This is a genomic window from Lysobacter enzymogenes (assembly GCF_900106525.1).
In the GTDB taxonomy this organism is placed as follows: Bacteria; Pseudomonadota; Gammaproteobacteria; order Xanthomonadales; family Xanthomonadaceae; genus Lysobacter; species Lysobacter enzymogenes.
Window position 1 is genome coordinate 115344 of sequence record NZ_FNOG01000008.1, and the last position, 113253, is coordinate 228596.

Genomic DNA, 113253 nt, shown 5'->3' on the forward strand with positions numbered 1-113253 from the left:
CGCGCCCGCGCACGATCGGGCCGACGACCACGTGCGAGTTGTTCGACGGCAACGAACGCCGGCGCACGCAGCCGCACGACATCCCGCAGCGGCAGGCCGCGGTGCAGCGGATCCGCGCGGTGCTGTGTCCGGCTGCAACCAAGCCGCAGGCGGCCAAGCGCCGCCGCCGCGGCAAAAGCGAACCGATGAGCCGCCGCCGCGCGCTGGCGCCCGGCACGGCCGCAAGGTAAAACCGAGCCTTCCCCGGATTCGAGCCATCGCCTTGGACGGCATCCCCGATCAGACCCAGCGCCGCCGCCGCGCATTCCGCCGCTGGCTGTTCGCCTATCCCGTGGCCACGCTGGCGTTCTCGCTCTACTTCGTCGCCACCTCGGCCCGCACCGACATGGGCGAGTTCCTGCTGCTGATCGTCGTCGCCTTCGGCGCGGCGGTGGCGATCCTGGTGTTGTCGGCGATCGACGGCTCCCGTTCGCGCGCCGCCGGTTCGGCCGTGGGCGGCTGCCTGCTCGGCCTGGCGCCGGCGGTGCTGGTGTTCGCCGGCGTGTTCGAGGTCGATCGCGCGCACCGCCAACACAACCTGGACAGCGAGCGCCGACGCGCGGCCGCGCTGGCCGACGCCGCCGCGAGCGGCGACGCCGAGGCGGTGCGCGCGGCGATGGCGCAACTGTCCGCCGACTACGGCCCGGGCCGCGCGCTGTGCTTCGTCGGCGGCCACGGCCGGCCGCAATCCGCCGGCCGCAGCGACAGCGACGACTGGCTGTTGTCCGACCCCGACGGCGGCGAACGGCTCGTATCCACCGCACGCCTGTTCGACGCGGCCGAGGCCTTGATGCAAGATCGCCCGCCCGCGCAGCGGCAAGCCGTGCTCGCCGCGCTGCTGGTGCGGTTGAGCGAGCGCAACGAATCGCTGGAGTATCTGCCCGGCTGGCTGCGGCTGTGGCGCGGCACCGATCCGGACGCGCGCACCGTGACCTTCGCGCAACCGCGCGAGGACGACGGCGCGGGCGCTTGCTATCTGCCCAACGGCAACGCCGATCTGGCCCGCATCGTCGCCGACACCTGGCACGACGACGGCCTGCGCGCCTGGATCGCCGCCGGTTACGGTTTCGCCCCGGAGCAGGGCCCGGCCGCGCTCGAAGGCCTGCGCAGCAAGGCCGGGCTGGACGCGCTCGTCGCCGCCGGCTTCGACCTGGCCGCCGCGTTGCGCCGCGGCGGCGACGACGGCGAGCTGATGACGCATCTGGTCTCGACCTTGCCGCGGCTGCTCGACGAAAGCGCCGACCCGGCCGCGCTGGCCGACCTGACCGAGGCCTACCTGCGCTCGGGCGCGGAACTGGGCCGCACCACTTACGGCGAGACCTTGTGCGAAGCCTTCACCGGCGGCGATAGTTCGCAGGCCGCCAGCCGCAGCAGCGTGCCGGGCGCCGCGCGCGCGGCCGCGGCGCAGCGGATCCGCCTGGCGCTGTGCCCGCAAGGCCAGCCGCCGACGCCGACGTCTTCGTCCACCACGGCCTACGAAAACAGCCTCGCGGCGGCGGCCGAAGCCGCCGCGGAAGCGGGGCGGCGCGAGGCGATCGACGCGGCCGAGCCGGTCGAACCGGCGCAGCCCACGGCCCCCGCGCCGGCCCGCTGAGGCCGCATCGCCGCACCGGCAAACGCGGCTACACTTCGCCCATGAAAATCGTCAGCTGGAACGTCAACTCCCTCAACGTGCGCCTGCCGCACCTGCAACAGTGGCTGGCCGCGTTCGCGCCGGACATCGTCGCGCTGCAGGAAACCAAGCTCGAAGACAACCGCTTCCCCGACACCGCGCTGGCCGAAGCCGGCTACCGCAGCGTGTTCGCCGGGCAGAAGACCTACAACGGCGTAGCCATCCTCTCGCGCGATGCCGCCCAGGACGTGCAGGTCGGCATTCCCGGTTTCGAGGACGAACAAAAGCGCGTCATCGCCGCCACCGTCGGCGGGCTGCGCATCATCGACCTGTACGTGGTCAACGGCCAGGACGTGGGCACCGACAAATACGCCTACAAGCTGCGCTGGCTCGAAGCCGCGCACGCCTGGATCCAGGACGAACTGGCGCGCCATCCCGACCTGATCGTGCTCGGCGATTTCAACATCGCCCCGGAAGCGCGCGACACCCACGACCCGGCGGTGTGGAACGACAGCCACATCCTCACCTCCACCGCCGAGCGCGACGCGCTGCAAGGGCTGCTCGCGCTGGGCCTGCACGACGCGTTCCGGCTGTTCCCGCAGGAAGAGAACGCATTCTCGTGGTGGGACTACCGCCAGGCCGGCTTCCGCCGCAACCTCGGCCTGCGCATCGACCTGACCCTGATCTCCGACTCGTTGCGCGCGCGCTGCGTAGCGGCCGGCATCGACCGCGAACCGCGCACCTGGGACCGGCCCAGCGACCACGCGCCGGCCTGGGTCGAGCTGGCCTGAGCGATCGGCACTGCCTTCACGAAAAAGCCCGGCCGATGCCGGGCTTTTTCGTTGCCGCAACCGGCGCGCCTCAGCGCACGCGGCCGCGCCGGAACAGATTGACGATGCCCAACAGCACGATCGCGCCGACCAGCGACAAGGCCAACCCGGCGATGTTGAACGCGCCGCTGTTGATGGTGCCCGCGCCGATGCCGAGCACGCCGCCGAGCCAACCGCCGAGGAAGGCGCCGACGATGCCGACGATGATGTTGAGGAAAATGCCTTGCTGGCCATCGGTGCGCATGATCATGCTGGCGATCCAACCGATGATGCCGCCTACCACCAACCAAACGATGATGCCGAACATTGCGTCTTCTCCTGAGGTTGCACAGGTGATGCGAGCGGCGCGGCGAACGGCCTGATGCGTTTCGCCGGCGCCGTTGCCTGAACGGGCTTGCGGCCAGTCTGGTACCCGCGGCGTGACGGCAACGTCGAATTGCGCATCGTCGCTACGTGAAGAAGCGTGCGACGCGCGAGGCTGTGAACGCGGATGCGTGGTTTCGCGCGAAATTCCGCATCCGCGCAAGCCGCATGCACTACCTGTAGGAGCGGCGCAAGCCGCGACCGCGCCAACACAACCACGACGAAACTCCGCCCACCGTCGCCACGGCAATAACGAACGGCAGCGAATGGAAGCCGCTCGATCGCGCTCAGCGAGCGTTCGCGGAAGTTTGGTTGGCGCGGTCGCGGCTCGCGCCGCTCCTACAGGGGGCTCACCGGCTTACGCGTCAGTCTTGCGCACGCAACAAGGCTTCCAACGCATCGCGCGGCAGCTTGCCGGTGTCGTTGCGCGGCAGCGCCGCCACGCGCTTGAGCGGGCGCGGCAGGAACACCGAATCCACGCTGCGGCGCAGTTCGGCCAATATCTGCGCCGCGCTCAGCGTCGGCGCCACCGCCAGCGCGGCGACGCGGCGCACGCCGAAAGCGTCGGCTTCGTCGAGCTGGAACACTGCGCCGTCCTCGACGCCTTCGATCGCCAGCAGCTTGCGGGTCAGATCGCCGAGCGAGGCGCGCTTGCCGGCGATCTCCAGAAGGTCGGCGGCGCGGCCGCGCACGTGGAAGCGGCCGTCGGGCTCGACTTCCATCAGGTCGGCGAGCACCACCGCCTCGGGCAGGTGCGGGGCGTGGATCGCGGTGCCGTCGGGCTGCGGACACACGCGCACGCCCGGCAGCGGCGTCCACGCCTGCTCGCGCGCGGTGCGGCGGCGCGCGAACACGCAGGTTTCGGTCGAGCCGAACACTTCGCGCACTTCGCAGCCGTAGCGATCTTCCGCCGCGCGCGCCAGCTCCACGCTCAGCGGCGCGGTGGCCGAGACGATGCCGGCCAGCGCCGGCAGTTCGACCTGCGATTCGATCAGCGCGCGCAGGTGCACCGGCGTGGTCACCAGCAGCGGCGGGGTCGCCGCGTCGGCGGTCGCGCGCGCCACGTCGGCGGGAAAGAACGGCCGCTGCGCGTGCACCGCGATCGGGCCGAGCAGCGGCAGCAGCACCGACATCTCCATGCCGTACATATGCTGCGGCGGCACCGTGGCCACCACTTCGGTCGCGCCGTCCTCGCGCAGCAGCCCGTCGAGCGCGGCCAGGTTCTGCGCGGTGCTGATGCGGAACCCGCCCCAGGTCTTGAGGTTGGGCTTGGGCTGGCCGGTGCTGCCGGACGTGAAGCCGATCGCCAGCAGGGCCGCGTCGTCGACCCGCAGCGGCTCGCCGTCGAGCGGCGCCAGGGCCTCGTCCAGGCGCAGGTAGCGCGGCGGCGGCGGATCGAGTTCGAGATCGCCGATGCAGTAGCTGTCGGGATAGCGGCCGAGCACGTCGTCGACGATGGCCGGCGCGCGCGAGGGCGGCAACAGGTTGATCTGGCCGCGCACCGCGACCGCGCACAGCGCGACCAGGAAGCGGTAGCGGTCCTCGCACAGGTTCACCGCGTGGCGCGCCTGCGGCAGGGTCGCGGCGAGCGCGCGCACGTCGGCTTCGAAACCGGCGCGGTCGACGCGGCCGTCCGGGCCGAAGGCGAGGATGCGCCGCGGCGCGCCGGCCAGCAGCTCGCGCTGCTCGGATTCGCAAATAGGCTGGGGCGCCGGGGCGCTCTGGCTCGGATCGATGACCGCTGACATTCGCTGTGGTTTTCCGCGTTATTGCCTGGAACTTGCCGGGTGCCGCCTGATCGCAGGCTGACGAGCCTGCGCACGCGGCCGCCTATTGCGACCCCACGCGCCGCCGCCGCGCCCCCGCGCGGCCGCCCTGGCCGGAACCCGATCCCCTGGGTTTAGCTTACGCTGACCGGCCCGACGCACCGCAAGCCCAAGCCTGTTCATGTCCCTGTCCGCCCGCTCAACCCCGCCTGTCGTCGTGCCGCGCTGGACCTGGCTGCCGCACCCGCACGGCCAGCCGGCGCAGCCGCCGGCGCGCGCGTGGCTTGCGGCCGAGTTGGGCGATCCGGACCTGCAGGTGCGCCGCGACGGCCGCCAGCGCCCGCACCTGCAGCCGCCGCACCAGGCCTGGGACTGCAACTGGAGCCACAGCGGCGAACGCCTGCTGGTGGCGCTGGCGCACGGCGCCCGGGTCGGGGTCGACCTGGAGCGGCTGCAGCGGCGGCCGCGCGCGCTGGAAGTGGCCAAGCGCTATTTCACCGAGCGCGAAGCGCAGTGGCTGGCGGCGCAGGACGACCGCGACCTGGCCTTCCTGCGCCTGTGGTGCGCCAAGGAAGCGGTGCTCAAGGCGCACGGGCACGGGCTGTCGTTCGGGCTGCACCGGCTGCGCTTCGAAGCCGACGCGCAGGGGCTGCACCTGGTCGAGTGCGACGCCGAGCTGGGGACGCCGGAGCAGTGGCGGCTGGACGAGATCGCGCCCGGGCCGGGCTATCTCGGCGCGATCGCGTGGCGGCCGAAGCCGCTGTAGCAGCGGCGCGAGCCGCGACTGCGGGAACACAACGACGACGAAACCTTGCGCCGCGAGCGGGAAAGCCAGCGGTCGCGGCTTGCGCCGCTCCTACAGGGGCTGCGGCCAGTTCCGCTGGTGTTGGGCGATAATCGCCGCGATGAACGCCCCCATTTCCCTACCGCCCGGCCTGCGCGGCGAGCTCGAGGCCGGCCTATCCGCGCTCGCGCTCGACCCGGCGCTGGCCGCGCCGCTGCTGGACTACCTGGCCCTGCTGGCGCGCTGGAACCGTACCTACAACCTCACCGCCGTGCGCGACCCGCACGAGATGGTCGGCAAGCACCTGCTCGATTCGCTGGCCATGCACCGCTATGTCGATGCCGTGGCGGCGCGCGGCGGCGCCCTGGCGGATCTGGGCACCGGCCCGGGCCTGCCCGGGATTCCGCTGTCGATCGTCAAGCCCGGCCTGCGCGTGACCCTGGTCGAGAGCAACGGCAAGAAGGCCCGCTTCATGCGCGAGGCGCTGCGCCAGCTCGGGCTCAAGGACGCGCGCGTGGCCGAGTCGCGGATCGAGGCCTTCGCCGAGCCCGGCGCCTACGACGCCATCACCGCGCGCGCCCTGGCGACCTTGCCGCTGATCCTCGAACTCGGCGGCCACCTGCTCAAGCCCGGCGGGGTGCTGCTGGCGATGAAGGGGGTGCGGCCGGACGAGGAGATCGCCGCGCTACCCGAAGGCTGGGAAGTGCGCGCGGTCGAGCCGATGGCGGTGCCGGGGCTGGCCGCGGAGCGGCATATGGTGGTGATCGGGCGGCGCGGCGAGGGCTGAGCGGGCGCTCGCGGCGGCGCGGGGCGGCCTTGGGCGGGTACGCGCCTGGGCCGCATTGACGCCGCGATGGGCTACGGCGCGGTCGCGGCTTGCGCCGCTCCTACAGGGGCTTCGGGCGATTACCGTACGGCGGCTGGCCCAGGCGTCTGTTGGGCCCGGCACGCCGGGCCGGTCCAGGCCACTTCAAGCGCGCGGCGGCCCGGGCGGGCATAATCCCCTGTCCGGTCGGCGCCTGGCGCTGCCCGCATCGCTCAACTTTCTTTCTTTTCTCACTCCGCAACCGCAGGGGACGAGCCGCATGGCCCGCATCATCGCCGTCGCCAATCAGAAGGGCGGGGTCGGCAAGACCACCACCGCGGTCAACCTGGCCGCCGCGCTCGCCGGCACGCCCAAGCGCGTGCTGCTGGTCGATCTGGACCCGCAGGGCAACGCCACGATGGGCAGCGGCATCGACAAGCGCCAGCTCGAGGACTCGATCTGCGACGTGCTGCTGGGCGAGGCCGACGCCGCCGCCACGATCGTGCAGGCGCCGGAGAGCTTCGACCTGTTGCCGGGCAATATCGACCTCACCGCGGCCGAAATCCGCCTGATGAGCGAAGATGCGCGCGAACAGCGGCTCAAGCGCGCGCTCGAACCGCTGCGCGGCAACTACGATTTCATCATCATCGACTGCCCGCCGGCGCTGTCGCTGCTGACCTTGAACGCGCTGACCGCGGCCGATTCGGTGATCGTGCCGATGCAGTGCGAGTACTACGCCCTGGAAGGCCTCAGCGCGCTGATGGAGACCATCGACGCGCTCAAGGCCCAGCTGAATCCTTCACTCGAAATCGAAGGCGTGTTGCGCACCATGTTCGACGTGCGCAACAACCTCGCCAACGCCGTCTCCGCCGACCTTACGACCCACTTCGGCGACCGGGTCTTCCGCACCATCGTGCCGCGCAACGTGCGCCTGGCCGAGGCGCCGAGCTTCGGCCAGAGCATCGTCGGCTACGACAAGGCCAGCCGCGGCGGCATCGCCTACCTGGGCCTGGCCGGCGAAGTGCTGCGCCGCCAGCGCGAGCGCGACCAGGCGGCGGCCAAGACCGCGCGCGCGGCCACCGCGGAGACCCCGGCATGAGCAATCCCGCCAAGAAGCGCGGCCTCGGCCGCGGCCTGGAAGCCTTGCTCGGCCCCAAGGCCGCCGCCGAAGCCCCGACCCTGGTCGAGGCCCAGCCCGGCGACCTGCTGCGGCACCTGCCGGTGGATTCGCTGAGCGCCGGCAAGTACCAGCCGCGCAAGCACTGGGACGAGGAAAAGCTCGCCGAGCTGGCCGAGTCGATCAAGGCCCAGGGCGTGATCCAGCCGATCGTGGTGCGCGAGATCGGCGAGCGCGGCGGCAAGACCTACGAAATCATCGCCGGCGAGCGCCGCTGGCGCGCCTCGCGCCTGGCCGGGTTGGCCGAGATCCCGGTGGTCATCCGCGAAGTCGACGACCGCACCGTGGTCGCGATGGCGCTGATCGAGAACATCCAGCGCGAAGACCTCAACCCGCTGGAAGAAGCGCAGGCACTGACCCGCCTGATCGACGAATTCGACCTCACCCACGCCCAGGCCGCCGAGGCCGTGGGCCGCTCGCGCGCGGCGGTGTCCAACCTGCTGCGCCTGCTCGAGCTGCCGGGCGAGATCCGGGTGCTGGTGGAGACCCGTTCGCTGGAAATGGGCCACGCCCGCGCCCTGCTGACGCTGGCGCCGCAGGCCGCGATCGCGCTGGCCCGGCAGGCCGCCGAGCTGGGCTGGTCGGTGCGCGACGTCGAACACCGCGTGCAGCAGCTCGCCGCCGGCAAGGTGCCGGTGGCCGGCAAGCCCAAGCCGGTCAAGGCCAAGCCGCAGGCCGACATCGTCACGCTCGAGCGCGAGCTGTCGGAATCACTCCAGACCAAGGTCAACGTGCTGCACGGCCGCGGCGGCAAGGGCCGGCTGGTGATCCACTACACCGACCTGGATTCGCTGGAAGGCGTGCTGGAAAAGCTGCGCGGCAAGGTCGAGGCTTGAGCCTCGCTCAGGGGCTTGCTTGTGCGAGGGCCTTCAGGCCCGATGCTTTTTTGTTCCACAACGCCGCGAACTGACTGGAAAGCCTCGGGCCTGAAGGCCCTCCCACAAGAGCCGACCGGGTCGAAGCTGTACAAGCTGAACCGAGTACCGGCTCGGTCGGTTCCCCTTAGCCTGCTCGCGCCGCCCTCAGCGGCCGCATCCGCGTTTTTTGTTGTGACCACAACGCCGGATCGCGAGGGGTAATCCACTAAACTTATGCCTCCGTCCCCCGCCGCCTGCCTTGCCGGATTCCGTCCGGCCGGGCGCCGGGCGTCGCCGGTACGGCATGAATACGCAGCAAAATCCACCGAGCAAGGAGACGCAACGATGAAATGGATGGCCGCCGCCGCGCTGATGCTGGCCCCGGTTCTGGCCTGGGCGCAGACCGGCACCTGCCCCGGGCTGAAGAATCCGGACCTGAAGTGGAACCAGCGCCAGGGCGACAACTACACCCTGTGCTACATCGAACTGCCCGGCAGCGTCAGCACCGGTTTCGGCGTCTACGTCGGCCACCGCACGTTCAAGCCGGACAAGAAGGCCAAGGCCGAGAAGGGCACGGTCGGCACCCAGCAGGTGCAGTGGTACACCAAGGCCACCCCCGGCAACGCGCGTCCCTACTCGCGCGAGGCGATGATCGTGATCCCCGGCGACAAGCCCAAGAGCAAGCTCAAGGTCTACGCCTGGATCGACGCGGCCACCGCCGAGCAGCTCAACCAGGCCTATGCCATCGCCAAGCAGGTGGCGCTGAACTGAGCCGCGGCCGGTCCGCCCGGCGACCGCGGCGCGCGCGCAATGCGCGCGTCGCGGGCAGGCGGCGATAATGGGCGTCCGTTCCGACCGTCGGCCCTTCGCATGACCATCCTCGTCACCGGCGCCGCCGGCTTCATCGGCGCCAACGTCTGCCGCGCGCTGCGCGCCCAGGGCCGCGCCGTCGTCGGCCTGGACAACTACAACGACTACTACGACCCGCAGATCAAGCGCGACCGCGTCGCCGCGCTGTGCCCGGACGTGGACCTGCGAGCGCTCGACCTGAGCGACCGCGACGGCCTGGCCGCGCTGTTCGACGAGTTCGCCTTCGACCGCGTCGTCCACCTGGCCGCGCAGGCCGGCGTGCGCTATTCGCTGAGCAATCCGCACGCCTACGTCGACAGCAACCTGGTCGGCTTCGTCAATCTGCTGGAACTGTGCCGCCACCGCGGCGTGCAGCACCTGGCCTATGCCTCGTCCTCGTCGGTGTACGGCGATTCGGCGACGCCGCCGTTTTCCGAAGACCAGCGCATCGACAAGCCGCGCTCGCTGTACGCGGCGACCAAGGCCGCCAACGAGCTGATGGCCTACACCTACGCCCAACTGTACGGCCTGCGCGCCACCGGCCTGCGCTTTTTCACCGTCTACGGCCCCTGGGGCCGGCCGGACATGGCGCCGCTGCTGTTCTCGCGCGCGGTCCTGGCCGGGCGGCCGATCGAGGTGTTCAACCACGGCAAGATGCGCCGCGACTTCACCTACATCGACGACATCGTCGCCGGGGTGATCGGCGCGCTCGACCACCCGCCGCAGGACACCCCGCCGCACCGGGTGTTCAACCTCGGCAACCACACCCCGGTCGAGCTGGAGCGCTTCATCCAGGTCCTCGAGGACGCCGCCGGCCGCCCGGCGCAGAAGGTCTATAAGCCGATGCAGCCCGGCGACATGGTCGAGACCATGGCCGATACCAGCCGCGCCCATGCCGCGTTCGGCTTCGAGCCGGCGACCTCGATCGAGACCGGCCTGCCCGGCGTGGTCGCGTGGTGCCGCGACTATTTCGGCGACAATGCCTGACATTCGCCCGCGTTCGGCGCTTTTGTTGAATAGTTGACCGAAGTAACGCAGCCCGCGACGGTTCCGACCGAATCTGAACATTCGCGCGGGTAAGCTCCGCGGTTTGCGCCGGCGGCCGGGCCGCGGACAATGAATCGTTAAAACCGGCGCGGCATCTTTGCTGCATCCCAGGCAGGTGGAAGGCGCATCCCGACCACACGCCGGACTTGCTCCCGCCGGACATCCCCCGACTCCTCGAGCTCCATCCATGACCCAAACCCCACAGCTGTCGGTCGTCGTCCCGGTGTTCAACGAACAGGACAACGTCGCGCCCCTGGTCCAGGAGATCACCGCCGCGCTGCGCGGGGTGACCGACTTCGAAATCGTCTATGTCGACGATCATTCGCGCGACGGCACCCTGGCCGCGCTGGAAGCGCTCAAGGCCGGCGTGCCCGAGCTGCGCGTGCTGCAGCACGTGACCCAGAGCGGGCAGAGCACCGCGGTGCGCAACGGGGTCAAGGCCGCGCGCGGCGCCTGGATCGCCACCCTCGACGGCGACGGCCAGAACGACCCGGCCGACATCCCCAAGCTGCTGGCCAAGCGCGCCGAATCCGGCGCCCAGTTCAAGCTGTTCGCCGGCTGGCGGGTCAACCGCCAGGACTCGGGCAGCAAGCGCTGGGCCTCGAAGTGGGCCAACGCGATCCGCAGCCGCATGCTGCGCGACGACACCCCCGACACCGGCTGCGGGATCAAGCTGTTCGAGCGCGCCGCGTTCCTGGAGCTGCCGTACTTCGACCACATGCACCGCTACCTGCCGGCGCTGATGCAGCGCGCCGGCTACCAGACCGTGAGCGTGCCGGTGAACCACCGCGCGCGCGGCGCCGGCGTGTCCAAGTACAACAATCTCAACCGCGCCCTGGTCGGCATCAGCGACCTGCGCGGCGTCGCCTGGCTGATCCGCCGCGGCAAGCTGACCCAGATCGTCGAACGCTGAAGGACCGCGCTGCATGGACTTCATGAATTCCCCGATCGAATGGCTGACCTGGACCGGCCTGCACATGTCGCCGTGGAAGCTGATCGGCCTGATCGGCGCGCTGATGTTCGGCGGCCGCTGGCTGGTCCAGTTCGTCGCCAGCAAACGCCAGGGCAAGCCGGTGATCCCGCGGCTGTTCTGGTACATGAGCCTGGTCGGCAGCGCCATGACCCTGAGCTACTTCGTGTTCTCGCAGAAGCAGGACTCGGTGGGCGTGATCCAGAACCTGTTCCCGGCGTTCACCGCGGCCTACAGCCTGTATCTGGACATCAAGCACCGGGGTTGGCATCGGGATAAGGCCAGTCACTGAGGGCTAGATGCGTCGCGGTGGAGCCCTGGATATTCGGCTCCGCCGAAGTGAAGCGGAGCCCGCGTTCGCGGGAATGACGGTAGGTAGGTTCCGCGACGCCAGTCTCGGGCCGTCATCCCCGCGGAGGCGGGGATCCAGAGACTTCAGCGTCATGCCTGGATAAAGCCCTGGATTCCCGCGTTCGCGGGAATGACGTCAGGTGGGTTTCGCGGCGCCCCTCCCACGCCGCCATCCCCGCGAAGGCGGGGATCAATAGACTTCAGCGTCATGCCTGGATAAGGCCCTGGATTCCCGCCTTCGCGGGAATGACGGTAGGTGGGTTTCGCGGCGCCCCTCTCACGCCGTCATCCCCGCGAAGGCGGGGATCCAGAGCCTTCAGCGCCCTGCCTCGGCGACCCTTGAACCCGGTGGTCTCACCAGCCTCGGCGAATCTTCGGACCACCTTCCCGGTCACCCACCCGCGCTTGCCAGGGCTGTGGATAACCCGCATAATGCGCGGCTCGCTGTGTCCGGCCCGTTCTCAGGAACGGTCCGGGCGGTCCCGGAAGCGCGATTCCGGCCGCCAAGGTGCAGCGGGGGTTTCCACCTGTATCGCGCGGTGCCTCACGGCATCGGGGCCGCCGCCTCCCTGGCCAAGGGAAGCATCCAACCTTTTGAGGTGCGCAATGTCCCGCGTATGCCAAGTAACGGGCAAGCGAACGACGACCGGCAACAACGTCTCGCATGCCATGAACAAGACCCGCCGCCGTTTCCTCCCCAACCTGCACGAGCGCCGCTTCTGGGTCGCCAGTGAGAACCGTTGGGTGAAGCTGCGCGTTTCCGCCCACGCCCTGCGCACCATCGACAAGAACGGTATCGATTCCGTCCTCGCCGAACTGCGCGCCCGCGGCGAAAAGATCTAAGGAGGATCGACCATGGCTTCCAAGCGCGACAAGATCCGCCTGATCTCGACGGCGAACACCGGTCACTTCTACACGACCGACAAGAACAAGAAGAACACCCCGGGCAAGATGGAGATCAAGAAGTTCGATCCCGTCGTCCGCAAGCACGTGATTTATAAGGAAGGCAAGATCAAGTGACGCAATGGCGCGTTCGCGCCTAGCGCGAACGCCTTGGCCATTGCGTCATCCCCGCGAAAGCGGGGATCCAGAGCCTTCAGAAGAGAACCCGCCTACACGGCGGGTTTTCTTTTGCCCGCGATTCGCGCGGACGGTCCACACCAGCGACCAGCGCCGCGACCTGCCGCCCCGCAGTCGCGGCTCGCGCCGCTCCTACAGGGAGCACCCGATTTCCGCGCGAGTCCGATCGCTACCTGTAGGAGCGGCGCAAGCCGCGACCGCGCCACCGCACCGACGACGCAAGCAAACCCGCAAGAGGGACTCCAACCCCCGCCCGCCCCATCGCCACGCCCCCACGGCGCCGCGATCCGAGCCGACAGCATCAGGACTGAAGCCCCTCCCACCTACCGCTCAGCCTGCGCTCGCACGCATCACGGAATCACGCCGCCGAAGTAGGTCGACACCTGCGGCCAGATCAGCGAAATCTTCGCGCCCGAATTGAAGCAGCCGCCGAAGTGGTGCAGCGCCAGCACCTTGCCGCTGGAGCGCGCGATCACCGGCGAACCCGAGCTGCCGCCTTCGGTGTCGCAGTAATAGCCCACGTCGCTGTTGGCGGCGTTGCCGGTGACGCTGGGCGCGTCGACGCGGCACTTGCCGGTGCTGTTCTGGGTGTCGGCGACGCTGAGCTCCTTCATCCGCCCGCCCGGATGGCCGGCGATGAAGATGCCTTCGTTGGCGGTCGCCGCACGCGGATCCAGGCCGAGGAAGCCGAAGCTGGAGATATTGGCGAAGTTCTTCACCGTGAACAGCGTGTAGTCGAGCGTGACGTCGGTCTTGAGCAACTGGTCGCCGGTCACCTTGGTCACCGTCGCCTGCGCGCCGGTGCAGGTGCTGCGCTGGTAGTTGAACCACAGCTCGGTGCTGGCCACCGCGGCGGCGGTGCTGAAGCAGTGGTTGTTGGTGAACATGCGGTTGCTCGAGCTCACCCGCCACGCGGTGCACAGGCTGCCGCTGCTCATCAGCGCGCGCGCCACCGGCTTGGAACCGTTGAAGGCCTGGGTGTCGCTGCTGGAATAGCAGGCCGCGGCCTGCTTGTTGTCGGTGCCGCAGATCGACTTGCCGCCGACGTCGGTGTTCAGCAGGCCGGCCTTGCCCAGTTCCGGCAGCATGTCTTCCGGATAGCCTTCCAGATAACGCGAGACCTTGACGCCGTGATCCTTGCGCCACGGCTCGCGCGCCTGGCCGACCAGGCGCAGCACCGCGACCGGCCCGGAGATCGACATCGCCGAGAAGCGGCTCTTGCCGTCTTCGCCGAGGTCGGCGGCGACGGTGAAGCCGTCGCGATGCTCGGCGCTGTAGCGATAGACCTCGCGGCCGTCGGCGCTGGCCACTTCCAGGGTCACGCCGGCCGGCAGCGAGAACTGTTCGAAGTGGACCTTGATGAAGGAGGCGTCGGGCGTGCGGATTTCCACCGCCTTGGCGCCGGCATCGACGCCGGCGCGGCCGACGCGGCCGGGCTGCGCGCCCAGTTGCAGATCGGCGGCGCGCACGTCGGCGACCTTGATCGGCGCCGGTGCGCCGGGCGCGGTTTGCGCCGCGACGGGCAGCGACAGGCACAGCGCGCTGGCAAGCAGCGCGGGCACGAGCAGTTTCGGCATTGCGTGGTTCATACGCTGGTCCCTCCTGGGATAAAGCGGCGCGAACGCGACACGAAGCGATGCGGCGTACAGGCGCGCGCCGACGCGCCGCGCGAGCGGCGGACGGGCGTGGCGAGTGCTGCGCCGGAGACGGTTGAGGTGGCGCACGGCGAGGCCCGGCCGTGCGCGGGCGACCTTGGCAAATGCCATCGGGGCAAACCGTGATCGCGGTGGAGTCCGCGGCGCGCGCGGACCGGTGCGTGGCGGAACCTTGATAGGCCGCTCAGCGCGACTGTGGCGCGGGTGGAGCGCGTTCAGTGCGTTGCGGATGAAGGGGTGCGCGTTGCGGCAGGACAGCAATGCGCGGGGCGGTGGGATTGGGGTTTGGGATTCGCGTGCGACGTGTGGAGGGCCATCGATAACGGTCAGGCAACCACCGCGCCCGCTCTGTGCCGTCATCCCCGCGAAGGCGGGGATCCAGGGCTTTACCGAGGCAGGGCTCTGAAGTCTCTGGATCCCCGCCTTCGCGGGGATGACGTACTGGCAAGAACGGCGGCTCCTGTGGGAGGGCCTTCAGGCTCGACGCTTTTCGCTCGGCCGCCGAAATTCCACCCCATACCCGTAGCCCCCGATCGTCGCGTCCCGCCACACCGCAGCTGAGCACCCCGCCCAAAGTCGCACCCCACCCGCAACCCGCCCCCGCCACCGACCCCGTACACTCGACCGACCCCAACCACCCCGTACCCGCGCCCTTGATCCCCGGCTGGATCCTGCTGCTGGTCTCGGCCGGCTACGTCGGCCTGCTGTTCGCGGTCGCCTACTACGGCGACCAGCGCGAGCGTTCGCCGCGCGCGCGCTGGCTGCGCACGGCCGTGTATTCGCTGGCGCTGGCGGTGTACTGCTCGTCGTGGACCTTCTACGGCGCGGTCGGCACCGCCGCGCGCACCGGGCTGGGCTTCCTGCCGATCTATCTAGGCCCGCTGCTGATGCTGGCCTTCGGCTGGCGCATTCTCGAGCGCCTGGTGCTGATCTCCGGCGAGCACCGCATCGTCTCCATCGCCGACTTCCTGTCCTCGCGCTACGGCCGCGCGCCGGGGCTGGCCGCGCTGGTCGCGGCGGTCGCGCTGACCGCCGCGGTGCCCTACGTCGCGCTGCAGTTCAAGGCGGTGGCGATGAGCGTGGAAGTGCTGGCCGGCGTGCCCGCCGACGCCGGTCTGCTCGCCGACCCGGCGTTCTACGTGGCGATGATGCTGGCGGTGTTCGCTATCCTGTTCGGCACCCGCCGCGTCGACGCCACCGAGCACCACCACGGCATGGTCCTGGCGGTGGCGCTGGAATCGCTGGTCAAGCTGATCGCCTTCGTCGCCATCGGCGTGTTCGCGCTGATCCACCTGCCGGGCCTGGGCAGTTACGGCGAACGCATGGAACAGGCCGCGCGCGTGGTGCTGCGGCCCGGCCTGCCCGACGGCTTCATCACCCAGACCCTGCTGGCGTTCACCGCCATCGTCTGCCTGCCGCGCCAGTTCCACGTCGCCGTGGTCGAATGCCAGGACCCCAACGACCTGCGTTCGGCGCGCTGGCTGTTCGGCGGCTATCTGGCGCTGATCAGCCTGCTGGTGGTGCCGATCACCCTCACCGGCCAGGCCGTGCTCGGCGGCACCGGCGTGTCGCCGGACACCTACGTGCTGGCGCTGCCGCTGCAACTGGATCGGCAGGCGCTGGCGCTGATGGTCTACATCGGCGGTTTCTCCGCCGCCACCGGCATGGTCATCGTGTCGTCGGTGGCGCTGTCGACCATGGTCAGCAACGACCTGGTGATGCCGCTGCTGCTGCGCAGCGGCGTGCTGCACGAAGGCGCGCCGCACCAGAGCCCCGGCATCGACCGGCAGGTGCTGTGGGTGCGCCGGGTCACCATCGTGATGCTGGCGCTGATGGCCTACGGTTACCACCGCGCCTCGCTCGGCGCCAACGGGCTGGCCCAGCACGGCCTGCTCGCGTTCGCGGCGGTCGCGCAGTTCGCACCGGCGCTGATCGGCGGCCTGTACTGGCGCGGCGCCAGCCGCGCCGGCGCGCTCGCGGGCCTGTTCGCCGGCACCGTGGTGTGGAGCTACACCCTGCTGCTGCCGGCGCTGAGCCGGATCGGCTGGATCGACCAGCGCTGGCTCGCCACCGGCCCGCTCGACATCGCCTGGCTGCGCCCGGAGCAGTTGTTCGGCCTGGTCGGCTGGGACCCGCTGACCCACGGCACGTTCTGGTCGCTGCTGTTCAACGTCGGCGCGTTCTTGTTCGTGTCCGCGCGCCAGCGCCCGCGCCTGCAGGAGCAGTTGCTGGCCGCGCCGTTCCTCGACCCCTACGTGCGCCGCCCGGCGCTCGGCCCCGGCGGCTGGGCCGGCAGCGTGCGCGGCGGCGAGCTGCTGGCGCTGGCCGAACGCATCGTCGGCGAACGCCACGCGCGCCGCGCGTTCGAGGAGTACGCACGCCAGCAAGGCCGCGACTGGCAGCCCGAACTGCCCGCCGACCGCGCCCTGGCCCAGTTCACCGAACGCCTGCTGGCCGCGGCGATCGGCGCGGCCTCGGCGCGCCTGACTCTGACCAGCGCGCTGCGCGGCTCGGGCATGGAACTGGGCGAAGTGGTCGCGCTGCTCGACGAGGCCAACCAGGAGCTGCGCTTCAACCGGCAGGTGCTGTCGACCACGATGGAAAACATCAGCCAGGGCGTCAGCGTGGTCGATCCGCAGATGCGGCTGGTGGCGTGGAACCGTCGCTATCAGGAACTGTTCGACTACCCCGACGGCATGCTCTACGTCGGCCGCCCGGTCGCCGACCTGCTGCGCTGGAACGCCGAGCGCGGCGAGATGGGCCCGGGCCGGCTCGACGAGGCCAGCATCGACGAACTGGTGCGCCGGCGCCTGGCGCATCTGCGCGCCGGCGCGCCGCACGTGTTCGAACGCGTGCGCCCGAACGGACAGGTGATCGAAATGGTCGGCCGGCCGCTGATCGGCGGCGGCTACGTCACCAGCTACAGCGACGTCACCGACTACAAGCGGGTCGAACAGGCGCTGCGCGAGGCCAACGAAAACCTCGAACAGCGCGTCGAGCAGCGCACCCAGGAAGCCGAATCGGCGCAGCAGTCCAAGACCCGCTTCCTGGCCGCGGTGAGCCACGACGTGCTGCAGCCGCTCAACGCCGCGCGCCTGTTCACCGCGGCCTTGCGCGAGAGCGACAGCCCCGACGAACAACGGCGCCTGGCCGAGCGCGTCGACGCCTCGCTGCGCGCGGCCGAGGATCTGCTCGACGGCCTGCTCGACATCTCGCGCCTGGACGCCGGCGCGCTGCGGCCGGAGCCCAGCGATTTCGACGCCGGCGAACTGCTGCGCGAACTGGCCGCGCAGTACGCGCCCAGCGCCGCCGGCCGTGGCCTGTCGCTGCGCGTGCGCGCGCCGCTGGGCGCGATGCCGGTGCGCAGCGACCGCCGCCTGCTGCGCCGCGCGTTGCAGAACTTCCTCGCCAACGCGCTGCGCTACACCCGCGAAGGCGGCGTGCTGATGGCCGCGCGCCTGCGTCCCGGGCTCGGCCCGACGCAGCCGGACCGGGTCGAGCTGCAGGTGTGGGACACCGGCCCCGGCATTCCCGAGCATCATCTCGAACAGATCTTCGACGAGTTCCGCCGCTTCGACCAACCCGGCAGCGGCGGCGAACGCGGCCTCGGCCTGGGCCTGTCGATCTGCCAGCGCATCGCCCGCACCCTCGACCACCCGCTGCGGGTGCGCTCGCACATCGGCCGCGGCAGCGTGTTCTCGATCAGCGTGCCGTGCGGGCGGGTGCCGCGCGAAGCGGCGGCGGCCGAGACCGTGCAACCCGGGCTGGCCGACTCGCTGGCCGGCTTGCGCGTGCTGTGCATCGACAACGACCGCGAAATCCTCGACGGCATGCGCGCCCTGCTCGACCGCTGGGGCGCCAATGCGCTGCTGGCGGCCACCGTCGACGACGCGCTGGCGCTGCTCGGCGAAGCGCCCGACGTGGCCCTGGTCGACTACCACCTGCACGACCGCCTCGACGGCCTGGCCACCATCGACGCGGTGCGCGAACGCCTCGGCCGCGAACTGCCGGCGGCGCTGCTGACCGGCGACGGCAGCGACGCGCTCAAGCACGCCGCGCGCGACCGCGGCTGCCGGGTGCTGACCAAGCCGATCAAGCCCGCGTCGCTGCGCGCGTTCCTGGCGGCGCAGCGGCCGGCGGCCTGAGCCGTCCCGCGCCGTTGTCCGGCCTGAGCCGCGCGCACTATCCTGATCCGACGCGGCAAGCGACGCCGATCCGGCGCCGAGGCCGCGCCGCACAGGGGAAACCGATGCACGCGCACCGACGCTTCGTCCTTCCGATCGCTCTCGCGCTGGCGTCCGCGCTGGCAGGCGCCGCCGGGCTCGCCGCCGCCGCACCCGCGAGCGCGCCGGCCAAACTGCGTTTCGACGGCATCTACCAGGCCGACTCGGGGCGCGGCCACTTCTTCTATCTGCGCTTCTACGCCGACGGCGTCGTGGTCTCGGTGTCTTCGCCCGAGCCGGCGCAGTCGGTCAACGATTGGTTCAACCGCAACTGCGCGGTGCTGCCGCGCGGCGCGTACAGCGGACGCGACGGCCGCGTCGCGTTCACCACCCAGGCGCGGGTGGGCTCGGTCGAATACGCCGCGACGGTCGGGCCCGACCGGCTCGACGCGCATATCCGTTCGCTGATCAACGGCCACGAATCGGACCAGGCCTTCCGCTTCGTGCCGATCGCACGGCTTAGCGAGCAACCGTCGGCGGATGCGCCGGCCGCCTGTCGCGGCTAGGCGCTTGCGGGCAGCGGCGGCGCAAGCCGTCGGCGCGCGAAGCCCGGTGTTGCGGTGCGCCACTTGGTCGTCGCGATCCTGCAAGGCGACGGGCCGCTGCGGCGAATCGAAGCTCGCAAAAACATGAACGAGGCCGCCGCCTGCGCAGCCTCGCCGCCGCGCGCGCGCCGCTCAAACGCCGGTTCCCGCTCGCGAGCCTGAATCGTTAACTTTTTCCGCTGAACGAGGCGCGATCCGATGCGTTTTGCGGCTTGAGATCGGCCGCCATCGCCGACACCATAACGCTCGGATGCCTGGCCACTTCGCGTTGCGACGGATCGCGACGAATCGACCGCAGGGACCTCAAGCGCCGGCGTCCACTCCCCCCGCTGCGACAGTCGCGCAGCCCATCGCACGGCCAGCGCTCGCCGGTGCGATCTACGCCGATCAGGCGTGGATCGGCCGGCGGCCTCGCGGCGTCTTCCGATCCGTTGCCGCCGCGCTCAGTCGGCCTCTTCCGGCGGCGGCACGATCGCCCCCGGATCCAGCGCCAACCGCCCGGCGATCAGCACCGCCTGGGTGCGGTTGTTGGCGCCGAGCTTGCGCAGGATCGCGGTCACGTGCGCTTTGACCGTCGCTTCCGACACGCCCAGCTCATAACCGATCTGTTTGTTGAGCAGGCCCGCGCCGAGCATCTGCAACACCCGGAACTGTTGCGGGGTGAGATCGCGCAGGCGCTGCGCGGCCTCGTGCTCGTCGGCGTTGGCCGCGGGCGCGGCGATCGCGGCCGGCGGCGCCCAGCGGTCGCCATCGAGCACGGTGGTGATGGCCTCGCCCAGGGTCGCGGCGTCGGCGGATTTGGGAATGAAGCCGACCGCGCCGTGGTCGAGCGCGCGGCGCATGGTCGATGGCTCTTCGCGCGCGGACACCACCACGATCGGCAGCTGCGGATGCAGCGCGCGCAGGTGCACCAGCGCGCTGAAACCCTGCGCGCCGGGCATGTTGAGATCCAGCAGCAGCAAGTCGGCGTCGGATTCGGCCTCGACCAGGGCGTACAGCGCGTCGACGCTGTCGGCCTCGCGCAGGGCCGCCTCGGGCAGCACCCGCGCGACCGCGCCGCGCAGGGCTTCGCGGAACAGCGGATGGTCGTCGGCGATCAGCAAGGTGGGCATGGGGGCGGCCTGTAGGCAGTGCAGAGCGGGGCGCCGCGGACGACGGGACGAGGACGAGCTGGGAACGATCTTACGTCCGCACCCCGCATCGCCGGCTATTGGACGATGGGTGAAGGTGAGTGAAGCGCGGGTGGGCGGCGGCATGAACCGCGTCGCAGAAATCGCCGCCGGCGCCGCTGCGGACAAGAAAAGGCCCGTCCCGCGGGGCGGGACAGGCCGGAAACAGCCCTGAGGCTGGAGAGCGGCTTACTGGAGGGTGGGCCGGATAGGGACGACGCGGTCCCGGCCGGGCCGGGACCGCGCGGCGGAGATCGCCTTACTGGAAGTCGTACTTGACCCCCACGGTGAAGTAGCGGCCGATCGCGCCGCTGGAATGCATCGGGTTGTAGTTGATCGCGCCGTAGGTCAGCGGATCGAGCGGAGCGATCTTGTCGGTGACGTTCTGGATCGAGCCGAACACCTCGATGCCGTCGACCGCGCGCCAGCGACCGGACAGGTCGAAGGTGGTGAACGACGGAATCCGGCAACCGCCGCCCGGCGCCGGCGAACCGTCGGCGTAGCGGCTGGCGCAGGGATTGCCTTCGGCGGTGACGTTCTTGAAGCGCGAGATGTAGTTCACCACGCCGCTGAGCGAGAGGTTGCCGTATTCCCAGGTCGCGCCGAGGTTGATCTTGTCCTTGGGCGTGCCGATGCAGTTGGTGACGTCGCAATTGCCGTGGGTGCCGGCGTATTCGAAGACGGTGCCATCCTCTTCCTCGCGCTCGAACTTGCTGAGGTGGCTCCACTGCAGGTCGAGGTTGAGCCTGCCGGCGCTGCCCAGGTCGAAGCGCTGGCGCGCGTCCAGGTCGATGCCGCGCACCGTGGTCGAGGCCGAATTGACGTAAGCGGCCTGCGCGGCCAGCAGAGTGCCGGAGTTGGCCACGCCCGGCAGGTTGTTGTCGCTGCGGATGGTGCGCCCGGCGGCGACCGCGGCGGAGGTGGACTCCACGTTGATCTCGTTGGTGCGCTTGATCTCCCAGCCGTCGAGGGTGACCGTGGTGTTGGCGGTCGGCTCGAACACCAGGCCCAGGGTGTAGCTCTTGGATTCCTCGGGCTTGAGGTCGGGGTTGGGGCTGGTGATCACCGCGATCTGGATGTCGCAGTCGCGCACGCTCGCACCCGGCGCCGGATTGCCGCCGGGGCAGCGCACCGGATCGGCAGCGGCGGTGAACGCGGCCAGCCCGCCCTTGCCCGACTCGGCCGGGTTCGGCGCGCGGAAGCCTTCGGCGTAGGTCGCGCGCAACGCCAGCTGCTCGATCGGCTTCCACTTGATGCCGACCTTCGGCGTGGTCGCGTCGTCGCCGCCCTTGTACTTGTCGTAGCGCACCGCGCCGGACAGCTCCAGGCTTTCCAGCACCGGCGCCACCAGTTCGGCGTAGGCCGCGGCCACTTCCTGGGTGCCGCTGTAGGCCGAATAGCCCAGACCGATGATGTCGCCGACGTCGGTGTAGGTCTGCGGATCCAGCTCAGCCTTCTGCCGGCGCCACTCCGCGCCGAAGGCGATGCCGAGCGAACCGCCCTTGAGATCGGCCAGCGAGCGCGAGGCCTTGGCGTCGAACAGATCCAGCGTGGTCTTGCCGTCGGCGTGGATGGTCGGCGAGATGTAGTCGTACAGCGCCTTGGAATTGAGGTTGGCGTTCTGGCCGATGCGCCAGTAACCGCCGGGGCCGGTGCCGTTGGTCAGCGCGTCGCGCACCGCGCTGTAGCGCAGGAAGTTGTCGCGGGTGTTGGTCAGGTCGTTCTGCGAATGCAGATAGGCCGCGTCCACGTCCCAGCCGCCGAGGTTGCCTTTGACGCCGGCGAGGATGCGGCTGAATTCGCTGTCGGTGCGGATGGTGCGCGGGCCGACGTCGAACGCGGCGTAGCGCAGGTTCACCGACTGGCCCGGGAACGGATTGTCGGGATGGTTCGGGCCCAGCACCACCGCGCTGTCGCCGGAATCGCCGTTGATCGGCCCGCCCGGATAGCCCCAGGCGCCGGACACGCCCGAGGGCGTGTTGTGGAAGGTGCTCTTCTTGCGCGAATAGCCGGCCTCGACATAGGCCTCGAAGTTGTCCGACAGCGCGAAGGTGCCGCGGCCGAACAGGTTCACGTACTTCTCTTCCGGCGCCAGGCTGTTGAACTGGCCGGACTGCCACAGGCAGCCGCCGTTCGGGTCCTGCGGCGTCAGCGGCGACAGCTGCGCGCAACCGGGCAGCGACATGTACTGGCCGGTGGTCGGGTTCTTGACGTTGCCGGCCGGCGAACTGGTCGCGTCGGTGCCGAGGATGTAGCCGGACATGAAGCGCTTGGTCTGGCTGTAGCCCCACGGGCGCGCGTCGCCGGTGCCGATCCACTTGCGGTCGCGGCGATCGGCGACGCGGATCTCGTCGGTCTGTCCGCCTTCGAGGTTGAAGTAGACGTTGTAGCGATCCTGCTGGATGTCGCCGAAGCCGAAGGTCACCGAGGCCTTGCCCTGCTGGCCGTCGCCATAGCCGGACACGCCGTAGCTGCTGCGCACCGACACGCCCTTGAACTCCTTGCGCAGGATGATGTTGACCACGCCGGCGATGGCGTCGGAGCCGTAGATCGCCGAGGCGCCGTCTTTCAGCACCTCCACTCGTTCGACCGCGTCCATCGGGATGACGCTGAGGTCGGCGAACACTTTCTGGCCGTCGTCGGCCAAGCCATAAGGCGCCATGCGCCGGCCGTTGAGCAGCACCAACGTGGAGCCGGCGCCGAGGCCGCGCAGCGACACGCCGGTGCCGCCGGAGGCGAAGCCGGTGCCGTAGGTGCGCGGCACCGAGCCGGCGCCGTCGACGGTCAAGGTCTGCAGGTATTCGGCCAGCGTGGCCTTGCCGCTGCGGTCGATCTCCTGGCGCGTCACTACCTGCACCGGGGACGCGGTTTCCATGTCGCCGCGGCTGATGTTCGAGCCGGTGACTTCGATCCGGTCGAGCGTGGTGGTCGGCGCGGCGGTGCTGTCCTGCGCCTGCGCCTGTGCGGCGACCGGCGCGAGGCCGACGACGGCGGCGGCGAGCAGCGCGCGGCGGATCGCATGGCTGAGAGGGGCGTGCGGCATGATCGGCTGGCTCCTGATGACGGTGGATTCCCTGGAATCGCGACGGGGCGACGGCAGTGTCGGCAACCTCAGCGTTCGCGGTTGTGCGCATCGCGCGCGCACGCTGCGCGCGGACATCGCGATCGATGTCCGGCGCTTGCGCGATCGAGCGATCGCGCAGCGTGGCGCAGCGCGGCGGCGCTGACTGCGGCGGTGAGCCCCCTGATGCTTGGCTGCATTGCCGTCGTCGCGTGGTGCGGCGGCGACAGCGCGCGTTCGCGATACGGCGAACGCGCATGAATCGACGTTAACGCGGCGTGTGCGCGCGGTACTTCGACGCAGTTCCGTTTAACGCGCGCGGAACTTTGCGGAGTGTGTCGAATGCGTTGAACCTTCGCGCGCGGGGCCGTGCGAGGTGGCGACGGTCGTAAACAACGGTCGTTGGTTGGCGCGACGTCGATGGCCGCGGGTGCGTGCGTTGCGATTGTGCGGGTGCGTCATCGGGCGTTACCGAATCGGCAAAGCGGTGGTGTGCGCGGGTGCGCGAGTCGGTCGTGCGGACGAAGAGTTCGTGCAGACAGGCGATGCGTCGCGCTGAAGTCTCTGGATCCCCGCTTTCGCGGGGATGACGGTTTGGGGAGGCGCGGTGGAATTCTCGATCCGTCGTTCCCGCGAAGGCGGGAACCCAGGGCTTCATCGAGGTATGGCTGCGAAGTCTGCGTATCGCTCTTCATCGATCACGAATCAGACGCGACGCCACAGCGACGCAACGATCGCCACGTTCGCGATCCCATGCGTTCTCCCACATGACGCTGAAGTCTCTGGATCCCCGCTTTCGCGGGGATGACGATCTGGGGGAAGCGTGGCGAAACCATCAAACCGTCGTTCCCGCGAAAGCGGGAACCCAGGGCTTTATCGAAGTGCGGCTGCGAAGTCCGCGCATCGCTCTTTATCGGCATGCACCGAATGCGCGGCCACGGCGACCCGCGCGGCTAAACCACCACGCCCTCATCCTCGCCGCGCAGCGGCGGCGGCATCGGCGGCGCGACCGATTCGCCGGTGCGCGCCGGCGGCGACAAGGCGACGGTGGTGCGGATCGCGCCGGCCAGTGGGCTGGGCAGGCAACAGCACGGCGGGCGCGGCGCAGCCGAAGCCGCTACGGCAGCAGATGCCGGCGCCGAGCTGGAGGCCGACGCAGCCGGCCTGCGGCGACGCGTGGAGCGGCCGGCGTCAGCCATGCGCGCGCTCCGCGCGCGTCGCGGCTGGGGGCCGGATCGCAGCGATGTCAGTCGGGGGTGTCGTCATGCGCGGCCTCGGGGGCGGCCTGCAGTTGGGTCAGGTAATCGTCCAGGCGCTGCAGGCGTTCGTCCCACAGCTGGCGGTATTCGTCGAGCCAGCCGGACACCTCGCGCAGGCGCGCGGTCTCCAGCCGGCACGGCCGCCATTGCGCGGCGCGGCCGCGCGCGACCAGGCCGGCGCGCTCGAGCACCTTGATGTGCTTGGAGATCGCCGGAAGGCTCATCTGGAACGGCTCGGCCAGTTCGGTCACGCCGGCTTCGCCGCTGGCCAGGCGGGCGAGGATCGCGCGCCGGGTGGGATCGGCGAGGGCGGCGAAGGTGGTGCTGAGCGAATCGGCGGGCATAGCAACTGAACCAGAAGGTTAAATAACGCGGATAGTGGGCGCCCGGCGCGCGCAGGGTGTCAAGCCGGCCGTGACGGCCCCGTCGCCGGCGGCCGCTTGCGGCGCCCGATTTCGTTCAGGTCGTTCATGAATAGCTGCGCCTGGCGCTCGCTCACGGAACCTCACTTGGTCACATAATATTTGTGACGCTGTTCGCACTAATGGAGAGGCGCTGACTCGGCAGCAGGTTCTCGTTAGTCATCCGGCCAGGACCCCGCGCCACCGATGAAGCCTCTCCACTCCAACGCGATCTTCGCAGCCGCGCGGCCCCCGCGCGCGGCCGCCCGTGCGCCGGCGGACGCCGCATGCGCATAGGCCTGGACTACCGCGCCGCGACCGCGGCGCCCGGCAGCGGCCCGGCGCGGCAGGTGCTGGCGCTGGAGCGCGCCCTGAGCCGCCGGCCCGACACCGAAACGGTGTTGTTCACCGAAGCCCCGCTCGACCACCCGCACCGCGCCATCGCGGTCGCCTCCGACCTGCCCGCCGGCGGCGCACCTGTTTCCCCGCAGGCCAGTCGCGATTTGCGCCGGCGCTGGCGCTTCGAGGCCGGGTTCCTGCCCTCGGCGCTGCGCGCGCAGAACATCGACGTCTACATCGCCACCGCCGAAGGCGGCCTGCCGGTGTGGCGCAAGCCGGCGGCGGTGCGTCAGGTGTTGCTGCTGCACGACCTGTTCCGGCTGACCCTGCGCCGTCCGCGTTCCTCGCCGTGGCGCGCGCTGGCCTCGCGCTTGGTCGACGAGGCCGCGATCGGCCATTCCATCGCCAGCGCCGATGCGATCTGGACGCCGTCGCGCTACACCACCGCCGAGTGCGGCCGGCTCTACCCGGCGCACGCGCACAAGCTCTACGTGTTGCCCGATGCGGTCGCGCCGGCGCCGGCGCCGGCCGAACGCAGCCGCCTGAGCCGGCCGCTGCCGCCGCGCTACTGGCTGCTGGTGGGCACGCGCGAGCCGCGCAAGAACGCCGACCTGTTCCTGCGCGCCTGGCTCGACGCACGCCGCCAGCACTACGACACCCCCGACCTGGTCGTGGTCGGCGCGCCGGCCGACGTGCCGGCCGAGCTGCAGCGGCTCAACGGCGTGCATTGGTTCGAGCATCCCGCCGAAGACGAACTGGCGCGGCTGTACCTGGACGCCGAGCGCCTGTGGCAGCCGTCCTACGCCGAAGGCTTCGGCCTGCCGGTGCTGGAAGCGCTGGCCGCCGGCACGCCGGTGGCGGTGGCCGAGGGCGGCGCGCTGGAGGAAGTGGCGCCGGGCGACATGCCGCGCTTCGACCCGCACGACCGCCCGCAACTGGCCGAGCTGATGATCCGGCTCAGCCGCGAATCGGTGGTCGGCAACGCCGAGCAGCGCCGCGCCTTCGCCCAGCGTTTCGCGCCCAACGCCTATGCCGCGCGCGTCGGCGCCCTGCTCGACGAACTGCTCAAGCCGAAGAAGAAGTGACCCATCCGCCGCGCTGGCGGCGCGCGCACGGCTATTCGTAAGGCGCGTGCTGCAGGCCCTGGGCTGCGATGATGCGGTTGATGTGCGCGACCACATGGCAGCGCTCGGTGCGCGGCGTGACGGTGAGCAGGCGCTCGATCAGGCTGTCCACGCGCGGCCAGAACACTTCGTCGTCGCGCCAATGGCGGCGCCACAGCGGCAAGGCCGCGCTGAGCTGGCACAGATCGCCGTCGAGTTCGGCGCGGGTTCGGTGCATCGGTTGACTCCCCTGACAACGGCGGGACCGGCCCGCCCTCGTTGAACGCCTGCGCGGCCGTAGCCGCCGTGCTGGATTCACCGTCGCCACCGGGGGATGCGGGACGGCCTCTTAGATACGAACGCAGGGTGGGACCCCAGCCCCACCTTAGATCACCAAAAATATATTCAAAAAGTGACTTAGGTCACGTTGCATGTGCAGCAACGGGGCGCTTCCGGGGTGGGCGGCGGCAGCGCGGCGGCGTTGGACAGGCGCGCCTGCGCGGTTCCGGCCGGTGCTTGGCTGCGGCGGTTGCTCGGCCCCGGCTACGGCATGGCGGCTGCAACTGCACGCCGCAGGCCGGCACCGCCGCGTCTAGCCCATCCCATACGCAGCGTTCCACCCGCTCCGCATTGACCTCAAGCATGCCTGAGGTCGCAAGGTGGCGACCATCGCCCGACCCGGTGCACTGCTGTGAAGCCCATGTCCCTGTCCTCCCCCACCGCCCTGCCCCAGGCCGAACGCACCGACTGGCAGGCCGTGGCCGCCGTGTTCGGCGCGGGCCTGATCGCCGCCCTGCAGGTCGGCAAGACCGCCATCGCCCTGCCCGCGCTGCGCGCCGACCTGGGCCTGGACCTGCGCGCCGGCGGCTGGCTGATGGCGGTGTTCGGCCTGCTCGGCCTGTTCGCCAGCGTGCCGGCCGGCGCGCTGGTGGCGCGCCTGGGCGACCGCCGCCTGCAAGTGGCCGGGCTGGCGGCGATGGCGCTGGGCAGCGCGCTCGGCAGCCAGACCCACAGCCTGGCCGCGCTGATGGCCACGCGAGTGCTCGAAGGCGCCGGCTTCCTGTTGTTCGCGGTGGCCGGCGCCAGCGTGCTGCAGCGCCTGTCGCTGGCGCGCGACCGCGCCGTGGTATTCGCGATCTGGAGTTGCTACATGCCCGCCGGCATGGCCCTGGCGCTGGCCACCGGCGCCGCGCTCGACGGCACCGCCCTGGCCGGCTGGCGCGGCTACTGGGAACTCAATGCGCTGCTGTGCGCGGTCGCGGCGCTGGCGCTGTGGCTGGCCGTGCGCGCACCGTCGGCGCAGGCCGCGCGCGCCGCCGCGCAGCGGCCGTGGCGACACATCGCCGCCGAGGCCTGGGCGGTGGCCAGCGCGCGCGGCCCGTTGCTGCTGGCGCTGGCGTTCGCGCTGTATGCGCTGCAGTTCTATGCGCTGCTGAGTTTCCTGCCGACCTTGCTGATGCAGCGCCTGCAGGTCGATGCGGCCAGCGCCGGCGCGCTCAGCGGCCTGGCGATCGGCGCCAACGTGATCGGCAACCTCGCCGCCGGCGCGCTGCTGCGCCGCGGCGCGCCGCGCTGGCGGCTGATCGCCATTGCCAGCGCAGTGATGGGCGCGGCCGCCGCGGGCGCGTTCGCGTTGCCGCTGCCGGCGCTGGCGACGTATGCCTTGTGCGTGCTGTTCGCCCTGGCCGGCGGCCTGCTGCCGGCCTCGGCCATCGGCGGCGCCGCCGAGCTGGAGCGCGACCCGGGGCGGATCGCGATCGCGGTCGGCCTGCTGATGCAGGGCAGCTACCTGGGCCAAGTGCTCGGCCCGCCGTTGTTCGGCAGCGTGGTCCAGGCCGCCGGCTGGCCGGCCGCGGCGTGGCCGGTGGCGCTGGCCGGGCTAGGCTCGGTGATCGCGGCAGTGGCGCTGCGGCGCAGCTTCGCCGGCGAGCAAGCGCGCGGCTGAGGCTCAGGCGGCCGCAGCGTCGGCGCCCGCGGGCGCCGGCGCGCGCCGCTGGATCAGACGCTCGCGCCAGCGCAGGAACGGCCGCTCGACCGCGTAATGCAGGATCGCCCCGGCCGCCAGCGCGGCGCCGGCATAGGCGAAGAACGCCAGCAGCGGCCGCGTTTCCAAAGACTCGCCCCACGCGCCCGCCATCAGCGCGAACGCGCCCTTGTGCGACAGGTACAGACTGAAGGACGCCGCCGCCAACCAGCCGGCGCCGGGCACGCGCAGGCGCCCGGTCCAGCGTCGCTCGGACGCGCCGGCGGCGACCAACAACGCCATGCCCAGCGACACCACCGGAAAACCGAACACCGAGGCGACGAAGCCCAGCCGCTGCTGCGACAGCGCGATCGCCGCGGCCACCGCCAGCACGCCGGCCAACGCCAGCCAGCCCGAGCGCCGCATCATCGCCTCCCACCACTGCGGCCGGTACGCGCGCACCGCCGCCAGCGTCACCCCGAACAGCAAGCCGTCCAGGCGCATCCAGGTCGGGTAGTAGATGCGTTCGACCCAATGGTTGGCGTTGTCGTCCAATCCGTTCCAGACCCAGGCGCGCAGAGCGATACCGGCCAACACCAGCGCCGCCACCGCGGCCGCGCCTTTCCACAGTGCCGGCCGCCGCGTCAGCGCGATCGCCAGCAACGGGAACAGCAGATAGAAATGTTCTTCCACGCACAGCGACCAGGCGTGCGAGAACGCCTTGTTGTGTTCGTAGTCGATCAGCAGGTTCAAGGTGAAGGTGAAGAACTGCCAGCCCGACTCCAGCCCCGGCCGTTCGCGGAACGCCGGCCACAGCAGATACAGCGCCAGCACCGTCCAGAACGCCGGCAACACGCGCAGCGCGCGGCGCAGGTAGAAATCGCGGAAATCCAGGCGCCGGCCCTGGCTCAGCGGGCGCAACACCTGCCAGCCGATCAGGTAACCGCTCAAGGCGAAGAACAAGTCCACGCCCATCCAGCCGAACTGCGACAACGGCGACCACGGCGCGCCCAGGCCGGCGCCTTGGGCATGGAAGAACATCACCCAAACGATCGCGATCGCGCGCAGCAGATCGAGGCCGGGCAGTCGGCTCATCTTGATTCCAGGAGTTGGGGGCGTTGCGGAAGTCGGTGCCGCGTTCGTCGCCCGACATTGCATCGTGCGTGGCGAACGCAGGCACAGTGTGCGCTCGCGTTGCATGCGCAACAAGACGATGTGCGCGCGCGACGCGCTCGCCTTGCCACGTTTGCGCAGCGAAGTGCGCGCATGCGTTGCGCGCTGCAAACGCGGCTTTCGTCGCCTGCAAAAAAATCTTTTGCGAGCGCGTGCGAGGACGGCCGTTCGTGCGCGAACGCGATGCCGCGCTGCGTGCGCGCGACGCCGTCGTGCGTATTCATCGCCCACCTAGGGCCAGCCCGAGGATGCCGCGCCGCGCCGCGCGCATTACCGTCGAACCCAGCGCCGGCGAACGGCAGGCGATGGGTTGGGCGGTGCGGCCATGTCGGGCATCAACTTCAGCAATCCCCTGAGCGGTCTGCTGCCGGGCCTGGGCGGCTCCAAGCCCGGCCTGCCCGGCGGCCCGCTGCCGCCCGGCCTGAACCTGCCCGGCGGCGTCGACGCGCCGCCCGGCCACGGCGGCCTGCCGCCGGGCCACGACGGCCTGCCCAACCCGGGCGGCAACAACGGCCTGCCCGGCGACGACCCCTACGCGCCACCCGGCGCCAGCGGCCCCGGCCTGCCCGCCACGCCCGACGCCGTCGCCCAGCCCAACGCGCCCCTGCTCAATCCCGACAACCCGGCCAGCCGCCTGCTGCAGGGCCAGTCGCCGGGCGCGAACGCCGGCAACAACGCCTACAACAACCCCTTCAACGCCAACGCTCCGACCCAGTACCCGCCGCCGACCCTGTCCGAACGCGCGCTCGCCAACGCGCCGCAGTTCGCGCTCGCCGACCGGTCGGCGGTGAATTACGGGGTGATGCCGGCGTCCGGCAACGCCCAGGGCGCCGTGGTGCAAGGCCAGGGCCTGCCGCAGACCGCTTCGGGTGCGTTGCCGGCGAGCGTCGGCAACAGCGCCGCCGCCGCGGCTCCGAACGCCGCCAACGCGGCCGCGCCGACGCTGAGCCTGGTCGGCGCCGCCACGCCCAATGCGGTGCCGGCCGCGCCGATGGCCGCGGCGATGTCGCAGGACGCGCTGGTCGCGCAACAGAACCTGCTCGCGCGCATGGCCGGCCAGCACGCGCCGGCCGGCAACACCGCCGCCAACGCCGCGCCGCCGCCGTCGGAAACTTCGGCCACCTTGCCGGCGGTGGGCAGCAACGCCGCCAACGCCGATCCGCGCTCGCTGCCGCTGGCCGGCCACGAGCGCGCCGCGCAGCAACGCGGCGACGCGCCGGGCAATCTGGTCTACACCGGCGACGGCGCGCCGCGCCGCGCCTTGCGCCGCGGCGGCAAGGTCGACAACGCCACCCTGACCCACTGGCTGTGGCGCTTCGGCCGCGGCGGCATCCACCGCCCCAGCCGCGAGGCCGAGCCGGAACTCGAAGCGCTGCGCGCGCTGCAGTGGCTGTTCTGGGTGCTGACCGTGGTCGCCTACGCCTGCCTGGCGATGGCGATCGTGCTGATGCTGCCCAGCGGCAGCCTGATCAGCGAACGCGCCAGCCCGGGCGGCAGCGGCGTGGCGCTGTTCCTGGCCGTGGTGGTCGCGGCGGGGGCGTGGTGGCTGGGGCGCAGGATCGGGCGTTCGCGCTGAAGGGTCTGTCGCGTCGGAGCCGAAGGCATCGGGCCTGAAGGCCCTCCCGAGTTGTTGTGGGAGGGCCTTCAGGCCCGACGCTTTTGTTTCAGCTCGCCGCGCGCTTCAACGCGTCAAACCGCCCGCGCTGAAGCGGAAATCCCGCAAATCCAGCCCCAAGGTCCGCCGGATGTCCTCGCGCGCCGCACGCGCGAACGCGGCCTGGGTCTGCGGATCCGGCGCGCGCGCGAACTGCGCCAGCTTCTCGTCCAGGTTCAACGAGCGGAACAGGAAATCGTCGGCCACCCATTGCCGCTGCGCCGGCGCCAGTTGCGCCAGCACGCCGTTGTCGGCGAAGGAGCCGCGCATCTGCTCGCGCAGCGCGCGCAACGCCGGCGCCGACGGCAGCGGCGCCTGATGCACCAGCGCCCAGTTGACCGCGACGTGATAAGCGGCGACGTCGGCGAGGTTGTCGTTGGACAAGCCGCGCGCCGGCAGCGTGGCGGCGAAGCGGCGGCGGTAATCGGCGCCGCCGGAGCGGCGGGCGAAATCGTCGGCGACGCCGCGGCTCTGCTTGGCCATCGCCGCGATCAAGGCCGCGCGCACGCGCTCGGTGGTGGCTGCGTCGCGCCGGAACGACAGGTCCGCCGCAGCCGGTTTCGTTGCCGGCTTGGAGGCCGGCCTGGACGTCGTCGCCGCGTCGCGGCCGCGCTGGCTCAGCGAGCGGTTGATCGCCGCGTTGACCGCGGCGGTGCCGGCGGTGTTCTGCATCGAGGTCATGCTCGAATTGAACGAATCCATGTACGGCTGGTAGTCCTGCGCCCAGGCCGGCGCGCACGCGCCGAGCAGCGCCACGGCCGCGATGCGGCGCGCGTGCGCCGTTGCGGCAGCCGAAAGGATCGTCACCGGACGCGTCGCCACGCAAAGCGTCGTGGAAGTCGTAGCAGAAATCGCCGTGCGAATCGCCAACCGCAGAAACGCGAAAGGAGCGAAGCCTCGCGGCTTCGCTCCCTCTCGCTCGCGCCGCGGGCGCGAAGCCGCCATCAACCCTTGCGGGCGGTGTTGGCGTTGGTGTCGCCGATGGTCTTCACCACGTTGGTGAAGGTGTTCATCATCAGCTGGAATTCCGACACCAGGGCCTGGGTCTTGAGCATGTCGCTGGGCTTGGCGTCGGCCGGCAGGTCGTTGATCGCCTTGGTCATCTGGTCGGCCTTCTGGTCGGCGAGCTTGCCGCACAGGGTGGCGATCGCGTGCAACCAGCCCTTGCCGGCCACCTTGGCTTCTTCGGTCTTGTTCTGCACTTCCTGATTGGCCAGGGAGTTGACGAACAGGGCATTCACGTCGTTGCTCATGATCTTCTCCAATGCGATGCGTTGTGCGAGATAGAGCGGTTCAGCCTGGTCGTCGAGACCCGCCCCTGTTTGGTTGATGCCATCTTCCGCAGCGCCGCGGGAGCCAACAAGCTATGGCGTACCCTAGGGGGAGTCGGGAAGAACCCCGGCGCAGCGGCGAAGAGTGAGAACCGCGCCGCGCTTTCGCGCGCTGTCCCCGCTCGCCTGCGCCCGATTCAGCCGCCCCACGGATTGCGCGGCGTGGCCTTGCGCGCAGCCGGCTGCGCCGGTGCGGTCGCGGCGGCGGCGGCCTGCGCGGTCTTGCGCGCGGCGTTGCGCTCGTTCAGCCATTGCGCCGCGGCTTCTTCGCCCTGCTCGCGGCGGCGGCGCGAATACTCGTAGGCGTCCTGGATGGTGTCGCGGCGCAACGGCTCCAGGGTGTCGTCGAAACGGCGCAGGTGTGATTCGCGCTCGCTGGCGCTGGCGTCGGGCACCAGCGCGTCGACCGCGGCGGCCCAGTCGCGGCGCAGCCCTTCGGGGTCGAAGTCGGCCGGCGCCGAGAGATCCTGCTGCTGCAACGCTTCGTCGAAATGCTGCAGTAGCAGGCCGCGGTCGTCGGCGCTGAGCTCGGCCTGTTCCTGCAACAGGTTCTCGAACGAGGCCCGCAGCTGGCGGCGCTGGTCGTCGGCGGCGTTCTGGGTGGTCATCGGTGGCGTTCCATCGGTTGGGTGTGAGGAGCCCGCGCCGCGTCCGGCGCGGCGGGCCGGCGGCGGTCAGTCGTGGAAATGCGGATCGATGCTAAGCGGGCCGAGGTTGCGCGCGGCGAAGCGGCGCATCAGCTCGGGGCCGGCTTCGCGGATCGCGTCGTAGCTGGAGCGCGAGCGCGAATCGGCGCGCAGCTGCCAGCCTTCGGCGGTCTTGCTCAGCAGCAGGTCGGTGCCGGGCAGGGTCTGGTCGGACAGGCGCAGCAGCACCTGGCCCTGCTCGCCGTCGGCGCCGCCGCTGCTGACCGCGAGCTGGCGCACGTGGCGCTCGATCAGGTCGGCGAAGGCGGCCGCGTTGGAGGTCGGCGGCGGCGGCTGCATCGGCGCGGCCTGCTCCGAGCGCATCGCTTGCTGCGCCAGCCACAGGCCCGATTGCTCGGACGAAGGCTCGCCGCCGCCGCGCTCGAAGCCGACCGTGTAGCGCTGCTCGTCGCGCGACTTGCTCTCGATCGACTGCTGCCGCGCCTGGCCTTGGGCGGCGTGATTCTGCGCGCTCTGGTCCTGGGCGTACTGGTTGCGGCCGCGTTCGAGCGCGTTTTGCTGGCGGCTGCGCAGCGCCTGCGCGGCGGTGTCGGCGGCGGCGTACTGGCCGTCCTCGGGCTGCTGCGCGCCGGGCGGTTGCTCGCCCTTGTGGCCGAGCGCCTGGCGTTGCTGCATCAGGTTGCGGAACTGGTCGACCGATTCGGCCGGCGCCGGTTCGTGCGCGGCCAAGCGGCGTTCGGACACCTGCGCTTCCTGCGCGGCCTGCTGGGCGCGCTTGGCGTCTTCGTTGGCGGAGTTGCGGATCGTACTCATGGCGACCTCAGAAGGGACTGTTGTCGTGAGCGGAGCGCTGGCGCGCGGCCAGCAACAGATCGGCGGAATGCGCTTCCTCGCGGCGTTGGGCGATCGCGTTTTGTTCCTTGCGCCACACGTCGCGGCGTTTCTCCAGCGCCTCCAGCCGCGCCTTGGCGCGAAAGAAGGCCTTGCGCGCTTCGTCCAACGCGGCCTCGGCCTCGCGCAGCTTGCCCTGCGCGTCGGCCAGGCGCTGGCGCGCGGCGGTGGCCAGTTCGGCCAGATGCTCGATATGCGCTTCGCGCTGCGACATCGCCATCGGCCAGGGCACGCCCGCCGGCGGCGGGTCGAGCAGGCGCAGGCGCTGGCCGGCGCGCTCGTTCTGCAGCGACTGGATCTCGCCCTCGATCGCCACGCAGGCCTCGCGCCGCGCCTGCACCTGGCGCTGGCGCTCCATCACCGCCGCGCGCGCGGTCTCCACGCGGTGCTCGCGCAGCTGCAGCAAGGTGGCCAGGGGAAAGCGCTGCTTCATCCGAACAACCTGCGCAGCGCGTCGAGCGATTGTTTGTAGTCGGCCAGATCGTTGGCCGACTGCTTGAGCAGCTTGCGGATCGGTTCGATCTTCTCGATCGCGACATCGGCGTCGGCGTCGCTGCCGCGCTTGTATTCGCCCAGCTGCAGCAGCAGCTCGATGTCCTGGTGCTTGGCCAGGTATTTGCGCAGCTGCCCGGCGGCGCGCTGGTGCGCCTCGTCGGTCACCCGCGGCATGGTCCGGCTCAGGCTCACCAGCACGTCGATGGCCGGATAGTGATAGGCGGCGGCGAGCTTGCGCGACAGCACGATGTGGCCGTCGAGGATCGAGCGCACTTCCTCGGCGACCGGGTCGTCGCCGTCCTCGCCTTCCATCAGCACGGTGTAGAACGCGGTGATCGAACCCTTGTCGTTGTTGCCGGCGCGCTCGAACAAGCGCGGCATCTGGCTGAACACCGACGGCGGAAAACCGCGCCGCGCCGGCGGCTCGCCGATGGCCAGGCCGACGTCGCGCAGGGCGCGGGCGAAACGGGTGACCGAATCGACCAGCAGCATCACCCGCTGGCCGCGGTCGCGGAAATACTCGGCGATCGCGGTGGCGACCCAGGCCGCGCGGCTGCGCTCCAGCGCCGGCCGGTCGGAAGTGGCGACCACGATGATCGACTTCTTCAACCCGGCTTCGCCGAGGTTGTCGTGGATGAATTCGTTGACCTCGCGGCCGCGCTCGCCGACCAGGGCGATCACGTTGACGTCGGCGTCGCCGCCGCGCGCGAGCATGCCGAGCAAGGTGCTCTTGCCGCCGCCGGCGACGGCGAAGATGCCCAGGCGCTGGCCGACGCCGGCGGTGATGACGGTATCGATGGCGCGCACGCCGGTGGCGAAGGGCGTGTCGATCAACTGCCGCGCCAGCGGATTGGGCGAGGCGGCGTAGATCGGCACCTGCACGGTCGGGCCGAAGCCGCCGCGGCCGTCGATGGCCTCGCCGTTGGCGTCGAGGATGCGGCCGAGCAGGCCGTCGCCGCAGCGCACCGAGGCCTGGCGGCCGGTGGCGATCACTTCGGTGTCGTGGGCGACGCCGTCGAGCGGGCCCAGCGGCGTCAGCAAGGTGTACTGGCGCGAGACGCCGACCACTTCGGCGGCGAGGCGGAACTTGCGGTCGCGCGGGCTGCGCAGTTCGCACAGCTCGCCGATCATCGCCTTCAGGCCGGTGGCGCGGATCATGGTGCCGTAGGCCTCGGCGACCTTGCCCACGCGCACCACGTTGGGCACGCGCGCGAGCGCGGCGATCAGCGGATCGATCTGCACCGGCGCGGGCGCCGGCTGCAGCACGGTGCGCGGCAGGCTGCTCATCGCGCGACTCCGCGCGCAGCGGTCGGCGACGCGAACACGCTCATCCGTCCTGCTCCGCGCTGTGTTCGGCGCCGTATTCCGCGCCCGACAGCGCGATCCGGATCGCCTCGATCTGCTGGGCCACGCCGGCGCGCACTTCGCCGACCTCCGACACCACCACGCAGCTGAGCCGGTCCAGGCTTTCGTCGTCGACCAGTTCGATCACGCCCACCACCGGATGCGCCTGGCGCACCAGGCCCAGGCCCTTGGCGACTTCCTCGCGCACGCTGGGGTGCACGCGGATCAGCAGGAACTGCTCGGCCTGCGCGGCTTCCACCGCGTGCATGACCAGCGGCGGCACCACTGCGCGCGCGTCGAAATCCGGCGAGATCCGCGCCACGATCGCGCAGGCCAGCTCGGTCACGCGGCTGCCGGCGTCGGCCAGCACGCGCGCGCGGCGCTCGTTGAGGTCGGCCAGCTGCTGCGCCATCTGCTGCTGCGCGCGCGCCAGGCCTTCGGCGAAACCGGCGGCGTAGCCGGCTTCGCGCGCTTGCTTGATTTCCTCGCCGGCCAGCTCGTACAGGGTGTTGACCCGGGCCAGCAGCTGGTCGATCTCGGCGACCTGGTTCCACTGCTGCGCCGGCACGATCGTGCCGGCCAGCGCGCGTTCGAACTGCTTGCGCTCGAATACCGCCACCGCACCGCCGCCGCGGCCGGGGTCGCGCCGCGCCGAGAGGTCGGCGACGTTGCTCGCACCGGCGGCGGACGGGACATCGTGGCGGAGCGGGTCGGCGGGCATGGCGGTTCCGTGGCTGCAGCGAAGAAAGGGCGCGCGCTCAGGCGCTCAGCGGGCGCGCGCCGTGATGGGTGTGCAGGCGCTCGACCACGTCCGGCGGCAAATGCGCGACCAGCGCCGGCGCTTCGTCGTGCAGCTCGCGCGGCAGCAGCAGGCGCACCCAGTCGGCCAGGCCGGGGTCGCGGCGCTCGGCCCACAGCCGCAGTTCGGCGCGGCCGCGCAGGTCGAGCAGGAAATACAGCGGCGCGTCCTCGTCCATGCGCAGCGCGCGGTCGAGGTTGTCGGCCAGTTGCAGGGCGAGTTGGTTCTGCACCTTGCCGTCCCATACCTGGCTGTCGAGCGCGAGCAGATACGCGTTGTCGAGCGCCTGCTTGAGCCGGCGCACCGGTTCGCGCCGCACTTCGGCGCGGATCGCCGGGGCGTAGGCGAGCGCGCCGAGATCGCGCACCAGCCGTTCCACCCGCGCGCGCGGCCAGCGCAGCGCGGCGGCGGCGAAACCCGCGCCCGGCTGCGGCGCCAGCAGCGCCGGCGCGGCTTCGGCGGCGAGCCAGCCGCCGAGCAGGCGGCGGCCGATCGCGCTGTCGCGCGCGGCCACCAGCAATTCCGGGGCGATGCGCTCGTCGCCGCGGCCGTGCCAGCTGGCATCGGTCTCGGTCAGCACTGCGCGCAGCGCCGCGGCGCTCATCCGTTCCACACTCCGCCGCGGGCGTTGCTCGGCGGCGGCGGCGCGGCCGGCGGGAACAGGCGCGAGCGCAGGCGGCCGAAGAAGAACGCCACGATCGCCAGCAGCACCAGCACGCCGGCGCCGATGATGACCGCGCTCAGGTCGATCGAGCCCAGCACCGCGTTGAGCGGGCCGCCGGTCTGGCTGACCTTGGGCGGCGACTGCACGGTGAAGAACTTCACCGTGACCTTGTTGACGTCGTCCAGGCCTTCGACGCTGTCCTTGACGAACACTTTGATGTCGGTCTCGCGGTCGCGCAGGCTCTGGCCCGGGCGTTCGAAGATCAGCACCGAGGCCGAGGAATCCTGGACGTTGCCGCCGAGCGGGTCGCGGTCGGGCAGGGCGATGTGCACGCGCGCCTCGACCACGCCGTCGATGCGGGTCAGCGTGCGCGAGAGTTCCTGCGACAGGCCGTAGAGGTAGCGCGCCTTCTCTTCCAGCGCCGAGGAGGCGAAGCCTTCCTTCTTGAACACGTCGCCGAGCGAACGGTACTGCGCGCGCGGCAGGCCGCGCGAGGTCAACACCTGCATCGCGTAGGGGATGTCGCCGCGGTTGACCATGACCTCCCAGCCGGTCTTGCTCGGCGAGGGGTCTTTCTCGGCGGGGATGCCCGCGTCGAGCAACGCCGCCATCAGTTCGTTGGCCTGCTGCTCGTCGAGTTGGCTGTACAGCGGCGTGCGCGTACACCCCACGATCAGCAAGCAGGCCAGCAGGGCCGCCAGAATCCTTAAAGCTTTGAAGCCCGACGCCCTACCCATGCATCCCCCGTGTGGTGTGTGCCTTGCGCGTTACGACTGCTGGCGGAACAGCTGCTGGATGCCGTCGGACGTGCGGTTGGCGACGTTCGAGGTCAGCTGCGAGGTGAACATGAACTGGTGGCACTTCATGGTCATCTGGATCATCTCGCCCGGGGTCAGTTCGGCCGCGTTGGCCGACATGTTCTGGCTGACCTGGCCGATGCTCTCGGCGCCGCCGTTGAGGTTGTCCAGCGCCGCCAGCACCGCGCGGGTGCCCTGCGAGGGCTCGGCGGCGCCGGCGTGGGCGACCTGTTCGGCGCCGCCGGCCTGGACCCCGCCCGCACCGCCCGGCGCGGCGCCGCGGTCGAACGCGGCCGCGAACTCGCGGATGTCGTAGGCCGAGGCCTGCGGCGACTGCGCCGGCGAGGCGGCGGCCGGTTGCGCGGCTTCGGCCGCGGCTTGGATGGCTTCGATCATGAACCTGTCTCCTGCAACGGTAGGTTCGACAACGGGTGGTCCGAACGAAGGTTACGACGCAGCGGCGAGGCGCAGACCGAACGCTTCGCCGCGCAGCCCCGCCGCGACGGCCGCGGGCGCCCGGACGCGTGGGTCCGGACGCCGCGACGGCAGGCGGCAGACGTCGGGCCGCGCCGTTACTGCTTCGACGCCAGCTTCTCGATGCCCTGGGCGATCGAGTTGATCGAGGTCGAGGCGCTGTTGGAGATGAACTGCATGCGCAGGCTCTGCGAGGTCAGCGCGATCATCGACGAGGGCTGGTCGTCGCCGCCGCCGATCGTGCCCGACAGCTCGGTGATGCGCGACGCCTGCGCGTCCATGGTCTGGCCCCAGGCGCGCGCCATCGACTCGTACCAGCTCGCGCTGCTGCCGCCGCCGCCGCCGGCCGAGACGCCGCCGCCGCTGCTGTTGCCGGCGCCGCGCGAACCCTTGCCGTTGCCGACGGCGTCGTTCTTGTTGACGTCGGCGATGAAGGTGTTGACCAGGCCGGCGGTACCGCCGGCGCCGTTGACTGCATTACTCATGACGTCTCTCCTGCTCGTTGCGGCAAGGCCGCGCAATGGCGTGGAACAACGAATGGCACCGAAAGCTTGACGCGTTTTGCGATTCTGGACGCTTCCGCGGACGACGGGTGCATGGTGCCGAGGTTGGATTAGATCGGCGCCGCGCGGGTGAAACCAGCTAGTGCTGACCCTGGGTCGTCCCTGTTCATTGTCGGTTTCCGGGCCGCGCGGGCGCTTCGGCCACGGCCGGGCGCGCGTTGGCGGCGGCGGACGCGGGCGGGGTCGTCGGTGCGGGCGCCGTCGTCGCCGGTTTCGCGGCGGCGGCCGGCGTCTTGGCGGCGCTGGCCGCAGCGGCGTCGGCGGCGGGCGGACTGGCCGCGGTCGCCGCATCGGCGGCCGGCGCGGCGCCGCTGGCGATCGCCAGTTCCTGCGCGGTCAGCGGCTGCACCTTGATCTCTTCCATCATGCCGTTGAGCTTGTTGAACGCCCATACCTTCTTGGAGCCGATTCCGGTAACGGTGCGGCCATCGGGCAGGGCATCGCCGTCCAGATACTCGTTGCCGTCGACGTCGACCAGCCGCGGTTTTTCGTCGCGCAAGATCTTGACGATCCGGGTCGGCTCGGTCGGCAGCGCCTTCTTCGGTTCCTCCGGCGCGGCCACGGCGGGGCCGGCGGCGACCGGGCTCGCGTCGAGGTCGCGCTTGATCACCCGACGCACCCCGGCGACGTCCTGCATCGCGCGCGAGGCGATCGCGCGCGAGAACAGCGACGGGTCGGCGAAGTGGCCGCTGACTTCGACATCGCCGTCGCCCAGGTAACGCGTCTGCGTGGCCAGGCCCTGGCTGCGCAGCACTTCGCGCACGTCGCCGGCGATGTCGTCGCCGGTGCGCAGTTCCAGCCGCGCCTCGACCTCATCGGTGATCAGGCGCTTGCGGATCATCTCGCGCGTGGCCGCGTCCTTGACCGTGCCCGACAGCACCAGGCCGCCGTCCTCGTTCTCGACCAGGCGTCCGCCGGCGATCGAGAACTCCTTGATCAGCGGCTGCACCAGTTGGGTCGGCGTGGGTTTTTTCTCGAAGCCCGGCATCACCGCCGCGGCGATCGCCACCGACACCAGCGACAGCGCCGCCAGGCCCGCGATCAGCGGCAGGTGGCGCATCGGCGCCTTGGCCGGACGCGCGGCGTCGGCGAGGTTGGGCAGCATCGTCGCCCAGCCCGGATCCTCGGCCGCGCCGACCGCGAACGAGGCGCCGCCGATGTCGACGCGCTGCATCGCCGCGAGCTCGGCCGGATCGCCCGGGCTCAAGGTCTGGCCGTCGATGAACAAGGGCGCGTCGAGCGCGCGCAGCGACACGGTGCCGCCCATACGGGTCAGGAACGCGTGGCGCGGGGCGACGTTGGGATCGGACAGGACGATGTCGCAATCGCCGCTGCTGCCGATCAGCACGGTTTCCTGCGCCGACAGCGGCCGGCTGCCGCCGGTGTGCAGGCCCGAGACGATGCGCAGCACGCTGATCGCCGGCGAGGCGACGCGGATTTCAGCGTTGCGTTGTTCGGCCGCGGCCGGCGCCGATTCGACAGCGCGCGGCTCGGCGGCGTCGGCCGCCTGCGCAGGCGCATCGCCGGTCGGGCCGTCGGGCGTAGCGTGTGGGTCGGGGGACATCATCGCGGTAACTCCTGTTCAGGCGCCGCCGCCGAAGGCGGGGCGCGCGGCCGGGACGCGCGATACGCGCGGGCCGTTCGGCCGATGAATGGGGAAATAAGCGCTCGCAGCGAGGGTCATGGCGAATGGTCTCCTCAGGCGTTCACCTGACCGGCCTGCACGATGCGCAGGTCGGGCGCGAGTTCCTGGTAGGACAGCACCGGCAACTCGAAGAAGTCGATCTCCAGCAGCTTGCGCAGATGACGGCGAACATCCAGTGAACACAGCAACACCGGTTTTATGCCTTCGCCCTGTCGCGAAAGATGCGAACGCACCTCCGCGCCCAGGCGTCCGGCCAGCTCCGGCGAGATCGCCAGCTGGGTCGCGCCGCCGGCCACGCGCACCGACTGGCGCAGGCGGTCTTCCAGTTCCGGATGGATCAGCAGCACCTGCATGGTGCGTTCGCCGTCGGCGTAGCGGTCGGCGATTTCGCGCTTGAGCGCCACCCGCACGTATTCGGTCAGCAGCACCACGTCTTTTTCGCGGCCGCCGACGTCGGTGATGGCTTCGAAGGCGTCGCGCAGATTGCGGATCGGCACGCCTTCCTCGACCAGCCGGCGCAGCACGTCGGCCACGCGCTGCGGCGCGACCACGCGCAGCATTTCCTTGACCAGGTCCGGATAGTCGCGCTGCATGCGCCCGAACAGGTTGGAGGCTTCCTGGATGCCGATGAAGCTGCCCAGGCGCCGCTCCAGCGCATGGCGGCAATGCTCCATCACCGTGTCCAGCGCGTCGCGGATGCCGTGGCCGGCCTGCCCGGTCCATTCGCCCGCCAGCGGCGGGAAGAAGCCCGGCAGCTTGGGCGCGTTGGCGTCGCCGGCGCGCGCGGCGCGGAACTGCGCGTTCGGCGACAGCCGGCCGAACGCCAGGCGCGCGCCGAACGCGGTCAGGCGGTAGCCGCCGAGGCCGTCGTCGCCTTCCAGGTCGGCGGCGATCTTCACCACCGGCACCGGCAGCGGCACGCCGTATTCGTCGCGCAGGCGGCGCGCGACCTCGACCATGCGCGTACGCGCGGCCTGCTCGCCGAACGCGGCCGCCAGCGACGGCGCGATCTCCAGCTGCAACGGCGCGGGCGGCGCGACTTCGTCCTCGTTGAGCGGCCTGTCCTCGGCCGCGCGCTCGCCCTCGGGCACGCTGAAAGCGCGGCGCAGCAACGGATGGTGGTGGCGATAGCGCCAGGCGGCGATGCCCAGCAGCACCATCGACAGCGCGAAGAACACCGGCTTGGGGAAGCCCGGCACGAAGACCATCAGGAACGCCAGGCAGCCGGTGATCAGCACCACGCGCGGCTGGCCGGAGACCTGGCGGGTGATCGACTCGCCCAGGTGGCGGTCGTCCTCGTCGCCGGCGGTGCGGGTCACCACCAGGCCGGCGGCGATGGTCGCCAGAATGGCCGGGATCTGCGAGACCAGGCCGTCGCCGATGGTCAGGATCGAATAGGTGTGGGTGGCGTCGCTGAGCGGCATGCCCTTCTGCAGCACGCCGATGGCCAGGCCGCCGAGCAGGTTGATGATGATGATGACGATGCCGGCGATGGCGTCGCCCTTCACGAACTTCATCGCGCCGTCGAGGCTGCCGTGCAGCTGGCTTTCCACCTCCAGCAGGCGGCGCTTGCGCTTGGCCTCGTCCTTGTCGATCAGGCCGGCGCGCAGGTCCGAGTCGATCGACAGCTGCTTGCCCGGCATCGCGTCCAGGGTGAAGCGCGCGGCCACTTCGGCCACGCGCTCGGCGCCCTTGGCGATGACGATGAACTGGACCACGGTGATGATCAGGAACACCACGAAGCCGACCACCAGGTTGCCGCCGGCGACCAGACTGCCGAATGTTTCGACGATATGACCGCCGTTGGCCTCGAGCAGGATCGAGCGGGTGATCGCGATCGACAGCGACAGCCGGAACAGCGTGGTCAGCAGCAGCACGCTGGGGAAACTGGAGAACGCCACGGGCGTGGGGATGTACAGCGCGATCAGCAGCAGGCCGAAGCCGATCGCGATGTTGATCGCGACCAGCGTGTCGATGATCGCCAGCGGCAGCGGCAGGATCATCACGCCGATGATGGTCACCGCCGCGAACGCCAGGACCACGTCGCTGTAGCCCGCGCGCCGACGGCCCTGCGCGCCGGACGCGGTAGCGATCCAGGAAGTCAGCAGTCCACGCATTCGTTAGTCCCGAAAATCCTTAGGAAATCCCGCTCCCCGCGGGGGCTGCCGGCAACGCGCCGCGCGTTGGCGCCGCGGCGACCGCCTCGCCCCGCGCAACGGATCCGCGGGCCGCGATCGTGTGATGAGTCGCACAGTCTGAAACGTTGCGGGCGATCACGACGCTGCCACGTACCCCTGAGCCATCACGCATGGCTGTCCTCGACACGATGCCGGTCCGGACGGCCGATACTAAGTGCAATTTGTCACCCGTTGTGTGAACGAGCCGGGTTCGCGCAATGCATGCACAAACTCACGGGCTCTTCATTGCGTGCGGCTAAATTCAAGCGCATTCGTCGCTGTTTTTGTGAACTCGTGCGCAATTGATTCGTCGCATTCGTCTAACGTACGCGCGAAACGCTCACGATTCGCGCTCCGCGGTGGGGGCGGCAGCGACGGACGCGGAAACGGTTGCCGATGCAACCGTTGCCGGCGCGATGTCGTCGGGGTCGAGCTCGGCGATGAGCGACAACGATTGTCCACCGACGCCGACCGCGAGCGCGCGGCCGCTGCGGGTGCGCAGCACCACGATCCGCTCGCGCGGGCCGATCGGCAGGATCTGCAGCACCGACAGCGGCGCGTCGCGCGCGGTCAGACCGTGGCGCTTGCGCAGCACGTACAACACCGCGACCAGGCCGCCGAGCACCACCGCCACCGGCAGCACGATCGCGGCGAATTCGAACAACAGCGACGGCGGCTGCGCAGCGGCGGCCTGCGCGGCGGGAGCGGCGGAGACAGGGGCCGCCGGCGCCGCGGCGAACGCGGCCCACGGCGCGCAGCACGCGAAGGCGAGGCAGGCGCGGGCGAGGCCGGAACGGACGGCGGAACGCAGCAAGGGCAGTGTCGGCATGGCGATTGAGTGCGCAACCAGAGTCGGGAACGGAAGGAGCGCGGACGGCGAGAACGGCGGCCGGCGCGCGGCGACATACCGTAGCAGCCCGTCGCGGCTTCACGCCGCAGGCCGCGTGGCCGCGCCGGCGCGCGCGGGGGATTGAGGCATGGCCCGCACCCGCTCCGCCAATGCCGGCACCAGCGCGCAGGCCGCGCGCGACGACGCCGGCCTGCTCGCCGCGGTGCCGTTCGCCTGCGCGGTGTTCGCCGGCGACGGCGCGCTGCGCGCGGCCAACGCGCGCTACCGCGACGAATTCGGCGAACTGCCCGAACACGCCCGGCGCGAGGCCCTGCTTGAACGACTGCAGGCGCCGGCCGGCGAAGGCGCGCGCCCGCGCGAGGTGCGCGCCCCGCACAGCGGCCGCTGGTACGCGCTGCACTGGGGCCGGGCCGAGCACGCCGGCGAGGCCGCCGACGTGCTCACCGCGGTCGACATCAGCGAGCGCATCGAAACCCTGGCCTCGCACAAGAGCCGGCAGGAAAAACTGCTGTTCACCTCGCGCATGATGTCGGTCGGCGAAATGGCCGCGACCCTGGCGCACGAGCTCAACCAGCCGCTCGCGGCGATCATGAATTACGTAAACGGCAGCCTGCGCCTGGTCGAACAGGCCGGCGGCCCGGTCCAGGTCGAACGCGCGCTGCAGGCCGCGCGGACCCAGGCCGAGCACGCCAGCGCGGTGATTTCGCGGGTGCGCGAGTTCGTCCGCGCGCGCGAGCCGCGGCGCGAGCCGCATGCGCTGGCGCGCATCGCCGAAACCGTGCTGGAGCTGCTGCGGCTGGAGGCCGAGCGGCTGGACCTGCGCATCGACCTGGCCCTGCCCGAGCCGCTGCCGCCGGTGTTCGCCGACCGGGTGATGGTCGAGCAGGTGCTGCTGAACCTGGTCAAGAACGCGATCGAAGCGATGCGCGAGATCGCCCCGGAGCGGCGCGAGCTGCGCATCGACGCGCGCCTGAACCTGGACGAGCAAGTCGAGGTGCGGGTGTCCGACCGCGGCGCCGGCCTCAGCCCGGCCGAGCAAGACCAACTGTTCTCGCCGTTCTTCACCACCAAGACCGACGGCCTGGGGATCGGCCTGGCGATCTGCCGCTCGATCATCGAATACCACGAGGGCCGGCTGTTCTTCGAACCGCGCGCCGGCGGCGGCAGCGTGTTCGGCTTCACCCTGCCGCGCTACGAGGCGCGCGCTTGAGCGGCGCACAGGTGACAAACATCAGCATCGCCGCCCCGCCGCTCCGGGTTATACCGTCGCGCTGGCGCGCAGCCGGGCCGGGCCGCGCCGCACCGATGCGCCGGCCGGCCCCGCGCGGCGCCGGCGCGCGAACCGATGGAGGGACATCCGCATGAGCGAAGGCCGCAGCCAGGATGTGCGCACGGGCGAAGTACGCATCTATCTGGTCGACGACAACGACGGTTTCCGCGACTCCACCGCGTGGCTGCTGGAGACCGCCGGCTTCCAGGTCCAGGCCTACGCCTCGGCGCCGGCGTTCCTGGAGGCCTACGCCCAGGAACGCCACGGCGGCGGCGCCCAGTGCCTGGTCTCGGACATCCGCATGCCGCTGATGAGCGGCCTGCAATTGCAGGAAGAACTGCGCCGGCGCGGGATCGGCCTGCCGCTGGTGTTCGTCACCGCCCACGGCGACGTGCCGCTGGCGGTCGAGGCCATGCGCAAGGGCGCGGCCAACTTCCTGGAAAAACCGTTCAGCGACGAAGGCCTGATCGAAGCGATCCGCGCCGCCGTCGCCAACGCGCGCAACCACGCCGGCAGCGGCGAAGCCGGCGACGACCGCCTGGCCAAGCTCAGCCCGCGCGAACGCCAGGTCATGGACCTGGTGGTGGCGAGCAAGCCCAACAAGATCATCGCCGACGTGCTCGGCATCAGCGTCAAGACCGTGGAACTGCATCGATCGAACATGATGAACAAACTCGGGGTACGCTCGCTGCCCGAACTGATGAAGGTGGCGCTGGGCCATGGTTGACGCCGATCCGATCGACGCGGCGCCCGCAGCGTCCGCCGCCGACCGCGCGCAACCCTTGCGCGGGCGCGTGCCGGCGCTGCCGCTGTGGCAGGCGCAGGCGCTGTGCGGCGTGTTCGGCGCGGCCCAGCGCTGGCCGCTGCGCGAAGGCGGCGGCTGGCTGGAGTTCTTCGCCGCCGGCCCGGTCGACGGCGAAGTGGTGACGCTGGAAGGCGACGGCGCGCGGGTGCGGCTGCAGCTCGACAGCGGCCTGACGCTGGACACCGACACCGGCCTGCACTGGAGCGGCTACCGCGGCCGCTCGCGCGTGCTGGCCTGGAGCCTGGCGCACGAATCGCAGCTGATGAAGCTGAGCCAGGCGCTCGACGTGGCGCTGATTCCGGTGGTCGACGACGGCGCCGCCTCGCTGCAGAGCCTGCAGACGCGTAGCGGCGACGACGACGGCCTGTGGCTGGGCTTTCGCATTCTCGACGCCGCCGCGCAGCCGCGCGCGCGCGGCCATCTGCGCATTCCGCCGGGCTGGGTCGAGCGCCTGCTGCAACGCTCGGAGTTGTTCGAACGCGCGCCGCGCGGCGACGACGACGGCGCGCAGTACCGCGACTGGTCGCAGCTGCCGGTGCCGCTGGCGCTGAGCTGGGACGGCCCGAGCCTGCGCTACGCGCAATGGCGCCAGCTGCGCGTCGGCGACGTGCTGGTGATCGGCAATTTCCAGCGCCTGCCGCAGATGCGCGCGCGCGCCCCGGGCTGCGCCTGGCCGCTGGCGCCCAGCGCCGAGGGCTGGCGCATCGACGGCCCGCCGCAGTTCCTATCCACGCACCAGGAGACATCTTCGATGAGCGATCCCGAATCCGACGCGCAAGCGCCCGAAGCGACCGGGCCGGACGTTCCCGTCCGCCTGGAATTCGACCTGGGGCGGCTGGAATGCCGTTACGAGGATCTCAAGGGATTCCAGCCCGGCTACGTGTTCGCCCTGCCCTCGCGGCTGGAAGGCGCCAACGTGGTGATCCGCGCCAACGGGCGCGATGCGGGCCGCGGCGAGATCGTCGCGGTCGGCGATACCTTGGGCGTGCGCCTGCTCTCCTGGAGCTGAGTCATGGATTTCAGTTCGTTCTCGCCGGCGCTGGTGCTGCTGACCGTGGTCAGCCTGGCGCTGGCGCCGTTCGTGGCGGTGATGGTGACCTCCTTCACCAAGATCGTCGTGGTGCTGAGCCTGTTGCGCAACGCGCTGGGCCTGCAGCAGGTGCCGCCGAACGTGGTCATCAACGGCCTGGCGATCGTGCTGTCGATCTATGTGATGTACCCGGTGATCCTGGAGACCCACGACGCGGTCAACGCCAGCGCCGGCGGCGGCGCCGCGGTGGCGGCGACGCAGGGGCAGCCGCCGGGGACCGGTCCGGCGGCGGCGAATACTGCGGCGAACGCGACGACTGCGCCGGCGGGCACTGCGCCGGCGGCGGCCGGTGTGGCCGCTGCGCCGGTTGCGGCGACGGCCGCAGCGGCCGCGCCGGCTCCCGCTGCTGCTGCGGCTGCCGCGCCCGCCGCGGCCAACGCTGCGACGCCTGCGCCGGCCGCGACGACGCCCGCCGCCAAACGCCCGACGCCGACGCCCTCGGCCGTGCTCGGCGGCAAGATGGACGCCGCGCGCCTGCTGCAACTGATGGACGCCGGCAAGGAGCCGCTGCGCAAGTTCCTGATCAAGCACTCCAGCGACGCCGAGCGCGCCTTCTTCCTGCGCAGCGCCCAGCGCCTGCTGCCGCCGAACGCGCGCGCCGACATCAGCGTCAACGACTTCATCGTGGTGATCCCGGCCTTCACCGTCAGCGAACTCACCGCCGCGTTCCAGATCGGCTTTTTGATCTTCCTGCCGTTCCTGATCATCGACCTGGTGGTGTCGAACATCCTGCTCTCGCTGGGCATGATGATGCTCTCGCCCACCACCGTGTCGCTGCCGTTCAAGCTGCTGCTGTTCGTGCTGATCGGCGGCTGGGCCAAGCTGGTGCACGGCCTGGTGCTGACGTATGGCGGATGACACGGGGCCATGAAGGCCGCGCGCAAGGTCGACGACCTCGCGTCCCGATCGCCGATGCGGCCCGCGTTGCCCTGATTCCCCTCATTCCCCAGCCCGCAGACCTCCCCGCCGCAACGGATCCGACCCATGGGCGACATGCTCGAGATGACCAAACAGGCCCTGTGGCTGACCCTGCTGCTGTCGGGTCCGCCGGTGGTGGCCGCGGCCGTGGTCGGGCTGGTGGTGGCCTTCATCCAGGCCGCCACCCAGTTGCAGGAGCAGACCTTCGCCTACGCGATCAAGTTCACCGTGATCGTGGTGACCTTGTTCGTCACCGCGTCGATGATCGGCGGCACCTTGTACACCTTCGCCGACCGCATCTTCCTCGACTTCCCCGGCATGATCCGGCACTGATGCGCGCGGCGACGACGCGATGATCCTGGACGTCGAAAACGGCGGCAATCTGCTGCTCGCGCTGGGGCTGGTGCTGCCGCGCGTGCTCGGCGCGTTCATGATGCTGCCGCTGCTGACCGCCGAAAACATGCCGCCGCTGGTGCGCAACAGCTTCATGGTCTCGCTGGCGATCATCGCCATCCCGGTGGCGATGAACGGCGTGCCGCTGAGCCAGCTCAACGCGCTGCAGTTCGCGCCGATCATCCTCAAGGAGCTGTTCATCGGCGTGTCGATCGGCTTCGTGTTCGGCATGGTGTTCTGGGCGATCAGCGCCGCCGGCAACGTCATCGACACCCAGGTCGGCATGACCCTGGCGCAGGTGTTCGACCCGATCCAGGGCCACCAGGCCTCGCTGCACGGCAGTTTCCTGTCGCAGTTCGCGACCTGGCTGTTCATGGCCAGCGGCGCGTTCCTGGTGTTCCTCGACCTGCTGATGGCCAGCTACGCGATGTGGCCGGTGGTGTCGTTCTTCCCGACCTTGCACGCGGCCGGCATGGAGCTGTTCGTCGGCCAGTTCAGTTACCTGATGAGCGCGCTGCTGGTACTGGCGGCGCCGGCGATGGTGGTGCTGCTGCTGATCGATCTGTCGTTCGGCCTGGTCAACCGCTTCGCCCCGCAGCTCAACGTGTTCACCATCACCATGCCGATCAAGGCCTGGCTGGCCACCTGGATCGTGCTGTTGATGCTGGGGGTGTATGTGGAGATCGTGCTGGAGCGCATCTCCGGCAATCGCGGTTTGATCGAGGCCTTGAACAAGGCTTTCGGCGGGGCGTAATCGCGTTCGCGCTTTTTGCAGGAGCGGCGCGAGCCGCGACTGCGACAACGCAACTACGCCGAAAGGTTCGCAGCAGGTGCGTTGTCGCGGTCGCGGCTCGCGCCGCTCCTACAGGGGGATACGTGCGGGATCGGGGACGCGCGGAAAGCTGCGCAACTCGCGTCAGCGCGGGTCGTCCAGCCGCGGCGGCAGTTCCGGCGCGCTGTCGTCGCCGTCGCGCAGGCGGCGCATGGTCTCGGCCCAGTGCAGCACTTCGGCCACGGCCTCGAAGAATTCGTTGCCGATGTACTCGTCCAGCTCGGCCCGCTCGTGCAGGCCGCGCGCGAGTTCGATGTTCTGCAGGATCGGCACGCCGGCCTCGACCGCGGCGCGCTTGATCGCCTCGGCCATGTAGCCCTCGCCCTTGGCCACCACCACCGGCAGGTCGGTGATGCCGTGCTCGTACTGCAGGGCGATGGCGATGTGGGTGGGGTTGGTCACGACGACGTTGGATTGGCGGACGGCGTTGAGCATGTTCTGCTGCGACCATTCCTGATGCAACTGCCGGCGCCGGCTCTTCACGTGCGGGTCGCCCTCGTTCTCCTTGACCTCCTGCTGGATGTCGCGCCGGCTCATGCGCAACTGCTTGAGGTAGGAGAACTTCTGGTACCACACGTCGATGGCGGAGACGAAGAAGAACACGAAGATCGTCCACACCACGATCCGCACCAGGCCGTACCAGATGCCCGAGCCCATCGCCTCCGGCGGCGCGTAAGGCAGCAGCATCAGCTGGCCCAGCATCTTGTAGATCACGAACACGCCGATGCCGATCAGCGCCGCGCTCTTGATCACCGACTTGACCAGCTCGACCACATTGTCGAGCGAGAACATCTTCTTGACGCCCTCGGCCGGGTTCATCTTGTCCATCGCCGGCTTGAGCTTGCCCAGCGCCAGGATCGGGCCGACCTGCAGGAATTCGACGATCGCGCCGAGGAACACCGCCATCGCCAGCAGCGGCAGGGTCAGCCACAGCAGGGTTTCGAAGGCCGAACCGCCGACCTCGCGCAAGGCGTCGCCGAAGGGCTGGTTGACCGCCTTGAGGCTGGTTTCGAACAGGCGGATCAGCTTGAGCCGCATGAAGTCCATCATCAGCCAGCCGCACACCACCCAGCCCAGCACCAGCACGGTACTGGTGAGCTCCTTGCTCTTGGCGACATTGCCTTCCTTGCGCGCGTCGCGGATCTTTTTCTGGGTCGGCGGCTCGGTCTTGTCGGCGCCCTGGTCCTTCGCCATGCGCGGCCCTGCTGCGGGAAGGGCATCGAGGCTAGCACGCAGGCCACAGTGCGAAAGTGGCGGGTGTCAGCAATCGCCGCCGGGCCTGCGACAGGCAGCGGCGAGCGGCGCCTGAACGCGCGATGGGCACGCCCACCGCACCTAGGGTCGCCCCGAGTTGGCCGTTTCCGCGCCTCGGGGCTACATTGCGTCCATCCCCCAAACCGCGACCGCTCCCACTGCCCGCATGAGCACCATCGGCCCCGATTCGCGCATCGACCGCACTGGCCTGGACAGCCAGACGCTGGAAGCGTTGCGCGTTCGCGAGCCGGCGGCGCAGGCGCCGGGCGCGCTCGCCGAGGCCGTCCCCGCCTATGCCCCGCCCGCGGTCGACCCCGGCGAGGAGACCCTCAACGCCGACGCCTGGCACGGCGTGCCCGCCGGCGAGCGCCAGCTGCCCGGCGACACCCGCCTGGAGCACGAGCTGGGCCAGCTCGACCTGTCCGCCGCCGCCGACCGCGGCGCCGAGGCGGTGCTGGATTCGCTGACCGCCTGAGCCGCGGCCGCCTCGGCTCCGAATCGATCCGCAGACGGCCCGGCCCCGCATCGCCGGCCCGCTCGGCTAGGCTACTAGCGCCCTTCGCCCTGCAGCGCCCGCCGTGACCGACTCCGCCCCCTCGCCCGAAGCCCTGCGCGCCGCCGCCGACCGGCTGGTGTCCGCGCTGGCCGCGCACAGCGACCCGGAATACCGGCTCAGCGTGCTCAAGCGCGTGGTCCGGCGCCTGGGCGAGGAACGCTATCCCTTGTTCATCCGCCTGCTCGGGGTGGTCGCCGAGAGCGACGACGCGCGCGCCCAGCACCTGCTCGCCGACACCTTCGGCACCGCGCTGCGGCGCATGGACCTGCCCGGCGGCGCGCTCAGCTCCTGGGGCGCGACCCGGCTGCCGGATTCGACCGGGCCGGTCGCGGTCAGCGCGTTGTCCAGCCATTTCTTCGGCGCCACGCCGCGGCGCCTGCTGGGGCCGGTGGAATATCTGACGGTGTGGCATCTGCAGCGCACCCAGCGCACCGCGCTGGGCGCGCAGACCTTCCGCACCGCGCTGGCGCGGCTGATCGCCCTGCTCAACCGCAGCGAGGACGCGCGCACGCTGTATCCGCAGAAGCTCGCCGCGGACGCGCAGAACGAGATGGAAGGCGCTTACACCCGCGCCACTCGCGAGCGTCTGCGTGCGTTGGCCGATGCATGGCGCGCGGGGCGTTCGCCGGAGGAGGTCGCACAAGCGGTGCTGGATGTGGCGGAGGCGCCGTTGCCTAGCGGGTGGGTGGTTCGCGATCTTTGATCGGCCCTCACCCCAACCCCACCCCGGCCCGACCGCAGAGCGTTCGGGCGTTCGGTGCTGCGCGAGCCGATGGCTCGCAAGCGCAGCCCCTCACCCCGCCCGCGGGAGAGGGGTTGGGGTGAGGGCCCACGCAAAAACGCCGCTGCGACACTGAGCCACATCCTTGCGCGCAGCGCCGATGCTGCAATGCAGGCTTCCCCGCACCGAAGCCGCCCGCATGCGCGACCTGTCCGCTCCGCCTTCGCCCACGCGCCGCCGCCTGCTCGCCGCGGCCGGCGCCGCCGCGCTGCTGAGCGCCTGCGGCCGCGCCGAACCCAAGCTGCAACTGCACGGCATCGACCTGAGCCTGCGCCCCGGTTTCGGCGGCGACTTCCGCCTGCTCGACCCGCAAGGCCGCGAACGCACGCTCGCCGATTTCTACGGCAAGCCGGTGCTGCTGTTCTTCGGCTTCACCCTGTGCCCCGACGTGTGCCCGACCGCGCTGACCCGCGCAGTGCAGATCCGCAAGCTGCTCGGCGCCGACGGCGCGCGCTTGCAGGTGCTGTTCGTCACCCTCGACCCCGCGCGCGACACGCCGCCGGTGCTGCAGGCCTACACCCAGGCGTTCGACCCCAGCTTCATCGGCCTGAGCGGCAGCGAGCAGCGCATCGCCGAAACCGCCAAGGCCTTCCGCGTGGTCTACGCGAAAGTGCCGACCGGCGCGACCTACACCATCGACCACTCCGCGCTCAGCTACGTCTACGACGCCCACGGCCGCCTGCGCATGGCGTTGCGCCACGAGCAGAGCGCGGCCGAGTGCGTCGACGACATCCGCCAGATCCTGTGAGGCTCAACATGCGTAGCGATCGTTTGGGTTGCCTGCTGTTCGCCGCCGCGCTGTCGTGCGCGGCGCCCGCCGCCTGGGCGCAAGTGGCCGTGGACGCGCCGTGGGTGCGCGCGACGGTCGCGCAACAACCGGCCACCGGCGCCTTCATGCGCCTGACCGCGCAGCGCGACCTGCGTTTGATCGGCGCGCGCTCGGCCATCGCCGAACACACGGAAGTGCACGAAATGGCGATGCAGGGCCAGACCATGCGCATGCGCCAGATCGCCGCGCTGGAGCTGCCGAAAGGCCGCGCGGTCGCGCTGGCGCCCGGCGGCTATCACCTGATGCTGATCGGCCTGAAGCAGCCGCTGCGCGCGGGCCAGAAGGTCGCGCTGACCCTGATCTTCGAAGACCCCGCCGGCAAGCGCAGCGAACAAGAGGTGCAAGCCGAAGTCCGCCCGCTGACGGCGCCGGCTTCGTGATCTACCTGTAGGAGCGGCGCAAGCCGCGACCGCGACAACGCGACAATCGCGAAAGTTTCGGCGCAGTTGGATTGTCGCAGTCGCGGCTCGCGCCGCTCCTACAACGGTCTTGCGCTACAACCCGACGACGCTGCGCTCCGGCCCCGGCCGCTTGCCGAGCTTGCGCTGCAGCGAGCGGCGATGCATGCCGAGCAAGCGTGCGGTCGCCGAGATGTTGCCGCCGGTGTCGTTGAGCGCCTGCTGGATGTGCTCCCACTCCAGCCGCCGCAGCGGCATCATCGTGTCCGGCGCTGGCGCCAGCGGCACTGCGGCGTCGGGCACGTCGATGCCGAGCGCGGCCAAGATCGCGCCGACGCTGGCCGGCTTGGGCAGGTAGTCGTCGGCGCCGCGCTTGATCGCGTCCACCGCGGTGGCGACGCTGGCGTAGCCGGTGACCAAGACGATGCGCATATCCGTGCGCAGCTCGCGCAACGGCCGGATCAGTTGCAGGCCCGATTCGGCGCCGAGCTTGAGATCGACCAGGGCGAACGCCGGCGGTTGTTGCAGCGCCAGGTCCAGCGCCTGGCGCACGCTGCCGGCGGTGCGCGCCTCGATGCCGCGACGGGCGAGGCTGCGTTGCAGGGTGGCGGCGTAGGTGTCGTCGTCGTCGACGATCAGGCCCGCGCCGAGGGGGCCGTTCACAACGGCACGAGGGGGCGTGGTTGCGTTCATGCGCGGCATCCTACGCCCGGGCCTGCGCGGCGGGAGTGCGGCAAACTGCCACAGGACAAAGTGTCCAAGGGTGTGGTTGGGGTTCGGATTGCGGGGGAAAATCGGAATTCGCGGAGGCGATGGGCCGCTACGCCACCCACCTAACGTCATCCCCGCGTAGGCGGGGATCCAGAGACTTCAGAGTCATGCCTCGATAAAGCCCTGGATGCCCGCCTTCGCGGGCATGACGAAAGGTAAGTTTCGCGGTATGACGTCGATGGGTTTCGCCTCTTCCAGATCGTCATCCCCCCGAACGCCCAACCCTCACTGCCGCTTGCACTCCACCACCTTGTCCGCATCGGTGCCGTAAGCCACTTCGTGCAGCACCAGCACCGTTCCCTTCGGCGCCTGCAGGCCGAACGGGGATTCCAGCTTGCCCATGTCGCCGCCGGCGGTGCGCACGCACTTGAGCGGTACGCCGATGCGCTGCCATTGGCCGCGCGGCAAGCCGCGCAGGATGTCGCCGAACGGCAGCTTCGCCTCGCACTTGGGCCCGCATTGCGCGGTCAGATACGTCTCGCCCGCGCCGACGGCGTCGGCCTTGAGCGAGATCAGCAACTGCACGTCGCCGTTGGTCTCGCGCACCAGTTCTACCGGCGCGTCGGCGACCAGGTCCAGCCGCGCTTCGCCCTTCCATTCCGCGCGCCACGCGTCTTCCTGCGCCTTGTAGTCCACCGCGGTCACCGCCAGCGCGCCGTCGGCGCTGGCCAGCGGCGGCTTGGCCGCGTCGCTACGCTTGCCCTGCGATTCCACCCGCAACAGCCAGCCGCGCGGCAGCGCGCCGCGGGCGAGGAAGCTCATCGAACGCTGGTCGAGATCCGGCGTGCCGGGATCTTCCGACAGCGCGCCGACCTTGCCGCCCTTGGCGTAGCTCAACCCATAACCGAACGCGAACTGCGGCGAATAATCGGCGTCGCCGACGTTCGCCACCTGCACCGCGGTGCGCGGCCACGAGTACGACAGCTTGCCCTTGAAGTCGCGCTGGACCTTGCCGTCGGCCTTGCGCAGCAACACATCGGCGATGCCGCCGCCTTCCGAGCCCGGCAGCCACGCGGCCACGAACGCATCGGAGGCGTTGATCTCGCGGTTGGTCCACAGCGGCCGGCCCGACAGGAACACGCTGACCACCGGCACGCCCTCGGCCTTGAGCCGCTTGATCGTTTCCAGCTCGGGATTGCGCGTGCCGCGGAAGGTGGCGATGCGCAGGTCGCCCTGGAACTCGGCGTAGGGATCTTCGCCGTAGACGAAGATCGCGACGTCGGGCTTGCCCGCGTACTTGCCGTCCTTCGACAGCTCGGCGCTGCCGCCGGCAGCTTCGATCTGTTCGCGCAAGCCGGCCCAGATCGATTGCGCATGCGGGAAGTCGGACGGCTTGAGCCCGGTGCCCTGCCAGTTCAAGGTCCAGCCGCCGGACTGCTTGGCGACGTTGTCGGCGCCGTCGCCGATCACCAGCACCCGCGACTTGGGCGCGATCGGCAGCACGCCGGCGTCGTTCTTGAGCAGCACCAGCGACTCGCGCACCGCCTGCCGCGCGATCGCGCGATGCTCGGCGCTGCCGAGCACGTCGAACTTACCGCCGAGCGGCCGTTGCGACGGCGCTCCGGCTTCGAACAGGCCCAGCCGCAGCTTGACCCGCAGGATCCGGGTCACCGCATCGTCGAGCCGGGCCATGCTGATCTCGCCGCTTTTCACCTGCTTGAGCGCGTTGTCGTAATAGCCGCGCCAGCTGTCGGGCGCCATCAGCATGTCCACGCCGGCGTTGAACGCGGCCGCGCAGTTCTCGTTGCTGCAACCGGTGAGCTGGCCGTGCGCGTTCCAGTCGCCGACCACGAAGCCGTCGAAGCCCATGCGGCCTTTCAGCACGTCGGTCAGCAGCGCGTGGTTGCCGTGCATCTTGGCGCCGTTCCAGCTCGAGAACGAGGCCATCACGGTCTGCGCGCCGGCTTTGAGCGCCGGCGGATAGCCGGCGCCGTGGATCTCGCGCAGCTCCTTCTCGCTGATCTTCGCATCGCCCTGGTCGCGGCCCTCGAAGGTGCCGCCGTCGGCGAGGAAGTGCTTGGCCGAGGCGATCACGTGCGCGCCGTCGAGGAACTGCTTGCTGCCGAGCTTGCCCTGCAGGCCCTCGATCGCCGCGGCGGCGTAGCTGGCGACCAGCCGCGGGTCTTCCGAGTAACCCTCGTACGTGCGGCCCCAGCGGTCGTCGCGCGGCACGGTCAGGGTCGGGGCGAAGGTCCATTCCATGCCGGTGCTGCGCACTTCGGCCGCGGTGGCCTCGCCGATGCGGCGGATCAGCGCCGGATTGCGCATCGCGCCCAGGCCGACGTTGTGCGGGAACAAGGTCGCGCCGATCAGATTGTTGTGCCCGTGCACGGCGTCGATGCCGAAGAGGATCGGGATCGCGACCTTGCCGTCGCTGTCGTCCATCGAGGCTTTGTAGAACTTGTCGGCGATGTCCAGCCATTCCTGCGGCGGCGCGGCGTAGTTGCCGCCCGGCTCGGAGATGCCGCCGGGCTCGGAATTGCCGCCGGCCAATACCGAACCGATGTGGTATTTGCGCACGTCCTCGGGCGTGGCGCTGTTGATGTCGGCCTGGACGATCTGGCCGACCTTCTCCTCCACGCTCATCTTCGCCAGCAGCACCTGGATCCGCGCCTCGAGCCGGGCGTCGCGCGGGATCGGCGGCTTCAGCGCCGGCCATTGCGCCGGATGCACGCTCGCCGGCGGCTCCTGCGCCGCGCCCGGCAGCGCCGGCGCCAGCGCCAGCAACAGCGCCCAGGCCAGCCGCCGCGGTCGCGGCGCGGCGGTTTGGATCGAGACAGCGGCGGCGCGCCGGGGCGCGGGTGCGGTGGCGTTCATGGGTGGCTCCTGAAAGCGAGGAAAAGGACGGCGCCGGATCGGCCGGATCGGCCGAAACGCCGCGAAAACAGATGAGTTCCGCCCGTGCGATCTGGCAGAATGCGGCCTACACGCGACAAGGAAACAGACCGGTCATGCGGGTGCGCATCGAAGATGTGGCGGAGGTCGCGGGCGTGTCGATGAAGACCGTCTCGCGCGTGCTCAACCAGGAACCCAACGTCAGCGAGGAAACCCGCAAGCGCGTGGAAGCCGCCGCGCGCAAGCTGCAATACCGGCCGAACCCGTCGGCGCGCAGCCTGGCCGGGCAGCGTTCGTTCCTGGTGGCGCTGCTGTACGACAACCCGTCCAGCAATTATCTGATGGAAGTGCAGGCCGGCATGCTCGACGCCTGCAACAGCCAGCACTACAACCTGATGCTGGCGCCGGTGACCTACACCGACAAGAAGCTGGTGGCGCACGTGGACGAGATCGTGCAGCGCTCGCGCGCCGACGGCCTGGTGCTGACGCCGCCGCTGACCGACCACCCGGGCCTGATGAAGCGGCTCGGCCAGCTGCGCATTCCCTACGCCAACATCTCGCCCAAGCTGCGCGGCGAGCGCATCGGCGTGGTGCTCGACGAGGAACGCGCGGTGCGCGAGCTGATGGCGCACCTGGTCTCGCTCGGCCATCGCCGCATCGCCCACATCAAGGGCCATCCCGAGCACGGCGCCAGCCAGTGGCGCTTGAACGGCTATCGCGACGGCCTGGCCGCGGCCGGCATCGAGTTCGATCCGCAGCTGGTGGCCGAAGGCGATTTCCACTACGACACCGGCGCGATCTGCGCCCAGCGCCTGCTGCTGATGGACGATCCGCCGACCGCGATCTTCGCCGCCAACGACGACATGGCCGCCGGCACCATCCGCACCGCCAGCGAAATGGGCTTGTCGATTCCCGGCGACGTGTCGGTGTGCGGCTTCGACGACACGCCGCTGTCGCGGCAGATCTATCCGCCGCTGACCACGGTGCGCCAGCCCACCCGCGAGATGGGCCGCCTGGCCACCCACGAGCTGTTCAAGCGGATCAAGGCGCCCGACGCCGGCCAGCTGATCCTGGCGCCGTACGAACTGCAGTTGCGCAAGTCGACCGGCGCGGTCGGCAAGCCGCGCGCGCGCAAGCGCTGAGCCGCGCGCGGCGGCGCGGGCGGCGCGCTGCGCTCGCACCGCCGCCGTCACCAGAACGCGGCGTACAGCGCGATCAGGATCGCCAGCACCGCCAGCGCCGCCATGTTCCAGGCCGGCGCGGTGGCGTAGCTGACGCCGTCGTGGCGGATGCGGTCGCGCGCCGCGGGCGGGGCGGTGGCGAGCGAGACCGCCGCCATCAACACCGCCGACAACAGGAACGCCAGGCCAATACGGTTCACGAACGACATGTCGGTCAGCACCACGTACTTGAACAACAGCGAGAACCCGATCGATCCACCCGCCGCTGCCAGTGCGCCGGCTTCGTTGGCGCGCTTCCAGAACAGGCCAAACAGGAAGATCACCACGATGCCCGGGGTGAAGAAGCCGGTGTATTCCTGGATGTACTGGAAGCCTTGGTCGAAACCACCCAGCAGCGGGCGCGCGGTGGCGATAGCGATGAGGATCGACACCGCCGCAGCGATACGGCCGACCCGCACCAGTTGTCGCTCGCTCGCATCCACGCGCCGCTTGGCATAAAAGTCCAGGGTGAAGATAGTCGCCACCGAATTGATCTTCGACGCCAGCGAGGCCACGATCGCTGCGACCAACGCCGCAAACACCAGGCCGAGCACGCCCGGCGGCAGCAGCGCCATCATCGCCGGATAGGCATCGTCGGAACGCTTCAGATCTGGCGCCAGCATCACCGCGGCGATGCCCGGCAACACCACGATCACCGGCAACACGATCTTCAGCGCGGCGGCGAACACGATGCCCTTCTGCGCCTCCTTCAAGTCCTTGGCGGCCAAAGCTCGCTGGATGATGTACTGGTTGAAGCCCCAGTAGCTCAGGTGCGCCACCCACAGGCCACCCAGCAGCACGCCGATGCCCGGCAGATCCTTGTAGTGCGGATTATCAGGCGAGAGGATCATATGGAAGTGATCCGGGTGCGCAGTCACGAGCTTGTTCCAGCCAGCCAGGATGCCCGCGCCGTCGCCGATCTTGCTCAAGGTCAGCCCGGCCACCAGCAGCCCACCGAGCACCAGCAAGGTCACCTGCACGATATCGGTCAGCGCCACCGCCTTGAGCCCGCCGTACAGCTGATACGCCAGCGCGAACAGGCCGAGCAAGGTCAGCGCCAGCATCTGGTCCATGCCGGTGACTTGCGCCACCGCGATCGAACCCAGCCACACGATCGAGGTCAGGTTGACGAACACGTACAGCCCGAGCCAGAACACGGCCATCAGGGTGCGGATGCGGTTGCCGTACCGCTCTTCCAGGAACTGCGGCATGGTGTAGATGCCGTTGCGCAGGAACACCGGCAGGAAGAACTTGCCGACCACCAGCAGCGTCGCCGCCGCCATCCACTCATACGAAGCGATGGCCAGCCCCAACGCGTAGCCGGAGCCGGACATGCCGATGATCTGTTCGGCCGAGATGTTGGCCGCGATCAGCGAAGCGCCGATCGCCCACCACGGCAGCGCCTTGCTGGCGAGGAAGTAATCTTTGGCGGTCTTCTCGTGGCCGCCCTTTTCGCGCGAGACCCACTGGGCGAGGACGAACACGCCGGCCAGGTAGGCCAGGACGATGGCGGTGTCGAGCAGGGAGAGTTTCATGCGGCTCCGTGGCGGGATGGCGCGGGTGCGTCCGTTCTACCCGCCGCCGCCGAAGCTGGCCATGGCTGGGCGGCGGTTTGGGGCAAGAATTCGATTGCAGTGGCGTCGCCGGCGGGGTGCCGAGGCGGTGGCCGGGTGGTTCGTGGCGCCACCCACCTACCGTCATTCCCGCGAGCGCGGGAATCCAGGGCTTCACCGAAGCATGACGCTGAAGTCTCTGGATTCCCGCCTTCGCGGGAATGACGGATGTGAGATGACTCTGAAGTCTCTGGATTCCCGCGTTCGCGGGAATGACGAGTGCGGGATGACGCTGAAGTCTCCGGATTCCCGCCTACGCGGAAATGACGAGCAGGAAACACCGCAGCGACGACACCCCGCCGTTCCGCCCGCACGCCGAGGGGACGCGCGCGGGACGGAGCGGCGAGGCAGGGACGCCGGGTTGTCGCGGCCTTCGGCTGCGACATCAGAAGTTCCAACGCACGCGCACGCCGTAGCTGCGCGCATCGTTGAGGAATCGCGTGTTCACGCCCGAACCCACCAGGGCCTTCTGCGAGACGTCCTTGTTGGTCAGATTCGCGCCCCACAGCTCGAAGCGCCAGGCGCCATCGAGCGTGCCGTAGCCGATGCCGGCGTTGATCTGGGTGAAGCCGCCCTGACGGTCGGGGAAGCCCGCCGTAGCCGCGTCTTCGATGCGGTCCACCGTGCCGGCGGTGTCGCGCAGGAAGGTCACCGGGCGGTTGTTGTACTGGGTCAGGAAGAACGACGAACGGTACGCGGCCAAAATCTGCCAGTCGAACGTGCCGCCGAGCAGGTCGAACGCCTGCTGCAGGCGCGCGTTGAAGGTGAACTTGGACGACAGCGGCAACTCGTTGCCGGCCAGATCGATCTGCGAGGTGATGCCGCCGTTGCCGAAGTCCTGGCTGCGCACGTCGGCGACCACGCCGCGCTTGATCTTGGTCTGCAGGTAAAGCGCGTTGAGATCGAGGGTGAAGCCGGCACCGAAGCGCAACCGGCCCTCGGCCTCCACGCCGTACAACTCGGACTTGCCGACGTTGCGGTTGACCAGGGCGAAGCCGCTGGCCTCGCCGTCGGGATTGAACGCAATCACGCTCAGGTCCTGGAACACCTGATCGGCGTAGTCGTAGTAGAAGCCGCTGATGTTGAAGGTCGAGGTACGGCCGAGGAACTCGAACGAATTCTTCGAGCCGATCTCCAGCGCGGTCAGCTTCTCCGGCTTGTAGGTCTCCGGAATCACGTTGACGTCGAAGCTGTCGTTGAAGCCGCCGGCCTTGTGGCCGGTGGAGACGGTCGCGTAGAGCAGGTTGCGCGGGGTCAGGTCGTATTCGAAACCCAGCCGCCAGTCGGTGAACTCGAATGCGCTGGAGCCGTGCTGCGGCGACGGCACGCCCAGCACGATGAAGCTGTGCTGGCCGTTGGCCGGGCAGTTCACCGTGTTGCCGCCGATGTCGGGACGGTCGATACAGGTGCCGTTCGGGCGGCTGCCGTCGACGATTCCGGCCAGTTGTTGCTGCATCGTGTCGCGCGCGCCGGCGCGCAGGATGCCCTGCAGCAGGAAGCGGGCGAGGTCGGCGTTGCTGGTGAGGCCGGTGACGTCGAAGCTGGGCCGATCGAGCAGCGCAGGCATGAAGCCATCGGTGCCCAGGCGGGTCTGGAACACGCCGCCGTCGCCGCCCAGGCCGAGCGTCCAGTTGCCGCCGATGCCGTCGCGCGACTTGCGCTCCTCGGTGTAGCGCAAACCGCCCTTGACCCGGAACCGTTCGTTGACGTCGTAGGTGCCGTCGCCGTACACGGCCCACGAGCGCCCGTCCACGTCGGGCATGGTGAACTCGGTGCCCGAATAGAACGCGCCCTTGTCGGTCAGCGACAGGAAGCCGACCTGCTGCTTCTCGTGGAAATAGAAGCCGCCGGTGGTCCAGCGGAAACGTGCGTCGTCGTCCGACGACAGCCGCAGCTCGTGGGTCTGCGACTGCGAGCGCGCCTGCAGGTAGTTGGTGCCGAAGTTGTCGTAGTCCACGCCGCCCCAGCTCGCCGGCTCGCCCGCGGGACGCGCGCGCAGGTCGCGGCCCGGCCAGCTGTTGCCGTCGGAGGCGGAGTTGATCTGGAAATAATCGACGTCGCGATAGCTGCCGCTGTACTCCAGATTGACGGCGCCGAAGTCGTAGCGCACCTGGCCCTGGAAGCCCCACAGCTTGTTGTCGGCCTTGCCCTGCACGCCGCGATAGACCACCGCGCGCATGTCGATGTCGTCGGGCTTGAAGCCGGCCTCCGCGGCGCGGAACACGCCGGCGCCGGGATAACCGGTGCCCAGTTCGCGGCCGACATCGAGCATCGCGAACACTTGCAGTTTCTCGTCGGGCTCGTACAGGAACGACAGGCGGCCGGCGCTGTCGTCCTGGATGCCGGCGGGTTGGATGTGGTTCCACAAGCCGACGTTCTTGAAGCCGGCTTCCTTCTCGACGTGATAGCCCGACAGGCGCAGCGCGGCGTACGCGCCGAGCGGAAAGTTCAGTGCGGTTTCGTAACCCTTTTGGTCGCGGTTGCCGACCTCGCCCTGCACGTAGCCGCTGAACTCACCGCCGAGTTCGGGCTTCTTGGTGACGATGTTGAGCGTGCCGGCCAGCGCGTTGCGGCCGCGCAGCGTGCCTTGCGGGCCTTTGTTGATCTCCACCCGCTCCAGGTCGAAGAACATCCCGCCCAGGCCGCGCGGACGCGGGATGTAGGCGCCGTTGATGTGCGGCGCCGCGCCGGGATCGCCGAGCTCGGTGTTGTTGGACGAGCCCACGCCGCGGATGAAGATCTCGGTCGCGCCTTCCTGGTTGGCGATGCTCAGCCCGGGCACGGCCACCTGGATCTGGCGCAGCTCGTTGTTGATGCCCAGGCCGCGCAGATCGTCCTGCGACAGCGCCTGCGCGGTGCCGGCGTACTTCTGCAAACTCTGCGCGCGGCGCTCGACGGTGACGATGACCGAATCCAGATCGGTGGCGCGCTGCTCGGCCTCGCGCGGCGGCGACGGCGCGGCCGTCGGTGCGTCCTGCGCAGCGGCGTGGCCGGCCAGCAGCGCGGCGACGACGGCCAGGCCCAGACGCGAACAACGATGGCGCACGATCATCGGAAACCTCCCCTCCCCGGGGCCGGCGGCGAAGCCGGTCGTGGTGTTGTGGCGGGCGCGGCGCGGGCGCCCCCTGAGCGGAGCCGGCCGAAACGGTGCGGGGAGCTTGTAGCCCGCCTATGACAGCGCTGTCAACAAAGCGGACACGATGCGGCGATGCAGCATGATTTGCCCGCGATCGGATCGGCCGCGCGGGACAGGACAGGTGTGCGCCGCTTGCGTGATGCGGATCACGCGAATCGCGCGCGGACGCGGGCGAAAGCGTTTTCATCGCGGCGTGCGCGCCGCTGTTGCGGGCCGCCGGCAGACGCGCGCGCAGCGCGGCCGCGCACCTGCGCGGCGAACGTATACGGCAATCGATTGCGCAGCGCATCACGCCCGCTGCGCGGCGTTCGCGACGGTGGCGACGACCTCAGCCGCGACGGCGCGTACGTTCTCCCGCGCCGGGCGCGCAAACGAAAGCGGACCCCGGCCGAAGCCGGAGTCCGCGGGTCACGACTCGCGATCGTGTCTTGCGATGCTGCGCTTGCTGCCGGTTACGGCGTGGCGTCGGTGGCCGCGTCGGCGTTGACGATGCCGGTGCCCAGGCTCGGGCTCTGCGGCGAGGCGAACGGCGAGGCGGTGTTCTTGATCGTCGCCTCCACCTGCGCCGGGGTCAGGTCGGCGCCCGGCTTGGACTGCATCAGCGCGACCACGCCGGCCACGAACGGCGCCGCCATCGAGGTGCCGTTGTAGTTGACGTAGTTGAACGCGCCCGGCGAGGTGGTGCCGGCGTTGAGCGTGGACAGGATGGTCTGGCCCGGCGCGGCCACGTCCACCAGCGAACCGTAGTTGGAGAAGCTGGCGCGCACGCCGGCCGAGGTGGTGGCGCCGACGTTGATGACGTTGGCGCAGCTGGCCGGCTGGAAGCCCGAAGCATCGGCGTTGCTGTTGCCGGCCGCCACCACCACGGTCACGCCGCGCGAAACCGCGCCGGTGATCGCCACCTGCATCGCCGAGCTGGCCGAGCACGCGCCGCCGCCGCCCAGGCTCATGTTGATCACCGTGGCCTTGTTGGCGCCGACCGCGGGCACGCCCGAGACGGTGCCGCCCGAGGCCCAGGTGATCGCATCGGCGATGTCGGCCAGGGTGCCGCCGCAGCGGCCGAGCACGCGCGCGCTGAGGATCTTGGCCTGGAACGCAGTGCCGGCGATGCCGGTGGAGTTGTTGGTCACGCCGGCGGCGATGCCGCTGACGTGGGTGCCGTGCCAGCTCGAGTTGCGCGCCGGCTGGCCCAGGCCGCACTGGCCGGCGGTGGTCCAGTCGCCCGGATCGTGCGGATCCGAGTCGCGGCCGTTGCCGTCGTTGGCGGTGGTGGCGTTGCTGATGAAGTCGTAGCCCAGCGGCGAGGTGCGGTTGGCGAGCAGGTCGGGATGGTCGGTGATGCCGGTATCGACCACCGCGATGATCTTGCCCTGGCCTTGATAGCCGTTGTCCCAGGCGGTGTTGGCGCGGATGCCGTAGGTGCCGCTGAGGCCCCACTGCTGCGAGTACAGCGGGTCGTTCGGGGTCAGCAGCGCCTGGAAGCGCGCGTTGGGCTCGACGAAGCGCACGCGCGGATCGGCGGCGATGCTCTTCATCAGCGTCGCCGCTTCCACCACGTCCAGCGCGCGGTTGACTTCGATCAGTTCCGCGCCGGTGGAGATGGTGCGGGTGTGCTGGATCTTCAGATCCTTGCGGCCGAGCGAGCGCAGCGCGATGTCGAGATCGCGCTGGAACGCGGCGGCCTTGGGCGCGTCCCCGGCGTAGCTGACCAGGAAGCCGTCGACCGGCGCGTCGGCCTTCAGGCCGCTGAGGTCGACGCGCTCGTCGGCGAAGGCCGGCGCAGCGATGAGGCAAAGAACGGCGGCCGCCAGCGCGTGCCGACGGAGGCGAAGCATGGAAGGCGAAGACATGAGCGAAACTCCCGTGAGGTTTCGATGAGCCGCGGTATGCGGCGGAACCGTCCTGGTCCCTCTCGCGTGTCCAGCAGTGGGGGCGTGCGACGTTGCCTTACGCGAGCGCGTCCGGACGTGGTCTGCGGGCAGCGCTATGCCCGCGCAACGCAGCCTAGGGAGGAATATTTATTCGACAACCGCTAAACCTCTTGCGGTCACATCGTCTTCGACGACGACATCATGGATTGCGCATCGCTATCGCTGGCGCTTGCATTACTCGGCATTGCGCTTTCGGCAACGCGATGAACGAGTGCGATGCGCGTTGTGAAAGCGCGAGCGCGCGATGCGATTGCGGAAAGCGATTACCCAACTGCGAGTGGCGCAGCATGCGGGGACGCGCGAACGTACGTGCGGGAATTCGGATGAAAACAGGCGATGCGGATGTCGTCGCAGTTCTATTGTCGCGGTCGCAGCTCGCGCAGCTCCTACAGGTAGCCCATGTAGGAGCTGCGCGAGCTGCGACCGCGAACCATCGGATCGCGCCGCAACCACGAGCACGATCCGCGCCTCTCTCCCGCACGCAGGAGAGAGGCGCCCCGCTCAACTCTCGTAAGCCGACTCGCCGTGCGTGGTGATGTCCAGGCCTTCGCGTTCGGCCTCTTCGGCCACGCGCAAGCCGACCACCGCCTTGACGATGACGAACGCGATCACCGACACCACGCCCGACCACACCACGGTGATCGCCACGCCCAGCGCCTGCACGCCGACCTGCGCGGCGATGGTGTCGTTGCCCGCGCCCAAACCGAAGCCGCCCAACGCCGGCGCGCTGAACACACCGGTGAGGATCGCGCCGATGATGCCGCCCAGGCCGTGCACGCCGAACACGTCGAGCGCGTCGTCGGCGCGCAGCAGGCGCTTGAGCCCGTGCACGCCCCACACGCAGGCCGCGCCGGCGATCGCGCCGATGGCGATGGCGCCGAACGGGCCGACCGTGCCGCAGGCCGGGGTGATCGCCACCAATCCGGCGACCACGCCCGAAGCGCCGCCGAGCATCGACGACTTGCCCTTGACGATCTTCTCCACCAGGCTCCACGCCAGCGCCGCCGCCGCGGTGGCGAGCAAGGTGTTGAGGAAGGCCAGCGCCGCACCGGCGGTGGCTTCCAGGTTGGAGCCGGCGTTGAAGCCGAACCAGCCCACCCACAGCAGCGACGCGCCGATCATGGTGAAGGTGACGTTGTGCGGCTTGAGCGCCTCGCGTCCGTAGCCCACGCGCTTGCCGACGAAGTAGGCGCCGACCAAACCGGCGATGCCGGCGTTGATATGCACCACCGTGCCGCCGGCGAAGTCGATCGCGCCCTTGGCGAACAGATAGCCGTCCGGCCCGTACCAGACCATGTGCGCGATCGGCAGGTAGGCGAAGGTGAACCAGATCGCCGCGAACAGCAGCACCGCAGCGAACTTGATGCGCTCGGCGAAGGCGCCGACGATCAACGCACCGGTGATGCCGGCGAAGGTCGACTGGAACGCCACGAACACGTACTCGGGCAGCGACACGCCGGCGGTGAAGGTCGCCGCCAGCGAGTCCTTGTCCACGCCCTTGAGGAACAGCTTGTCGAAGCTGCCGATGAAGGCGTTGCCGCCGGCGAAGGCCAGCGAGTAGCCGTAGGTCACCCACAACAGCACGATCAGCGAAAACACCGCCAGCACCTGCATCAGCACCGACAGCACGTTCTTGGAGCGCACCAGGCCGCCGTAGAACAAGGCCAGGCCGGGCACGGTCATCAACAGCACCAGCAGGGTCGAGGTCAGCATCCAGGCCACATCGCCCTTGTCGACCAAGGGTTTGGCGGCTTGCGCCGCGGCCGCCGCGTCCTGCGCGTGCGCCGGCGCGAACGCCAGCAACAGCGCCGCCGGCAACGCGGTCCACAGCAGGGTCTTGCACATCCGCTCGCGCGAGCGGGCATCGAAAGTCGTCGCGTACTTCATGTCGTCTTCTCGCAGGCGGGAGTCAGAGGGCGTCGTCGTCGAGTTCGCCGGTGCGGATGCGCACCGTGTTCTCCACCGGCAGGACGATGATCTTGCCGTCGCCGACCTTGCCGGTGCGCGCGGCGTTCTGGATCGCTTCCAGCGCCGCGTCCAGCAGGCCGTCGGGCACGGCGCATTCGATCTTGAGCTTGGGCAGGAAATCCACGACGTACTCGGCGCCGCGGTACAGCTCGGTGTGGCCCTTCTGCCGGCCGAAGCCTTTGACTTCGGTGACGGTGATGCCCGACACGCCGACTTCGGTCAGCGCTTCGCGCACTTCGTCGAGCTTGAACGGGCGGATGATCGCGATGATCAGTTTCATCTCGCAGCTCCAGGGGTGCGGGGTGGGCGCGGCGTCAGAACGCCTTGCTCACCGTGAGGGTGAAGGCGCTGTCGGCCAGGAAGTTGTTGTGGGCGTTGGTGTAGAGCGGCGTCGAAGCGTCGGTGTCGCTGTAGGCAGCCGCGACCGAGAAGCCGTTGTCGAAGCTCTTGGTCACGCCGAGCTTCCAGTCGGTGTATTCGAAAGCCTTGTTGCTTTCGATCCACTGCTTGCCGCCGTGCAGGTTCAAGGTCCAGCTCGGCTGGAAGGTCCAGTTGAGGTTGGCGTCCAGATACCCGGAGCCGTCGGAATCGGCGTAGCCGAACAGGTCGGTGACGGCGTAGGAGTACTTGAGCCCGATCGACACCGTCTCGCTCGGCGCCAGCGTGCCGCCCAGATACACCTCGGTGGTGTTAGGGCTGTTGAAGCCCGAGGGATAGCTGCCCGGGTAGTAATAGGTCAGCACGCCGACGTCGTAGGAGAAGATCTCCCCGGCCTTGCCGCGATAGCCCAGGTAAGCGTCGAGTTCGAGACTGTTGGAAATGTCGTCGCCGACGACGACCGTGTCCGACAGCCAACTGACGTTGCTGCCCCAGGCGCCGACATAGAAACCGCTGTCGTGCGCATACTCGATGCCGGCCTGCACAGCCGGTTTCTGATTGGTCTGCGAGACGCCGCGGAACAGATAGTCCGTGGTCAGCGCGACCGAGCCCGACGTGGCGGCGGCGGCCGGCAGCGCCGCACAGGCGAGCGCGGCCGCGAGCACGGCGCGCTGCAGCGCCTGCGGACGGATCGGAGCGTGTGCGAGCGTCGTCCTGACGCGGGACGCCGTGGTGGCGACGGCATCGGTGGTTTTTTCGCTGGTGTGAGACGACATGACGCAGGCTCCTCATAAGCGGTGGCCCCTCCCCGGTCATCGGTTCGTACTCGGTTGCTGCGCGGGACGCTTCGTCGTCGCCCCTGCGTTTTTTCGGAAACAAGCCGCCCCGCGGCGGGCCTGGCCCGTCGTGCGCGTCCTCCGTGTTGTGGGTGGAAACGAAAACGGCCCGAAGCGTTCGCTTCGGGCCGTGGTGCTTACAACGCCTTGCTCATGAACACGCTGTTGGGGTCGTCGCGATAATCGGCGAAGGGCCCGCAGTAGTCGAAGCCGTAACGCGCGTACAACCTGCGCGCCGGCTCGAATCCATCCATCGAGCCGGTTTCCAGGCTCAGCCGCCGGTACTGCCTGCGCGCGGCTTCTTCCAGTAGATGTTCGAGCATCGTCGCGGCCACGCCGCGGCGGCGGTGCGCCTGCGCGGTGCGCATCGATTTGATTTCGCCGTGGCCGGCGTCGAGCTGCTTGAGCGCGCCGCAGCCGAGCAGGTCATCGCCGTCCCAGGCGCTCCAGAAGCTGATTTCCGGGCGCTGGAGCCCATCGAGATCGAGCGCGTGGATGCTTTCCGGCGGCGACAGCTCGGCCATGCCTTGCAGGTGTTCGCGCAGCAGAGCGATCACCTCGGGACGGTCGAGTTGGCCGGCGCGGATCTGCATCGGTCGCTGCGCTCCTGGGTCGAAAAACGCAAAGCAAGGCCCGAAGGCGCCGGCGCGAGGCCGCCGCCCTGGGGATACGATCGTCGTTGGTCGTGCGTGTCGCATCGCGATGCGGCCGCGAACGGCCGCACCGCGCGCACCGTCGCTTAGACGGCGTAGTACATCTGGTATTCCAGCGGATGCGTCGCCGCGCGGAACTTGGTCACTTCCTGCATCTTCAGCGCGATGTAGCCGTCGATGAAGTCGTCGGTGAACACGCCGCCGGCCTTGAGGAAGTCGCGGTCCTTGTCCAGCGCTTCCAGGGCCTGGTCGAGCGAGTGGCACACGGTCGGGATGCCCTTCTCCTCTTCCGGCGGCAGGTCGTACAGATCCTTGTCGCTCGGCGCGCCCGGGTCGATCTGGTTCTTGATGCCGTCCAGGCCGGCCATCATCAGCGCGGCGAAGGTCAGGTAGCCCGACTGGATCGGGTCGGGGAAGCGCATCTCGATGCGGCGCGCCTTCGGGTTGGCCACGTACGGAATGCGGCAGCTCGCCGAACGGTTGCGCGCCGAGTAGGCCAGCATCACCGGCGCTTCGAAGCCCGGCACCAGGCGCTTGTAGCTGTTGGTGCCCGAGTTGGTGAAGGCGTTGATCGCGCGCGCGTGCTTGAACACGCCGCCGATGTACCACAGCGCCATCTGCGACAGGCCGCCGTAGCCGTCGCCGGAGAACAGGTTGACGCCGCCCTTGGCGAAGGACTGGTGCACGTGCATGCCGCTGCCGTTGTCGCCGACGATCGGCTTGGGCATGAAGGTCGCGGTCTTGCCGTTGCGGTGGGCGACGTTCTTGATGATGTACTTCATCGTCAGCAGCTCGTCGGCCTTGGCGACCAGCGAGTTGAACTTGGTGCCGATCTCGCACTGGCCGGCGTTGGCCACTTCATGGTGGTGCACTTCCACTTCGATGCCGACCTGCTCCAGCGTCTTGCACATCTCGGCGCGGATATCGTGCAGCGAATCCAGCGGAGCGACGGGGAAGTAACCGCCCTTCACGCCCGGACGGTAGCCGCTGTTGCCGCCTTCGTATTCCTTGCCCGAGTTCCACGCGGCTTCTTCCGAATCGATGTGGAAGAAGGTGTGGCCCATGTCATTGGCGTAGCGCACCGAGTCGAAGATGAAGAACTCGGGCTCCGGGCCGAAGAAGGCCTGGTCGGCGACGCCGCTGGCCTTGAGGTAGGCCTCGGCGCGCTTGGCCACGCCGCGCGGATCGCGCGAGTAGGCCTGCATGGTGGCCGGGTCGAGGATGTCGCAGGTCAGCACCAGGGTCGGATCGGCGGTGAACGGATCCAGGAAGGCGGTGGTCGAATCGGGCAGCAGGATCATGTCCGACTCGTTGATGCCCTTCCAGCCGCTGATCGAGGAGCCGTCGAACATCTTGCCGTCTTCGAACAACGCCGGCTCGACGATCGACTTGGGGAAGGTCACGTGGTGCTGCACGCCACGCATGTCGGTGAAGCGCAGATCGACGAATTCGACCTTGTGGTCCTTGATGAGCTTTTCGACGTGTTCGAGAGACATGGCTGGATCCGGGAAGAGGTGGGGAATGGAGAATCGGCAACGCGGGGGCGTGGTGCGCCTGCCAGGGATTAAAGCAAGTCGTGTGCCAAGTTTTATGGTGTTCCAAGCGATTGATTCGAAAGGATGATCGGCTAAGCACTCCCGGCCTTTGCACCAACAACGTGCAAAATGAACCGGCTTCGCACCAATTTGGGAAAAGCCCTTTCCGCTATCCTGACCCGCCGGCCGCGCCTCCCCCGACCGCGACCCGGCGCTTGTTCCGATTCCCCCTTCCCGATTCCCGGCCCCAATGACCGACCTCTTAGCCGCCCTGCTCCTCGGCATCATCGAAGGCATCACCGAATTCCTCCCGATCTCCAGCACCGGCCACCTGCTGATCGCCCAGCACTGGCTCGGCGCGCGCTCGGACCTGTTCAATATCTCGATCCAGGCCGGCGCGATCCTGGCGGTGGTGGCGATCTACTGGAAGCGCTTGTGGGGCCTGGCCGTCGGCTTCACCCAGCGCGACAACCTCGACTACCTGCTCAAGCTCGGCGTGGCCTTCGGCATCACCGCGGTGCTGGGCATCATCGTCAAGAAGGCCGGCTTCACCCTGCCCGACCACGTCACCCCGATCGCCTGGGCGCTGGTGCTGGGCGGCGTGTGGATGGTCGCGGCCGAGCATTTCGCCGCCAAGCGCGCGGCCGCGCTGGGCGAGCGCAGCGACATCACCTGGACGGTGGCGGCGCTGGTCGGCATCGCCCAGGTCGTGGCCGGCGTGTTCCCGGGCACCTCGCGCTCGGCGGCGACGATCTTCGTCGCCCTGCTGGCCGGCACCACTTCGCGCGCGGCGGCGACCGAGTTCGCGTTCCTGGTCGGCATCCCGACCATGTTCGCCGCCAGCGGCTACGAGCTGCTCGGCGTGATCGGCACCCCGGCCGCGGCGCAGGAGGACTGGAGCGCGCTGGGCGTGGCCTTCATCGCCTCGGCGGTGACCGCCTTCATCGCGGTGAAATGGCTGCTGCGCTACATCCAGAGCCACCGCTTCACCGCGTTCGCGATCTACCGCGTCGTGCTCGGCATCGCGCTGTTGCTGCTGATGCCGGCCGGCAGCTGAGGAAACCGCCATGTCCGATCCGCACACCGATCCCGCCCAACTCGAGCAGGAACTGCTCGACGACCAGGGGCTGTCCGCCGCCGAGCGCTACGCGGCCTTCCTCGCCGCGGTCGCCGACAGCGGCCGCTTCTGGGTGGCCGAGTCGGGCGAGTACCTGCTGACCTTGTTCGACGGCGAAGAACAGGAACTGCTGCCGGCATGGCCCTCGGCCGCGACCGCGCGCGCCGCGCTGACGCAGGCGCCGACGCTGGCCGGCTACGCGCCGGCGCCGCGCGAACTGGCGGTGTGGCGCGAACGCGCCGCCGCGGCGATGGGCGAGGCCGGCGTCGGCGTCGGCGTGTTCCCGGACACGGCGATGCAATGCGCGGTGGTCGCGCCGGCGCAGTTGCTCGAACATCTCGACGCGCTGATCGCCGATGCCGGCGCGGCGCCGGGCGAATCCGAAGGCGCCTCCACCGGGCTCGACCTCGCCCAGGCGCAGCGCGCGCTGGCGCAGAAGTTCGCCAAGCCCAAAGAAGGCTGAGCGCCGGATTGCGGCGGCCCGCGTGCGCGCAAGCGCCGCACGCGGGCTGCGAATTTCGATAGCGTGATCGGCCTCGCACATCGCTGCCGACGCCGCACGCGCGTCTGTTTCACGCTGTGCGCCCCGATACGCAGATCGCCATGGGTCCGAGCATGAAGTTCCCGCGCATCACCGCGATCGTCGCCGCAGTCGCCGTATGCGCCGGCCTGGCGCTGGCCTACGCCGCCCGACCGGACGGCTACGGTGCCGATGCGGCCTCCGACCCGACCGTCACCTCGCTGCCGCGGCGCCAGGCCGGCGTCGCCGACCTGACCGAGTACCCGTGGCAGGTGCAACTGGCCACCCGCGCCGACGGCAACGCCCTAGCCTTGCTGCAGGCCGATGCGATCGGCCAAGTCCGGCTGGACTTCAGCGACCGCAGCATGCGCTTCAGCGGCGGCGCCAACACTTTGTCGATGGACTACCGCATCGACGGCGCGCGCATCGTCTCCGCCCACGGCGACGCCGGTTTCGCGATGACGCTCGCCGGCACCTCGCAGGAGCGCCCGCTCGCGATGGACGACCTGCTGTCGGCGCACCTGCGGCCGCCGTTCGACTACTGGCTGGAAGGCAGCGGCGCCGGCCAGCGCCTGTACCTGACCGGCGCCGACGGCACCCGCTTCGTCCTGCAGACCCGCGATGCCGCGTACGGCGCCAAGGGCGAGGACGTGAGCCTGGAAGCCGAAGCCGGGCTGCGCGCGTGCACGACCGGCTGCTCGCCGAACCTGCCGCGGCCCGATTGCCTGTCGGTACGCAAGCTGCGCTGGGTGAAGTACATGCCGCAACCGGCGTCGGACTGGTTCCTGCTGCCGCGGCATGCCTTCGACGGCCGCCGTCCCGAGGGACAGCGGCGGCAGCTGTTGTCGACCCGGCACTATCCGAGCCTGACTGGGAAGTCGTGTTCGCTCGGCATCTACGTGATCGCGACGGCGACCGACTTCGATCAGCTGCCGCGCGTGGAAGCGCAGGGAAACACGATCAGCGCCACCGCGCCGCAGCCGGCGCAGCGGTAAGCCCGACCCGCGGCTGAACGCGCAAAACCCCACGCGGCGCGGCGCCGCGTTCATCTGTTTTTCGCGACTCACCCCGGATCATTGCGCCCCATGAAAATCCAACGCCACCTCGTTCTCGCCGCCGCGCTGTCCAGCGTCCTGCTCGCCGCCTGCGCCGCGCCTTCCACTTCGCCCGGCACCGATGCCGCCAAGCCGGCCGGCGACAAGCCCGACGCCGCCCAGCCCGCCGACGGCGCTGCGCCGGCCGCGGTCAAGAGCGATCCGGCGCCGGCCTCCAGCATCGATCTGCGCGGCTACACCTGGAACCTCGACAGCGCGGTCGACGCCGCCGGCAAGCCGATCGCGCTGCTGCAGCGCGAAGGCAAGTACGGCCTCAAGCTGAGCTTCAACGGCGACAACCTCGGCGTGTCCGGCGGCTGCAACCACGTCGGCGCCGGCTTCAAGCTCGCCGGCGACCGCATCGAGATCGGCGGCTTCCGCAGCACCCTGATGGCCTGCCAGGACCAGCGCCTGATGCAGATGGACAGCGCCATCGGCGAACAGCTCAAGGGCAGCACGCGCTTCGTCATCGAAGGCGAAGCGCCGCAGCCGCGCCTGCTGCTGACCACCGCCGGCGGCGCCAAGCTCACGCTCAGCGGCGAGCCGACCGCGGAAACCCGCTACGGCGGCCCCGGCGCCACCGTGTTCCTGGAAGTGGATTCGCAGCTGCGCAAGTGCTCGCATCCGCTGATCCCGAACTACCAGTGCCTGTGGGTGCGCGAGCGCAAGTACGCCGACAACGGCGTCGCGCTCAAGCCCAGCGACGAGTGGCATTTCCTCTACCAGAGCATCGAGGGCTACACCCACGAAGCCGGCATCCGCAACGTGGTGCGGGTGAAGAAGTTCGACATCAAGAACCCGCCGGCCGACGCGTCGTCGGTGGCCTACGTGCTCGACATGGTGGTCGAGAGCGAATCGGTGCCGGCGCCTAAGTCGAAGTAAGCGCGGCTCGCGCACAGGCGCGATTCCGGACCCGAACGAAAAGCCCGGCCGCTCGCGCGGCCGGGCTTTTTTTGCTTCGCCTCCTCCCGCTTGAGTTTTCGCCCCCGACGCCTGGGCCGGCGGGCCCTGCCGAGCTTCCTTGGTACTGCTGTGATGGGTGAACGTCCGGGCGGCGCGCTACCGCGCCCTGGGCCAGTTCCCGCGGCTGTTCGGCTAGGTCGGACAGGGTGGTCATCAAGCGGCCCGGATCGGGTCTTGACCGCTCGTGTTGGTTCGCGAGATACCCGGCACACCTTGTGTGCCTGACGGACACATACATCTTCAGCGGGCCTTCCGATCTGCGCTCGACGTCTCGTTGTCCGCTCGATCGCGTTGACACCAGCAGCCTTGATGGGCCAATGAGGGCTGCGCACCGTTGGCATCGCTGGGCGTCCAGGCAATGGACGCAGCGGAGCAAGGAACCCACATGACACGCAACGCCACCGCCAAGCCCCTGAGAGGTCCCGCTCGCCTTCGGATGACCCAATGGCCACTGCTGACGCTGGCCTTGGGTGCGCTGACGGCGTGCGCGCAGCCCCCGGGCGAGCCAGCGCCGACAGGCCCCGCTCCCGCCATCGCGGCCGTTGACGCTGCAGCTAAGGGCCAACAACCGGTCGGCTACGACGTTCAGGAGCTCCAGCGCCGGCTGGTGCGCTTACTGGTGGAGTTGGACAACTTCGACGATGTCCAGCCGCGTTCGGTGGCGAAGGCGTTCGATCTGAAGCTACAGCCGAGGTCGGCGCAACCGCGGAGCCTGGAAGCCGTCGGCAGGCTGAGCAACGGCTGGGTGTTCAATGTGTGGGCGTGGCAAAGCGAGCCCAACGAAGCGCCTTGGGCGCCTTTGCAGTTCTATTTTTACCCGGGTGGCGATGTCGACGTAAGCCTGTGGAGACGCAGCTTGTGTTTCCTGGACGCCGCTGCGTTGCTCGCCGAGCTCCAAGCCACCGGCTACACGGTGATTGGCGAAAGGTCCAACGTCCCCCTCCACTCTATTCAACTCGTAAAAACCACCTCAAAGGCAGAGTTCACCGTCAGCGTGGGCGACTACCGGCCGCAGCATGCCCCAGCGGAAGCCACGCGGTGCCTGCGCAATGTCACCATCACCACGGGACCTGCGCCTTCGCCGTAGTGACGGCTTGGAAGCACTTGGTTAAGGAAAACGACGATGCGCGACCTTCCCCCCGAACTCGTTCCGCTGTTGAATGGACTGCCGCCCGCCGCCAGAGCCGACGTGCAAGTCGCGATCGAAAGCTCTACCTACCTGTCGTCGACCTTGGTGGATGCAGCTCGGCAGGACCGTGTGGGCCACATCGCGGTCACGACCACGCCTCACCAAAGCGGGCACTACGACTTCATTGAAAAAACCATCTTCATCAGCGCAGAGCAGTTCACGGAAAAGAACGCTGGCGCGCGTGTCGACAACATCACTGCGACGCTGGGGCACGAAGCTAGCCACGCCTATTTCAGCGGCCATCTTTACGATGCGCTCGAAAGGCTTGATGTGGAGACCAACGAGGCTATCGTCAAAGCAGGGCCTGGTGGCCGTGCCGATCTGACCGATCCGTTCGAGCGATACTTGCTGGCCGCGCGCGAAGGCGAGGCGTTGGCCGAGATCGGCGGCATGAACGCGCTCGCCAGCCGGGTGCGCGAACAAAACGGCGGCACGTTCGACCGCAAGGATTTTCTTGCGCGCGCAGACGCCACCACCCACTGCATCAGCCCCGGCAAAGGCGGCGCCCCAGCCTTCGCTCGCGACATTCGCATGAGCGACGACGGGCTCATCTACGCGGGTAGCGTCCCGCTCGTAGCGGACAAGCACAACCCAAACCCCAACCGCGAAGCTGTGGCCTTGTGCCACTTCGACCTGCCTCCCAAAGAAGCTAATCTGGGACAGGCGGGCGCTTCGGACTACCAGAATTACTACGGTACCCGTGCGATCACCGCCGCATCGAGCGTGCTCAAAGGCTGGCACAACCCGCCGGAGGTGGCGCTCGACCTAGAGCGTTTAAAGCTCGACCCCACCCTGATCGAGCGCAGCGGCCTGGACCTGGGCGGACCCGGAAAGGTCTTCAGCTTCATTGACACTAGCCAGGGCGGGATGAACTGGACGACCCTGCACAACACGAAGACCGAGCCCTCGAACGCCGCCCCCGACGTAGCGCCTGAGCCCCGCGCCTTGCGCGCGGACAGCCCTGGCCACCCCGACCACGCCGCTTTCGAGATGTTCCACCGTGCAGCCCAGGCCGACGGCCGCTGGAGCCAGGCCGAGGCCCGCAACCTCGCCGCAGCCGGCTTGGCGGCCGTGAAGGCCGATCCGACCGTGGGGACGAACCTCACCGGGGTCGTGATCGGCAGGGCGGCGGACGGGGGCACGAACCTGATCGGCTATGCCTCCCCGCACGGGCCGGCCGGCCCGCACCACCACCTGGCAATCGACGCCGGCAACGCCGCGCAAGCGCCCGCGGAGAAGAACCTGGACCGGGTGGAGCAACTCAACCGGCAACAAGCCCAGCAGCAAGCCCCACCACCAACGCAGGGCCCGGATGGGCCGCCCCAGGCTGGCCCGAAGATGACCCTCTAAGACGCGGCAGAGGGGCCCAAGGCACCGCCCAACCCCGCACCAACACAGCAGCGGGATGCGAGGCTCTTTGCGCAGCCTCAGCGCGACGCGGCCATCGCCTGCGCGCGCACCACCAGGGTCTTGGGAAAACGGTCGTGCCACGCGGTCGCGCGCGCGGGGTCGCCGAACAGGATGGTGATCGGTTCGAACGGCACCTGACGCACCAAGGTGCGTCCCAGCACCTGGCCCCAGCTCGGCGGGCGGCCTTGTTCGTCGACCACGCGGGTGCTGGTGACCAGCTTGCCCAGGGTGACGCCGAAGATGCCTTCCATCGGCACGTAGTAGGCGAACTGCACGCACAGCATGATCAGCGACATGGTCGGGTTCCACGCCGCGTCGGGCGCGGCGGGCTGCAGCAGCTTGAGCACGTCGGGGTCGAACGTGGACCACACGCTGAGGCCGCCGAGCGCGGCGGCGGCGCAGATCGCGCTGTCGATCAGCAGGTTGACCAGACGCTGGGCGCGGCTGGCCGGCACCAGCGCGGCGATGCGCTCGGCGCGGTGCTGCGACGGGGAAAACGCGGGGGATTCGTTCGGATCGTTCATGGCGCTGTTCGGTGGATGCGTCGCGGCCGGCGCGAGACGCGCGCCGGCCGCGCTGCTCACCCCTTCACCGCCGGGTTGAGCGAATAGGTGCCGTAGATCGAGGCCTGCGCCAGCACATGCCCGTGCATGGCGTTGAGCGCGTCGGCGGCGGTGAAGCGCGCGTCCAGCGGCAGGCGTTCGACATCCAGCGCGAACACGCGGAAGAAATAACGGTGCAGGCGCAGGTCGTTCGGCGGCGGGAACGGGCCGTCGTAGCCGTACCAATCGCCGGCCATGTCCGGGTCGCCGGCGAACCAGCCGGTGTAGTCGTTCAGGCCCTGGCGCGCGCCGTGCGGGCCGGCCGGGTCGCGCTTGCCGTGGGCGACGACGCCGTCGCTGCAGCTGCCGGCGGCGATCTCGCGCACGTCGGCGGGGATGTCGGCCATGACCCAGTGGATGAAGTCGCCGCGCACCTGGTGCTCGGGAATCTGCACGTCGTCGCGGCCGACCATCTCGGCTACGGTCGGAATGTCCGGGTCGATGCAGATCAGCACGAACGAACGCGTGCCTTCGGGAACCTCGTCCCAGGCCAGGTGCGGATTGCGGTTGGCGGCGAAGCCGTAGCCGCCGTCGACGGCCTGGCCGGCGGCGAACTCGGCCGCCAGGCGTTGGCGGTGCTGGAAGCTGTTGCTGCGGATCTGCATGGCGAACTCCTGGTGCGAGTCGGGCTGACGAGTCGGGTCTCGGGCGCCGCCGCGCGCGGGCGCGGCGGCGCAAGCGCCCATGATCGCATCGGCGCATGACGGCGACCGCGACCGCCGCCGCATCGGCGGCGGCAGCGCGGCGCGCGCGGCTCAGCGCTCGGGATAGCCGAGCCGGCGCGCGACCGGGCCGAGCACGGCGAAGGCCTCGCCCAGAGTGCCGGCGTAATCGCGCCAGCGGCCGTTGGGCAGGCGGTCGCTGACGTCGATCTCCTTGGGCAGCTGGATGTTGATGCGCAGCGTGTCGGCCAGCACCTGGGCGATCGCGGCCGGGTGTTCGCCGACTTCGTCTAGCTTCACCAGGCGGTGCGGGAACAGGTTGCCTTCGTGCAGGTCGGCGACCTGCTCCAGGCTGCGCGCCAGCCAGCGCGCGCCTTCTTCCGGCGAGCTCAGGCGGTACGGGGTCGGGCTGCCGAAGGCGAGCCAGTCCAGCAGCATGTCGCGCGGGTCGCGGATCGACAGCAGCAGGAAGGCTTCCGGCAGGTACGGACGCAGCGCGCGCAGCAGCGCGTTGTCCCACCACAGCAGCCAGTCGTACACCGGCGCGTCGGCGACGCCGCGCGCGGTCAGCGCGGCGCGGTAGAGCTTGACCAGGAACGCGGGGTCGAGGCTGCCGTTGAGCAGCTCGTCGACCGTGCCGTAACGCTGCATCGGGTCGGTCGGCGGCTGCGGGCCGAAGCGGTCGAACAGCAGCGGCGCGCCGGCCAGGCCCAGCACCTGGCCGATGCGTTCGATCTGCGAACCCGGCGCGCCCCACAGCAGCAGGATGCCGCGGCTGCCTTCCGGCGCCTGCGCCAGCGGCGGCCAGTCCTCGCCGGTGCGCGGGCTGATCGGGTTCAGCGGCAGGCGCTGCTCGATCACCTCGGCGTGCAGCTCGGCCCAGGTCGCGGCCGCGGCCTCGGGCTGGCCGGCGACGTCGAGGGTGCGGCCGAGCATCTGCCGCAGCTCGCGCTTCACGCCGGGATCGGGCGCCATCTCGATCAGGCGCTCCAGGCGCTCGGCGGCGGCGTCGGGATCGCGTTCGATCAGGCTCTGGACGATGCGCATCTCGGCTTGGGCGTCGCCGGGGCTGAGCTCGGCGATGCGCTCGGCCAACGCCACGGCCTGGTCGGTTTCGCCCAGGTGGTCGTGCACGGCGGCGCGCGCTTCCAGCGCGCCGAGATTTTCCGGCATCGCCTCGCGCCAGCGTTCGATCACCGCCAGCGCCGATTCGGACGCGAACGGCTCCAGCGCCACTCGCGCGCGCCACAGCTGCGGCAGCTGCGGGTGCGCGGCCAGCGCGGTTTCCAGCGACTGCACGGCTTCGTCGAAGGCGTCGTTGCGGCGCCAGGCTTCCATGCTCGCGTCGAGCGTGCGCAGGTCGGCCGGCTGTTCGGCGAAGGCGCTGCGCAGGAAGCGCAGTGCGCGCTCGTTGCGGCCGGCGTCGAGTTCCAGCTCGCCGGCCCAGCGGCGCACGCCGAAGTCGGCGCCGTCGCGCTCGGCCAGCGGCGCCAGGCGGTCGGCAGCGTCGATGAAGCGCGACTGGCGGCGCAGCAGTTCGGCCAGCAGCATCTGCAGCGTGGGTTGTTCGGGATTGAGTTCGGACAGGCGCTGGAAGCACTGCTCGGCGAAGGCCAGGTGGTCCTTGGCCAGGTAGGCGAAGCCCAGCGCGTGCAGCACCTGCGGGTCGTCCGGGGCGACCGAGCCGGCCTGGCTCAGCACCGCCAGGGCGCGGTCGGGATCGCCGCGACGCAGCGCCAGCATGCCCACCACCGCGGCCACGCGCGGGTGGTCGGGGGCGATGCGCGCGGCGGTGCGGGCCAGCCGCTCGGCTTCGTCGAGGTCGCCGTGCAGCAGCGCCAGCTGGGCCTTGATGATGTAGGCGGGGAAGGTGTTGGGATCCAGGCCGATGGCCTGGGCCAGCGAGGCCTGCGCGGCGTCGAGCTGGCGCCCGTCGAGCAACGCGCCGGCGCGCTCCAGGTGCAGCTGCGCGTCCTCGGGGGCCAGGCCGATGGCGCGGTCGAGCGCGGCCACGGCGGCGTCGCGCTGGCCGTCCAGGCGCAGCGCGGCGGCGTGCAGGCGGTGGGCGCTGGCGTCGTTGGGCTGCTCGCCGACGAGCTGCTCGGCGCTGGCAAGCGCCTGGGCCGTGTCGCCGCGGCGCAGGGCGTCGAGGGTGGGTTCGTACATGTGACGTGCTTCGCGCTGGATAAGAGGGGGGATTGTAGGGGCGCGCGCGGTTTTGCGCTGTTTCGCCCTGTGCCGGCGCGGCGCGGGCGGCGTGCGGGCCGCCGCGGCGGCGCGCTCAGCCGGCGGCCAGCGCGGCCAGCCGGTCGGCGATCCAGCGTTCGGCGAAGCCGTCGAGCTGGGCGTTCTCCAGAAACCCGCAGTGGCCGCCCCAGGGCGCCACTTCCAGGCGCGAATGCGGCGGCAGGCGCAGCTCGCGGAAGCCCGCCAGCGGGATCACCGGGTCGTCGGCGGCCATCAGGATGCTGGCCGGCACCTGCAGCCGCGACAGCCGCTCGCCGGCGATCGAATAGCCTTCGAAATAGCGGTCCAGGGTGCCGAAGTCGGTGTGGCGCTCGACCATCCACTGGGTCAGCGGGCGCATGCGCAGGCCCAGGGTGCGGTCGTCGAAATCGTGCACGCCCGGGAACAGCTCGCGCTTGCGCGCCAGCGAGCCGCGCCACTTGCGCTCGAAGTACCACAGGTACATCGGCAACCCGACTTCCATCTGTTCCATGGTCCGCGCCGGATCCAGCACCGGGCACACCGCCGCCGCGTGCGCCAGCGGCAGGCCGATTTCGGATGCGCGCAGCGCCAGGCGCAGGGCGAAATTGCCGCCGAGCGAATAGCCGGCCACCGACAGCGGCCGCAGCGGGAAGCGCGCGGCCACTTGCTGCGCGGCCTGCACCACTTCCTCCAGGCGGTTGGAGTGGAACAGGCCTTCGTTGAGGTGGTGGGTGTCGCCGTGGTCGCGGAAGTTGAGCCGGAACACTTCGAAGCCGCGGCCGAGCAGGCGCGCCGCGGTCAGGCGCATGTAGTTGGATTCGGCGCTGCCTTCCCAGCCGTGCAGCAGCAGCACCAGCCCGCGCGGGGTCGTGCCGGGCACCGCGCTGTGCAGGCCGAGCAGGCGCACGCCGTCGGCGGTTTCCAGCAGATGCCGTTCGGTGCGCGCGCCGGCCGCGGCCAGGCGCCGCTCGGCGTTGCGCCGGCGCAGCGGGCTGGAGCCGAGCACCGACTGGATGTGGGCGTTGCGCAGCCAGCGCGGCGGTGCGTAGTCGGATGCGGTCAGCATCGGCGCCTCAGCCCGCCATCGCCTCGACGATGCGCTGCCGCGCCAGTTCGGCGATGCGGCGGCGGCCGTCGGCTTCGCCGGGGCCGATCGGCGTCAGGAAGTGCACTTCGGCCAGTCGCCCGGGCTCGCCGAGCAGGCGCAGGAAGTTGGCGAAGAAGCTTTCGCGGCCCTGGAACGCGACCACCGCCTGGGCGTCGCCGCGCTCGCCGTAGCGCAGCGCCACCGGCTGCACCGGCACGCCGGCCTCGACCGCGGCCATGAAGATGCGCGCGTGGAACGGGCCGATCTCGCGGCCACCGCGGGTGCCGCCTTCGGGGAACACGCCGACCGAGCGGCCCGCGCGCAGGCGCGAGAGCATTTCGTGCAGCACGCCGCCGAGCGATTCGGTGCTGCCGCGCGAATGGAAGATGGTGTGGCCGCGCGCGGCCAGCCAGCCGACCACCGGCCAGCCGGCGATTTCGCGCTTGGCGACGAAGCCCATCATGCGTTGGCTGTGCAGGATCTCGATGTCGACCCAGCTGACGTGGTTGGCGACGAACAAGGTCGCACCCGCCAGCGGCGTACCGATCCGGCGCAGGCGGAAGCCGAAGATCCGCATCAATCCGGCCGACCAGGCGCGGATCGTGCGGTGTTCCAGGGTTTCCTCGCCCCAAGGGATGCGGGCGGTGGGCAGGGTGATCAGCAGCAGGACCAGCGGCAGGTGGACGAACACGTGCCACAGCAGCAAGGGCGTACGGATCAGGTAACGCAGCGCGCGCGCGGCCGACGCGCCGGTGGGCGCGACCGCGCCGGCGTGGGGAGGCGGCGCATTCATTGCGTGCACGATACCGAAGCGCCGCCGCAGCGGCCAGCGGCTTTTGGCGGAACGCCGCATCCGGCGAGGCCACGGGCGGCGACGGTCGCGGCGGCGGTGAAATATCGACCGGATCGGCGGGCGGCGTTTGAAACGCCGGCGCCGTGCGGGAGGATGAACCGTGGCAGAGCCTTCACTGTAGGAGGGCCTTCAGGCCCGATGCTTTCGGCTCAGGTCGCTGCATCTGGAACAAGAGCCTCGGGCCTGAAGGCCCTCCCACAACAAGCCCTGCCACAACAGGCCCTGCCTGGGCGGCAGGGCCTGCCGGGCGGTCTTCAGTTGGCCTCGACCGCCGGCGCCGCGCCGGCGCCGCTGCGCTCGCGCAGGCCGACCTTATGCCCGACCTTGGCGAAGAACAGGATGTACAGGTAGCACGGCACCATCAGCGCCAGGAACACCGCCTGGAAGTCGAAGTGCTGCTTGAGCACCGCGTACAGCTGCGGCACCACCGCGCCGCCGGCGATGCCCATGACCATGATCGCCGAGCCGGTTTCGGTGTGGCGGCCCAGGCCGCGGATGCCGAGCGGGAAGATCGCCGGCCACATCATCGCGTTGGCGAAGCCCAGCGCGGCGACGAACAACACCGAGACCAGGCCGTGGGTGGCGAACGCGCCGATGCTGAGCAGCACGCCCAGCACCGCCGACCACGACAGGTAGCGCTCCTGCGAGATGAAGCGCGGGATCACGATCAGGCCGACGATGTAGCCCAGCAGCATGCCGCCCAGGGTGAAGGAGGTGAAGAACTTGGTCTTGTCCAGCGGCAGGCCGAAGCTGTGGCCGTAGGTGCCGATGGCGTCGCCCGCCATCACCTCCACGCCGACGTAGACGAAGATGCACAGCGCGCCGAGCCACAGGTGCGGATAGCCGAACAGGTTGCGGCGGCCGCCGCCTTGCTCGGCGCCGCCCTTGTTGACCTCGGCGCCGCGCAGTTCCGGCAGCGGCGAGAACAGCACGCCGACGGCCAGCAGCGCGAGCAGGCCGGCCATCAGCAGGTACGGGCCGTGGATGTTGGCGGCGAATTCGTTGAGCAGTTGCTGCTTGGCCGCCGGGTCGGCGCCCTTGACCTGCTCGGCCAGGTCGCCCATGCCGTGCAGCACCAGGGTGCCGAGCACGATCGGCGCGAGGATGCCGGCGATCTTGTTGCAGATGCCCATCACCGCGATGCGCTGGGCCGCGCCGTCGATCGGGCCGAGGATGCTGATGTAGGGATTGACCGCGGTCTGCAGCACCGCCAGGCCGGCGCCGATCACGAACAGGCCGCCGAGCGCGCCGGGGTACCAGCGCTGGGTGGTGAACTCGCCGAACACCGCCGCGCCGATCGCCATCACCAGCAGGCCCAGGGCCATGCCGCGCTTCATCCCGGTGAAGCGCAGGATCGAGGAGGCCGGCAGGGCCAGGAAGAAATACGACAGATAGAACGCCATCGGCACCAGGAAGGCGCCGACTTCGTCGAGCTCGAAGGCGAGCTGGGCGAAGGCAATCAGCGGGCCGTTGAGCCAGGTGACGAAGCCGAAGACGAAGAACAGCGCGCCGATGATCGCGATCGACATGAGATAGCGCGGCGGCGCGCTGGCGTTTGCAACCGACATGAGACATCCCCTCCCAGGGCAGGCGGGAGACGCCCGCCGCGTGCGCCTTGCTCCGGTTGACCGGCACGACAAGCGTTGGCCCAACGTTGTCACAACTGCCTGCGTCCTGCCAACCGGGACCGCCCGAAATGGCTGAAACCCGCGCCAGAACGTGATCTCCGGCGCGCGTCGCGATGTTGCGCCGCATCAATAAAAGCGCGTCAGAGGACACGGTTTGGGTCCGTCGATGACGGTTTTGCGGAGTCTTGTTGACAACGTTGTCAAAGCGGGTGCAGTCTCGGCGCCGCCAAGGGGAACGCTCAAAGGCAGCCGTGGAGGGCGCATGCAGTGGGACGGGCTGTGGGAAACCGGACAATCGCAGCAGCGGCGGCCGCAATGCGGGCGCTCGCGCCGCATGAACGCTCGCTCCGCCGGCCCGACGCGGGGGCGCGCATGAGCGCGGCGCCGCGGCTGAATCCGGCCGCGCCGGCCGACACCGGTACCTTCATCGCCGCCGACGTCGGCGGCACCCACACCCGGGTCGGGCTGGTGCGCCCGGGCCAGGGCGGCGACAGCGTCGCCGTGCTCGCCCACCGCAAGTACGTGTGCGCCGACTACCCGAGCCTGGCGCCGATCCTGAGCGCGTTCCTCGACGAGTTCACCGCCGGCCACGGCGGCGGCGTGGAGCGCGTGGTGATCGCCTGCGCCGGCGTCGTGCTCGACGACCGCGTAGTCAATTCCAACCTGCCCTGGCCGATCTCGCTGTCGGAACTGCGCCGCGAGCTGGGCCTGCGCGAAGTGCTGTTCATCAACGATTTCCAGGCCAACGCCAACGCCGCACAGTGCATGGCGCCGGACGACTCGACCCTACTGACCCCGGGCGTGCGCGACGCCGCGCCGGGCCCGGTGCTGGTGATCGGTCCGGGCACCGGGCTGGGCGCGGCGGTGCGCATCCCGCACGGCCGCAGCACCGTGGTGCTGCCGACCGAAGCCGGCCACACCGCGTTCGCGCCGGGCAACGCGCGCGAAGCGGACATGCTGCGCTGGGCCCGGCAACGCGGCCAGACCCATGTGCCGACCGAACATTTCGTCTCCGGCCCGGGCCTGGTGAATCTGTACAACGCGCTGTGCGCGCTGGACGGCGCCGAGCCCGCGCTGCGCGCGCCGGCGCAGATCACCGAGGCCGCGCGCCGCGGCGACACCCTCGCCCGCGAAGCGGTGCTGACCTTCTGCGCCCTGCTCGGCAGCGTGATCGGCGACCTGGTCGTGGTCAGCGGCGCCCGCTCGGTGTTCATCGCCGGCGGCATCCTGCCCCAGCTCAAGGACTTCGTGCCCGACAGCGCGTTCCACCCGCGCATGCTCGACAAGGGCGTGATGCGGCCGGTGCTGGAAGGCGTGCCGGTGCGATTGATCGAAAACGAGCGCCTGGGCGTGATCGGCGCCGCCAGCTGGTACCTGGAACACCTTCGCGACGAAGCCGCGACCCGCTCCACCGCTTGACCCGAATCGACGTCGCGCGGCGCGCAGGCGCCGCACGACGCTGGCAGCACACGCTCCAGGCGCAAGGCCGAAGCAGGCACGCGGCCTCGCAACGAAGGCGGCAATACCGCAGCACGCGCACCGCACGCACTACCGCACGCACAAAGACAACCGGACTCGACGACGAACCGGCTACCGGACGATCGCCGAGCCATCACCGCCCGAGGGAGGAACAGTAATGAAAGCGCGCAAGACCCTATTGTCCGCCAGCATCGTCGCGGCCCTGAGCTTGGCCTCGGGCGTCGCGATGGCGCAGGACGCACCGGCCGCGGCCGCGCAGGCCAAGGACCTCGACGCCGTCGTGGTCACCGGCATCCGCGCCAGCCTGGAGAAGTCGCTCGACACCAAGCGGGCCAACGTAACCGTGTCGGAGGCGATCACCGCCGAAGACATCGGCAAGTTCGCCAACACCAACGTCGCCGAAGCCATGTCGCAGATTCCCGGCGTCGTGCTCGACCGCCGCTTCGGCCAGGGCGAGCGCGTCAGCATCGACGGCACCGACCCCAGCCTCAACCTCAGCTTCCTCGACGGCCACCCGGTGGCGCAGTCGATCTGGCTGTACGGCGAGCAGCCCAACCGCGGCTTCGACTACACCCTGCTGGCGCCGGAAATCCTCGGCCGGCTGGAAGTCATCAAGTCCTCCGAAGCGCGCCTGACCGAAGGCAGCCTCGGCGGCACGGTGCTGATGCACACGCGCAAGCCGCTGGACATGGAGGCCAACTCCATCGCCGGCTCGCTGAGCTTCAACTACAACGACCAGGGCGGCGACACCCGTCCCAGCGGCTCGTTCATGTACAGCTGGAAGAACGCCGAGGAAAACTTCGGCTTCAACTTCGCCGCGCAGCACTACGAAGAAACCGTGGACCGCCAGGGCGTGGAAGTGTTCGGCTATCAGAAGGCCAGCGCCTTCCCGAACCAGACCGGCGCGGCGGCGAACATCGACGTGCCCAACTTCGTCAACGCCGCCTGGTTCCAGCAGACCCGCGAGCGCAACAGCGCCAACCTCAACCTGCAGTTCAAGCCGAGCAACGAGCTGGAGTTCAACCTGAGCGGCTTGTTCATCCGCGAGAGCTTCGACAACTACAACCAGTCGTTCTACAACTTCCTGACCCAGCGTCCGGGCGCGGTGGATCGTCTGGGCACCAGCGGCGGCGTCGCCACCAGCGGCCACAGCAACGCCAACCCGGTGTTCTACGACAACAACGTGCGCGTGTCCGAGCCCGAAACCAAGGGCATCGACCTGACCGGCAAGTACCAGACCGACGCCTGGGGCGTGTCCGGCCAGATCGGCCACAGCAAGTCGGAGAACTCGCTGGAGCAGTGGTTCATCGAACCGGTCTACACCGGCGGCTACAGCTTCGACCTCAAGCGCGGCCTGACCTTCGACAACCCGGCGGCGGCCAGCAACCCGGCCAACTGGGCCGGCGACGGCTTCATGGGCAACTACGGCGTCATCGACACCGAGACCAAGGACACCTACGGCCAGCTGGACTTCAACGTCCGCTTCGACAGCGTGTTCAACAACCTCAGCTTCGGCGCGCGTCGCGGCAAGCACGAGGAAGACTACCGCCAGAACGTCTACGTCGGCCTGCCGGTCGCCGACCTCAACACCGTCGGCACGATCAACCCGGTCAGCCTGCGCGACCTCAACGCCGGCTCCGGCCGCCATGTGCAGGTCGGCCGCCAGAACGTGATCGACTACGTCAACCGCTATCGCGGCGGGCTGACGCCGGATCCGGCCAGCTTCCTCAACAACACCTTCAGCATCGAGCAGACCAACACCGCCGCCTACGTCCAGGCCGATTTCTCCGCGGGCGGTTTCCGCGGCAACGTCGGCGTGCGCTACGTGGAGTCCAAGACCGATGGCCAGGGCTACGCTTACGGCGGCACCCCGACCCTGACCGACCTGGCCTCCAAGCTGGTGCGCAGCTCGAAGAAGGAAGACTTCGTGCTGCCGTCGTTGAACGTGGTCTACGACACCGGCAACGACGTGCTGCTGCGCTTCGGCGCGGCCAAGGTCGTGGCCTGGGCGCCGTACAACCAGCTGGTCGGCAACACCTTCCTCAACGACAGCACCTTCACCGGCAGCGGCGGCAGCTCCAACCTCGACGCCTACGAGTCGACCAACTACAGCCTGTCGGCCGAGTGGTACTTCGCCGAGCAGTCGGTGCTGGCGGCGTCGGTGTTCTACAAGGACATCGACAACTACATCACCAGCGAAGCGGCGGTCGAGCGTCAGTTCAACTCCAACGCGACCACCGCGCCGGCGTTCTACCAGTCGCGCATCGTCGGCACCAACGGCTGCACCACCGACGGTTTCTGCAACTACAGCATCTTGCGCCCGGTCAACGCCGGCAAGGGCAAGGTCAAGGGCTTCACCGTCAGCTACCAGCAGCCGTTCGGCGACACCGGCTTCGGCCTGACCGCGAACTACACCTACGCCGACGGCGAAGGCGCCAACGGCACCGACCTGCCGTACCAGTCGCGCGATGCGGTGGCGATCAGCCCGTACTACGAGCGCGGCCCGCTGTCGGCCCGCGTCAGCTACAACTGGCGCAGCGACTACCTGGCCGGCGGCTACGTGGCCGGCGCGCCGCCGGCGAGCGTGGACGACTACGCCGAGCTCGGCGCGAGCGTGAGCTGGACCTTCGACGACCGCCTGACGGTGGCCCTGGAAGGCATGAACCTGCTCGACTCCGAGTACAAGCAGTACCTGGGCCGCGAAGAGCTGGTCGCCCAGCGCTTCCACACCGGGCGCCGCTTCATGGCCTCGTTCCGCTTCAAGTTCTGATCCTTCGGTAAGGCGATCGACCGCTAGACCCGACAAGCCCGGCATGCGCATGCCGGGCTTGTTTTTTGGGCGCGGGAAAAGTCCGCCGCGCCGCGCTACGCAAACGCACAAACAAACAAGACTCGGCCGCCGCGCCTGCGCCATGGTGTGCGGCCGAACGCCTTGCCTGGAGTCCGTCCACGATGAAGACGCGCCACGCTTTCGCCCCGCCCGTTCGCACCGCTTTCGTCCACGCCGGCCTGGCCTGCGCGCTGACCCTGGCCCTGACCGCGTGCGAACGCGGCGCGCCGGCGCCGTCGGCGCAAGCGCCCGCGCCGGCCGCAGCGAAGCCCGCCGCGCAGCCGCGCGTCTCCCATCCCAGCGCGATCCTGCCGCGCCCGGCCAAGTTCGTGCCCGGCCAGGGTGCGTTCGTGTTCGGGCCGGACACCGCGGTGGTGGTCGCCGCCGACCAGCCCGGCGCGCGCCGGGTCGGCGAATTCTTCGCCCAGCGCGTGCAGGCGCTGCGCGGCTTCGCGCCGAAGCTGCAAGAAGGCAGCGGCGCGCTCAAAGGCGCGGTGGCGCTGAGCCTGGACCCCAAGCTGCCGATCGGCGAGGAAGCCTACGTGCTCGACATCGGCCAGGACGGCGCCAAGATCAGCGCGCGCAGCGAGGCCGGCCTGTTCTACGGCGCGGTGAGCCTGTGGCAGCTGGCCACCGCCGACGGCGCCCAGGGCGAGACCCGGATCGCCGCGCAGCGCATCGAGGACGCGCCGGCGTATCGCTGGCGCGGGCTGATGCTCGATGTCGCGCGCCATTTCCGCAGCGTCGATGAGGTCAAGGCGGTGCTCGACCAGATGGCGCTGCTCAAGCTCAACAGCTTCCACTGGCATCTCACCGACGACCAAGGCTGGCGCATCGAGATCAAGAAATTCCCGCGCCTGACCGAAGTCGGCGGCTGCCGCATCCGCGCCGGCGCCAACGGCCGCGATGCGCAGGGCAAGCCGGTCCAGTACTGCGGCTACTACACCCAGGAACAGATCCGCGACGTGGTCGCCTACGCCGCCGCGCGCCACATCAACGTGGTGCCGGAGATCGAGATGCCCGGCCATGCGCAGGCCGCGATCGCCTCGTATCCCGCGCTCGGCGTCGGCGACGTGCTCAAGCAGGTGCCGCCGGTGTCGCCGGACTGGGGCGTGCACACCTATCTGTTCAATCCGCAGGACGAGACCTTCGTCTTCCTCACCGGCGTCCTCGACGAAGTGGTCGGGCTGTTCCCGTCCAAGTACATCCACATCGGCGGCGACGAAGCGGCCAAGGACCAGTGGAAGGCCTCGCCGATGGTGCAGAACAAGATCAAGTCGCTCGGCCTGAAGGACGAGGCGGCGCTGCAGAGCTGGTTCGTCGGCCGCATCGGCGCGCACCTGCAGCAGCGCGGCCGGGTGCTGGTGGGCTGGGACGAAATCCTCGAAGGCGGCAAGCTGCCGGCCGACGCCACGGTGATGTCCTGGCGCGGCGACGCCGGCGCGCTGCAGGCCGCGCGCGACGGCCACGACGTGATCCTCGCGCCCGACCGCAAGCTGTACCTGGACTACGCGCAGAGCGAGCGCGACGACGAACCCAGCGGCCGCTACCCGGTCGCCACCTTGCGCGCGTTCTACGAATTCCCGATGACCCCGCCGGGCATGGACGCCGAGCAGGCCAAGCGCGTGATCGGCGCGCAAGGCAACCTGTGGACCGAGCACAAGCGCAGCTTCGATCAGGTGCAGCTGGCGCTGCACCCGCGCCTGGACGCGCTGGCCGAGGTGGTGTGGTCGCCGGCGCAGGGCCGCGACTGGAACGACTTCCAGCGCCGGCTGGTGCCGCAGTTCGATCGCTACCGCGCGCTCAAGGTCGGCTTCAGCGACGCCGCCTACGCGGTGGAAACCAAGGCCGAGCCCGACGCCGGCGGCGCCCGGGTGACCCTGTCCAGCCAGACCGGCTTCGGCGAGATCCGCTACCGCACCGACGGCGGCGCGCCGGACGCGTCCTCGCCGGTGTACGCGCAGCCGTTGCAGGCGACGCTGCCGCTGGACGTGGTCGCCACCACCTTCTTCGACGGCCACCCGGTGTCGGCGCCGCGCCGGTTCCAGGCCCAGACCGCCGCCGACCTCAGCGAGCGCGGCAGCGCCCAGCTCAAGGCCTGCCGCGAGGGCTACAACCTGCGCCTGGAAGACGACGCCGCGCGCGACGGCGGCCGCGAGGGCGCGCGCGCCGCGCTGACGGCCAACCTGATCGACCCGTGCTGGATCTACCCCGGCGCGCGCCTGGACGGCGTCGCCGCGCTGCGCGCCACGGTCGCGCAGGTGCCGTACAACTTCCAGCTCTGGCACGACACCGAGCAGATCGTGACCCGCAAGGCCCAGCCCGACGCGGCACTGGAAGTGCGCCTGAACGACTGCAAGAGCGCACCGATCGCGCGCCTGCCGCTGCAGCCGGCGCTCGGCCGCGACGGCCTGACCGTGCTGGAGGCGCCGCTGCCGAAGCTGTCGGGCACGCACGATCTGTGTTTCGTGTTCGCCAGCGGCGCCCACGACCCGCTGTGGGCGCTCGACCGGGTCAGCCTGCGACCCGCGCCCTGAGCGGCTGGGAGCGGCCCGTCGCCGGCGCGGCCGCTGCCGGCCCAGCGGTCTGTGTCAGCCACGTGTCGGGCGTGCCGTTACTGCATTTACAACCTGCACAGTTATGCACTCGGCCGCATTTTGCGAACAAAAATATGTGCCGATGTTCATGAATCCGTGCTGCGGGCGGTAGCATGTGCGGCCCAAAGGGGGGATACACGTACATGCTCATCCGCAATCTGCTGTTGGCCGCGGCGCTCGCCACGGCCCTGGCGTCCGGTTCGGCCGCTGCGCAAAGCCTGCCCAAGCCGAACGAGTTCTACTTCGACGCCGACGCCCAGACCGCCAAGCCCGTCGTCGCCGTGCGCGAAACCGGCGAGGCGGCGATGCAACGCCTGGCCAAGACCCTGGAACGCAAGGCGCACGCGCCGACCGAAGCCGCGCAGTTGGCGCATCTGGCGATGGAAGCCGGCCGCAACGACCTGGGCCGCCAGCTCTACGCCCGCGCCCTGCGCGAGATCGACAGCAGCAGCAGCTTCTGGCGCTCGATCAACTGGAACTACGGCTGGGACCTCTACCACGCCGGCGCGCCGGAAGACGCGCTGAAGGTGTTCGCCACCCTGCACAGCGCGCGCAACATCAACGCCGGCTGGATGCCGCCGACCTACGCCGTGCTGCTGTGGTCGCTGGGCCGCAAGGACGAAGCGCTGCAGTGGTACGCCGCCGCGGTGCGCACCGAACCCGACCACTGGCGCGACGCCTCGCGCTACGCCGAGCTGCTGCCGACCTGGCGCGACGCCGACCGCGCCACCCTGGCCGAAGTGCAAAAGGCCTGGGCGGCCAATCCGCCGGCCTGGCCGTAACCTTGCGCCGGCGCCCGCACGCGGGCGCCGGGTGGGCGCGGCCGTGTTCCGCGCGCTGATCCCCGCCGCAGCCAGCCGGCTCCGGCGGCCGCCACTCAGGGCCGCTCGACGATCACCGACACCGACGGGTCGGTCGAAAACACCACACGGTAGCCTGCGGGCGCACCGGGCGCCGACGGCTCGACGAGCTTGATGCTGGACGAACCGATCTTCGCGCCGCCGTCGCAGTTGCCGCTCATCAACGCCTCCAGCAAGCGCGTGGCGGCGATCTTCTCGCCCGTCAGGCTCGCCGCGCAGATCCGCTGGCCGCAGGCCAACCGCTCCAGCGCCACCCCGGTTCCGGACTTGGCCAGCGCGCCGGTAAAGCGCGTGCCGAACAAACGGGCGATCTCGGCGGCGTCCGGATCGTTGCGGAATCCTTCGTCCAATGCGGTCAGCAGGCGATCGAAACGCTCCTGCGTCTGCGCGGCGCGTTCGGCCGCCTGCGCGGAAAAGGCGCCGCCGGAAACGAAGCCGGCTTCCAGCCGATGCGGATCGCCGCGCACCGGCGCGGCCCCCGGCGGCAGCGGCGCATCGTGCCCGGCGAGCTCGCCGGCCGCCGCCGCCGCCGGCGAAGCCGGTTGCGCCAGCGGCGCCTGCGTCGGTTGCGCCGCGCCTGCGCGCTCGCGATCGCCGCAGCCGGCAAGGCCGGCGATCATCGCCAGCACCGGCAGCCCGAGCGCCGGGCGCATGAACCGGTTCGGCTTGCGCGCCGCTTCGGGAGGGGCGGGGGATCGCTGCTGCGGCTCGCGGCGGACGTCGCCCGGCGGCATCAGGTCTTTCCCTCTTCGTCGACGATCACCCCGCCGTCGACCTCGATTCGGGCCGCCCAGCCGCCGAGCGCATCGCGGATGTGGGCCGAGCCGTCCTTGAACGTCGTGATCGAACATCGGTGTTCGCAGGCATAGAGCTTGCCGTTGTATTCGACCCGTTCATACGCCTCGCCCGCGAAAGGCGCGACGAGCAAGGCGGCGATCCAAGGCGCACCCAGCCCCAGCGCGCGCCGCCTGGCCCGATGCTCCGTTGCACGCTGCGACGCTGGAGCGGCGGACGCAGCGCCGCCATCGGCCGCGCCATCGATACTCGGGTTGTGCATGTTCATGGTCCCCTGTCGTTGGCCCGATCCGCTTCGGAGGTGGCCGCGTGCAGCGTCGAGGATCGCGGGCCTCGCCTCGGACGACCGCGCGTGCGGCGGTGCCACGCAGGAGTCTTGCGGCGCTCGCAGATCGAAAACAGGGTCGATAGCGCAATCGCTGCCGATCGGACCGCTTTTCGTACTCGTCTTATCCGTTCAGGCCGACAGTGCAGACCGATAGTGCCTTTGCCCGCAGTCGCCGCCCCGACTAGCGCGCGTGTGGGACGGCCACGACCGTCACCCTCCTCCCGCGACCTGGATCGCAGCCGCTCGCGACCGTTCGTCGCCACGCTTCCCGTTGACTCCCCTACACGGCTACAGTCGGCCGTTCGCGGCCGAGTCTGCTGCCCCCGGGGCCGGCCTGTTGTTGCGCACGCAACCGGGGATCGGATGTCGAAGTCGGCACTCAGCGTCCTGGTGGTCGAAGACCACGGCTTCCAGCGCCGCATGGCGCTGCGGCTGCTGGCCGAACTGGGCGTCGCCTCGCTGCACGAAGCCGCCGATGGCGCCAGCGCTCTGAATCTGCTGAACCGCCTGGCGCAAGCGCGGGCGACAAGCCGCGGCGATGCGCGCGGCGACGATCCGGCCGACATCGATCCCGCTCAAGTCGACCTGGTCCTGGTCGACCTCGACATGCCCGGCATGGACGGCATCGAATTCATCGACCGCCTCGCCCAGCAGCGCCTCGCGCGTGCGGTGCTGGTGGTCAGCGCGCTCGATCCGGCCCTGCTGCACACCGTGCAGACCATGGCCCGCGCCTGCGGCCTGCGCGTGCTCGAAGCCCTGGCCAAGCCTTTGACCAAAGCCAAACTGGCCGAAGCCTTGATGTCCCTGCGCCAAGCCAAGGCCGACGAAGACCCCCAAGCCGCCCCCGACATCACCGCCGAAGACGCGCGCATCGCCCTGGAAACCGGCCGCATCGAGCCGTGGTTCCAGTTGCAGGTGGAACTCAGCAACGGCCGCGCGATCGGCGTGGAAGCGCTGGCCCGCTGGCGCCACGACGACGGCCGGGTGATCCTGCCGCAGCATTTCGTGCCGCTGCTGGAAGCCCAGGACCTGCTCGACGAACTGACCGAACGCATGCTCGCCCAGGCCTGCCGCTACAAGCGCGGCTGGGACCGCGAGGGCCTGCGCCTGAAGCTGTCGGTCAACGTCTCCGCCTCCACCCTCGACGACGCCGGCGCCGCCGACCGCTACCAGAAGATCGTGCGCGAAGCCGGCGTGGCCGCCAGCGAGGTGGTGCTGGAGCTCACCGAAAGCTCGCTGATGGCCGACGCCGCGCGCGGCCTGGCGGTGCTGGCGCGGCTGCGGCTGAAGGGTTTCGGCCTGTCGATCGACGACTTCGGCACCGGCTGGTCGTCGCTGTCGCAACTCTCGCAGGTGCCGTTCACCGAACTGAAGATCGACCAGGAATTCGTCGCCGGCGCCAGCCACAAGCCGCGCAAGCGCGCGGTGGTCGAGGCCAGCCTGGACCTGGCGCGCAAGCTCGGCCTGGACGCGGTGGCCGAAGGCGTGGAGACGGTCGAGGACTGGCAGATGCTGGCCGAGCTGGGCTGCGCGGTGGCGCAGGGCCGGCTGATCGGCGAGGCCGTGCCCGGCGCCGAGCTGCGCGCCGCGCTCGGCCGCTGGCGCCGCCCTGAGCACTGAGCCGATGTTCGCCTGGCTCGACCGCTTCAGCGTGCGCCGCCAGCTGTGGGGGCTGTTCGCGCTGTTCCTGGCCGCCGGTTCCAGCGTGCTGCTGATCGACGAGATCGAACAGCACCGCGCGCGCGGCGCGCTGCAGAGCCTGCAGGACGATTCGCTGCGCGGGCTGCGCCTGATCAAGACCATTTCCGACGCCTACGGCCTGGACGTGGTCGACACCACCTTCCGGGTGCGCAACGACCTGGTCGGCTGGGACGAAGGCGTGGACCGGGTCGACCGCGCCCGCGCCCGCATCGACGCGGCCTGGCGCGAACTCGATGCGTTGCCGCATTCGCCGCGCGAACAGCAGCAGCTCAACGCCGCCGGCCTGGCCCGGCGCACCGCCGACGCCGCCGCGCAGGAGCTGCGCGCGATCCTGCGGCGGCGCGACCTGCCGGCGCTGGGCCGCTTCGCCGACACCCGGCTGTACCCGGCGATCGATCCGCTGACCCTGCGCATGCAGCAGCTGTCCGACCTTGAACTGGTCCAGGCCGACGCGGTGGTGCGCGCCGACATCGTCCGCAGCGAACGGGTCAGCGCGCTGCGCATCGCGGTGTCGCTGCTGGCGCTGGCGCTGGCCGCGCTGGTCGGCCGGCGGGTGCTGCGCAACGCCTCGCGCGGAGTCGACCAGCTGACCTGGCTGGCGCGGCGCATGCGCGACCACGACTACACCGCCGACCCCGGCGAGCTGCCGCCGGGCGAACTCGGCGCGGTCATGCAGACCTTCCTGGACATGCGCCGCGACGTGCTCGGCTTCGAGACCGAACTGACCGGCCAACTGATCCGCAACGAGCGCACCCGCGCCGAACTGGAGCGGCGCCAGCGTTTCCAGGCCTCGCTGCTGGATTCGGCCCAGACCGCGATCATGTCGGTCGACGCCGAAGGCCGCTTCACCCTGGTCAACCCGTTCGCCGAACGCTTGCTCGGCCTGCGCGAGGCCGAGGCGGTCGGGCGCGAACGCCTGCACGCGGTGTTCGAAACCCGCGCCCTGCAGGCGTTGGCGACCGAACTGAGCGCGCGCCTGGGCCGGCCGGTGGCGGCCGACTGGACCGCGCTGCGCGAACTCGCGCGCGGCCAGGCCGCGCCGCGCGAAACCCGCCTGCGCCACCGCAACGGCACCTGGGTGCCGGCGTTGGTGGCGGTGTCGGCCACCGGCGGCGACGACGACGAGCCGCCGGGGCTGCTGGTGATCGCCGCCGACCTCAGCGCGCTCAAGCGGCTGGAACGCGAGCTGCGCGCCAGCGAAGCGCGCGCGCAGGACGCCAGCCGGGCCAAGTCCTCGTTCCTGGCGGCGATGAGCCACGAGATCCGCACGCCGATGATCGGCGTGACCGGCATGATCGAAGTGCTGGCGCACTCGCGCCTGGACGGCGAGCAGCGGCAGGCGCTGGAGGTGATCCAGCAGTCCTCGCAATCGCTGCTGCAGATCATCGGCGACATCCTGGATTTTTCGAAGATCGAGGCCGGCCGGCTGGAACTGGCGCCGGCGCCGGTCGATCTGGCCGCGCTGGTGCGCACCACCACCGCGGGTTTCCTCGGGGCCGCGCGCACGCGCGGGGTGGCACTGCGCTGCGAGGTCGATGCGCGCGTGGCCGCGGCGTATCGCGCCGATGCGCTGCGGCTGCGGCAGATTCTCGGCAACTTCCTGTCCAACGCGGTCAAGTTCACCGAGCATGGTTCGATCGACGTGGCGCTGGAGTTCGAAGCCACGCAGCCGCCCGCCGCCGGCGACGACGCGCCGCGCGACCGCCTGTGCCTGCGCGTCAGCGACACCGGCATCGGCATCGACGCGCAGCGCCAGCGCCTGCTGTTCCAACCGTTCCAGCAGGCCGACGCCGACACTGCGCAGCGCTACGGCGGCACCGGCCTGGGCCTGGCGATCTGCCGGCGCCTGGCCGAATTGATGGGCGGTGAGATCGCGATGGACAGCGAGCCCGGCGTCGGCACCACCCTGCGCCTGCGCCTGAACCTGGCGCGCGCGCCGGCGCCCGAACGCGACGACGCGGCCGACGAGGCGATGACGTTGAACGCGGCGACGCCGCCGGATCCCGAGCGCGCCGCGCGCGCAGGCCGGCTGGTGCTGCTGGTCGACGACCATCCCACCAACCGTCTGGTGATCGCGCGGCAACTGGCCCTGGCCGGCTACGCCTGCGAAACCGCCGACGGCGGCGAAGCCGGCCTGCAGCGCTGGCGCAGCGGCCGCTACGCGCTGGTGCTGACCGACCTGCGCATGCCCGGCATGGACGGCTACGCGCTGACCCGGGCGATCCGCGCCGAACAAGCGCAGGCCGGCATCGGCGACGGCGATGCGCGGCGCACGCCGATCCTGGCGCTGACCGCGTCGGCGCTGAAAGACGAAGCCGACGCCTGTTTCGCCGCGGGCATGGACGACTGCCTGGTCAAACCCATCGCCGCGGCCAAGCTCGCGGCCGCGCTGCGGCGCTGGCTGCCGGCGCAGGACGGCGATGCGGCAACGGCAACCGCCGCGGCCGCCTCGATGCTGGCGCCGCACCGAGATCTGGGCCGCGTGCTCGACTTGGACGTGCTGCACACGCTGCTCGCCGACAGCGGCGGCAGCGAAGCGCAAATCCTGCTGGCCGATTTCCTGCTCGCCGCCGACGAAGACTTGGCCGGCCTGCACAGCGCGCACGCGGCCGGCGACGCCGGTGCGCTGCACCGCCACGCGCACCGGCTCAAGGGCGCTGCGCAACTGATCGGCGCGCAAGAACTCGCCGAAGCGGCGCAAGCGCTGGAGCAGGCGGCGCGCGCGCAAGACCTCAGCTGGATGGATGCGTTGATCGGCGATGCGCGCACGGCGTTGCGGCATCTGCACGAATTGAACTGAGCGCCCAACGAACGCAAGCCGCGCTTGCGCGCACACGCGCATACGCGTGCGAGAGCGCGAACGCAACGATATCGATCGCATTCGCCGTTCGCGCCGGATCGATCCGCGGCGCGGCCGATCGCGGTGATTTCCTGCGGAATTGCACGATTACCCGCAGCGTTCATCTACATATTCAGCGTGCCGTTTCGCATGCTATCGCCAGAACGTCATGCATTGATGCAGCTTTTGTTTGTAGCGATTACGCATGTTCATATCGACTCGCGACGAATCGACCAACGCGTCACATCGGCGAACACGACGGTGTTGATAACGTTCCGCCGCCGCACCGCTCGCCAAGCCATCGCTGCGGTCACAGCTGAACCGAGCAATGAGCTGCACATTGCGCGCGTGCTGCGCCAACGCAAGAAAACTGACATCAACCGCGCCCACTATCCGCGTCGACAGCGCACCGCGCCGTCCGCTGCGGGAGCGCTCCATCCTCACGCCAGAGAAAGGAAGCAAGCCATGGCCTCAGGACTCATCGACACCGCCCGCGCCGACGACGCGCTCGACGCCCGGCGCCACTGCGTGCATCGCCTGTTCGAACGCCAGGCCGCGGCCACGCCCGATGCGATCGCGGTGGAAACGCATTCGTCGGCATCGCGTTCGCTGGCGTCGGGCACGTCGCAGGCCGGCAGCGTGCGCCTGAGCTACGGCGAACTCGAGCGTCGCGCCAATCGCCTGGCCCATCGCCTGATCGCCGCCGGCGTGCGCCGCGGCGACCGCGTCGCATTGAGCCTGGAGCGCTCGCCGTGGCTGCCGGTGGCGCTGCTGGGCGTGCTCAAGGCCGGCGCCGCCTATCTGCCGATCGACACCCGCGCGCCGGCGGCGCGCCGCGCGTTCGTGCTGCGCCAGGCGCAGGCGCGCGCATGGCTGTGCGATGCCGGTTATCCAGATGGCGAACACGACCGCGCCGACGGTGGCGGCGATTTCGACGACGCGCATGGCGCGCCGGTGCGCATCGACCTGGACGAGCGCGACGACAGCTGGACCCGCTTCGCCGAACAGCCGCCGGCGCTGGACGCCGACGGGCGCGACCTGATGTACGTGCTGTACACCTCCGGCACCACCGGCGAACCCAAGGGCGTGATGCTCGAACACGCCGGCGTCGCCGCGCTGCTGCAGTGGATGATCCGCGCCTACGCGTTCGACGGCGCCGACCGCGTCCTGCAGAAAACGCCGTACACCTTCGACGCTTCGGTGTGGGAACTGTTCCTGCCGCTGCTTAGCGGCGGCACCGTGGTGCTGGCGGAGCCCGATGCGCACCGCGATCCGGCCTACCTGTCGGCCACCGTCGCCGCCGCCGGCATCACCACATTGCAACTGGTGCCGTCGATGCTGCGGCATGTGCTCGACCAACCCGAGTGGTCGCGTTGCGGCGGGCTGCGCCACCTGTTCTGCGGCGGCGAAGCGCTGACCGGCGATCTGGTCGCGGCGGTGCACGCGCAATTCGACATTCCGGTGCACAACCTCTACGGCCCTACCGAAGCCTCGGTGCAAGTGCTGACCTGGACCTGCCGGCGCGGCCAGGCGCATGCGCACGTGCCGATCGGCCGCGCAATTCCCGGCGTGGTCACGCACGTGTTCGACGCCGACGGCCGTCCGGTCGCACCCGGCGAAACCGGCGAACTGCACCTGGGCGGCATCGCTCTGGCGCGCGGCTATCTCGAGCGGCCCGAGCTGACCGCGCAACGCTTCCTGCAACGCCCCGGCGAGCCCGCCCCGCATCACCGGCTGTACCGCACCGGAGATCTGGTGCGCGAGGACGCCGACGGTTGCTTCCATTACGCCGGCCGCATCGACGATCAGGTCAAGGTGCAGGGCAATCGGGTCGAACTGGGCGAGATCGAAGCCTGCCTGGCCCGGGCGGCCGGCGTGTCCGCCGCCGCGGTGCTGGCCGAAACCTCGGCCGAGACCGGCGCGGTGCGGCTGGTCGCGTTCGTGCGCGCCGGCGCCGAGGTCGCGCCGCGCCTGGCCGAATTGCGCGCGCACCTGGCCGCGCATCTGCCCGACTACATGATTCCGGCGCAGTTCCGCCGCGTCGACCGCTTCCCGCTGACCGCGCACGGCAAACTCGACAAGGCCGCGCTGCGCGCCGGCCCGAGCGCGCCGTTGGCCGGCGAGAGCGCCGGCGCCGCCGCGGCCAACGAACTCGAACGCGCGCTGTCGGCGCTGTGGTCGGATGCGCTGGGCGTGGACGAAGTCGGCGTCGACCAGGACTTCTTCGAACTCGGCGGCGATTCGGTCAGCGGCTTGCTGATGATCGCCAAGGCGCGCCGCCAGCGCATCGTGCTGACGCCGCAGGAACTGTTCCGGCTGCGCCGCATCGACGCCATCGCCTCGGCCATCGGCCAGCGCCAGGCGGCCGCTTCGGCCTGAGCCGCCGCGTCGATCCGTTTCGTCGATCCGCCCCCGGTCGCCATCCGCCGCCGCCCCGCAGCGCGGCGACTTCCCCCTGCATCGGATGCCCTCATGAACATGCTCGACCCGCACAGCGAACCCGCCGTCGCCGGCAGCCCCGTCGCGTCCGTGCGCGACGACGATACGCACGCGCTGTCCTACACCCAGGAAAGCCTGTGGCTGCTGCAGCAGATCGCCGGCGACGACGCCCCCGCCTACAACGAATCGCTGGCGTTCCGCATCGACGGCGACGTCGACGCCGATACGCTGGAACGCGCCCTGGGCGAAGTCGTGCGGCGCCACGACAGCCTGCGCACGCGTTATGCCGAATCCGCCGGCGGATTGCGCGCCCGAGTCTATGACGACGCGCAGGTCGCGTTGGCACGGCTGGACGCGCGCGGCCATAGCGACGGCGCGCGAGCCGCCGCCGAATTCGCCGACCACGCCGCCAACGCGCGCTTCGACCTGGAACGCGGCCCGCCGCTGCGCGCGGCGCTGGCGCGCACGGGCGAACGCGAGTGGATCCTGGTGTTGGCCGCTCACCACATCGCCGTCGACGGATGGAGCCTGGGCATCGTCCTGGCCGAACTGGGCGAACACTACCGCGCCCTGCGCGAATCCGGCGCGCCGGCCGAACTGCCGTCGCTGCAGGCGCGCTACGCCGACTTCGCCGCCAGCCAGCGGCATACGTTCGAGCGCGGCGGCTACGACGCCGGGATCGAGGCGGCCAAGCGCAACCTCGCCGGCGGCGCCGACCTGTTGCGCTTGCCTGGCGACCGGCCGCGGCCGGCGCGCCAAGGTTATCGCGGCGACGCGGTCGCCCTGCGCATCGCGCGCGCGCCGCTGGCCGCCTTGCTGGAGCGCTGCAAGCGCGAATGCGCCAGCACCCAGTTCGGCGTGCTGCTGTCGGCCTACGCGGTGCTGCTGCACCGGTATTGCGCGCAGGAGCGCCTGTGCATCGGCACCACCGTGCTCAACCGCGCCGACGCCGATCATCTCGACGTGGTCGGCTGCTACGTCAATACCGCCGCGCTGGCGTTCGAGCTGCCGGCGGACGCGCGCTTCCGCGACGTGCTGCTGCAGGCCAACGAAGCGGCGATCGGGCTGTTCGAACACCAGGACGTGCCCTACCCGAAACTGCTCGAACGCCTCGGCGCGCAGCACGATCCCAGCCATAACCCGGTGTTCCAGGCGATGCTGACCGCGCTCGGCCCGCGCCGCAGCCTCGATCTCGGCGACGGCGTCGCGTGCCGGCCGTACCGCACCGCCCGCACCGGCGCCAAGTTCGATCTGCTGCTGTACCTCACCGAGGACCGCGACGCGATCGAACTGGAAGCCGAGTTCAATACCGACCTGTTCGACCGCGCCACCGTCGAGCGCCTGCTTAGCCACTACGCCTTCTTGCTGGAGCAACTGGCCGCGCACGCCGGGGCCGGCATCGACGCGCAGATCGGCCGGATCGGCCTGCTGCCGCCGCAGGAGCGCGCGCTGCTGCAAGGGTTCAACGACACCGCGGTCGAGTATCCGCCCGGCGACGTGGTGTCGCTGTTCGAGCGCCAGGCGGCGCAGACGCCCGACGCGGTCGCCGTGGAGTTCGGCGCGCAGCGCTTGAGCTACGCCGAGCTCGACCGGCGTGCCAATCGCGTCGCGCGCCGGCTGCAGGCGCAGGCCCAAACCGGCGACGGCTTCGTCGGCGTCTACATGGACCGCTCGGCGGAGATGGTGATCGCGCTGGTCGCGGTGCTCAAGGCCGGGCTGGCCTATGTGCCGATCGATCCGGACTATCCGGGCGAGCGGGTCGCCTACATGATCGAGAATTCGCAGGTGCCGCTGGTGCTGACCCAGCCCCACCACCTCGCCGCGCTGCAGGCCCTGGGCGCGCGCGCGCAAGTGCTCGAGCGCTGGCTCGACGGCGCTGCCGACGGCGACGACGCGCAACCGCCGCCGCGCGCGCTCAATGCCGATTCGCGCTGCTACATGATCTACACCTCAGGCTCCACCGGCCGTCCCAAGGGCGTGGTCAACCGCCACGGCGCGCTGTACAACCGCCTGTACTGGATGCAACGCGAGTACGGCCTGGACGCCGGCGACCGCGTCTTGCAGAAGACCCCTTTCAGCTTCGACGTTTCGGTGTGGGAGTTCTTCTGGCCGCTGATGTTCGGCGCGCGCATCGTGGTGGCCGCGCCGGGCGGCCATCGCGACACCGACTACCTCAAGCGGGCCATCGCCGAGCACGGCGTCACCACCTGTCACTTCGTGCCGTCGATGCTCAGCGCCTTCCTCGAAGAGGACGCGCTGGCCGCGCATTGCGCCAGCCTGCGCCGGGTGTTCTGCAGCGGCGAAGCGCTGCCCTACGACACGGTGGCGCGCTTCGCCGCCGCGCTGCCGTGCACGCTGCACAACCTGTACGGCCCGACCGAGGCGGCCATCGACGTGTCGTACTGGCCGTGCACGCTGGACTATCCGGGCCGGATCGTGCCGATCGGCCGACCGGTGGCCAACACCTCGCTGTACGTGGTCGACGCGCATCGCGAACTGCAGCCGATCGGCGTGCCGGGCGAGCTGTGCATCGGCGGCGTGCAGCTGGCCGAGGGCTACCACCGCCGCGACGAACTGACCGAGGCGGCGTTCGTCGCCGATCCGCACGCCGGCCGCGACGGTGCGCGCATGTACCGCACCGGCGACCTGGCGCGCTGGCGCGCCGACGGCCAGATCGAATACCTCGGCCGGATCGACAACCAGGTCAAGCTGCGCGGCTTCCGCATCGAACTGGGCGAGATCGAGGCGGTCGCGCGCGCGCTGCCGCAACTGCGCGAGGCGGTGGTGCTGGTGCACGAACGCGGCGCCCAGCGCCTGCTGGTGGCTTATGTGGTCGCCGACGATGCGGCCGCGTTCGATCCGGTAGAAGCCGCCGCGCAGATGAAGCGGCACCTGCCGGACTTCATGGTCCCTCAGCTGTTCGTGCCGATCGACGCGATCCCCCTGAGCGTCAACGGCAAGCTCGACCGCAAGGCCTTGCCCGATCCGCTCCTGGCCGATGCGTCGCCGGCCGCGCCCGCCGCGGCGCTGGCGGCGCACGCGCAGCCGGCCACGCCGGCCGAGCGCGCGCTGGCCCAGGCCTGGGCCGAAGCGCTGGACCGGCCCGCGATCGGCGTGGACGACAACTTTTTCCGCCTCGGCGGCGATTCGATCCTGAGCCTGCGCATCGTCGCGCGCATGCGCGAGCTGGGCTACGCCCTGCAGGTGCGCGACCTGTTCGCCCATCCCAGCGTGCGCGAACTGGCCCGGCACCTGCGCGCCGGCGGGGCTGCGGCCACGAACACGACCGAAGCGCCCGCGCCGCGGGCTCTGCTGAGCGCGGCAGACCGCGCCGCGCTGCCGGCCGAGGTCGAAGACGCCTGGCCGTTGAGCGCGCTGCAATCGGGAATGATCTTCCACTCCACCCTGCACCCGCGTTCGCCGGTCTACCACGACATCTTCTCCTACCATTTGCATGGCCGCGCCGACGTCGCGATGCTCGCCGAGGCGGTGCGCGAGGTCGTCGCGCAGCGTCCGCAGCTGCGCTCGCGCTTCGACCTGGGCGGCTTCGACGAACCGCTGCAGCTGGTGTTCGCCCAGGCCGAGCCGGAGATCGAGACGCAAGACCTCGACGGCCTCGACGACGCCGCCCAGGACGCCGCGCTGCGCGCATGGACCGAGCAGGAAAAGCGCCGTCCCTTCGATGTCGAGGCGCGCACGCCGCTGCGCTTCCACTTGCAGCGCCGCGGCCCGCAGCGGCTGGTACTCAGCCTGGCCTTCCACCACGCCATCCTCGATGGCTGGAGCGTGGCCCTGGTGGTCGAGCAGATTCGCCGCGCGTACGCCGCGCGCCTGCAAGCGCGCGCACCGGCGCCGCAGCCCGAGCGCCTGCGCTACAGCGCCTTCATCGCCGCCGAGCGCGCCGCGCTGGCCGATCCGGAACAGGCCCGCTACTGGCGCGAACAGCTCGCCACGCTGCCGCCGCTCGCAGCCGCGGCGAGCGCGCCGGGCGAAAGCCGCTCGCTCGCGCGCGAGGTTGCTCCGGCGCTCGCCGCCGACCTGCAAGCGCTGGCCGAACGCGCCGGCGTGCCGCTGCGCAGCGCGCTGCTGGCCGCGCACCTGCGTGCGCTCGACGCGGTGCCGACGCTGGCGGGCGGCGCCGGCGCCGCCACCGGCGTGGTCGTCAACGGTCGCCCGGAACTGGCCGGGGCCGAGGATGCCGTCGGCCTGTTCCTCAACACCTTGCCGCTGGCGCCGCCGCCTCGCCGTGCCGATCCGTTGGCGGCGCTGCGCGAATTGTTCGAACGCGAGCAGGCGCTGCTGCCGTACCGGCACTATCCGCTGCCCGAGATCCTGCGCGCCGGCGGCCGCGCCGCCGCCTTCGCCGTGGTGTTCAACTACACCGACTTCCACGTCTACCGCGACAGCGGCGACGGTGCGGACGTGCGCATCGCCGGCGCGGATTACTTCGAGCAAACCAACTTCCCGCTGGTGGTGCACGCGCATCGCGATCCCTTCGCCGGCGGCCTGGGGCTGACCGCGAACTTCGACCCGGCGCAGGCGCCCGCGGAGGCGGTCGAAGCCTACCTCGACGCGTGGCTGCGTGCGGCGCAGGCCCTGGCGGCGCCTGCCGCGGACGCCGCGCCGGCGGACCACGGCGACGCATCGCCGCTGCAACTGCGCCTGTGCGAGACCATCGCCGCCGCGCTCGGCGGCGTGCCGGTCGGCATAGACGAGTCTTACCTGCAGCGCGGAGTGGACTCGATCAGCGCCTTGCGCATCGTCGCCCGGCTCAAGCGCCAGGGCCTGCGGATCGAACTGCAACAATTGCTCGCCCATGCCAGCGTGCGCGCACTCGCCGCCGCGCTGGACGCCGATGCCGGAGCCGACGACGGCGAAGCGGCCGCGGCGCCGCAACGCCGGCGCGAGCGCGTCGGCGAGTTCGTCCTCGCCGGGCAGCCGCGCGAGCGCTTCGCCGCCGACATCGTCGCCGCCTACCCGACCACCGCGATCCAGGCGCTGATGATCCGCGAGCACGACGCCGAACCGGCCCAGGCGCGCTACCACGACGTGTTCGTCTATCACCTGCGCCTGCCGCTGGACGCCGGCCGCCTGCGCGCGAGCCTGCAGCGCGCGGTCGACGCGCACGAACTGCTGCGCACCAGCTTCGACACGCAAGCCTGGCCCGAGCCGCTGCAACGCGTGCATGCGCGGGTCGACGTCGCGTTCGACGTCAGCGACCTGGGCGCTCTCGACCCAGCGGCGCAGCGCGCGGCGGTGGCGCACTGGATGGACGAAGAAAAGGGCCGCGGCTTCGACTGGTCGCAGCCGCGGCTGATGCGCTTGCACGTCTTCGACCGCGGCGACGACGGCTTCGGCCTGGGCCTGAGCTTCCACCACGCGATCATCGACGGCTGGAGCCTGTCGCGGCTGATCGCCGAGTTGGTCGCCGACTATCGCGCCGACGGCCCGACCGCCGCCGATGCGCCCGCGTCCGATCTGCGCTACCGCGACTACGTCGCGCTGGAACGCGACAGCCGCGGCGACCGCGACCTGGCCGAGCTGTGGCGCGAGGAACTGCGCGGCGCCGCGTTCGCGCCGCTGCCGCGTTGGAACGCGACCGCGTCGACAACCGACTCCGACGCCGATGCGCGCTGGAGCGAGACCAAGCGCGAACTCGATCCGGCCCTGCACGCCGCGCTCGAAGCCGCCGCGCAGCGCCAGGGCGCCACGCTCAAGCAGGTCTTGCTGGCCGGGCACTTGATCGCGCTGGCGCAGGTGCAAGGCGGCGACGAAGCGATCACCTGCGCCTTCGCCGGCGGCCGCCCCGAGGAGGAACACGGCGAGCGCGTGCTCGGCATGTTCCTCAACTTCGTGCCGGCGCGGCAGCGCGTGGCCGGCGCCAGCGGCGCGCAATTGATCGCCGCCTGCCGCGACGCCGAACGGCGCACCCTGCGCGCGCGCCGCTATCCGCTGGCCGACATCCAGCGCGACCAACAGCGCGAGTGGATCGCCCAGAGCGCGTTCAACTACACCCGCTTCGAGGCCTACGCGGACCTGGCCCAAGGCGCGCTGGAACGCGTCGACTGGTTCGAACACACCCACTTCGCCCTGCTCGCCAACCTCGGCCACGACCTGCGCCAACACCGCATCGTCCTGACCCTCAACGCCGATGCGCGTAGCATCGGCCGCGACGCGGTGGAGGCCATCGCCGACGTCCACCTCGCGGCGTTCGCCGCGCTCGCGGACGACGACGGCGCCAGCGCCGCGCGTGTCACGCCGGCCATGGCCGCGGCCCTGTCCGCGCTGGCGGCGTGCGCCTGATCCCCTCGCCCAGGAGCCCCGAATGCGCATCCGCAATCCCGCCGCCGTGCACGCGCCCGTCGCCGCCTATTCCCATCAGATCGAAGTCGCCGGGCCGGCGCGCTGGCTGGTGCTGTCCGGCCAGATCGGCCGCCGCGCCGACGACAGCGTGCCGGACGATCCGGTCGAACAGATCCAGGTGGCGCTGGACAACATCGCCGCCAACCTGCACGAGGCCGGCATGGACGTCGGCGATGTGGTCAAGCTGACCGTGTACCTGGTCGGCGACGTCGACGCGGCGCGCCGCCGCGCGGCGTTCGATGCATGGCTCGGCGCGCATCGCCCGTGCATGACCTTGCTCTACGTCGCCGGCCTGGCCGCGCCGGTCTATCGCGTCGAGATCGACGCGATGGCCGCCGCGCCCACGTCCGGCGCGCCCGACTGATTCCCCCTCCGCCCAGAAGGAACGCCCCATGTCCGCCCAGCCCGCCGACCGCGCCTACGATTCCGGCCGCATCCATACCCACACCCAGTCCGACGGCTACGTCTCGCACTATCGCCAGTGGGGCGAGCAGGACGCACAGGACCTGATCGCGATCCTGCACGGCGGGATCAGCCATTCGGCCTGGCAGGCGCCGCTGGCGCAGGCCGCGGTGGCGCACGCGGGCGTGGGTTTCGTCGCGCTGGACCGGCGCGGCTCCGGCCTCAACCAGCCCGGCCGCGGCCATCTGCCGTCGGCCGAGCGCGAACTCGACGACGTGGCTTCGCTGCTGCGCGCACTGGCCCGTCCGGGCCGGCGCCTGCACCTGGCCGGCTGGTGCTTCGGCGGCCAGATCGCGACCCTGGCCGCCGAGCGCGTGGCCGCCGACCGCTTGCTGTCGAGTCTGGTGCTGATCGCGCCGGGCTTCGTCTTCACCGAGCGCTATGCCGACGTGCTGCGGTTGTCGATGCAGGCGGTGGCCGAGGTGGTGGAAGAACTCGGCGCGCCGCCGCAGGACCGCGCGTTCGTGCCGGTACCGTTGCAGATCGCCGACTTCACCGCCGATCCGGACTGGCAGCGTTACGTCGCCGACGACGAGCTGCGCCTGCGCCGGGTGTCGCAGAGCACGGTCAAGGTGTGGAGCGAGCTGGCGGAGCGTTCGCGCAGCGGCGCGCTGGCGCAGATCGGCGAACTGCCGGTGCTGGCAGTGTTCGGCCGCCAGGACCGGCTGGTCGACAACGACGGCGTGGCGGCGATGCTGCGCGCGCAGTTGCGCGGCCCGCGTCCGGACATCGTCTACCTGGATGCGCCGCACGCGATCCAGTTCGAATCGCCGCGGCGGTTGGCCGAACTGGTGGTCGGCTTCCTGCCGCGCGGGCGCGTCGCGCTCGCCGCCAGCGCTTGACCGCTGCGCCCGCCATGAACCTCGCCGCGCGTCTGCGCGATCTGAGCCTGCTGTCGGCCAGCACCATCACCATCATCGGCACCACGGTCATCGCCGCGTCGCTGCCGCAGATGGCCGAGGCCTTCGCCGGGCAGGCGCATGCCGCGTTCCTGGTCAAGATCGCGCTGACCCTGCCGGCGCTGGCGGCCGGGATCGCGGCGCTGTCGACCGGCTGGGCGATCGAGCGGGTCGGGCGCAAGCGGCTGTTCGTCGCCGCGCTGGCGCTGTACGCGCTGGCCGGCGCCGCCGGCTACGCGCTGCAATCGCTGCCCGCGCTGCTGCTGAGCCGCTTCGCGCTGGGCCTGTCGATCGCCGCGATCATGACCTGCGCGACCACCCTGATCGCCGACTACGCGCAGCGCGACGGACTCGGCGGGGCGCTGGGGCGGCAGTCGCTGTTCATGGCGCTGGGCAACATCGTGTTCGTGTTCCTCGGCGGCGTGCTCGCCGGCGTGCACTGGCGGCTGCCGTTCCTGATCTACCTGGTGGCGCTGGCGATCCTGCCCGGCGTGGCCTGGCTGGTGCGCGACCTGCCGGCCGCGCCGGCCGCCGGCGCGAGCCAACGCCCGTCGCTGCGCACCGCCGCACCGATCTGCGCGCTGGGACTGGCCAACATGCTCGCCTACTTCATGGTGCCGGTGTATCTGCCGTTCCATCTGCGCGGCTTTCCCGACGCCAGCAGCGTGCGGGTGGGCTCGCTGCTGGCGCTGGTCGGGCTGGCCTGGGGCGCGGCCTCGCTGGCCTACCCGCGCGCGGCCGCGCGCCTGCGCCACGGCCAGGTGCTGGCGCTGGGCTTCGGCCTCAGCGGCGCCGGCCTGCTGCTGCTCGGCGGCGCCGGCGACTATCCGCAGGCCTGCCTGGGTCTGGTCGCGATCGGCTTCGGCCTGGGCATGAACGTGCCCAACTTCAACGCCTGGATGCTGTCGCGCACCCCGGCGCCGGCGCGCGCGCGCGCGATCGGCTGGCTGGTGTGCTGCGTGTTCCTGGGCCAGTTTTTTTCGCCGGTGCTGACCCAGCCGCTGGTCGCCGCGCTCGGCATCGGCCACGCCTATCTCGCCGCCGGTGCCGCCGCGCTGGCGGTCGCCGCCGGGGCGCTGGCGCTGTCGGCGCGCACGCGACAATCTGCCGCGACCCAATCCCCCGTGCCCAGGAGCGCTCCATGACGATCCGCATCGCCCTAGCCTGCGCTTTCGCCGCTTGCGCGGCCGCGCCGGCCGCCCACGCGAGCGACGACCACGCTGCGCGCTATCTCAATCCCGCGACCTTGCCCAAACCCAACGGCTACAGCCACGCGGTGTCGGTGGCGGCCGGCCGCACCGTTTACGTGTCCGGGCAGATCGGCACCGATGCGCGCGGCGAATTGGCCGGCGACGGCTTCCAGGCGCAGGCCGAGCAGGCATTCGCCAATCTCGACGCCGCGCTCAAGGCCGCCGGCGCCTCGTTCGCCGACGTGGTCAAGCTCACCTTCTACGTCACCGACATGCGCCAGATCGCGGCGGTGCGCACCGCCCGCGACAAGTACCTGGTTCCAGGCCAGGCGCCGGCCAGCACCGCGGTGGAGGTGACTGGCTTCGTCAAACCCGGCGCGCTGGTGGAAGTGGACGCGATCGCGGTGGTGCGCTGAGCGCACCCAGGCTCACTGCGCTGCGGCGTTCTCCAACGCCACACCGCGTTCGCGCAGCCAAGCCGCCACCGCATCGCGCTCGCCGCGAGTGCGCGCATTGAGCAAGCGATCCGGGCTCATGAACATGTACCGCTGAAACGTCGCCCCCTGCGCATTGCGCGCATTCGGGTCGGCGCCCGCGCGCAACAACGTCAAGGCATGGCCGAACTCGTTGATCTTCGCCGCCACATGCAACGGCGTATTGCCGAGCCGGTCGGCGCGGCCGGGATCGGCGCCGGCGGCGAGCAAGGCGGCGAAATGTTCGTGGCGCTCGGCCATCAGCGCCGCGGTCAGCGCAGTAGCGCCGGTCACGGTGTTGGGCAGGTTGAGATCGACCCGCGCCTCGAGCAGCGCGCGCAGGTAGCGCGGGTCGTCGGCCATCGCCGCCAGCTGCAGCACGGTGGCGCCGTCGTCGGCGCCCTGGGCCGGGTCGGCGCCAGCGGCGAGCAGCGCGCGCATGCCCTCGACGCTGCGCTGGTACAGCGCCCACTGCAGCACGCTGATCCCGCGCTCGCCGCGCGCGTTCGCATCGGCGCCGGCGGCGACCAGCGCGCGCACCTGCGCCGCGTCGCCGTCGGCCGCGGCCTGGGCGAGTTCGGCCGCGGCCGGTGAAGAAAACGCCTGGCTGGCGCGCATGGCCCTGACTCCGGGTTGGGCGAAAACGACCGCGGCGCACAGACACAGCCCCAAGGCCGCGGCGAACGCGCGACGGGGCGCGGCGCGATCGTGCCGGTTCGGGTCCATGGGCGCCTGCGCCTCGCAGCGATGGGAAGGCCCGATGCTAACCCGCGACGCCGACGTCCGGCCGGAACCGGCCGCGGGGTTCCGCCATCGCATGCGCGCAACGTCGGCCCCATCCGCACGCCGCCTTGCCGCTTCGGGCGATCCGACGATGCGCCGCAGCAAGCGCGTCGCCGCGAATCGAAACCACGCATTCAGCTTGCCGCGCTCGACTTTCGGCCTACTCAGTTCCGCGCGCGTCTGCGCTATCGTCGAAGGCTGTCCTGGGGAGTTCCGTCATGCCTTCTTCGATCACCGCCCTGCGTTCGCGCCGCGCGGCGGCGCTGCTTGCGCCGCTGGCCCTGGCCTGCGCCGCCTTCCTCGCGCCGAGCCTGCTGGCGCCCGCGCACGCCGCCGACCGCATCAGCGGCAAGACCTTCGCCACCCGCAGCGAGGTCTACGCGCCGCATGCGATGGCCGCGACCTCGCATCCGCTGACCACGCAGATCGCGCTGGACGTGATGAAGGCCGGCGGCAGCGCGGTCGACGCGGCCATCGCCGCCAACGCCGCGCTCGGGCTGATGGAGCCGACCGGCAACGGCGTCGGCGGCGACCTGTTCGCGATCGTGTGGGATCCCAAGACCAAGAAGCTCTACGGCTACAACGGCTCCGGCCGCTCGCCCAAGTCGCTGAGCCTGGCCGAGTTCCAAAAGCGCGGGCTCAAGGAAATCCCGCCGCACGGCCCGCTGCCGGTGACCGTGCCCGGCGCGGTCGACGGCTGGTTCGCTCTGCACGAGCGTTTCGGCCGCAAGCCGATGGCCGACAACCTCGCCCCCGCGATCCGCTACGCGCGCGAAGGCCATCCGGTGCACGAGGTGATCGCGTACTACTGGAACGCCTCGGTGCCGCGCCTGTCGAAGTGGCCGGGCTTCAAGGAGCAGTTCACCATCGACGGCCGCGCCCCGCGCACCGGCGAGATGTGGAAGAACCCGAACCTCGCCCACACCCTGGAGCAGATCGCCCAGGGCGGGCGCGATGCGTTCTACAAGGGCGACATCGCCCGCACCGTCGGCGCGTACTTCAAGGCCAACGGCGGATTCCTGAGCTACGAGGACATGGCCGCGCACCACGGCGAGTGGGTCGATCCGGTCAGCAGCAACTACCGCGGCTACGACGTGTGGGAACTGCCGCCGAACGGGCAGGGCATCGCCGCGCTGCAGATCCTCAATATTCTCGAAGGCTACGACCTCAAGTCGTACGGCTTCGGCAGCGTCGAGCATCTGCACCTGTTCGCCGAAGCCAAGAAGCTCGCCTTCGCCGACCGCGCGCGCTGGTACGCCGATCCGGCGTTCGAGAAGTCCTCGCCGGTGGCCAAGCTCATTTCCAAGGACTACGCCGCGCAGCGGCGCAAGCTGATCGCGCTGGACAAGGTGCTCAAGGAAGCGCAGCCGGCGACGCCGGCGCAGCTCGACCAGGGCGACACCATCTACATGACCGTGGCCGATGCCGACGGCATGATGGTGTCGCTGATCCAGTCCAACTATCGCGGCATGGGCAGCGGCATGGCGCCGCCGGGGCTGGGCTTCATCTTCCAGGACCGCGGCGAGCAGTTCGTGCTCAAGGAAGGCCATCCCAATTCGTTCGCGCCGGGCAAGCGGCCGTTCCACACCATCATTCCCGCGTTCGTGACCAAGGACGGCAAGCCGTGGCTGTCGTTCGGGGTCATGGGCGGAGCGATGCAGCCGCAGGGCCACGCGCAGATCGTGATGAACCTGATCGACTTCGGCATGAACCTGCAGGAAGCCGGCGACGCGCCGCGCATCCAGCACGACGGCTCGACCGAGCCGGCCGGGCAGATGGTGGCGATGAGCGACGGCGGCGAACTCGACCTGGAAACCGGGTTCTCCTACGAGACCGTGCGCGAGCTGGTGCGGCGCGGCCACAGCGTGCGCTTCGCGCTCGGGCCCTACGGCGGCTATCAGGCGATCATGGTCAATCCGAACGGCGGCTACATCGGGGCGAGCGAGTCGCGCAAGGATGGGCAAGCCGCCGGGTATTGAGGCGGTTTGTGTCGCGGCTGCGATGACGGGTTCGTCGTAGCCGCATTGTCGCGGTCGCAGCTCGCGCAGCTCCTACAGGCAGCGACTGTAGGAGCTGCGCGAGCTGCGACCGCGAAAACCAATCGACGACAAACCCAACCTATCGAGTACAAAACGCGAAAAATTTTCGCGCCGCCACAACCGCACCCGCGAAGGTTTCGCTATTTCGCCGCCGCCGCGCCTTTCGCGTTGACAGCCCGCCGCCCGCCGTCCAACACTGCGCCGGCATCGCGCTGCGATGCCATCCACTTGCGCGACGCCATCGCGGCGCCGCGCGATCCGGACCCGAGGGGTGCTGCGACGGAGTCCATGCTCCGCCACGCTCGGGCCGCGATGCCGAGCAAGGGCGCCCTCCCGATTTCCTGGAGGCGTCATGTCCCGTTCCGATTCCATTCTTCCCCCGCCCGCGACCGATCCGCGCGCGCCGCAGTTCGTCCGTTTCGATCCGCCGCTGTCGCTGGCCCTGGTCGTCTCCGACGTCCAGCCCGAACCGCACGAAGACGACGCCGGCCTGATCGCCGCGCTGCGCGAGCACGGCATCCACGTCCACGCCCGCATCTGGAGCGACCCGGCGGTGGACTGGGCCGCGCACGATGCGCTGCTGGTGCGCAGCACCTGGGATTACTTCGAACGCTACACCGAGTTCCTGCAGTGGTATCAGCGCATCGATGCGCTGCGCTGCCCGATCGCCAACCCGCTGCCGCTGCTGGTGTGGAACAGCGACAAGCGCTATCTGCTGGAACTGGCCGCGCAAGGCGTGGCGATCATCCCGACCGTGCACGCGCGCGGCGCCGAACTCGACGCGGCGCTGGCGCCGTTGCAGGGCGAGGTGGTGGTCAAGCCCAGCGTCAGCGGCGGCGCCTGGAACACGGTGCGCGGGCGCATCGGCGAGGCGGCGTTCGCGCAGGCGCTGGCCGGCCTGCCGCGCACGCTGGATTACCTGATCCAGCCGTTCGTGCCGCAGGTGGTCGACGACGGCGAGTGGTCGCTGCTGTTCTTCGGCGGCGTCTACAGCCACGCCGTGCTGAAGAAGCCGGCGCGCGACGACTACCGCGTGCAGACCTATTTCGGCGGCAGCGCCGTGCCGACCGAACCGCCCGCGCACGTCGCCGCGGCGGCGCAGCGCGCGCTCGACACGGTGGCGGCGCTGGGCCATCGCGACCACGCCTACGTGCGCGTGGACGGCGTGGTGGTCGACGGCGAGTTCCGGCTCATGGAGCTGGAGTTCATCGAACCCTTCCTGCATTTGGCCGCGCATCCGCCGGCGGCGCGCTTGTTCGCCGCGCAGTTGGCGCAGCGCTGGTCGGCGCTGCGCGAGCCGCAAGCGTCCGAGGCCGCGCCGGCCTGAGCCTGCGGCGACGGCGCGCGGCGGTTGCGCGCGCCGTCGCCGCCGCTTAGCGTCGGCAGTCGTCTTGCCATTACCGGTAACCACGCCGACATGAGCGTCTCCTACGACCAGCGATTGTTTTCCTACGGCACCTTGCAGCTGCCGGCGGTGCAGCAGGCCACCTTCGGCCGGCTGCTGCACGGCGACGCCGACGCCTTGGTCGGCTTCCGCCGCACTTTGGTGAAGATCGACGACGCGCAAGTCGTCGCCACCAGCGGCCAGACCCATCACCCCATCGTCGAACCCAGCGGCGACGACGCCGACCGCGTCGACGGCACGGTGTTCGCGATCAGCGCCGACGAGCTGGCGCGCGCGGACGCGTACGAAGTCGACGATTACGTCCGGGTCGAGGCGGTGCTGGCCTCGGGCGGACGCGCCTGGGTGTACGTGAAGGCCTGATCCTCGCTGGCCGCGGCGGCGCCGGGTTGCGCCGGCGCAGCGCGCGGGCCGCGCAACAACGCGCGCAACGCCGGCAGGCACGGCAGGTACAGCGCCGCACCGGCGACCCAGACCCAGCCGTCCCAATGCCCGGCGCTGGCGACGTAGATCGCGCCGAACAGCAACGGGCCGATCACCGCCGCCAGGCTGGCGAGGCTGGCCAACACGCCTTGCAGCGCGCCCTGGCGCGCTTCGTCGGTGCGCTCGCTCGACATCGCCAACAGCGCCGGCCCGCCGATGCCGCCGCCGGCGGCCAGCAGCAGGCCGGGGGCGAGGGTCGCGGCG

Annotated in this window: 97 protein-coding genes, 2 pseudogenes and 1 riboswitch (2 of these 100 running past the window's edge); of the genes and pseudogenes, 53 read left to right on the top strand and 46 right to left on the bottom strand. The window is 70.3% G+C overall.

What is annotated here, in order from left to right:
• The 3 genes in view from BLU84_RS19300 to xth are tightly spaced (at most 41 nt apart) and all read left to right on the top strand, a layout consistent with a single transcriptional unit that may run on beyond the window.
• A protein-coding gene (locus BLU84_RS19300) for a hypothetical protein (RefSeq protein ID WP_074871053.1) crosses the window boundary here: on the top strand, window positions 1–230 show its final stretch. Its footprint begins 1078 nt before the window's first position; the window shows 230 of its 1308 coding nt (coding positions 1079–1308); its start codon lies off the left edge, out of view; the stop codon is at window positions 228–230.
• Window positions 231–262: 32 nt separating this feature from the next.
• The gene (locus BLU84_RS19305) at window positions 263–1633 is read left to right on the top strand and encodes a hypothetical protein (RefSeq protein ID WP_074871057.1); all 1371 of its coding nucleotides are present in this window, start codon (window positions 263–265) and stop codon (window positions 1631–1633) included.
• Between the two features lie 41 nt (window positions 1634–1674).
• Window positions 1675–2442: an exodeoxyribonuclease III gene (xth, locus tag BLU84_RS19310; RefSeq protein ID WP_074871059.1), complete on the top strand. Its 768-nt coding sequence runs from the start codon at window positions 1675–1677 to the stop codon at window positions 2440–2442.
• 70 nt (window positions 2443–2512) lie between these two features.
• On the opposite strand, the gene BLU84_RS19315 is transcribed toward xth, so the two are convergent.
• Window positions 2513–2788 carry a GlsB/YeaQ/YmgE family stress response membrane protein gene (locus BLU84_RS19315; protein ID WP_074871061.1) on the bottom strand — a complete coding sequence of 92 codons (276 nt, stop codon included), beginning with the start codon at window positions 2786–2788 and terminating at the stop codon, window positions 2513–2515.
• 421 nt (window positions 2789–3209) lie between these two features.
• Complete coding sequence (locus tag BLU84_RS19320; RefSeq protein WP_083382875.1) at window positions 3210–4592, bottom strand: AMP-binding protein; 1383 nt, start codon at window positions 4590–4592, stop codon at window positions 3210–3212.
• A gap of 199 nt (window positions 4593–4791) precedes the next feature.
• Between BLU84_RS19320 and BLU84_RS19325 the strand changes: the two genes are divergently transcribed.
• The 4 genes from BLU84_RS19325 to BLU84_RS19340 all read left to right on the top strand — a co-directional run bounded on the left by BLU84_RS19325 (window position 4792) and on the right by BLU84_RS19340 (window position 8212).
• Window positions 4792–5376, top strand: coding sequence for a 4'-phosphopantetheinyl transferase family protein (locus tag BLU84_RS19325; RefSeq protein ID WP_074871062.1), 585 nt, complete (start codon window positions 4792–4794; stop codon window positions 5374–5376).
• A gap of 139 nt (window positions 5377–5515) precedes the next feature.
• Window positions 5516–6181, top strand: a complete 666-nt coding sequence (gene rsmG / locus BLU84_RS19330; RefSeq protein WP_074871064.1) for a 16S rRNA (guanine(527)-N(7))-methyltransferase RsmG — start codon at window positions 5516–5518, stop codon at window positions 6179–6181.
• A 298-nt stretch (window positions 6182–6479) separates the two neighbouring features.
• Window positions 6480–7298 carry a ParA family protein gene (locus tag BLU84_RS19335; RefSeq protein ID WP_074871067.1) on the top strand — a complete coding sequence of 273 codons (819 nt, stop codon included), beginning with the start codon at window positions 6480–6482 and terminating at the stop codon, window positions 7296–7298.
• Window positions 7295–8212, top strand: coding sequence for a ParB/RepB/Spo0J family partition protein (locus BLU84_RS19340; RefSeq protein ID WP_074871070.1), 918 nt, complete (start codon window positions 7295–7297; stop codon window positions 8210–8212). The genes BLU84_RS19335 and BLU84_RS19340 overlap by 4 nt, the downstream gene beginning before the upstream one ends.
• A gap of 7 nt (window positions 8213–8219) precedes the next feature.
• Here BLU84_RS19340 and BLU84_RS28810 read toward each other — a convergent pair whose 3' ends face one another.
• A complete protein-coding gene (locus tag BLU84_RS28810; RefSeq protein ID WP_425479415.1) occupies window positions 8220–8318 on the bottom strand; it encodes a DUF6053 domain-containing protein in 99 nt (32 codons plus the stop codon).
• Between the two features lie 260 nt (window positions 8319–8578).
• Between BLU84_RS28810 and BLU84_RS19345 the strand changes: the two genes are divergently transcribed.
• The 6 genes from BLU84_RS19345 to rpmG all read left to right on the top strand — a co-directional run bounded on the left by BLU84_RS19345 (window position 8579) and on the right by rpmG (window position 12470).
• A complete protein-coding gene (locus BLU84_RS19345; RefSeq protein ID WP_074871072.1) occupies window positions 8579–9004 on the top strand; it encodes a hypothetical protein in 426 nt (141 codons plus the stop codon).
• 99 nt (window positions 9005–9103) lie between these two features.
• Window positions 9104–10069 (top strand): NAD-dependent epimerase/dehydratase family protein, encoded by a 966-nt coding sequence (locus tag BLU84_RS19350; RefSeq protein ID WP_074871074.1) that lies wholly within the window; start codon window positions 9104–9106, stop codon window positions 10067–10069.
• Window positions 10070–10316: 247 nt separating this feature from the next.
• Complete coding sequence (locus BLU84_RS19355; protein ID WP_074871076.1) at window positions 10317–11042, top strand: glycosyltransferase family 2 protein; 726 nt, start codon at window positions 10317–10319, stop codon at window positions 11040–11042.
• Window positions 11043–11055: 13 nt separating this feature from the next.
• Window positions 11056–11391, top strand: a complete 336-nt coding sequence (locus BLU84_RS19360) for a lipid-A-disaccharide synthase N-terminal domain-containing protein (protein WP_074871079.1) — start codon at window positions 11056–11058, stop codon at window positions 11389–11391.
• A gap of 665 nt (window positions 11392–12056) precedes the next feature.
• A complete protein-coding gene (gene rpmB, locus BLU84_RS19365) occupies window positions 12057–12293 on the top strand; it encodes a 50S ribosomal protein L28 (RefSeq protein ID WP_057916198.1) in 237 nt (78 codons plus the stop codon).
• Window positions 12294–12305: 12 nt separating this feature from the next.
• A complete protein-coding gene (gene rpmG, locus BLU84_RS19370) occupies window positions 12306–12470 on the top strand; it encodes a 50S ribosomal protein L33 (RefSeq protein WP_074871082.1) in 165 nt (54 codons plus the stop codon).
• A gap of 410 nt (window positions 12471–12880) precedes the next feature.
• On the opposite strand, the gene BLU84_RS19375 is transcribed toward rpmG, so the two are convergent.
• On the bottom strand, window positions 12881–14107 hold the full coding sequence (locus BLU84_RS19375; protein WP_074871085.1) for a trypsin-like serine peptidase: 1227 nt from the start codon (window positions 14105–14107) through the stop codon (window positions 12881–12883).
• Between the two features lie 731 nt (window positions 14108–14838).
• Here BLU84_RS19375 and BLU84_RS19380 point away from each other — a divergent pair.
• A complete protein-coding gene (locus BLU84_RS19380; RefSeq protein ID WP_074871088.1) occupies window positions 14839–18330 on the top strand; it encodes a PAS domain-containing hybrid sensor histidine kinase/response regulator in 3492 nt (1163 codons plus the stop codon).
• 104 nt (window positions 18331–18434) lie between these two features.
• Window positions 18435–18914 carry a hypothetical protein gene (locus BLU84_RS19385; RefSeq protein WP_074871090.1) on the top strand — a complete coding sequence of 160 codons (480 nt, stop codon included), beginning with the start codon at window positions 18435–18437 and terminating at the stop codon, window positions 18912–18914.
• A 482-nt stretch (window positions 18915–19396) separates the two neighbouring features.
• On the opposite strand, the gene BLU84_RS19390 is transcribed toward BLU84_RS19385, so the two are convergent.
• Both BLU84_RS19390 and BLU84_RS19395 read right to left on the bottom strand, forming a co-directional pair.
• Window positions 19397–20065: a response regulator transcription factor gene (locus tag BLU84_RS19390; RefSeq protein ID WP_074871092.1), complete on the bottom strand. Its 669-nt coding sequence runs from the start codon at window positions 20063–20065 to the stop codon at window positions 19397–19399.
• 316 nt (window positions 20066–20381) lie between these two features.
• Entirely contained in the window at window positions 20382–23165 is a 2784-nt protein-coding gene (locus BLU84_RS19395; protein WP_074871094.1) for a TonB-dependent receptor, read from the bottom strand.
• On the opposite strand from BLU84_RS19395, the gene BLU84_RS19400 reads away from it, so the two are divergent.
• Window positions 23164–23349, top strand: coding sequence for a hypothetical protein (locus BLU84_RS19400; protein ID WP_074871096.1), 186 nt, complete (start codon window positions 23164–23166; stop codon window positions 23347–23349). The genes BLU84_RS19395 and BLU84_RS19400 overlap by 2 nt on opposite strands.
• A gap of 787 nt (window positions 23350–24136) precedes the next feature.
• Here BLU84_RS19400 and BLU84_RS26720 read toward each other — a convergent pair.
• Both BLU84_RS26720 and BLU84_RS19405 read right to left on the bottom strand, forming a co-directional pair.
• Window positions 24137–24382 (bottom strand): hypothetical protein, encoded by a 246-nt coding sequence (locus tag BLU84_RS26720; RefSeq protein ID WP_139175131.1) that lies wholly within the window; start codon window positions 24380–24382, stop codon window positions 24137–24139.
• Between the two features lie 47 nt (window positions 24383–24429).
• Window positions 24430–24786: an ArsR/SmtB family transcription factor gene (locus BLU84_RS19405; protein WP_074871098.1), complete on the bottom strand. Its 357-nt coding sequence runs from the start codon at window positions 24784–24786 to the stop codon at window positions 24430–24432.
• Window positions 24787–25130: 344 nt separating this feature from the next.
• On the opposite strand from BLU84_RS19405, the gene BLU84_RS19410 reads away from it, so the two are divergent.
• Window positions 25131–26267 (top strand): glycosyltransferase family 4 protein, encoded by a 1137-nt coding sequence (locus BLU84_RS19410; RefSeq protein WP_074871100.1) that lies wholly within the window; start codon window positions 25131–25133, stop codon window positions 26265–26267.
• Window positions 26268–26298: 31 nt separating this feature from the next.
• Here the strand turns inward: BLU84_RS19410 and BLU84_RS19415 are convergent, their stop codons facing one another.
• Window positions 26299–26523 carry a hypothetical protein gene (locus BLU84_RS19415; protein ID WP_074871103.1) on the bottom strand — a complete coding sequence of 75 codons (225 nt, stop codon included), beginning with the start codon at window positions 26521–26523 and terminating at the stop codon, window positions 26299–26301.
• 462 nt (window positions 26524–26985) lie between these two features.
• On the opposite strand from BLU84_RS19415, the gene BLU84_RS19420 reads away from it, so the two are divergent.
• Window positions 26986–28230, top strand: coding sequence for an MFS transporter (locus BLU84_RS19420; protein ID WP_074871105.1), 1245 nt, complete (start codon window positions 26986–26988; stop codon window positions 28228–28230).
• Window positions 28231–28233: 3 nt separating this feature from the next.
• Here the strand turns inward: BLU84_RS19420 and BLU84_RS19425 are convergent, their stop codons facing one another.
• The gene (locus BLU84_RS19425; RefSeq protein ID WP_074871107.1) at window positions 28234–29343 is read right to left on the bottom strand and encodes an acyltransferase family protein; all 1110 of its coding nucleotides are present in this window, start codon (window positions 29341–29343) and stop codon (window positions 28234–28236) included.
• Window positions 29344–29746: 403 nt separating this feature from the next.
• Between BLU84_RS19425 and BLU84_RS27965 the strand changes: the two genes are divergently transcribed.
• On the top strand, window positions 29747–30997 hold the full coding sequence (locus tag BLU84_RS27965; protein ID WP_074871109.1) for a hypothetical protein: 1251 nt from the start codon (window positions 29747–29749) through the stop codon (window positions 30995–30997).
• Window positions 30998–31053: 56 nt separating this feature from the next.
• Window positions 31054–31128 (top strand): DUF6053 domain-containing protein, encoded by a 75-nt coding sequence (locus tag BLU84_RS28815; protein ID WP_425479424.1) that lies wholly within the window; start codon window positions 31054–31056, stop codon window positions 31126–31128.
• On the opposite strand, the gene BLU84_RS19435 is transcribed toward BLU84_RS28815, so the two are convergent.
• From BLU84_RS19435 to BLU84_RS19500, 14 genes are all read right to left on the bottom strand, one after another.
• Complete coding sequence (locus BLU84_RS19435; RefSeq protein ID WP_139175132.1) at window positions 31103–31882, bottom strand: DUF6683 family protein; 780 nt, start codon at window positions 31880–31882, stop codon at window positions 31103–31105. The genes BLU84_RS28815 and BLU84_RS19435 overlap by 26 nt on opposite strands.
• Window positions 31883–32019: 137 nt before the next feature.
• Window positions 32020–32328, bottom strand: coding sequence for an EscF/YscF/HrpA family type III secretion system needle major subunit (locus tag BLU84_RS19440; RefSeq protein WP_139175133.1), 309 nt, complete (start codon window positions 32326–32328; stop codon window positions 32020–32022).
• A 215-nt stretch (window positions 32329–32543) separates the two neighbouring features.
• Window positions 32544–33014: a hypothetical protein gene (locus BLU84_RS19445; RefSeq protein WP_074871115.1), complete on the bottom strand. Its 471-nt coding sequence runs from the start codon at window positions 33012–33014 to the stop codon at window positions 32544–32546.
• 66 nt (window positions 33015–33080) lie between these two features.
• A complete protein-coding gene (locus BLU84_RS19450; RefSeq protein WP_074871117.1) occupies window positions 33081–33866 on the bottom strand; it encodes a hypothetical protein in 786 nt (261 codons plus the stop codon).
• 7 nt (window positions 33867–33873) lie between these two features.
• Window positions 33874–34377, bottom strand: coding sequence for a hypothetical protein (locus tag BLU84_RS19455; RefSeq protein ID WP_074871119.1), 504 nt, complete (start codon window positions 34375–34377; stop codon window positions 33874–33876).
• Window positions 34374–35726, bottom strand: a complete 1353-nt coding sequence (locus tag BLU84_RS19460; RefSeq protein ID WP_083382879.1) for a FliI/YscN family ATPase — start codon at window positions 35724–35726, stop codon at window positions 34374–34376. Before BLU84_RS19460 ends, BLU84_RS19455 begins: the two co-directional genes overlap by 4 nt.
• Window positions 35727–35766: 40 nt before the next feature.
• The gene (locus BLU84_RS19465; RefSeq protein ID WP_074871121.1) at window positions 35767–36504 is read right to left on the bottom strand and encodes a FliH/SctL family protein; all 738 of its coding nucleotides are present in this window, start codon (window positions 36502–36504) and stop codon (window positions 35767–35769) included.
• A 37-nt stretch (window positions 36505–36541) separates the two neighbouring features.
• The gene (locus BLU84_RS19470; protein ID WP_074871123.1) at window positions 36542–37186 is read right to left on the bottom strand and encodes a hypothetical protein; all 645 of its coding nucleotides are present in this window, start codon (window positions 37184–37186) and stop codon (window positions 36542–36544) included.
• Window positions 37183–37983: a type III secretion system inner membrane ring lipoprotein SctJ gene (gene sctJ, locus BLU84_RS19475; RefSeq protein ID WP_074871124.1), complete on the bottom strand. Its 801-nt coding sequence runs from the start codon at window positions 37981–37983 to the stop codon at window positions 37183–37185. The genes BLU84_RS19470 and sctJ overlap by 4 nt, the downstream gene beginning before the upstream one ends.
• A 30-nt stretch (window positions 37984–38013) precedes the next feature.
• Window positions 38014–38439 (bottom strand): hypothetical protein, encoded by a 426-nt coding sequence (locus BLU84_RS19480; RefSeq protein ID WP_074871127.1) that lies wholly within the window; start codon window positions 38437–38439, stop codon window positions 38014–38016.
• A 176-nt stretch (window positions 38440–38615) separates the two neighbouring features.
• Window positions 38616–39002, bottom strand: coding sequence for a hypothetical protein (locus BLU84_RS27575; protein WP_211664578.1), 387 nt, complete (start codon window positions 39000–39002; stop codon window positions 38616–38618).
• 184 nt (window positions 39003–39186) lie between these two features.
• Window positions 39187–40647, bottom strand: a complete 1461-nt coding sequence (locus BLU84_RS19490) for an FHA domain-containing protein (protein WP_074871129.1) — start codon at window positions 40645–40647, stop codon at window positions 39187–39189.
• Window positions 40648–40778: 131 nt separating this feature from the next.
• Window positions 40779–42842, bottom strand: coding sequence for a type III secretion system export apparatus subunit SctV (gene sctV / locus BLU84_RS19495; protein WP_083382881.1), 2064 nt, complete (start codon window positions 42840–42842; stop codon window positions 40779–40781).
• 400 nt (window positions 42843–43242) lie between these two features.
• The gene (locus tag BLU84_RS19500) at window positions 43243–43716 is read right to left on the bottom strand and encodes a flagellar biosynthetic protein FliO (protein ID WP_139175134.1); all 474 of its coding nucleotides are present in this window, start codon (window positions 43714–43716) and stop codon (window positions 43243–43245) included.
• Between the two features lie 163 nt (window positions 43717–43879).
• On the opposite strand from BLU84_RS19500, the gene BLU84_RS19505 reads away from it, so the two are divergent.
• From BLU84_RS19505 to sctT, 6 genes are all read left to right on the top strand, one after another.
• Window positions 43880–44962 carry a sensor histidine kinase gene (locus BLU84_RS19505; RefSeq protein ID WP_074871133.1) on the top strand — a complete coding sequence of 361 codons (1083 nt, stop codon included), beginning with the start codon at window positions 43880–43882 and terminating at the stop codon, window positions 44960–44962.
• Window positions 44963–45113: 151 nt separating this feature from the next.
• On the top strand, window positions 45114–45749 hold the full coding sequence (locus BLU84_RS27845) for a response regulator transcription factor (protein WP_074871135.1): 636 nt from the start codon (window positions 45114–45116) through the stop codon (window positions 45747–45749).
• Window positions 45742–46836, top strand: coding sequence for a type III secretion system cytoplasmic ring protein SctQ (sctQ, locus tag BLU84_RS19515; protein WP_074871137.1), 1095 nt, complete (start codon window positions 45742–45744; stop codon window positions 46834–46836). Before BLU84_RS27845 ends, sctQ begins: the two co-directional genes overlap by 8 nt.
• A gap of 3 nt (window positions 46837–46839) precedes the next feature.
• Window positions 46840–47775: a hypothetical protein gene (locus tag BLU84_RS28035; protein ID WP_425479416.1), complete on the top strand. Its 936-nt coding sequence runs from the start codon at window positions 46840–46842 to the stop codon at window positions 47773–47775.
• Window positions 47776–47901: 126 nt separating this feature from the next.
• Window positions 47902–48168 carry a type III secretion system export apparatus subunit SctS gene (sctS, locus tag BLU84_RS19530; RefSeq protein ID WP_074871139.1) on the top strand — a complete coding sequence of 89 codons (267 nt, stop codon included), beginning with the start codon at window positions 47902–47904 and terminating at the stop codon, window positions 48166–48168.
• Window positions 48169–48187: 19 nt separating this feature from the next.
• Window positions 48188–48982 (top strand): type III secretion system export apparatus subunit SctT, encoded by a 795-nt coding sequence (gene sctT, locus BLU84_RS19535; RefSeq protein ID WP_074871141.1) that lies wholly within the window; start codon window positions 48188–48190, stop codon window positions 48980–48982.
• 162 nt (window positions 48983–49144) lie between these two features.
• Here the strand turns inward: sctT and sctU are convergent, their stop codons facing one another.
• Window positions 49145–50254 carry a type III secretion system export apparatus subunit SctU gene (gene sctU / locus BLU84_RS19540; RefSeq protein ID WP_074871143.1) on the bottom strand — a complete coding sequence of 370 codons (1110 nt, stop codon included), beginning with the start codon at window positions 50252–50254 and terminating at the stop codon, window positions 49145–49147.
• Between the two features lie 226 nt (window positions 50255–50480).
• Here sctU and BLU84_RS19545 point away from each other — a divergent pair, with 226 nt between their 5' ends.
• From BLU84_RS19545 to BLU84_RS19560, 4 genes are all read left to right on the top strand, one after another.
• A complete protein-coding gene (locus BLU84_RS19545) occupies window positions 50481–50789 on the top strand; it encodes a hypothetical protein (protein ID WP_074871146.1) in 309 nt (102 codons plus the stop codon).
• A gap of 103 nt (window positions 50790–50892) precedes the next feature.
• A complete protein-coding gene (locus tag BLU84_RS19550; RefSeq protein WP_074871148.1) occupies window positions 50893–51573 on the top strand; it encodes a hypothetical protein in 681 nt (226 codons plus the stop codon).
• Window positions 51574–51790: 217 nt separating this feature from the next.
• Window positions 51791–52399, top strand: a complete 609-nt coding sequence (locus BLU84_RS19555) for an SCO family protein (protein WP_074871150.1) — start codon at window positions 51791–51793, stop codon at window positions 52397–52399.
• Window positions 52400–52407: 8 nt separating this feature from the next.
• Entirely contained in the window at window positions 52408–52860 is a 453-nt protein-coding gene (locus tag BLU84_RS19560) for a copper chaperone PCu(A)C (RefSeq protein ID WP_074871152.1), read from the top strand.
• A 114-nt stretch (window positions 52861–52974) separates the two neighbouring features.
• On the opposite strand, the gene BLU84_RS19565 is transcribed toward BLU84_RS19560, so the two are convergent.
• Both BLU84_RS19565 and BLU84_RS19570 read right to left on the bottom strand, forming a co-directional pair.
• Entirely contained in the window at window positions 52975–53571 is a 597-nt protein-coding gene (locus BLU84_RS19565) for a response regulator transcription factor (RefSeq protein ID WP_074871409.1), read from the bottom strand.
• A 303-nt stretch (window positions 53572–53874) separates the two neighbouring features.
• A complete protein-coding gene (locus BLU84_RS19570) occupies window positions 53875–56466 on the bottom strand; it encodes a glycoside hydrolase family 3 protein (protein WP_083382885.1) in 2592 nt (863 codons plus the stop codon).
• A 134-nt stretch (window positions 56467–56600) separates the two neighbouring features.
• Here BLU84_RS19570 and BLU84_RS19575 point away from each other — a divergent pair, with 134 nt between their 5' ends.
• Window positions 56601–57626 carry a LacI family DNA-binding transcriptional regulator gene (locus tag BLU84_RS19575; RefSeq protein ID WP_074871154.1) on the top strand — a complete coding sequence of 342 codons (1026 nt, stop codon included), beginning with the start codon at window positions 56601–56603 and terminating at the stop codon, window positions 57624–57626.
• A gap of 47 nt (window positions 57627–57673) precedes the next feature.
• Here the strand turns inward: BLU84_RS19575 and BLU84_RS19580 are convergent, their stop codons facing one another.
• The 8 genes and pseudogenes from BLU84_RS19580 to glnA all read right to left on the bottom strand — a co-directional run bounded on the left by BLU84_RS19580 (window position 57674) and on the right by glnA (window position 69715).
• Window positions 57674–59239 carry a sodium/sugar symporter gene (locus BLU84_RS19580; RefSeq protein WP_074871156.1) on the bottom strand — a complete coding sequence of 522 codons (1566 nt, stop codon included), beginning with the start codon at window positions 59237–59239 and terminating at the stop codon, window positions 57674–57676.
• 463 nt (window positions 59240–59702) lie between these two features.
• On the bottom strand, window positions 59703–62369 hold the full coding sequence (locus BLU84_RS19585; RefSeq protein ID WP_074871157.1) for a TonB-dependent receptor: 2667 nt from the start codon (window positions 62367–62369) through the stop codon (window positions 59703–59705).
• Window positions 62370–62914: 545 nt separating this feature from the next.
• Window positions 62915–64084: pseudogene (locus BLU84_RS19590) on the bottom strand (S8 family peptidase); the annotation flags it as partial.
• Between the two features lie 801 nt (window positions 64085–64885).
• Window positions 64886–66229, bottom strand: coding sequence for an ammonium transporter (locus BLU84_RS19595; RefSeq protein WP_211664586.1), 1344 nt, complete (start codon window positions 66227–66229; stop codon window positions 64886–64888).
• A 64-nt stretch (window positions 66230–66293) separates the two neighbouring features.
• On the bottom strand, window positions 66294–66632 hold the full coding sequence (locus BLU84_RS19600; RefSeq protein ID WP_074871160.1) for a P-II family nitrogen regulator: 339 nt from the start codon (window positions 66630–66632) through the stop codon (window positions 66294–66296).
• Window positions 66633–66666: 34 nt separating this feature from the next.
• Window positions 66667–67506: a TorF family putative porin gene (locus tag BLU84_RS19605; protein ID WP_083382888.1), complete on the bottom strand. Its 840-nt coding sequence runs from the start codon at window positions 67504–67506 to the stop codon at window positions 66667–66669.
• A gap of 197 nt (window positions 67507–67703) precedes the next feature.
• A complete protein-coding gene (locus BLU84_RS19610; RefSeq protein WP_074871162.1) occupies window positions 67704–68159 on the bottom strand; it encodes a GNAT family N-acetyltransferase in 456 nt (151 codons plus the stop codon).
• A 146-nt stretch (window positions 68160–68305) separates the two neighbouring features.
• Window positions 68306–69715, bottom strand: a complete 1410-nt coding sequence (glnA, locus tag BLU84_RS19615) for a type I glutamate--ammonia ligase (RefSeq protein ID WP_074871164.1) — start codon at window positions 69713–69715, stop codon at window positions 68306–68308.
• A gap of 289 nt (window positions 69716–70004) precedes the next feature.
• On the opposite strand from glnA, the gene BLU84_RS19620 reads away from it, so the two are divergent.
• The 6 genes from BLU84_RS19620 (at window position 70005) to BLU84_RS19645 (ending at window position 75987) form a co-directional block, all read left to right on the top strand.
• Entirely contained in the window at window positions 70005–70811 is an 807-nt protein-coding gene (locus tag BLU84_RS19620; RefSeq protein WP_074871166.1) for an undecaprenyl-diphosphate phosphatase, read from the top strand.
• A gap of 10 nt (window positions 70812–70821) precedes the next feature.
• Window positions 70822–71334, top strand: coding sequence for a DUF2750 domain-containing protein (locus BLU84_RS19625; RefSeq protein ID WP_074871168.1), 513 nt, complete (start codon window positions 70822–70824; stop codon window positions 71332–71334).
• Window positions 71335–71474: 140 nt separating this feature from the next.
• Window positions 71475–72386: an META domain-containing protein gene (locus tag BLU84_RS19630; protein ID WP_139175135.1), complete on the top strand. Its 912-nt coding sequence runs from the start codon at window positions 71475–71477 to the stop codon at window positions 72384–72386.
• Between the two features lie 90 nt (window positions 72387–72476).
• Window positions 72477–73367, top strand: coding sequence for an META and DUF4377 domain-containing protein (locus BLU84_RS19635; protein WP_074871174.1), 891 nt, complete (start codon window positions 72477–72479; stop codon window positions 73365–73367).
• 466 nt (window positions 73368–73833) lie between these two features.
• Complete coding sequence (locus tag BLU84_RS19640) at window positions 73834–74535, top strand: hypothetical protein (protein WP_139175136.1); 702 nt, start codon at window positions 73834–73836, stop codon at window positions 74533–74535.
• 36 nt (window positions 74536–74571) lie between these two features.
• Window positions 74572–75987, top strand: a complete 1416-nt coding sequence (locus BLU84_RS19645; RefSeq protein ID WP_074871178.1) for a hypothetical protein — start codon at window positions 74572–74574, stop codon at window positions 75985–75987.
• Window positions 75988–76064: 77 nt separating this feature from the next.
• Here BLU84_RS19645 and BLU84_RS19650 read toward each other — a convergent pair whose 3' ends face one another.
• The 5 genes from BLU84_RS19650 to BLU84_RS19670 form a co-directional block, all read right to left on the bottom strand.
• A complete protein-coding gene (locus BLU84_RS19650; RefSeq protein ID WP_139175137.1) occupies window positions 76065–76571 on the bottom strand; it encodes an RDD family protein in 507 nt (168 codons plus the stop codon).
• A 56-nt stretch (window positions 76572–76627) separates the two neighbouring features.
• Window positions 76628–77254 (bottom strand): YbhB/YbcL family Raf kinase inhibitor-like protein, encoded by a 627-nt coding sequence (locus tag BLU84_RS19655; protein WP_074871182.1) that lies wholly within the window; start codon window positions 77252–77254, stop codon window positions 76628–76630.
• A gap of 150 nt (window positions 77255–77404) precedes the next feature.
• Window positions 77405–79477 carry a tetratricopeptide repeat protein gene (locus BLU84_RS19660; RefSeq protein ID WP_074871184.1) on the bottom strand — a complete coding sequence of 691 codons (2073 nt, stop codon included), beginning with the start codon at window positions 79475–79477 and terminating at the stop codon, window positions 77405–77407.
• Window positions 79478–79592: 115 nt separating this feature from the next.
• Window positions 79593–80582 (bottom strand): YheT family hydrolase, encoded by a 990-nt coding sequence (locus BLU84_RS19665; RefSeq protein WP_139175152.1) that lies wholly within the window; start codon window positions 80580–80582, stop codon window positions 79593–79595.
• Between the two features lie 10 nt (window positions 80583–80592).
• Complete coding sequence (locus BLU84_RS19670) at window positions 80593–81399, bottom strand: lysophospholipid acyltransferase family protein (RefSeq protein WP_074871188.1); 807 nt, start codon at window positions 81397–81399, stop codon at window positions 80593–80595.
• A gap of 153 nt (window positions 81400–81552) precedes the next feature.
• On the opposite strand from BLU84_RS19670, the gene BLU84_RS28820 reads away from it, so the two are divergent.
• Entirely contained in the window at window positions 81553–81810 is a 258-nt protein-coding gene (locus BLU84_RS28820) for a DUF6053 domain-containing protein (protein ID WP_425479425.1), read from the top strand.
• Here BLU84_RS28820 and BLU84_RS19675 read toward each other — a convergent pair.
• The gene (locus tag BLU84_RS19675; RefSeq protein ID WP_074871190.1) at window positions 81714–83027 is read right to left on the bottom strand and encodes a sugar MFS transporter; all 1314 of its coding nucleotides are present in this window, start codon (window positions 83025–83027) and stop codon (window positions 81714–81716) included. The two genes, BLU84_RS28820 and BLU84_RS19675, sit on opposite strands and share 97 nt — an antisense overlap.
• A gap of 432 nt (window positions 83028–83459) precedes the next feature.
• On the opposite strand from BLU84_RS19675, the gene BLU84_RS19680 reads away from it, so the two are divergent.
• From BLU84_RS19680 to BLU84_RS19695, 4 genes are all read left to right on the top strand, one after another.
• Window positions 83460–84506, top strand: a complete 1047-nt coding sequence (locus BLU84_RS19680) for a glucokinase (RefSeq protein ID WP_074871417.1) — start codon at window positions 83460–83462, stop codon at window positions 84504–84506.
• Window positions 84507–84723: 217 nt separating this feature from the next.
• On the top strand, window positions 84724–87336 hold the full coding sequence (locus tag BLU84_RS19685; protein ID WP_074871192.1) for a TonB-dependent receptor: 2613 nt from the start codon (window positions 84724–84726) through the stop codon (window positions 87334–87336).
• A 182-nt stretch (window positions 87337–87518) separates the two neighbouring features.
• Window positions 87519–89933, top strand: a complete 2415-nt coding sequence (locus tag BLU84_RS19690; RefSeq protein ID WP_083382890.1) for a family 20 glycosylhydrolase — start codon at window positions 87519–87521, stop codon at window positions 89931–89933.
• Between the two features lie 203 nt (window positions 89934–90136).
• A complete protein-coding gene (locus BLU84_RS19695; protein ID WP_074871194.1) occupies window positions 90137–90775 on the top strand; it encodes a tetratricopeptide repeat protein in 639 nt (212 codons plus the stop codon).
• Window positions 90776–90870: 95 nt separating this feature from the next.
• Here BLU84_RS19695 and BLU84_RS19700 read toward each other — a convergent pair whose 3' ends face one another.
• Entirely contained in the window at window positions 90871–91704 is an 834-nt protein-coding gene (locus BLU84_RS19700) for a hypothetical protein (RefSeq protein ID WP_139175138.1), read from the bottom strand.
• Window positions 91587–91916, bottom strand: a complete 330-nt coding sequence (locus tag BLU84_RS27290) for a hypothetical protein (protein ID WP_170849207.1) — start codon at window positions 91914–91916, stop codon at window positions 91587–91589. Before BLU84_RS27290 ends, BLU84_RS19700 begins: the two co-directional genes overlap by 118 nt.
• A 423-nt stretch (window positions 91917–92339) precedes the next feature.
• On the opposite strand from BLU84_RS27290, the gene BLU84_RS19710 reads away from it, so the two are divergent.
• Window positions 92340–93596 (top strand): EAL domain-containing response regulator, encoded by a 1257-nt coding sequence (locus BLU84_RS19710; protein ID WP_074871200.1) that lies wholly within the window; start codon window positions 92340–92342, stop codon window positions 93594–93596.
• 4 nt (window positions 93597–93600) lie between these two features.
• Entirely contained in the window at window positions 93601–96477 is a 2877-nt protein-coding gene (locus tag BLU84_RS19715) for an ATP-binding protein (protein ID WP_074871202.1), read from the top strand.
• A gap of 192 nt (window positions 96478–96669) precedes the next feature.
• On the opposite strand, the gene BLU84_RS27295 is transcribed toward BLU84_RS19715, so the two are convergent.
• Complete coding sequence (locus tag BLU84_RS27295) at window positions 96670–96954, bottom strand: hypothetical protein (RefSeq protein ID WP_170849208.1); 285 nt, start codon at window positions 96952–96954, stop codon at window positions 96670–96672.
• A 27-nt stretch (window positions 96955–96981) separates the two neighbouring features.
• Between BLU84_RS27295 and BLU84_RS19720 the strand changes: the two genes are divergently transcribed.
• From BLU84_RS19720 to BLU84_RS19745, 6 genes are all read left to right on the top strand, one after another.
• Window positions 96982–98895 carry a non-ribosomal peptide synthetase gene (locus tag BLU84_RS19720; RefSeq protein WP_074871204.1) on the top strand — a complete coding sequence of 638 codons (1914 nt, stop codon included), beginning with the start codon at window positions 96982–96984 and terminating at the stop codon, window positions 98893–98895.
• Window positions 98896–98988: 93 nt separating this feature from the next.
• The gene (locus BLU84_RS19725; RefSeq protein ID WP_083382896.1) at window positions 98989–105258 is read left to right on the top strand and encodes a non-ribosomal peptide synthetase; all 6270 of its coding nucleotides are present in this window, start codon (window positions 98989–98991) and stop codon (window positions 105256–105258) included.
• 22 nt (window positions 105259–105280) lie between these two features.
• Window positions 105281–105682 carry a RidA family protein gene (locus tag BLU84_RS19730; protein ID WP_074871206.1) on the top strand — a complete coding sequence of 134 codons (402 nt, stop codon included), beginning with the start codon at window positions 105281–105283 and terminating at the stop codon, window positions 105680–105682.
• 28 nt (window positions 105683–105710) lie between these two features.
• A complete protein-coding gene (locus tag BLU84_RS19735) occupies window positions 105711–106622 on the top strand; it encodes an alpha/beta fold hydrolase (protein ID WP_074871208.1) in 912 nt (303 codons plus the stop codon).
• 14 nt (window positions 106623–106636) lie between these two features.
• The gene (locus BLU84_RS19740; protein WP_074871211.1) at window positions 106637–107824 is read left to right on the top strand and encodes an MFS transporter; all 1188 of its coding nucleotides are present in this window, start codon (window positions 106637–106639) and stop codon (window positions 107822–107824) included.
• A complete protein-coding gene (locus BLU84_RS19745) occupies window positions 107821–108285 on the top strand; it encodes a RidA family protein (protein WP_083382898.1) in 465 nt (154 codons plus the stop codon). Before BLU84_RS19740 ends, BLU84_RS19745 begins: the two co-directional genes overlap by 4 nt.
• Before the next feature lie 12 nt (window positions 108286–108297).
• Here BLU84_RS19745 and BLU84_RS19750 read toward each other — a convergent pair whose 3' ends face one another.
• The gene (locus BLU84_RS19750; protein WP_074871214.1) at window positions 108298–108960 is read right to left on the bottom strand and encodes an ankyrin repeat domain-containing protein; all 663 of its coding nucleotides are present in this window, start codon (window positions 108958–108960) and stop codon (window positions 108298–108300) included.
• Window positions 108961–109343: 383 nt separating this feature from the next.
• Here BLU84_RS19750 and ggt point away from each other — a divergent pair, with 383 nt between their 5' ends.
• The 3 genes from ggt to BLU84_RS19765 all read left to right on the top strand — a co-directional run bounded on the left by ggt (window position 109344) and on the right by BLU84_RS19765 (window position 112929).
• Window positions 109344–111104 (top strand): gamma-glutamyltransferase, encoded by a 1761-nt coding sequence (gene ggt, locus BLU84_RS19755; protein ID WP_083382902.1) that lies wholly within the window; start codon window positions 109344–109346, stop codon window positions 111102–111104.
• 320 nt (window positions 111105–111424) lie between these two features.
• A riboswitch (S-adenosyl-L-homocysteine riboswitch) is annotated at window positions 111425–111502 on the top strand.
• Window positions 111503–111516: 14 nt separating this feature from the next.
• Window positions 111517–112491 (top strand): ATP-grasp domain-containing protein, encoded by a 975-nt coding sequence (locus BLU84_RS19760; RefSeq protein ID WP_233431187.1) that lies wholly within the window; start codon window positions 111517–111519, stop codon window positions 112489–112491.
• Window positions 112492–112581: 90 nt separating this feature from the next.
• Window positions 112582–112929: a gamma-glutamylcyclotransferase family protein gene (locus tag BLU84_RS19765; RefSeq protein ID WP_074871216.1), complete on the top strand. Its 348-nt coding sequence runs from the start codon at window positions 112582–112584 to the stop codon at window positions 112927–112929.
• Between the two features lie 26 nt (window positions 112930–112955).
• On the opposite strand, the pseudogene BLU84_RS19770 reads toward BLU84_RS19765, so the two are convergent.
• Window positions 112956–113253: pseudogene (locus tag BLU84_RS19770) on the bottom strand (TCR/Tet family MFS transporter); its annotated part runs 890 nt beyond the window's last position; the annotation flags it as partial.

Bases quoted from the DNA above. Each gene is read 5' to 3' on its own strand.
- BLU84_RS19595 (WP_211664586.1), bottom strand. From the start codon at position 66,229: ATGTGCAAGACCCTGCTGTGGACCGCGTTGCCGGCGGCGCTGTTGCTG.
- glnA (WP_074871164.1), bottom strand. From the start codon at position 69,715: ATGTCTCTCGAACACGTCGAAAAGCTCATCAAGGACCACAAGGTCGAA.
- BLU84_RS19700 (WP_139175138.1), bottom strand. From the start codon at position 91,704: ATGTTCGATCACGACGTTCAAGGACGGCTCGGCCCACATCCGCGATGC.
- BLU84_RS19645 (WP_074871178.1), top strand. From the start codon at position 74,572: ATGCGCGACCTTCCCCCCGAACTCGTTCCGCTGTTGAATGGACTGCCG.
- BLU84_RS19505 (WP_074871133.1), top strand. From the start codon at position 43,880: ATGGCCCGCACCCGCTCCGCCAATGCCGGCACCAGCGCGCAGGCCGCG.
- BLU84_RS19325 (WP_074871062.1), top strand. From the start codon at position 4,792: ATGTCCCTGTCCGCCCGCTCAACCCCGCCTGTCGTCGTGCCGCGCTGG.
- BLU84_RS19385 (WP_074871090.1), top strand. From the start codon at position 18,435: ATGCACGCGCACCGACGCTTCGTCCTTCCGATCGCTCTCGCGCTGGCG.
- BLU84_RS27295 (WP_170849208.1), bottom strand. From the start codon at position 96,954: ATGGAGCGCTCCCGCAGCGGACGGCGCGGTGCGCTGTCGACGCGGATA.
- BLU84_RS19360 (WP_074871079.1), top strand. From the start codon at position 11,056: ATGGACTTCATGAATTCCCCGATCGAATGGCTGACCTGGACCGGCCTG.
- BLU84_RS19730 (WP_074871206.1), top strand. From the start codon at position 105,281: ATGCGCATCCGCAATCCCGCCGCCGTGCACGCGCCCGTCGCCGCCTAT.
- BLU84_RS19545 (WP_074871146.1), top strand. From the start codon at position 50,481: ATGAGCACCATCGGCCCCGATTCGCGCATCGACCGCACTGGCCTGGAC.
- BLU84_RS27575 (WP_211664578.1), bottom strand. From the start codon at position 39,002: ATGAGTAATGCAGTCAACGGCGCCGGCGGTACCGCCGGCCTGGTCAAC.
- BLU84_RS19670 (WP_074871188.1), bottom strand. From the start codon at position 81,399: ATGAATGCGCCGCCTCCCCACGCCGGCGCGGTCGCGCCCACCGGCGCG.
- BLU84_RS19465 (WP_074871121.1), bottom strand. From the start codon at position 36,504: ATGCCCGCCGACCCGCTCCGCCACGATGTCCCGTCCGCCGCCGGTGCG.
- BLU84_RS19715 (WP_074871202.1), top strand. From the start codon at position 93,601: ATGTTCGCCTGGCTCGACCGCTTCAGCGTGCGCCGCCAGCTGTGGGGG.
- BLU84_RS19355 (WP_074871076.1), top strand. From the start codon at position 10,317: ATGACCCAAACCCCACAGCTGTCGGTCGTCGTCCCGGTGTTCAACGAA.
- BLU84_RS19690 (WP_083382890.1), top strand. From the start codon at position 87,519: ATGAAGACGCGCCACGCTTTCGCCCCGCCCGTTCGCACCGCTTTCGTC.
- BLU84_RS19765 (WP_074871216.1), top strand. From the start codon at position 112,582: ATGAGCGTCTCCTACGACCAGCGATTGTTTTCCTACGGCACCTTGCAG.
- BLU84_RS26720 (WP_139175131.1), bottom strand. From the start codon at position 24,382: ATGGCTGACGCCGGCCGCTCCACGCGTCGCCGCAGGCCGGCTGCGTCG.
- BLU84_RS19605 (WP_083382888.1), bottom strand. From the start codon at position 67,506: ATGTCGTCTCACACCAGCGAAAAAACCACCGATGCCGTCGCCACCACG.
- rpmB (WP_057916198.1), top strand. From the start codon at position 12,057: ATGTCCCGCGTATGCCAAGTAACGGGCAAGCGAACGACGACCGGCAAC.
- BLU84_RS19725 (WP_083382896.1), top strand. From the start codon at position 98,989: ATGAACATGCTCGACCCGCACAGCGAACCCGCCGTCGCCGGCAGCCCC.
- BLU84_RS19335 (WP_074871067.1), top strand. From the start codon at position 6,480: ATGGCCCGCATCATCGCCGTCGCCAATCAGAAGGGCGGGGTCGGCAAG.
- BLU84_RS19425 (WP_074871107.1), bottom strand. From the start codon at position 29,343: ATGAGCCGACTGCCCGGCCTCGATCTGCTGCGCGCGATCGCGATCGTT.
- sctJ (WP_074871124.1), bottom strand. From the start codon at position 37,983: ATGGGTAGGGCGTCGGGCTTCAAAGCTTTAAGGATTCTGGCGGCCCTG.
- BLU84_RS19685 (WP_074871192.1), top strand. From the start codon at position 84,724: ATGAAAGCGCGCAAGACCCTATTGTCCGCCAGCATCGTCGCGGCCCTG.
- BLU84_RS19575 (WP_074871154.1), top strand. From the start codon at position 56,601: ATGCGGGTGCGCATCGAAGATGTGGCGGAGGTCGCGGGCGTGTCGATG.
- BLU84_RS19440 (WP_139175133.1), bottom strand. From the start codon at position 32,328: ATGAGCAACGACGTGAATGCCCTGTTCGTCAACTCCCTGGCCAATCAG.
- BLU84_RS19350 (WP_074871074.1), top strand. From the start codon at position 9,104: ATGACCATCCTCGTCACCGGCGCCGCCGGCTTCATCGGCGCCAACGTC.
- BLU84_RS19570 (WP_083382885.1), bottom strand. From the start codon at position 56,466: ATGAACGCCACCGCACCCGCGCCCCGGCGCGCCGCCGCTGTCTCGATC.
- BLU84_RS19620 (WP_074871166.1), top strand. From the start codon at position 70,005: ATGACCGACCTCTTAGCCGCCCTGCTCCTCGGCATCATCGAAGGCATC.
- BLU84_RS19470 (WP_074871123.1), bottom strand. From the start codon at position 37,186: ATGAGCGCCGCGGCGCTGCGCGCAGTGCTGACCGAGACCGATGCCAGC.
- BLU84_RS19650 (WP_139175137.1), bottom strand. From the start codon at position 76,571: ATGAACGATCCGAACGAATCCCCCGCGTTTTCCCCGTCGCAGCACCGC.
- BLU84_RS19695 (WP_074871194.1), top strand. From the start codon at position 90,137: ATGCTCATCCGCAATCTGCTGTTGGCCGCGGCGCTCGCCACGGCCCTG.
- BLU84_RS19340 (WP_074871070.1), top strand. From the start codon at position 7,295: ATGAGCAATCCCGCCAAGAAGCGCGGCCTCGGCCGCGGCCTGGAAGCC.
- BLU84_RS19660 (WP_074871184.1), bottom strand. From the start codon at position 79,477: ATGTACGAACCCACCCTCGACGCCCTGCGCCGCGGCGACACGGCCCAG.
- BLU84_RS19490 (WP_074871129.1), bottom strand. From the start codon at position 40,647: ATGATGTCCCCCGACCCACACGCTACGCCCGACGGCCCGACCGGCGAT.
- BLU84_RS19375 (WP_074871085.1), bottom strand. From the start codon at position 14,107: ATGCCGAAACTGCTCGTGCCCGCGCTGCTTGCCAGCGCGCTGTGCCTG.
- BLU84_RS19675 (WP_074871190.1), bottom strand. From the start codon at position 83,027: ATGTCGGTTGCAAACGCCAGCGCGCCGCCGCGCTATCTCATGTCGATC.
- BLU84_RS19740 (WP_074871211.1), top strand. From the start codon at position 106,637: ATGAACCTCGCCGCGCGTCTGCGCGATCTGAGCCTGCTGTCGGCCAGC.
- sctS (WP_074871139.1), top strand. From the start codon at position 47,902: ATGGGCGACATGCTCGAGATGACCAAACAGGCCCTGTGGCTGACCCTG.
- sctV (WP_083382881.1), bottom strand. From the start codon at position 42,842: ATGCGTGGACTGCTGACTTCCTGGATCGCTACCGCGTCCGGCGCGCAG.
- BLU84_RS19625 (WP_074871168.1), top strand. From the start codon at position 70,822: ATGTCCGATCCGCACACCGATCCCGCCCAACTCGAGCAGGAACTGCTC.
- BLU84_RS19680 (WP_074871417.1), top strand. From the start codon at position 83,460: ATGAGCGCGGCGCCGCGGCTGAATCCGGCCGCGCCGGCCGACACCGGT.
- BLU84_RS28035 (WP_425479416.1), top strand. From the start codon at position 46,840: ATGGATTTCAGTTCGTTCTCGCCGGCGCTGGTGCTGCTGACCGTGGTC.
- BLU84_RS19750 (WP_074871214.1), bottom strand. From the start codon at position 108,960: ATGCGCGCCAGCCAGGCGTTTTCTTCACCGGCCGCGGCCGAACTCGCC.
- BLU84_RS19320 (WP_083382875.1), bottom strand. From the start codon at position 4,592: ATGTCAGCGGTCATCGATCCGAGCCAGAGCGCCCCGGCGCCCCAGCCT.
- BLU84_RS19315 (WP_074871061.1), bottom strand. From the start codon at position 2,788: ATGTTCGGCATCATCGTTTGGTTGGTGGTAGGCGGCATCATCGGTTGG.
- BLU84_RS28820 (WP_425479425.1), top strand. From the start codon at position 81,553: ATGAACCGTGGCAGAGCCTTCACTGTAGGAGGGCCTTCAGGCCCGATG.
- BLU84_RS27290 (WP_170849207.1), bottom strand. From the start codon at position 91,916: ATGAACATGCACAACCCGAGTATCGATGGCGCGGCCGATGGCGGCGCT.
- BLU84_RS19655 (WP_074871182.1), bottom strand. From the start codon at position 77,254: ATGCAGATCCGCAGCAACAGCTTCCAGCACCGCCAACGCCTGGCGGCC.
- BLU84_RS19345 (WP_074871072.1), top strand. From the start codon at position 8,579: ATGAAATGGATGGCCGCCGCCGCGCTGATGCTGGCCCCGGTTCTGGCC.
- BLU84_RS19410 (WP_074871100.1), top strand. From the start codon at position 25,131: ATGCGCATAGGCCTGGACTACCGCGCCGCGACCGCGGCGCCCGGCAGC.
- BLU84_RS27845 (WP_074871135.1), top strand. From the start codon at position 45,114: ATGAGCGAAGGCCGCAGCCAGGATGTGCGCACGGGCGAAGTACGCATC.
- BLU84_RS19585 (WP_074871157.1), bottom strand. From the start codon at position 62,369: ATGATCGTGCGCCATCGTTGTTCGCGTCTGGGCCTGGCCGTCGTCGCC.
- BLU84_RS19455 (WP_074871119.1), bottom strand. From the start codon at position 34,377: ATGAAGCAGCGCTTTCCCCTGGCCACCTTGCTGCAGCTGCGCGAGCAC.
- BLU84_RS19640 (WP_139175136.1), top strand. From the start codon at position 73,834: ATGACACGCAACGCCACCGCCAAGCCCCTGAGAGGTCCCGCTCGCCTT.
- BLU84_RS19400 (WP_074871096.1), top strand. From the start codon at position 23,164: ATGATCGGCTGGCTCCTGATGACGGTGGATTCCCTGGAATCGCGACGG.
- BLU84_RS19555 (WP_074871150.1), top strand. From the start codon at position 51,791: ATGCGCGACCTGTCCGCTCCGCCTTCGCCCACGCGCCGCCGCCTGCTC.
- BLU84_RS19720 (WP_074871204.1), top strand. From the start codon at position 96,982: ATGGCCTCAGGACTCATCGACACCGCCCGCGCCGACGACGCGCTCGAC.
- BLU84_RS19420 (WP_074871105.1), top strand. From the start codon at position 26,986: ATGTCCCTGTCCTCCCCCACCGCCCTGCCCCAGGCCGAACGCACCGAC.
- sctU (WP_074871143.1), bottom strand. From the start codon at position 50,254: ATGGCGAAGGACCAGGGCGCCGACAAGACCGAGCCGCCGACCCAGAAA.
- BLU84_RS19760 (WP_233431187.1), top strand. From the start codon at position 111,517: ATGTCCCGTTCCGATTCCATTCTTCCCCCGCCCGCGACCGATCCGCGC.
- BLU84_RS19580 (WP_074871156.1), bottom strand. From the start codon at position 59,239: ATGAAACTCTCCCTGCTCGACACCGCCATCGTCCTGGCCTACCTGGCC.
- sctQ (WP_074871137.1), top strand. From the start codon at position 45,742: ATGGTTGACGCCGATCCGATCGACGCGGCGCCCGCAGCGTCCGCCGCC.
- ggt (WP_083382902.1), top strand. From the start codon at position 109,344: ATGCCTTCTTCGATCACCGCCCTGCGTTCGCGCCGCGCGGCGGCGCTG.
- BLU84_RS19450 (WP_074871117.1), bottom strand. From the start codon at position 33,866: ATGAGTACGATCCGCAACTCCGCCAACGAAGACGCCAAGCGCGCCCAG.
- xth (WP_074871059.1), top strand. From the start codon at position 1,675: ATGAAAATCGTCAGCTGGAACGTCAACTCCCTCAACGTGCGCCTGCCG.
- rpmG (WP_074871082.1), top strand. From the start codon at position 12,306: ATGGCTTCCAAGCGCGACAAGATCCGCCTGATCTCGACGGCGAACACC.
- BLU84_RS19560 (WP_074871152.1), top strand. From the start codon at position 52,408: ATGCGTAGCGATCGTTTGGGTTGCCTGCTGTTCGCCGCCGCGCTGTCG.
- sctT (WP_074871141.1), top strand. From the start codon at position 48,188: ATGATCCTGGACGTCGAAAACGGCGGCAATCTGCTGCTCGCGCTGGGG.
- BLU84_RS19735 (WP_074871208.1), top strand. From the start codon at position 105,711: ATGTCCGCCCAGCCCGCCGACCGCGCCTACGATTCCGGCCGCATCCAT.
- BLU84_RS19390 (WP_074871092.1), bottom strand. From the start codon at position 20,065: ATGCCCACCTTGCTGATCGCCGACGACCATCCGCTGTTCCGCGAAGCC.
- BLU84_RS19710 (WP_074871200.1), top strand. From the start codon at position 92,340: ATGTCGAAGTCGGCACTCAGCGTCCTGGTGGTCGAAGACCACGGCTTC.
- rsmG (WP_074871064.1), top strand. From the start codon at position 5,516: ATGAACGCCCCCATTTCCCTACCGCCCGGCCTGCGCGGCGAGCTCGAG.
- BLU84_RS19405 (WP_074871098.1), bottom strand. From the start codon at position 24,786: ATGCCCGCCGATTCGCTCAGCACCACCTTCGCCGCCCTCGCCGATCCC.
- BLU84_RS19630 (WP_139175135.1), top strand. From the start codon at position 71,475: ATGGGTCCGAGCATGAAGTTCCCGCGCATCACCGCGATCGTCGCCGCA.
- BLU84_RS19395 (WP_074871094.1), bottom strand. From the start codon at position 23,165: ATGCCGCACGCCCCTCTCAGCCATGCGATCCGCCGCGCGCTGCTCGCC.
- BLU84_RS27965 (WP_074871109.1), top strand. From the start codon at position 29,747: ATGTCGGGCATCAACTTCAGCAATCCCCTGAGCGGTCTGCTGCCGGGC.
- BLU84_RS19600 (WP_074871160.1), bottom strand. From the start codon at position 66,632: ATGAAACTGATCATCGCGATCATCCGCCCGTTCAAGCTCGACGAAGTG.
- BLU84_RS19745 (WP_083382898.1), top strand. From the start codon at position 107,821: ATGACGATCCGCATCGCCCTAGCCTGCGCTTTCGCCGCTTGCGCGGCC.
- BLU84_RS19445 (WP_074871115.1), bottom strand. From the start codon at position 33,014: ATGACCACCCAGAACGCCGCCGACGACCAGCGCCGCCAGCTGCGGGCC.
- BLU84_RS19635 (WP_074871174.1), top strand. From the start codon at position 72,477: ATGAAAATCCAACGCCACCTCGTTCTCGCCGCCGCGCTGTCCAGCGTC.
- BLU84_RS19415 (WP_074871103.1), bottom strand. From the start codon at position 26,523: ATGCACCGAACCCGCGCCGAACTCGACGGCGATCTGTGCCAGCTCAGC.
- BLU84_RS19480 (WP_074871127.1), bottom strand. From the start codon at position 38,439: ATGATCGAAGCCATCCAAGCCGCGGCCGAAGCCGCGCAACCGGCCGCC.
- BLU84_RS19610 (WP_074871162.1), bottom strand. From the start codon at position 68,159: ATGCAGATCCGCGCCGGCCAACTCGACCGTCCCGAGGTGATCGCTCTG.
- BLU84_RS19460 (WP_083382879.1), bottom strand. From the start codon at position 35,726: ATGAGCAGCCTGCCGCGCACCGTGCTGCAGCCGGCGCCCGCGCCGGTG.
- BLU84_RS19565 (WP_074871409.1), bottom strand. From the start codon at position 53,571: ATGAACGCAACCACGCCCCCTCGTGCCGTTGTGAACGGCCCCCTCGGC.